105 protein-coding genes, 1 pseudogene and 1 riboswitch (2 of these 107 only partly in view) are annotated in these 115,343 nt (G+C 26.6%); of the genes and pseudogenes, 87 read left to right on the top strand and 19 right to left on the bottom strand.

Going from position 1 to position 115,343, the window contains the following annotated elements; all coding sequences use genetic code 11:
• The 8 genes from AC07E4_RS05245 to AC07E4_RS05280 all read left to right on the top strand — a co-directional run.
• Window positions 1–839: the 3' end of a histidine kinase N-terminal domain-containing protein gene (locus AC07E4_RS05245; RefSeq protein WP_478215880.1), read on the top strand. The gene continues 934 nt to the left of window position 1, outside the view; only the last 839 of its 1,773 coding nucleotides appear in the window; the start codon falls outside the window, past its left edge; its stop codon occupies window positions 837–839.
• Between the two features lie 469 nt (window positions 840–1,308).
• On the top strand, window positions 1,309–2,607 hold the full coding sequence (gene prdC / locus AC07E4_RS05250; RefSeq protein ID WP_478215881.1) for a proline reductase-associated electron transfer protein PrdC: 1,299 nt from the start codon (window positions 1,309–1,311) through the stop codon (window positions 2,605–2,607).
• A 416-nt stretch (window positions 2,608–3,023) separates the two neighbouring features.
• Window positions 3,024–5,111: a D-proline reductase (dithiol) proprotein PrdA gene (prdA, locus tag AC07E4_RS05255; protein ID WP_478215882.1), complete on the top strand. Its 2,088-nt coding sequence runs from the start codon at window positions 3,024–3,026 to the stop codon at window positions 5,109–5,111.
• A 28-nt stretch (window positions 5,112–5,139) separates the two neighbouring features.
• Window positions 5,140–5,406 (top strand): CBO2463/CBO2479 domain-containing protein, encoded by a 267-nt coding sequence (locus AC07E4_RS05260; RefSeq protein WP_040330652.1) that lies wholly within the window; start codon window positions 5,140–5,142, stop codon window positions 5,404–5,406.
• Window positions 5,399–6,124 carry a D-proline reductase (dithiol) protein PrdB gene (gene prdB, locus AC07E4_RS05265; protein WP_081771077.1) on the top strand — a complete coding sequence of 242 codons (726 nt, stop codon included), beginning with the start codon at window positions 5,399–5,401 and terminating at the stop codon, window positions 6,122–6,124. The genes AC07E4_RS05260 and prdB overlap by 8 nt, the downstream gene beginning before the upstream one ends.
• A gap of 484 nt (window positions 6,125–6,608) precedes the next feature.
• The gene (gene prdD, locus AC07E4_RS05270) at window positions 6,609–7,367 is read left to right on the top strand and encodes a proline reductase cluster protein PrdD (protein WP_478215883.1); all 759 of its coding nucleotides are present in this window, start codon (window positions 6,609–6,611) and stop codon (window positions 7,365–7,367) included.
• A gap of 41 nt (window positions 7,368–7,408) precedes the next feature.
• Complete coding sequence (locus AC07E4_RS05275; RefSeq protein ID WP_430829028.1) at window positions 7,409–7,879, top strand: glycine/sarcosine/betaine reductase component B subunit; 471 nt, start codon at window positions 7,409–7,411, stop codon at window positions 7,877–7,879.
• Window positions 7,880–7,883: 4 nt separating this feature from the next.
• Window positions 7,884–8,891 carry a proline racemase gene (locus AC07E4_RS05280; RefSeq protein WP_040330647.1) on the top strand — a complete coding sequence of 336 codons (1,008 nt, stop codon included), beginning with the start codon at window positions 7,884–7,886 and terminating at the stop codon, window positions 8,889–8,891.
• Between the two features lie 52 nt (window positions 8,892–8,943).
• Here the strand turns inward: AC07E4_RS05280 and AC07E4_RS05285 are convergent, their stop codons facing one another.
• Window positions 8,944–9,087, bottom strand: a complete 144-nt coding sequence (locus tag AC07E4_RS05285; protein WP_158644519.1) for a hypothetical protein — start codon at window positions 9,085–9,087, stop codon at window positions 8,944–8,946.
• 209 nt (window positions 9,088–9,296) lie between these two features.
• A riboswitch (cobalamin riboswitch) is annotated at window positions 9,297–9,478 on the top strand.
• A gap of 720 nt (window positions 9,479–10,198) precedes the next feature.
• Here AC07E4_RS05285 and AC07E4_RS05290 point away from each other — a divergent pair.
• On the top strand, window positions 10,199–11,056 hold the full coding sequence (locus tag AC07E4_RS05290) for a YitT family protein (protein WP_040330646.1): 858 nt from the start codon (window positions 10,199–10,201) through the stop codon (window positions 11,054–11,056).
• A gap of 87 nt (window positions 11,057–11,143) precedes the next feature.
• Window positions 11,144–11,425, top strand: coding sequence for a cysteine-rich small domain-containing protein (locus AC07E4_RS05295; protein ID WP_040330644.1), 282 nt, complete (start codon window positions 11,144–11,146; stop codon window positions 11,423–11,425).
• Window positions 11,426–11,481: 56 nt separating this feature from the next.
• On the opposite strand, the gene AC07E4_RS05300 is transcribed toward AC07E4_RS05295, so the two are convergent.
• The 3 genes from AC07E4_RS05300 to AC07E4_RS05310 all read right to left on the bottom strand — a co-directional run bounded on the left by AC07E4_RS05300 (window position 11,482) and on the right by AC07E4_RS05310 (window position 13,274).
• Entirely contained in the window at window positions 11,482–12,357 is an 876-nt protein-coding gene (locus AC07E4_RS05300) for a polysaccharide deacetylase family protein (protein WP_478215884.1), read from the bottom strand.
• A 23-nt stretch (window positions 12,358–12,380) separates the two neighbouring features.
• The gene (locus tag AC07E4_RS05305; protein ID WP_040330642.1) at window positions 12,381–12,647 is read right to left on the bottom strand and encodes a hypothetical protein; all 267 of its coding nucleotides are present in this window, start codon (window positions 12,645–12,647) and stop codon (window positions 12,381–12,383) included.
• 450 nt (window positions 12,648–13,097) lie between these two features.
• Window positions 13,098–13,274, bottom strand: a complete 177-nt coding sequence (locus AC07E4_RS05310) for a DUF1540 domain-containing protein (protein ID WP_074432744.1) — start codon at window positions 13,272–13,274, stop codon at window positions 13,098–13,100.
• A gap of 260 nt (window positions 13,275–13,534) precedes the next feature.
• On the opposite strand from AC07E4_RS05310, the gene AC07E4_RS05315 reads away from it, so the two are divergent.
• Both AC07E4_RS05315 and feoB read left to right on the top strand, forming a co-directional pair.
• On the top strand, window positions 13,535–13,777 hold the full coding sequence (locus AC07E4_RS05315) for a FeoA family protein (RefSeq protein WP_040330640.1): 243 nt from the start codon (window positions 13,535–13,537) through the stop codon (window positions 13,775–13,777).
• A 15-nt stretch (window positions 13,778–13,792) separates the two neighbouring features.
• On the top strand, window positions 13,793–15,913 hold the full coding sequence (gene feoB, locus AC07E4_RS05320) for a ferrous iron transport protein B (protein ID WP_478215885.1): 2,121 nt from the start codon (window positions 13,793–13,795) through the stop codon (window positions 15,911–15,913).
• A gap of 71 nt (window positions 15,914–15,984) precedes the next feature.
• Here feoB and AC07E4_RS05325 read toward each other — a convergent pair whose 3' ends face one another.
• From AC07E4_RS05325 to atoD, 3 genes are read right to left on the bottom strand one after another with little or no spacing between them, the layout of a single operon-like run.
• Window positions 15,985–16,278 carry a late competence development ComFB family protein gene (locus tag AC07E4_RS05325; protein WP_040330638.1) on the bottom strand — a complete coding sequence of 98 codons (294 nt, stop codon included), beginning with the start codon at window positions 16,276–16,278 and terminating at the stop codon, window positions 15,985–15,987.
• 7 nt (window positions 16,279–16,285) lie between these two features.
• Complete coding sequence (locus AC07E4_RS05330) at window positions 16,286–16,945, bottom strand: 3-oxoacid CoA-transferase subunit B (protein WP_242838458.1); 660 nt, start codon at window positions 16,943–16,945, stop codon at window positions 16,286–16,288.
• A gap of 2 nt (window positions 16,946–16,947) precedes the next feature.
• Window positions 16,948–17,601, bottom strand: a complete 654-nt coding sequence (atoD, locus tag AC07E4_RS05335; RefSeq protein WP_040330636.1) for an acetate CoA-transferase subunit alpha — start codon at window positions 17,599–17,601, stop codon at window positions 16,948–16,950.
• A gap of 495 nt (window positions 17,602–18,096) precedes the next feature.
• Here atoD and addB point away from each other — a divergent pair, with 495 nt between their 5' ends.
• From addB to ybaK, 5 genes are all read left to right on the top strand, one after another.
• On the top strand, window positions 18,097–21,507 hold the full coding sequence (gene addB / locus AC07E4_RS05340; protein ID WP_478215886.1) for a helicase-exonuclease AddAB subunit AddB: 3,411 nt from the start codon (window positions 18,097–18,099) through the stop codon (window positions 21,505–21,507).
• A 12-nt stretch (window positions 21,508–21,519) separates the two neighbouring features.
• Complete coding sequence (gene addA, locus AC07E4_RS05345) at window positions 21,520–25,227, top strand: helicase-exonuclease AddAB subunit AddA (protein WP_478216031.1); 3,708 nt, start codon at window positions 21,520–21,522, stop codon at window positions 25,225–25,227.
• 67 nt (window positions 25,228–25,294) lie between these two features.
• Window positions 25,295–26,620: an MATE family efflux transporter gene (locus AC07E4_RS05350; protein WP_478215887.1), complete on the top strand. Its 1,326-nt coding sequence runs from the start codon at window positions 25,295–25,297 to the stop codon at window positions 26,618–26,620.
• Between the two features lie 319 nt (window positions 26,621–26,939).
• Window positions 26,940–27,656, top strand: a complete 717-nt coding sequence (locus AC07E4_RS05355; RefSeq protein WP_478215888.1) for an arginase — start codon at window positions 26,940–26,942, stop codon at window positions 27,654–27,656.
• A 182-nt stretch (window positions 27,657–27,838) separates the two neighbouring features.
• The gene (gene ybaK, locus AC07E4_RS05360; RefSeq protein WP_478215889.1) at window positions 27,839–28,315 is read left to right on the top strand and encodes a Cys-tRNA(Pro) deacylase; all 477 of its coding nucleotides are present in this window, start codon (window positions 27,839–27,841) and stop codon (window positions 28,313–28,315) included.
• 57 nt (window positions 28,316–28,372) lie between these two features.
• Here the strand turns inward: ybaK and yjeM (AC07E4_RS05365) are convergent, their stop codons facing one another.
• Window positions 28,373–29,878 carry a glutamate/gamma-aminobutyrate family transporter YjeM gene (gene yjeM, locus AC07E4_RS05365; protein ID WP_040330630.1) on the bottom strand — a complete coding sequence of 502 codons (1,506 nt, stop codon included), beginning with the start codon at window positions 29,876–29,878 and terminating at the stop codon, window positions 28,373–28,375.
• Window positions 29,879–30,525: 647 nt separating this feature from the next.
• Window positions 30,526–32,031: a glutamate/gamma-aminobutyrate family transporter YjeM gene (yjeM, locus tag AC07E4_RS05370; RefSeq protein ID WP_040330629.1), complete on the bottom strand. Its 1,506-nt coding sequence runs from the start codon at window positions 32,029–32,031 to the stop codon at window positions 30,526–30,528.
• Window positions 32,032–32,875: 844 nt separating this feature from the next.
• Between yjeM (AC07E4_RS05370) and AC07E4_RS05375 the strand changes: the two genes are divergently transcribed.
• The 7 genes from AC07E4_RS05375 to AC07E4_RS05405 all read left to right on the top strand — a co-directional run bounded on the left by AC07E4_RS05375 (window position 32,876) and on the right by AC07E4_RS05405 (window position 39,045).
• Complete coding sequence (locus AC07E4_RS05375) at window positions 32,876–33,916, top strand: zinc-binding metallopeptidase family protein (RefSeq protein ID WP_040330627.1); 1,041 nt, start codon at window positions 32,876–32,878, stop codon at window positions 33,914–33,916.
• Window positions 33,907–34,938, top strand: a complete 1,032-nt coding sequence (locus tag AC07E4_RS05380) for a M42 family metallopeptidase (protein ID WP_040330626.1) — start codon at window positions 33,907–33,909, stop codon at window positions 34,936–34,938. Before AC07E4_RS05375 ends, AC07E4_RS05380 begins: the two co-directional genes overlap by 10 nt.
• Before the next feature lie 76 nt (window positions 34,939–35,014).
• A complete protein-coding gene (locus AC07E4_RS05385) occupies window positions 35,015–36,001 on the top strand; it encodes a hypothetical protein (RefSeq protein WP_040330624.1) in 987 nt (328 codons plus the stop codon).
• Window positions 36,002–36,035: 34 nt separating this feature from the next.
• The gene (locus tag AC07E4_RS05390; protein WP_040330688.1) at window positions 36,036–37,037 is read left to right on the top strand and encodes an ABC transporter substrate-binding protein; all 1,002 of its coding nucleotides are present in this window, start codon (window positions 36,036–36,038) and stop codon (window positions 37,035–37,037) included.
• On the top strand, window positions 37,012–37,776 hold the full coding sequence (locus AC07E4_RS05395; RefSeq protein WP_040330623.1) for an ABC transporter permease: 765 nt from the start codon (window positions 37,012–37,014) through the stop codon (window positions 37,774–37,776). Before AC07E4_RS05390 ends, AC07E4_RS05395 begins: the two co-directional genes overlap by 26 nt.
• A 37-nt stretch (window positions 37,777–37,813) precedes the next feature.
• The gene (locus AC07E4_RS05400) at window positions 37,814–38,494 is read left to right on the top strand and encodes an ABC transporter ATP-binding protein (protein ID WP_051540522.1); all 681 of its coding nucleotides are present in this window, start codon (window positions 37,814–37,816) and stop codon (window positions 38,492–38,494) included.
• Between the two features lie 14 nt (window positions 38,495–38,508).
• Window positions 38,509–39,045: a GNAT family N-acetyltransferase gene (locus tag AC07E4_RS05405; protein WP_040330622.1), complete on the top strand. Its 537-nt coding sequence runs from the start codon at window positions 38,509–38,511 to the stop codon at window positions 39,043–39,045.
• 49 nt (window positions 39,046–39,094) lie between these two features.
• On the opposite strand, the gene AC07E4_RS05410 is transcribed toward AC07E4_RS05405, so the two are convergent.
• Window positions 39,095–40,006 (bottom strand): patatin-like phospholipase family protein, encoded by a 912-nt coding sequence (locus tag AC07E4_RS05410; RefSeq protein WP_478215890.1) that lies wholly within the window; start codon window positions 40,004–40,006, stop codon window positions 39,095–39,097.
• A gap of 105 nt (window positions 40,007–40,111) precedes the next feature.
• Here AC07E4_RS05410 and AC07E4_RS05415 point away from each other — a divergent pair, with 105 nt between their 5' ends.
• Entirely contained in the window at window positions 40,112–41,065 is a 954-nt protein-coding gene (locus tag AC07E4_RS05415; RefSeq protein WP_040330619.1) for a hypothetical protein, read from the top strand.
• A gap of 259 nt (window positions 41,066–41,324) precedes the next feature.
• Window positions 41,325–41,831, top strand: a complete 507-nt coding sequence (locus AC07E4_RS05420; protein ID WP_040330618.1) for a GNAT family N-acetyltransferase — start codon at window positions 41,325–41,327, stop codon at window positions 41,829–41,831.
• Window positions 41,832–41,937: 106 nt separating this feature from the next.
• Here the strand turns inward: AC07E4_RS05420 and AC07E4_RS05425 are convergent, their stop codons facing one another.
• Window positions 41,938–42,111, bottom strand: a complete 174-nt coding sequence (locus tag AC07E4_RS05425) for an HTH domain-containing protein (protein WP_040330616.1) — start codon at window positions 42,109–42,111, stop codon at window positions 41,938–41,940.
• 705 nt (window positions 42,112–42,816) lie between these two features.
• On the opposite strand from AC07E4_RS05425, the gene AC07E4_RS05430 reads away from it, so the two are divergent.
• Window positions 42,817–43,677, top strand: a complete 861-nt coding sequence (locus AC07E4_RS05430) for a 4Fe-4S binding protein (protein WP_040330615.1) — start codon at window positions 42,817–42,819, stop codon at window positions 43,675–43,677.
• Window positions 43,678–43,729: 52 nt separating this feature from the next.
• Here the strand turns inward: AC07E4_RS05430 and AC07E4_RS05435 are convergent, their stop codons facing one another.
• Entirely contained in the window at window positions 43,730–45,115 is a 1,386-nt protein-coding gene (locus AC07E4_RS05435) for a radical SAM/SPASM domain-containing protein (RefSeq protein ID WP_478215891.1), read from the bottom strand.
• A 748-nt stretch (window positions 45,116–45,863) separates the two neighbouring features.
• Here AC07E4_RS05435 and AC07E4_RS05440 point away from each other — a divergent pair.
• A complete protein-coding gene (locus AC07E4_RS05440) occupies window positions 45,864–46,415 on the top strand; it encodes a nitroreductase family protein (RefSeq protein ID WP_040330613.1) in 552 nt (183 codons plus the stop codon).
• Between the two features lie 57 nt (window positions 46,416–46,472).
• On the opposite strand, the gene AC07E4_RS05445 is transcribed toward AC07E4_RS05440, so the two are convergent.
• The gene (locus tag AC07E4_RS05445) at window positions 46,473–47,264 is read right to left on the bottom strand and encodes a nitrilase-related carbon-nitrogen hydrolase (RefSeq protein ID WP_040330611.1); all 792 of its coding nucleotides are present in this window, start codon (window positions 47,262–47,264) and stop codon (window positions 46,473–46,475) included.
• A 400-nt stretch (window positions 47,265–47,664) separates the two neighbouring features.
• Here AC07E4_RS05445 and AC07E4_RS05450 point away from each other — a divergent pair, with 400 nt between their 5' ends.
• The 3 genes from AC07E4_RS05450 to AC07E4_RS05460 all read left to right on the top strand — a co-directional run bounded on the left by AC07E4_RS05450 (window position 47,665) and on the right by AC07E4_RS05460 (window position 49,849).
• Complete coding sequence (locus AC07E4_RS05450; RefSeq protein WP_040330610.1) at window positions 47,665–48,513, top strand: YihY/virulence factor BrkB family protein; 849 nt, start codon at window positions 47,665–47,667, stop codon at window positions 48,511–48,513.
• Between the two features lie 150 nt (window positions 48,514–48,663).
• Complete coding sequence (locus AC07E4_RS05455; RefSeq protein WP_478215892.1) at window positions 48,664–49,596, top strand: type I phosphomannose isomerase catalytic subunit; 933 nt, start codon at window positions 48,664–48,666, stop codon at window positions 49,594–49,596.
• 82 nt (window positions 49,597–49,678) lie between these two features.
• Window positions 49,679–49,849 carry a hypothetical protein gene (locus tag AC07E4_RS05460; protein WP_187372150.1) on the top strand — a complete coding sequence of 57 codons (171 nt, stop codon included), beginning with the start codon at window positions 49,679–49,681 and terminating at the stop codon, window positions 49,847–49,849.
• A 45-nt stretch (window positions 49,850–49,894) separates the two neighbouring features.
• Here the strand turns inward: AC07E4_RS05460 and AC07E4_RS05465 are convergent, their stop codons facing one another.
• Window positions 49,895–50,893: an LCP family protein gene (locus tag AC07E4_RS05465; RefSeq protein ID WP_040330608.1), complete on the bottom strand. Its 999-nt coding sequence runs from the start codon at window positions 50,891–50,893 to the stop codon at window positions 49,895–49,897.
• Between the two features lie 798 nt (window positions 50,894–51,691).
• Here AC07E4_RS05465 and AC07E4_RS05470 point away from each other — a divergent pair.
• The 14 genes from AC07E4_RS05470 to AC07E4_RS05535 all read left to right on the top strand — a co-directional run bounded on the left by AC07E4_RS05470 (window position 51,692) and on the right by AC07E4_RS05535 (window position 64,653).
• Window positions 51,692–53,632, top strand: coding sequence for a sensor histidine kinase (locus tag AC07E4_RS05470; protein ID WP_430829018.1), 1,941 nt, complete (start codon window positions 51,692–51,694; stop codon window positions 53,630–53,632).
• 186 nt (window positions 53,633–53,818) lie between these two features.
• Complete coding sequence (locus AC07E4_RS05475; protein WP_040330607.1) at window positions 53,819–54,160, top strand: single-stranded DNA-binding protein; 342 nt, start codon at window positions 53,819–53,821, stop codon at window positions 54,158–54,160.
• Between the two features lie 227 nt (window positions 54,161–54,387).
• Window positions 54,388–55,338, top strand: a complete 951-nt coding sequence (locus AC07E4_RS05480; RefSeq protein ID WP_478215893.1) for an AAA family ATPase — start codon at window positions 54,388–54,390, stop codon at window positions 55,336–55,338.
• A 12-nt stretch (window positions 55,339–55,350) separates the two neighbouring features.
• Window positions 55,351–56,475: a DUF58 domain-containing protein gene (locus tag AC07E4_RS05485; RefSeq protein ID WP_478215894.1), complete on the top strand. Its 1,125-nt coding sequence runs from the start codon at window positions 55,351–55,353 to the stop codon at window positions 56,473–56,475.
• Window positions 56,472–57,725: a hypothetical protein gene (locus AC07E4_RS05490; RefSeq protein WP_478215895.1), complete on the top strand. Its 1,254-nt coding sequence runs from the start codon at window positions 56,472–56,474 to the stop codon at window positions 57,723–57,725. The genes AC07E4_RS05485 and AC07E4_RS05490 overlap by 4 nt, the downstream gene beginning before the upstream one ends.
• A gap of 258 nt (window positions 57,726–57,983) precedes the next feature.
• A complete protein-coding gene (locus AC07E4_RS05495; RefSeq protein WP_040330603.1) occupies window positions 57,984–58,319 on the top strand; it encodes a DUF6514 family protein in 336 nt (111 codons plus the stop codon).
• Between the two features lie 381 nt (window positions 58,320–58,700).
• Window positions 58,701–59,075 carry a holo-ACP synthase gene (gene acpS, locus AC07E4_RS05500; protein WP_040330602.1) on the top strand — a complete coding sequence of 125 codons (375 nt, stop codon included), beginning with the start codon at window positions 58,701–58,703 and terminating at the stop codon, window positions 59,073–59,075.
• Between the two features lies 1 nt (window position 59,076).
• Window positions 59,077–59,991 carry an NAD(P)H-hydrate dehydratase gene (locus AC07E4_RS05505; protein WP_051540520.1) on the top strand — a complete coding sequence of 305 codons (915 nt, stop codon included), beginning with the start codon at window positions 59,077–59,079 and terminating at the stop codon, window positions 59,989–59,991.
• Between the two features lie 72 nt (window positions 59,992–60,063).
• The gene (locus AC07E4_RS05510) at window positions 60,064–60,696 is read left to right on the top strand and encodes a germination lipoprotein GerS-related protein (protein WP_040330601.1); all 633 of its coding nucleotides are present in this window, start codon (window positions 60,064–60,066) and stop codon (window positions 60,694–60,696) included.
• 75 nt (window positions 60,697–60,771) lie between these two features.
• Window positions 60,772–61,935 (top strand): alanine racemase, encoded by a 1,164-nt coding sequence (gene alr, locus AC07E4_RS05515; protein ID WP_040330600.1) that lies wholly within the window; start codon window positions 60,772–60,774, stop codon window positions 61,933–61,935.
• A gap of 145 nt (window positions 61,936–62,080) precedes the next feature.
• Window positions 62,081–62,344: a hypothetical protein gene (locus AC07E4_RS05520; RefSeq protein ID WP_040330598.1), complete on the top strand. Its 264-nt coding sequence runs from the start codon at window positions 62,081–62,083 to the stop codon at window positions 62,342–62,344.
• Window positions 62,345–62,360: 16 nt separating this feature from the next.
• Entirely contained in the window at window positions 62,361–62,726 is a 366-nt protein-coding gene (locus AC07E4_RS05525; RefSeq protein WP_040330597.1) for a type II toxin-antitoxin system PemK/MazF family toxin, read from the top strand.
• Window positions 62,727–62,887: 161 nt separating this feature from the next.
• Window positions 62,888–63,715: a transketolase gene (locus AC07E4_RS05530; protein WP_040330595.1), complete on the top strand. Its 828-nt coding sequence runs from the start codon at window positions 62,888–62,890 to the stop codon at window positions 63,713–63,715.
• Window positions 63,712–64,653 carry a transketolase family protein gene (locus AC07E4_RS05535; RefSeq protein WP_101541726.1) on the top strand — a complete coding sequence of 314 codons (942 nt, stop codon included), beginning with the start codon at window positions 63,712–63,714 and terminating at the stop codon, window positions 64,651–64,653. Before AC07E4_RS05530 ends, AC07E4_RS05535 begins: the two co-directional genes overlap by 4 nt.
• 1,252 nt (window positions 64,654–65,905) lie before the next feature.
• Here the strand turns inward: AC07E4_RS05535 and AC07E4_RS05540 are convergent.
• Window positions 65,906–66,673 carry a YdcF family protein gene (locus AC07E4_RS05540; protein WP_478215896.1) on the bottom strand — a complete coding sequence of 256 codons (768 nt, stop codon included), beginning with the start codon at window positions 66,671–66,673 and terminating at the stop codon, window positions 65,906–65,908.
• A 289-nt stretch (window positions 66,674–66,962) separates the two neighbouring features.
• On the opposite strand from AC07E4_RS05540, the gene AC07E4_RS05545 reads away from it, so the two are divergent.
• The 20 genes from AC07E4_RS05545 (at window position 66,963) to AC07E4_RS05640 (ending at window position 91,624) form a co-directional block, all read left to right on the top strand.
• Window positions 66,963–67,439: a hypothetical protein gene (locus AC07E4_RS05545; protein WP_040330592.1), complete on the top strand. Its 477-nt coding sequence runs from the start codon at window positions 66,963–66,965 to the stop codon at window positions 67,437–67,439.
• Between the two features lie 190 nt (window positions 67,440–67,629).
• On the top strand, window positions 67,630–68,316 hold the full coding sequence (gene ftsE, locus AC07E4_RS05550; protein ID WP_040330682.1) for a cell division ATP-binding protein FtsE: 687 nt from the start codon (window positions 67,630–67,632) through the stop codon (window positions 68,314–68,316).
• Complete coding sequence (gene ftsX, locus AC07E4_RS05555; protein WP_040330591.1) at window positions 68,306–69,196, top strand: permease-like cell division protein FtsX; 891 nt, start codon at window positions 68,306–68,308, stop codon at window positions 69,194–69,196. The genes ftsE and ftsX overlap by 11 nt, the downstream gene beginning before the upstream one ends.
• A gap of 283 nt (window positions 69,197–69,479) precedes the next feature.
• Window positions 69,480–70,748 (top strand): S41 family peptidase, encoded by a 1,269-nt coding sequence (locus AC07E4_RS05560; protein ID WP_478215897.1) that lies wholly within the window; start codon window positions 69,480–69,482, stop codon window positions 70,746–70,748.
• Window positions 70,749–70,935: 187 nt separating this feature from the next.
• The gene (locus AC07E4_RS05565) at window positions 70,936–72,219 is read left to right on the top strand and encodes a PDZ domain-containing protein (RefSeq protein WP_430829011.1); all 1,284 of its coding nucleotides are present in this window, start codon (window positions 70,936–70,938) and stop codon (window positions 72,217–72,219) included.
• 10 nt (window positions 72,220–72,229) lie between these two features.
• Window positions 72,230–74,197 (top strand): excinuclease ABC subunit UvrB, encoded by a 1,968-nt coding sequence (uvrB, locus tag AC07E4_RS05570; RefSeq protein WP_478215898.1) that lies wholly within the window; start codon window positions 72,230–72,232, stop codon window positions 74,195–74,197.
• Window position 74,198: 1 nt separating this feature from the next.
• Window positions 74,199–77,021, top strand: coding sequence for an excinuclease ABC subunit UvrA (uvrA, locus tag AC07E4_RS05575; protein ID WP_478215899.1), 2,823 nt, complete (start codon window positions 74,199–74,201; stop codon window positions 77,019–77,021).
• Window positions 77,022–77,112: 91 nt separating this feature from the next.
• Window positions 77,113–77,553 carry an FHA domain-containing protein gene (locus AC07E4_RS05580; RefSeq protein WP_478215900.1) on the top strand — a complete coding sequence of 147 codons (441 nt, stop codon included), beginning with the start codon at window positions 77,113–77,115 and terminating at the stop codon, window positions 77,551–77,553.
• A gap of 16 nt (window positions 77,554–77,569) precedes the next feature.
• On the top strand, window positions 77,570–78,994 hold the full coding sequence (locus AC07E4_RS05585; RefSeq protein WP_430829008.1) for an FtsW/RodA/SpoVE family cell cycle protein: 1,425 nt from the start codon (window positions 77,570–77,572) through the stop codon (window positions 78,992–78,994).
• Window positions 78,984–80,429, top strand: coding sequence for a peptidoglycan D,D-transpeptidase FtsI family protein (locus AC07E4_RS05590; RefSeq protein ID WP_040330583.1), 1,446 nt, complete (start codon window positions 78,984–78,986; stop codon window positions 80,427–80,429). Before AC07E4_RS05585 ends, AC07E4_RS05590 begins: the two co-directional genes overlap by 11 nt.
• Window positions 80,430–80,932: 503 nt before the next feature.
• Window positions 80,933–81,535 (top strand): metal-dependent hydrolase, encoded by a 603-nt coding sequence (locus AC07E4_RS05595; RefSeq protein ID WP_478215901.1) that lies wholly within the window; start codon window positions 80,933–80,935, stop codon window positions 81,533–81,535.
• Between the two features lie 42 nt (window positions 81,536–81,577).
• Window positions 81,578–83,431, top strand: a complete 1,854-nt coding sequence (uvrC, locus tag AC07E4_RS05600) for an excinuclease ABC subunit UvrC (protein WP_040330581.1) — start codon at window positions 81,578–81,580, stop codon at window positions 83,429–83,431.
• Between the two features lie 73 nt (window positions 83,432–83,504).
• The gene (locus AC07E4_RS05605) at window positions 83,505–84,224 is read left to right on the top strand and encodes a phosphatase (RefSeq protein WP_040330580.1); all 720 of its coding nucleotides are present in this window, start codon (window positions 83,505–83,507) and stop codon (window positions 84,222–84,224) included.
• Between the two features lie 73 nt (window positions 84,225–84,297).
• Entirely contained in the window at window positions 84,298–85,221 is a 924-nt protein-coding gene (murB, locus tag AC07E4_RS05610; protein ID WP_430829006.1) for a UDP-N-acetylmuramate dehydrogenase, read from the top strand.
• 280 nt (window positions 85,222–85,501) lie between these two features.
• Complete coding sequence (hisC, locus tag AC07E4_RS05615) at window positions 85,502–86,593, top strand: histidinol-phosphate transaminase (protein ID WP_040330578.1); 1,092 nt, start codon at window positions 85,502–85,504, stop codon at window positions 86,591–86,593.
• A 211-nt stretch (window positions 86,594–86,804) separates the two neighbouring features.
• Entirely contained in the window at window positions 86,805–87,689 is an 885-nt protein-coding gene (gene rapZ / locus AC07E4_RS05620; RefSeq protein ID WP_040330577.1) for an RNase adapter RapZ, read from the top strand.
• Window positions 87,686–89,029: a gluconeogenesis factor YvcK family protein gene (locus AC07E4_RS05625; RefSeq protein ID WP_430829004.1), complete on the top strand. Its 1,344-nt coding sequence runs from the start codon at window positions 87,686–87,688 to the stop codon at window positions 89,027–89,029. The genes rapZ and AC07E4_RS05625 overlap by 4 nt, the downstream gene beginning before the upstream one ends.
• A gap of 3 nt (window positions 89,030–89,032) precedes the next feature.
• Complete coding sequence (whiA, locus tag AC07E4_RS05630; RefSeq protein WP_040330575.1) at window positions 89,033–89,983, top strand: DNA-binding protein WhiA; 951 nt, start codon at window positions 89,033–89,035, stop codon at window positions 89,981–89,983.
• A gap of 3 nt (window positions 89,984–89,986) precedes the next feature.
• Complete coding sequence (locus tag AC07E4_RS05635) at window positions 89,987–91,294, top strand: DRTGG domain-containing protein (RefSeq protein WP_040330574.1); 1,308 nt, start codon at window positions 89,987–89,989, stop codon at window positions 91,292–91,294.
• A gap of 33 nt (window positions 91,295–91,327) precedes the next feature.
• The gene (locus tag AC07E4_RS05640) at window positions 91,328–91,624 is read left to right on the top strand and encodes a Dabb family protein (protein WP_040330573.1); all 297 of its coding nucleotides are present in this window, start codon (window positions 91,328–91,330) and stop codon (window positions 91,622–91,624) included.
• Between the two features lie 98 nt (window positions 91,625–91,722).
• On the opposite strand, the gene AC07E4_RS05645 is transcribed toward AC07E4_RS05640, so the two are convergent.
• Window positions 91,723–92,802, bottom strand: coding sequence for an acyltransferase (locus tag AC07E4_RS05645; RefSeq protein WP_430829003.1), 1,080 nt, complete (start codon window positions 92,800–92,802; stop codon window positions 91,723–91,725).
• 360 nt (window positions 92,803–93,162) lie between these two features.
• On the opposite strand from AC07E4_RS05645, the gene AC07E4_RS05650 reads away from it, so the two are divergent.
• Window positions 93,163–94,497, top strand: a complete 1,335-nt coding sequence (locus AC07E4_RS05650) for an FAD-dependent oxidoreductase (protein ID WP_478215902.1) — start codon at window positions 93,163–93,165, stop codon at window positions 94,495–94,497.
• 55 nt (window positions 94,498–94,552) lie between these two features.
• On the opposite strand, the gene AC07E4_RS05655 is transcribed toward AC07E4_RS05650, so the two are convergent.
• Window positions 94,553–95,011: a DUF2798 domain-containing protein gene (locus AC07E4_RS05655; protein WP_430829002.1), complete on the bottom strand. Its 459-nt coding sequence runs from the start codon at window positions 95,009–95,011 to the stop codon at window positions 94,553–94,555.
• 152 nt (window positions 95,012–95,163) lie between these two features.
• Between AC07E4_RS05655 and AC07E4_RS05660 the strand changes: the two genes are divergently transcribed.
• Window positions 95,164–95,580 carry a MarR family winged helix-turn-helix transcriptional regulator gene (locus tag AC07E4_RS05660; RefSeq protein ID WP_040330570.1) on the top strand — a complete coding sequence of 139 codons (417 nt, stop codon included), beginning with the start codon at window positions 95,164–95,166 and terminating at the stop codon, window positions 95,578–95,580.
• Between the two features lie 97 nt (window positions 95,581–95,677).
• Here the strand turns inward: AC07E4_RS05660 and AC07E4_RS05665 are convergent, their stop codons facing one another.
• Window positions 95,678–97,276 carry a tetratricopeptide repeat-containing diguanylate cyclase gene (locus tag AC07E4_RS05665; protein ID WP_040330569.1) on the bottom strand — a complete coding sequence of 533 codons (1,599 nt, stop codon included), beginning with the start codon at window positions 97,274–97,276 and terminating at the stop codon, window positions 95,678–95,680.
• A gap of 150 nt (window positions 97,277–97,426) precedes the next feature.
• Window positions 97,427–98,545, bottom strand: coding sequence for a Coenzyme F420 hydrogenase/dehydrogenase, beta subunit C-terminal domain (locus AC07E4_RS05670; RefSeq protein WP_430829001.1), 1,119 nt, complete (start codon window positions 98,543–98,545; stop codon window positions 97,427–97,429).
• Window positions 98,546–98,993: 448 nt separating this feature from the next.
• Here AC07E4_RS05670 and AC07E4_RS05675 point away from each other — a divergent pair, with 448 nt between their 5' ends.
• The 20 genes and pseudogenes from AC07E4_RS05675 to AC07E4_RS05770 all read left to right on the top strand — a co-directional run.
• A complete protein-coding gene (locus AC07E4_RS05675; RefSeq protein WP_430829000.1) occupies window positions 98,994–99,530 on the top strand; it encodes a flavodoxin family protein in 537 nt (178 codons plus the stop codon).
• Between the two features lie 24 nt (window positions 99,531–99,554).
• Window positions 99,555–99,944 (top strand): MerR family transcriptional regulator, encoded by a 390-nt coding sequence (locus AC07E4_RS05680; protein ID WP_478215903.1) that lies wholly within the window; start codon window positions 99,555–99,557, stop codon window positions 99,942–99,944.
• Window positions 99,945–100,130: 186 nt separating this feature from the next.
• The gene (locus AC07E4_RS05685; RefSeq protein ID WP_478215904.1) at window positions 100,131–101,039 is read left to right on the top strand and encodes a GNAT family N-acetyltransferase; all 909 of its coding nucleotides are present in this window, start codon (window positions 100,131–100,133) and stop codon (window positions 101,037–101,039) included.
• 81 nt (window positions 101,040–101,120) lie between these two features.
• Entirely contained in the window at window positions 101,121–101,270 is a 150-nt protein-coding gene (locus AC07E4_RS05690) for a hypothetical protein (RefSeq protein WP_478215905.1), read from the top strand.
• 175 nt (window positions 101,271–101,445) lie between these two features.
• Complete coding sequence (locus AC07E4_RS05695; protein ID WP_478215906.1) at window positions 101,446–102,072, top strand: hypothetical protein; 627 nt, start codon at window positions 101,446–101,448, stop codon at window positions 102,070–102,072.
• A complete protein-coding gene (locus AC07E4_RS05700) occupies window positions 102,065–102,829 on the top strand; it encodes an ABC transporter permease (protein WP_478215907.1) in 765 nt (254 codons plus the stop codon). Before AC07E4_RS05695 ends, AC07E4_RS05700 begins: the two co-directional genes overlap by 8 nt.
• Window positions 102,816–103,532 (top strand): ABC transporter ATP-binding protein, encoded by a 717-nt coding sequence (locus AC07E4_RS05705; RefSeq protein ID WP_478215908.1) that lies wholly within the window; start codon window positions 102,816–102,818, stop codon window positions 103,530–103,532. Before AC07E4_RS05700 ends, AC07E4_RS05705 begins: the two co-directional genes overlap by 14 nt.
• 42 nt (window positions 103,533–103,574) lie before the next feature.
• Window positions 103,575–104,543, top strand: a complete 969-nt coding sequence (locus AC07E4_RS05710) for an ABC transporter substrate-binding protein (protein WP_430828994.1) — start codon at window positions 103,575–103,577, stop codon at window positions 104,541–104,543.
• A gap of 13 nt (window positions 104,544–104,556) precedes the next feature.
• Window positions 104,557–105,099: a hypothetical protein gene (locus tag AC07E4_RS05715; protein WP_478215909.1), complete on the top strand. Its 543-nt coding sequence runs from the start codon at window positions 104,557–104,559 to the stop codon at window positions 105,097–105,099.
• 322 nt (window positions 105,100–105,421) lie between these two features.
• Window positions 105,422–105,865, top strand: a complete 444-nt coding sequence (locus AC07E4_RS05720; RefSeq protein WP_478215910.1) for a LytTR family DNA-binding domain-containing protein — start codon at window positions 105,422–105,424, stop codon at window positions 105,863–105,865.
• 16 nt (window positions 105,866–105,881) lie between these two features.
• Window positions 105,882–106,298, top strand: coding sequence for a DUF3021 domain-containing protein (locus AC07E4_RS05725; protein ID WP_051540518.1), 417 nt, complete (start codon window positions 105,882–105,884; stop codon window positions 106,296–106,298).
• A gap of 290 nt (window positions 106,299–106,588) precedes the next feature.
• Complete coding sequence (locus AC07E4_RS05730) at window positions 106,589–107,629, top strand: S66 family peptidase (RefSeq protein ID WP_478215911.1); 1,041 nt, start codon at window positions 106,589–106,591, stop codon at window positions 107,627–107,629.
• Window positions 107,630–107,876: 247 nt separating this feature from the next.
• Window positions 107,877–109,799 (top strand): serine hydrolase domain-containing protein, encoded by a 1,923-nt coding sequence (locus tag AC07E4_RS05735; protein WP_478215912.1) that lies wholly within the window; start codon window positions 107,877–107,879, stop codon window positions 109,797–109,799.
• A 43-nt stretch (window positions 109,800–109,842) separates the two neighbouring features.
• Window positions 109,843–110,538 carry a response regulator transcription factor gene (locus AC07E4_RS05740; protein WP_478215913.1) on the top strand — a complete coding sequence of 232 codons (696 nt, stop codon included), beginning with the start codon at window positions 109,843–109,845 and terminating at the stop codon, window positions 110,536–110,538.
• Window positions 110,531–111,613: a HAMP domain-containing sensor histidine kinase gene (locus AC07E4_RS05745; RefSeq protein ID WP_478215914.1), complete on the top strand. Its 1,083-nt coding sequence runs from the start codon at window positions 110,531–110,533 to the stop codon at window positions 111,611–111,613. Before AC07E4_RS05740 ends, AC07E4_RS05745 begins: the two co-directional genes overlap by 8 nt.
• Before the next feature lie 442 nt (window positions 111,614–112,055).
• Window positions 112,056–112,445: a hypothetical protein gene (locus AC07E4_RS05750; protein WP_478215915.1), complete on the top strand. Its 390-nt coding sequence runs from the start codon at window positions 112,056–112,058 to the stop codon at window positions 112,443–112,445.
• Window positions 112,446–112,950: 505 nt separating this feature from the next.
• Window positions 112,951–113,180: pseudogene (locus AC07E4_RS05755) on the top strand (DUF2087 domain-containing protein).
• 12 nt (window positions 113,181–113,192) lie between these two features.
• Entirely contained in the window at window positions 113,193–114,062 is an 870-nt protein-coding gene (locus tag AC07E4_RS05760; protein WP_478215916.1) for a GNAT family N-acetyltransferase, read from the top strand.
• A 166-nt stretch (window positions 114,063–114,228) separates the two neighbouring features.
• On the top strand, window positions 114,229–114,687 hold the full coding sequence (locus AC07E4_RS05765; RefSeq protein ID WP_478215917.1) for an N-acetyltransferase family protein: 459 nt from the start codon (window positions 114,229–114,231) through the stop codon (window positions 114,685–114,687).
• Between the two features lie 376 nt (window positions 114,688–115,063).
• Window positions 115,064–115,343, top strand: partial view of a TetR/AcrR family transcriptional regulator gene (locus AC07E4_RS05770; protein WP_040330550.1) — the 5' portion only. It continues 377 nt past the right edge of the window; the window shows 280 of its 657 coding nt (coding positions 1–280); it begins with the start codon at window positions 115,064–115,066; its stop codon lies off the right edge, out of view.

Consider the following 115,343-nt stretch of genomic DNA (forward strand, 5'->3'; position numbering starts at 1 on the left):
CAGGCAAAGAAGTTTTTGCAAAATCCATACATGAGGCTAGTGGAAGGAGCGGGCAATTTGTTGCTGTAAATTGTAGTGCTATTCCAGAAAATTTATTAGAAAGTGAATTGTTTGGGTATGTAGAAGGTGCATTCACGGGTGCTGTGAAAAAAGGAAAAATGGGTATGTTTGAATTTGCAAATAATGGTACATTATTTTTAGATGAGATAGGAGAAATGCCTATAGGGATGCAAAGTAAGTTATTAAGAGTGCTACAAGACGGTGTTATTCATAGATTGGGAAGTGAAAAAATTATTCATACCAATACAAGAATTATAGCGGCAACTAATAAAGATTTAAAAAAAGCAATAAAAAATAATGAATTTAGAAGTGATTTGTTTTATAGATTAGCAATTGTTCAAATTGAATTACCTTCACTAAGAGAAAGGAAAGATGATATTAAAGAATTTATAGATATTTTTATAAATCAAAGTTCGAAAAAAGAAAATATAGAAATAAGTTCAATAGATGAAGAGATATATAATATATTGTGTAATTATAAATGGGAAGGTAATATAAGAGAATTAAAAAATGTTGTTCAAAGAATGGTAGTGTTATCAAATAATAAAAGGGTAACAGTAAATAGTATACCAGAATATATATTAGAATATTTTTATGGTAGATCTAAAGAAGATACAGTTATAGATTATTATAACTTGGATGAAAGAGTTAAGGCTTTAGAAATGGAACTTATTAGAGATGTCATGGAAAGTACTAATGGAAATAAAGCAAAAGCTGCTGAAATTTTAAGAATAAAAAGAAGCACATTATATTATAAGTTAAGCCAATATGATTTATAAATAAAAATATCCTGTTTTGGGGTGTGCAAGTTGTTGATAAAAAACTCGTATACCTTAATAGTAGAATGTACTCAAGAATGTTTTACTATAGTTTACAGGATATTTTTTATTTGTAAATTTAATAGAATGGAGCTTAATGATAAAAGTGTCAAAAAAATAACAGATATGTCAAAAAAATAACATATACATAAAATGACAGTATATCAATTGAAAAATAGAAAGTATATACATGAGAAGAAGAAAAAGTGACTAAATTTTGACATTTATTTAAATATGTATTTGAATAAATAGAAGTTTTAAAATTTACAAAAGTGTTAATTTTGTTGCATCAAAGTAAACGTTTCAATAAAATTTAACAAGGTTGGCACAGTAGTTGCTTATATATTATTTATAGAAAGTTATTAAAACTTTAATGTTAATAATATATAAATTTATGAGTTGTTATATCAATACTCAAGGGGGAGAAAAAATGACTACTATGGTTAAATTTCCTTTAAAAATGCACATAGGAGCTAATTGTGAACCTATTGTTAAATTAGGACAGTTAGTTAAAAGAGGAGAATGTATTGCAGCTCCTAATAAGGGTCTAGGTGCTAAGATACATACAAGCATTAATGGAGAAATAAAAGAGATAAATGAGAATGAAATAGTAATCTTAAAGGGTGAAAATCAAAGCACTGATTATGTAAAGATAAAAGAATGTAATAGCATCAAAGAATATGTGTTTGAAGCTGGAATTGTTGGAGCTGGTGGAGCTGGATTTCCAACTCATGTTAAGTTAAATGCAGAAATTTCAGAGGGTTGTATAATAGCAAATTGTGCAGAATGTGAACCGCTTTTAAAACACAATATAAAACTTTTAGAGGAAAATCCTCAAGAAGTAATAAAAGGAATAAAATATGCAATGGAAGCAACTAAAGCACCAAAGGCATATATAGGAATAAAATCTAAAAATAAAGATGCAATAGAATCAATAAAAAAAGCATTAGTAAATGAAGAAAATATAGAAATAAAAGAGCTTAAAGATATATATCCAATGGGAGAGGAAAGAGCATTAATACATTCAGTATTAGGTGTATGGTTAGAGCCAACACAGCTTCCATTAGAAGCAGGTGCTGTAGTTTTAAATACAGAAACACTTGCAAATATAAAAAGAGCAGTTGAAGATAGAAAACCAGTTATAGATAAAGATATAACTATAGCAGGAAAATTAAAAGATACAGAAAGTAGAATATTTTTCAATGTTCCTATTGGAACAAAGATTGAAGAACTTGTAAATGAATGTGGTGGAATTGATGGAGAATATGGCGAATTAGTTATTGGTGGACCTTACACTGGAAAATCAGCAAAACTTGAAGAAGCTATAGTAACAAAGATTTCTGGAGGAGCAATAGCAACAATAGAGTTCCCAGAGTTTAAGGGAAATGTAGGTCTTTTAGTTTGTGCATGTGGTGCAAATGAAGATAGACTTAGAGATATTGCTTCAAAAATGCATTCAAATGTAGTTTCTGTAATGGATTGTAAGAACATAGTTAAAATAAAAGGTGCTAATAAATGCAAAACTCCTGGAGATTGTCCAGGACAAGCAGCCGTAGTAATGCAATTTAAAAAGGATGGAGCAGAAAGAATAATAATATCAAATTGTAGTGATTGTTCTAATACTGTTATGAATTCTGCACCAAAATTAGGGTTACCAGTTTATCATCATACAGATCATGTATTTAGAACTGTTAATCATGAATTAACAAGAAGGTTAGAGATAGAATAAAAAAAATAATGTGCTAAATAAAGCTTTATAAAGATATGGGTTCAAGTTTAAAAATTAAATTACTCTTATTTCAGTTGAGAAAGAGAAATTTTAAATATAGTACCAAAATTAACAATTAACCATGAAAACTATGGTTAGTAAGAATATTATAATGGGGAATTTATTCTCCAAAATAAACTTTTTATGGATAAATATTATATTAATTTTATTTGGAGTACAAATAAAACATTGTAGCGGGGATTTCAATCCACGGTGATATTCATCATCATTATTAATTCATCATTGTTAATTGATTCCAAACATGATAATAAAATAAGCTGTAAGATTAGTAGTATCAATTGATAAATTTATTATTTTAAATTTCAACTTGTAACCCTATAGATTTAGATAACATGTATATAGTAGGAGGAAGAATTATGTCAATGAGCAAAGAACATGCAGAAGCTTTAAAAAATGAAGCGGCTGTTGTATGTTGTAGAACAGAAGCTGGAACTATAATTTCAGCAGATAACCTGGAAGATCCAGATATATTCCCAGATATGGTTGATTCAGGATTGTTAAATATTCCAAGCAATAATTTAAAAGTTGGAGAAGTTATAGGTGCAAAACTTTTAAAAACTATAGATTCATTAACTCCAATAACACCTGATTTAGTAGAAGGTGCTAAAAAAATTGAAGGATCAGTAGAAGAAAAAGAAGTTTCAATAGATGAAAATGCTAAGGCTGTTTTAAAATTAAATAAAAAAGCTGGAGACACTATAAAATTAAGTGATTTAGAAAACCCTATGTACTTTGGACAATTAGAAGATTCATTACTTATAAAATTAGATGATAGTGTATTAACAGTGAAAGAAGCTATAGGAAAAGTTTTAAAAGTAGATACTCCAGCATTAAGTACAGTATGTAAAAATATAGTTGAAGGTTATGAAGAAGAATGTTCTGCAGAACAAACAATAGTTTCTTCTGTAAGCAATGGAGTATTAAAAATAAAAATTGCTGAAGGAAAAGGTATTGATATAGAAGTTCCTCTAATGGCTGGAACAGTATCAAATTCAGTAGCAAAAGAAGTAATAAAAGAAGAAAAAATTAATGATTTAAAAGTTGAAAATAAAGAAGAAAAGAAAGCTGTATTAGAGCCTAGAGCTGTAAGAAGCTTAACTAAGAAACATTTTAAAATAGAGAAAGTTGAATTTGGAAAAGAAACTAAAATAGATGGAACAACATTATATATAAGAGAAAATATATGTGATGATGCAGTAAATGAAAGCGATTTAGTTAAATCAATAAAAATTGAAATAATAACACCAGATAAGTATCATACATATTCAGAAACAATTATGGACGTTCAACCAATAGCAACTAAAGAAGGAGAAGCTAAGGTAGGTAATGGAGTAACTAGAACTTTAGATGGAGTAATAGTTATGGTTACAGGAACAGATGTTGATGGAGTTCAAATTGGTGAATTTGGTTCTTCAGAGGGAATCTTAGATGAAAATATTCTTTGGAACAGACCAGGTGCTCCAGACAAAGGAGATATATTTATAAAATCAGAAGTTGTTATAGCTAGAGGAATGAACATGGAAAGACCAGGTCCATTAGCTGCACATAGAGCAACTGATTTTATAACACAAGAAATAAGAAATGCACTAAAAGTTGCAGACGAAATCTTAGTTGTAGATACAGAAGAGTTAGTTGAATATAGAAGACCAGGTAAGAAAAAAGTTGTTATTGTTAAAGAAATAATGGGACAAGGTGCAATGCATGATAACTTAATATTACCACAAGAACCAGTAGGTGTTTTAGGGGGAAAACCAAATGTTGACCTTGGAAACGTTCCAGTTATGTTATCTCCACTTGAAGTTTTAGATGGTGGTATTCACGCATTAACTTGTATAGGACCTGCATCTAAAGAGTGTTCAAGACACTACTGGAGAGAACCACTTGTAACAGAAGCTATGAATGATGAAAATATAGATTTAGCAGGAGTTATTTTTGTTGGGTCACCACAAATAAATGCTGAAAAATTCTATGTTTCTGAAAGACTTGGAATGATCGTTGAATTTATGGATGTAGATGGTGCAGTAGTTACAACAGAAGGTTTTGGTAATAACCACATAGATTTTGCATCACATATTGAACAAATTGGTATGAGAGATGTTCCATGCGTTGGTATGTCATTCTGTGCAGTTCAAGGAGCTCTAGTTGTTGGAAATAAATACATGAAATACATGGTTGATAACAACAAATCAGAAGCTGGAATTGAAAATGAAGTTTTAGGATGTAATACTTTATGTAAAGAAGATGCATTAAGAGCTTTAGGAATGCTTAAATCAGCAATGCATGGAGAAGAAGTTAAAAAAGCAGAAAGAAAATGGAATCCAAATGTTAAAGCAAATAATTTAGAAGAAATAGAAAAAAGCTGTGATATAAAAATAGATAGAGCTTTAAATGAGACTTCAATACCAATGAGTCAAAAAAGATTAGAAAAATATTCTACAAAATAATATTTAAATCTATTTGTGAAAAGAGGATATAGATATGAAATATGGCGATAAGATTATAGAAATGCAAGGAATAATAGTTGAGATACAAGATGGAGCAGTAGCTATAGATTTGAAAGGTAGACTTGGATATATGAAGGTACCTATGAGAATGCTTATAACAGACTATCCTCTACAATTAGGACAAGAAGTAGGCTTTAATATGAGTTTCTTAGAAGTATTAAAAGAGGAGCCTAATGAAAAGTATGTAAGCAATATAGATAGAAAGAATAGAAAGGAAGGACAAAATAATGGATAAAACTGTAGTTAAAAATTTACAGTCAGAAATATTTGTACCTATAACACCACCACCAGTGTGGGCGCCGGTAACTAAAGAATTAAAAGATATGAAAATTGCTTTTGCAACAGCTGCAGGAGTACATTTAAAAAGTGATAAAAGATTTAATTTAGCAGGAGATTTCACTTTTAGAACTATACCAGGAGATGTAAAAACAGAAGATTTAATGGTATCACATGGTGGATATGATAATGCTGATGTAAATAAAGATATAAACTGTATGTTTCCAATAGATAGATTAAGGGAATTACAAAAAGAAGGATTTATAAAAGAGATAGCACCAACTCACATAGGATTTATGGGCGGTGGCGGAAACCAAGAAAAATTTAAGCATGAAACAGGTCCAGCTATAGCTAAAATCTTAAAAGATGAAGGGGTAGATGCTGTAGTATTAACTGCTGGATGAGGAACTTGTCATCGTTCTGCTGTATTAGTACAAAGAGCGATAGAGGAATCAGGGATTCCTACGATATGTATAGCTGCATTACCACCAGTTGTAAAACAAACAGGTACACCAAGAGCGGTAGCACCACTTGTACCAATGGGAGCAAATGCAGGTCAACCACACAACAAAGAAATGCAATTAGGTATTTTAAAAGATACATTAACTAAATTAGTAGAGATAGATAGTCCTGGAAAGGTTATATCTTTACCATATGAATATATAGCAAAAGTATAGTTTGAGTTTTAAGTATAATCTATTACTAAATATGTTAATTTATATATTTTAGTGTAGATTATACTTTTAATTAGGATTGTATAAAATTTAACAAAATAAAAATAGTAACTACATATAGGAATACAAGTTGAAACTTTAAGTTATTCATGTTTCAGTTGAGAAAGTGCTATAAAAAATTAACAATTAACAATGAAGGATAAAACTGACGTTTCAGTTTTTTAAAATCAGTTTTTTAAAATGAAATTTTATAATAATTTGCAGAGCAAATTAGTGGAAAACAATATAAAAACGTAGTTTTTAGGTGTTTCTATTTTAAATATTAGGAGTGAAATGAGTAATATTAACCATAACTGTCAATTGTAAACTGATTCCAAATATAAATATAGAAATAAATTGTAAGATTAGTAGTATCATTTGAGAAAGACATTACTTTAAATTTGGAACCCTATAGTAAAAAATTAAATTGTTTTTAAAGGAGTATAGTATGGACGAAGTTATAGAATTAAGAAAATTAGTTATTAAAACTTTTCATATTGAAAGTATAAAGTTTTCTGATGATACTAGAATTGATGGTAGAACTTTATATATTAAAAATAATATAGCTTTAAATAAATATAACAAAGATTTTATAAAGTGTTTAGAAGTTAATATTATAAATCCAAATGAAAGAAATATTTTTGTTAATTCCATACTAGACTTTGAGCCTATAGCAACTAAAGTTTTAGGTGAAATAGGAGAGGGGATAACTCATGTATTAACTGGAGTTACAGTTATGATTAATGGTAAAGATGAAAATGATGTACAGATTGCAGAGTTTGGAAGTTCAGAGGGAATATTAAAGGAACAAGTAATTTTTGATAGAGCAGGAACACCTTCAAAGGATGATATTATATTACAATTTAATTTAGTTTTAAATACAGGTATGGGAGTAAAGAGGGAAGCAATAACAGAAATTCATAAAAGTTGTGACTTAATAGTTCAAGAAATAAGAGAAGTGCTTAAAAAGCTTAATGGAAATAACTGTAATGAAAGACATGAGTATTATGACAAGGTAAGAAAGAATCAGAAGAAAGTTTTAATTGTAAAGCAAGTTGCAGGACAAGGTGCAATGTATGACACAGGATTATTAGCGAGTGAACCAGGTGGAGCTATGGGAACTCATTCAATAATTGATATGGGAAATGTACCAGTTATATTGACACCTAATGAATACAGGGATGGTGCGTTAAGAGCTATGCATTAAAATTTTCGGAATCTTTTTAATAAGGTGTGGAGGGATTAAAAATGGGTGTAGGACCATCAACCAAAGAAACAACATTACATCATTTTAGAGATCCACTTGTTGATTTAGTTGATAAGGATTTAGATACTGATTTAATGGGAATAGTTATAGTGGGTACACCTCAAAGTAATAATGAAAAAATGTTTGTAGGAAAAAGAGTGGCTACATTGGCTGAAGCTATGAGAGCTGATGGAGTGATAATTTCAGTAGATGGATGGGGAAATAGTCATGTTGATTTTTCTAATACCATTGAAGAAATAGGAAAACGAAATATTCCAGTTGTAGGCATGAGTTTTGTAGGAACTCAAGGACAATTTGTAGTTACCAATAGATATATGGATACAATAGTTGATTTTAATAAATCTAAAGAGGGAATTGAGACAGAGATTGTAGGAGAAAACAATATAACAACTTTGGATGCAAAAAAGGCATTAGCATTTTTAAAGTTAAAAATGAGAAAGATGGGGGAATAAAAAAATGAAAATAGCAAGATCTATTCAAGCCATAGATTCACATACAATGGGAGAACCAACACGTATAGTTGTAGGGGGAGTGCCAAGAATTCCAGGAAAAACTATGCCAGAGAAAAAGACATATTTAGAGGAACATATGGATAACCTAAGAACGGCAATTATGCTTGAACCAAGAGGACATAAAGATATGTTTGGTTCAATAATTACACAACCAACTAGAAGTGATGCTGATTTAGGAATAATTTTCATGGATGGTGGTGGATACCTAAATATGTGTGGACATGGATCTATTGGAGCAGCAACTGTTGCAGTAGAAACAGGAATGGTTGAAGTTACAGAGCCATATACAAATATTGTATTAGAAGCACCAGCTGGACTTATAAAAGCAAAAGTTAAAGTTGAAGATGGAAAAGCTGTTGAAACATCTATAGAAAATGTACCAGCATTTTTGTATAAACAAGATGTAAAAATAAATCTACCACAAATTGGTGAAGTTACAGTAGATATAGCTTTTGGTGGAAGCTTTTTTATTTTAGTTAAGGCTGCTGATTTAGGAATAGAGATTGACGCTAAAAATTCTAATAAAATTACTGAAATAGGATTGCAAATAAGAGATATAGTAAACAGTACTATAGAAATAAAACATCCAACATTAGAACATATAAAAACAGCAGATTTAGTAGAAATTTATGGACCTGCTAAAAATCCAAAAGCGACATTACAAAATGTAGTAGTATTTGGAGCAGGACAAATAGATAGATCACCATGTGGAACGGGAACAAGTGCAAAAATGGCTACACTTTATGCTAAAGGATTATTAAAAGAAAATGAAGAGTTTGTTTATGAAAGTATACTAGGAACAATGTTTAGAGGAAAAGTTTTAGGAACAACTAAAGTTGGAGATATAGATGCTGTAATTCCAGAAATAACAGCAAGTGCATATGTAACAGGATTTAATCATTTTGTTATAGATGAAAGTGATCCTGTAAAATATGGATTTAAATTAGATTAAGTTTTTTTATATAAAAGGGGTAATAAGTATATTTTTATTATCCCTTTTTACATTAATTAAAGTTAAAAAATAAAATTCTAAGAAAATTAATTACTGTTACTATAATAAAAATTAAAAATACTACATTTAAGATTTTTTTCAATGCAATATCAATTTTACATAGTTTTTCATAGTTTAAGTTTTTTATGAAGTTCATATTTATGCCTCCTTGTTGAAAATACATACATATATTTTAAAAAATATATATACATTACAATAAATTTGCCATAAAAATATAACAGGTTAGTTAAACTTATATTTAAAGAAATATTATAAAATATAGTAGAAGATTTAAAAAATAAAAATTATTTGTTAAAATAAGTTGAAATATATTTAGAATACTGATACAATATGTTTGTCGAGAAAATTTAATAATTGGTTTTAGGTACCTTATTTTTAAGGTTTAATAGGGAAAGTGGTTAAAATCCACTACAGCCCCCGCTACTGTATACGAAGACGAAGCCGTAATATCCACTGGATTGATTTCTGGGAAGGATGGCTTAGGATGACGCGTGAGTCAGGAGACCTGCCTAAAATAGCATGGAGCTTCGGAGGGAAGTGTATACCATTGAGAAGACATATGAATTTGAAGTTCATATATTTTTAGAGTGGAATATTATATACATTTAATATAAAAAAGCCTTCGCAGATGCGGAGGCTTTTTATTTTGAAATCATATAAATTATATCTTCCTTATGATGAGTCCATATCGAAAAGTGCTAGCTAGTTATTATGCTTCAGCCTAAGTATTCCCGTGTATAAAAAATTAGAGTTAACCTTAAAAGAATAATAATAGTTTGCTTATATTAAAAAAGTCCTTAATTTTAACTCACGGCTGAAGCATAGTATTTATATAAAGATTTATGATTACACTTAAAGGTATAAATATGAATGTTCTTGAAATATTAACCCAAAATAATAATTTGCTTATATTATTTAAAAATTAAAAAGTCCTCGAATTTAGTTCAGACTTTAGGTGTAATATAAAATATATCAAGCATTATGCTTTAGCTCCCGAATATATTTGAGATTTAATATGATAAACATTGGAGTTTATTATAAAATATCAACATTAAATTTAATAAACGAAGAAGTTTATTAAATAATTGCAGTGAATTAAATCTTAAATAAAACTAAAGCATAATGCAAATTTAATTTACATATTAAATTACTTTTATAATAACATAAAAAGGAAAATAAATATACACTATAATGTAAAATTTTTACTTAAAAGTATATTTTTATAAATAAAAGGGAGGAATCAAAAGATGAAAACATCAAAGAAAGAATTGCTATTAAAAATAGTAAAAATTATAATTGGTAGTATAATTTATGCTATAGCAATAAATGTATTTATTTCACCAAATAAGCTTTTAAGTGGAGGGATTGCAGGCATATCACTAATACTTCAGTATATAACAGATGTATCTTCAGGATATTGGGTCTTCATAATAAATTTACCTCTGTTTATAATAGGGTATAAATTTTTGAAAGACAAAGAATTTATATTTTTAAGTTTTATGGGAATGATTTCAATGTCAGGTGCATTGATAGCAACTAAAAATTTAGTTAATGGTTTAATAGTAGAAGATATAGTTATTGCAACATTATTCGGAGCTGTGATTAGTGGAATAGGAATGGGGATAATCTTTAGGCAGGGTGCATCACAAGGCGGAACGGATATTATAGCTATAATAATTAGGAGAAAAAATGGAGCAAAAATGTCTACTTTATATTTTGCATTAAATGGAGTAATTGTTGTTTTAGGTATTGTTGTAACAAGTTTAGAAGTAACACTATACACAATGGCATTAATGTATATTAAATCTATAGTTATTGATAAAGTAATTAATATGTTCAACAATAAGAAAATACTAATGATTGTTACTGAAAAGGAAGAGTTAGTATCAAAACAGATAATGGATAAAATAGGAAGAGGAACAACTTTTCTTTATGGAGAAGGTGCATATACTGGTATAAAAAGAAAGGTTATCTATTGTGTGGTAACAGAAAATGAATTAAATAAAGTTCAAAAACTTATAAAGGAAATTGATGAAAAATCATTAATATCAGTTTCAGAGGCATTAGATGTTCAAGGAAATGGCTTTTTGAAGGCGGCAATTTAATAACATAATTATATTAGATTATTTCTCTTGTCAGTGTTACAATAAAAAAGTAAGATTTAATTATTGTTTATAGGGGGAGAATAAAAAATGACTACAAATTATAAATTTTTTCAGCATAAAGATTGTGAGTATTTTCCATGTCATAAAGTAAAGGATGATAGTAATTTTAATTGCTTATTTTGTTATTGTCCATTATACTTTTTAGAAGATTGTGGGGGAAATAACAAAAATATAAGTGGAATAAAAGATTGTAGTAATTGTATGATACCACATTCAGAAAATGGATATGATTATATAGTTAAGAAAATAGTGGACGTTAATAATAAAAGAGTAGATGACTTCTTTAAAAAGAAAAAAGAAGAAGAATAGAAAAAGATTGTGTTTCAAAGTAACTAAACTTATATTGAAACACAATCTTTTTTATTTTAATTAACTTTAGTAAATTGAATTTTAACTGAATCATGAGATAAACTATCAAATATAAAACCTTGTGATTTTAAACCTTCAATTATTTCTGGCAACGCATTTACAGTAGTATCTTTTGGATCTAAATCATGCATTAATATATTGGCTGTATTTACTGAAGGAGTATTATTTAAAATACTTTTAACGATGATATCCTTTTTTTGTCTAAAAGCAGCAGCATCAGTTGAATCAATGTTCCAATCAAAGAAGGTATATCCAAGATCAGTCATTTTCTGAGCTAGATCAGGCATAAAGTTAGCATTGTTATTATAAGATTTATTTACTAAATTGTTAGAACCACCAGGAAATCTAAGAATTTTAGAAGGTTTTTTTCCTGTTATATTTTCAATAAAGTCATCTAATGCTTTTACATCCGCAATAAAGTTATCTTGATTTTTGTATATTTTTTTATAATTATGAGTAGCTGTATGATTAGCTATAACATGTCCACGATCACTAATTTCTTTATATATATTATCCATATTGTCTTTTTTATTAACAAAGAAAGTAGCTTTTATATTATATTTATCAAGTATATCTAAGATTTTTAATGTATGATTAGATGGACCGTCATCAAAAGTTAAATATGCTCTTTTTGAAGTTTTAATTACTTCATTTATTTTAGCTTCATTTTGGGATATCTCATTTTTTAGCTTTTCATTTTCAGATAACAATTTAGTCTTTTCGGTTTGAATGCTTTCTATATTGCTTTCTAAAGTTTTATATTTAGATTTATTAAAAAATAGTTGAGATGTAAAATATATATTTATAAAAAAAACAACTAAAATAAGTCCGAGTAAAGATTTTATTATAAAAGAATTTCTTTTAGAATTCATTGTAAAATGTCCCCCTAAATAAATTAATTAGATAGAAAAGTTTTTAATTTTTCATCGATAGTTTTTTTGTTTTCATTAAGCTTTGAGTTTTCTTCTTTTAATTTAGAAATATCGTCATTTAGGACATTTACATCTTTATTAAGCAAGTCCACTTTTGTTGTATAATTCTTAATTTTATTTGATGTGAAAAAAGAAAAAAATACAGAAATTATTAGTAAAACACTTAATAAAATTATAGAATGAATTTGTTTTTTGTAAATTAATTTTCTATTACGTGATGATTTTGTCATTTAGAAATCTCCTTATGTAAATTAGATTATAGATTTAATTAGTAAGATGAAAATATTTTATATAAATTAAATCAAATATGTATATGGAAATAAGCTCAAGTTTAAAATTATTTTTAGATATAAATATACTTGTTAAAAAAAGTTGTTAATTTTAATATGCTTTTGAGCTAGTCTCGCTTGTAGTATCCAAGGTTTAAATTTAATAATTTTGAATATAAACTTTGGAATCTTATATAAAATAATATAAAGTATATATATATAAAATATATGATAAATCTACACTTTAAATTATAAAATAAAAAAGGTAATCTTTTTTTACAAAGAAGTTACAATGTAAAATATCAAGCCTAATTTAAAATTAGGCTTGATATTTTTAATGAACAATTAAATTTTTACCATGATATTTACACTAATTATAAATTAAAATACTATTTAGTATTTTAAATATTATTAGTGTGAACAACAACAAGATTTTTTTTCAAAACTAGCACAATCTGTACATTCTATTTGTGTAGGATTAGACTCATGAGTACTAACATTTATTTGTGTTAATGTACAATAGTTTTCACTTCCATCGTGATGTTTACATTGATTTACAGTACATCCTATACTTTTATTTGCTGACATTTTAAAATCCTCCTTAATAATATAAATATTTTTTTATCACAGATATTTAATTTAATAATTTAGCGCTAAATTAATTTAATAATTTTGATAATAAATTTGTTATCAAAATCCTTACACAAATAGTATGGCAATTATAAAATTTTATATGTTGCATAAATTTTGGTTAATAAAAATAAAAAAATACAATTATGTAAAATAATCACTTATAAAAGAAAAAAACATAATATATATTAGAGAAATACTAAAAAAAGGAGAAAAAAATGGAGGAAAAAATAATAAAATTAAGTGATACAGATATTGGTGATGAAGTAATTATAAAAGAAATATTATCTACTGGACTTAATAAACAAAGGCTTCTAGATTTAGGATTTGTTCCAGATACAACTATATTTGTGTTAAGAGATTCTCCACTTGGTGAGCCAAGAGCATATTTTATTAGAGATACTTGTATAGCGCTTAGAAAAGAAGAAAGTGAAAAAATAATAGTATATAAGAAGCAATGATTATAGAGGTGTGAAATGGGGTTAACATTTAGTTCAACTAAAAAGGAAAGCTTACAAGATATTAAAATAGTAGAAAAAACAAAAGAAAATCAATTTGTGATTGCATTAGCAGGAAATCCTAATACTGGGAAAAGTACAGTATTCAATAGTCTTACCGGATTGCATCAGCATACAGGAAATTGGCCAGGAAAGACAGTAGTAAATTTTCAAGGAAATTTTAACTATAAGAAAGATGAATTTATATTAGTAGATTTGCCAGGAACATATTCATTACTTGCTACATCAGCAGAAGAAGAAGTGGCAAGAGATTATATATGTTTTGGAGAAGCAGATTTAGTAGTAGTAGTTTTAGATGCAACATGTTTAGAAAGAAATTTAAATTTATTGTTGCAAATAATGGAGATAACTTCTAATGTTTTGGTATGTGTAAATTTAATGGATGAGGCTAAAAAGAAAAATATAACTGTTAATATAGAGAAGTTATCAGAAATTTTGAAGGTACCAGTAGTATCTACTTCAGCAAGAAATGGAAAAGGTATCAATGAATTAAAAGAAGCAATTTATGAATATAGTAAAAAGGAAAACAATAATAATTTTAAAATTCAATATGATGATTTTATAGAAAAAGAAGTAGAAAGATTAGAATTAATTTTATCTAAAAAGTATAATGAATTAAATTATAGATGGATAGCATTAAGATTGTTAGATGGTGATAAGACAATAATAAATTCAATAAGAAAGTATGTAGATGAAAGTTTTTATATAGAGGATAAAGACTTAAGTAATGAAGTTGAATGTTTTATAAAATCAAACTCAAAAATAAGAGATGATATAGCAAAAAAGATATACAATGAATGCTTTGAAATTTCTAATAAAGTAGTTGAAAAAAGTGGAAATAAAATATTGGAGCAACAAAAAATAGATAATATATTAACATCAAAAAAAACAGGAATACCAGTTATGTTAATATTTTTAACTATAATTTTATGGTTAACTATTCAAGGAGCAAATTATCCATCAGCATTACTTGCGTCTATGTTTGACTCTTTAGAGGTAAAATTATTACAACTATTTAATTATATAGGTTCACCTTTATGGCTTAAAAATATATTAGTGTTAGGATTATACAAAACAGTTGCATGGGTAATTTCGGTAATGTTACCACCAATGGCAATATTTTTTCCAATATTCACTTTGCTTGAAGATAGTGGGTATTTACCAAGGATTTGTTTTAATCTTGATAAAGCTTTTAAAAAAGCACATTGTCATGGAAAACAAGTATTAACAATGTGTATGGGATTTGGTTGTAATGCAGCAGGTGTTATAGCTGCTAGAATAATAGATTCGCCAAGAGAACGGCTTGTTGCTATTTTGACAAATTGTTTTGTACCCTGTAATGGAAGATTTCCAACACTTATAGCATTATCTATGATATTTGTAGGTGGAACTTTTGCATCTAGTACAGCTGATTCTATGTTAGCAGCACTTATGGTAATGCTATTAGTAGTTTTAGGAATAGTTATAACATTAGTAGTTTCATATATATTATCAAAAACGATATTAAAAGGAATGCCATCATCATTCACATTAGAACTACCACCTTATAGAAAACCACAAATAGGAAGAGTTATATATACTTCAATTATAGATAGAACTATATTTGTTTTAGTTAGGGCTATAAAAGTAGCTGCACCAGCTGGCATAATAATATATGTGCTAAGTAATGTTATGATAGGTGATATGAGCTTAGTTGCGCATATAGCCAGTTTTTTAGATCCATTTGCAAAAGCGATTGGGTTAGATGGATATATATTAATGGCATTTATATTAGGACTTCCTGCCAATGAAATAGTACTACCAATATTAATAATGGGATATTTATCTAATGGGGTTATGACAGATTTTACAAGTTTAGATATGTTGAAAAATGTTCTGGTTAATAATGGATGGACTTATTTAACACTTTTAAATACCATGTTATTTTCATTATTACACTTTCCGTGTGCAACAACTATATTAACTATAAAAAAAGAAACAGGAAGCAGGAAATGGGCATGGTTTTCATTTATTATGCCTACCATAGTTGCTATAATAGTATGTTTTTTAACAGCAACTATATATAGAATTTTTGCATAGGATGTCATAATGACAATAAAAAGGACTGAGTTATCAGTCCTTTTTTATACTAACACATGAAATATAAAAATTTAATGATGAGGATTAGAAGAAACTTTTTCTATAGCTTGCATTACAGTACATGTAAGAGTAGCAAGTTCTTGTGGGTTTACTTGAAATGCAACTTTTGCATATACAGCCCCTGAATCGGAAGTCACATAATGGGGTTTAACATTATTGAGTGACAATGCCAGCATATCATTTATACATTTTTCACATTTACATATATCTTTATAATCCTCTAAAAGTTTATTTAGTAAACTGCTTACAATAATTTCAGCTACATTAAAAACACCAAGATTTCTTGAGTTTAAAGTAGAACACATTTAAACTTTAGATGTCCATTTTCTTAACATCATCAGGAATGATTAAATCTGCTAATGTAGCATTTTTAACATCCTCAATAGTAGCTTCAGGTCCAAGTTCTCTTAAAACAAGACCATCTTTAGTAACTTCCATAACTGCCATTTCAGTTATTATTAAATTTACTTGATGAGCTGCAGTTAAAGGTAAAGTACATTTTTTTAATATTTTTGGTCTTCCTTTAGCAGTATGTTCCATTGATACGATAACTTTTTTTGCACCAACAACTAAATCCATAGCTCCACCCATACCAGGAACCATTTTGCCAGGAATCATCCAGTTAGCAAGATTTCCTTCTTGGTCTACTTCTAGTGCTCCAAGGATAGTTGCATCAACATGTCCACCTCTTATTATAGAGAAAGACATTGAACTATCAAAGAATGCAGCACCAGGAACTACAGTAACAAATTGTCCGCCTGCATTTATTAAGTCCTTATCTTCTTTGCCTTCTTCAGGAGAAGAACCTATTCCTACGAATCCATTTTCAGATTGTAGAGTTATGTCAACTCCTTCAGGTATATAATTTGCAACAAGAGTTGGAAGTCCTATTCCAAGATTTACTACGTCTCCATCTTTAAGTTCTTTAGCAACTCTTTTTGCTATAATTTCTCTCATCATACTCTTATCCATGATTATTTATCCCCCTTTACGATGTAGTCAACAAAAAGACCAGGTGTAACAACTATGTTAGGGTCTAATTCTCCTGCTTTAACAAGAGTTTCTGCCTCTACGATTACAGTATCAGCAGCTGTTGCTATTAAAGGATTAAAGTTCCTAGTAGCTTCATGGTAATAAATATTACCTTTTTCATCTACTTTAGAACCGAATAATAAAGCGATGTCTGCTTTTAAAGGAAGCTCAAGTAAATATTCTTTTCCGTTAACAGTAAGCTTTTGTTTACCGTCTTCAATTATAGTTCCAAGACCAGTCTCAGTCAAGAAACCACCAAGACCAGCACCACCACATCTAATTCTTTCAGCTAATGTACCTTGAGGATTAAGTTCTACTTCCATTTCCTTTGTGTTCATTAGTCTTCCAGTTTCAGGATTAGTTCCGATATGAGAAGCAATAACTTTCTTTACTTGCTTATTAACAACTAATTTACCAATTCCTTTATCAGGATATCCAGTATCATTAGCGATGATAGTTAAATCTTTTACCCCTTTTTCAACTAGAGCATCAACTAATTTTTCAGGTGTACCAGCAGCTAAGAAGCCACCAATCATTACAGTCATGCCGTCTTTAATATGAGAAATTGCTTCCTCAATGTTAACAATTTTGTTCATAACACATACCTCCAAATTTTTACTAAGCATCTTCAAAACAATAGATTAGAGTATTAATTGTTATGTTAGGTGCATTAAGTAAAATCAAAATATATAAATATATTTTGACATAAGTATAAAATAATAAATTTATAGAAAATTTATTATTTTTAAACTATACTTAATAAATATACTATTCTATAAATATAATTAAAAATCCTTCTTTTATGTCAAATTTTATAAAAAAAATATTATATTTTTTAAAAACATAGTATTTCATTAAAAATAGATAAGGTAAGTAAATTAAACTAATGTCGAATAAGACAAGGATTTACAGCGAATTAGTACTGTTGTTTCTATAGAATTTAAAGATATAATTAGATAGAAACAATAATAGCTTTAGTTTATTTATATATTAAAATATAAATATTACAATTTTATAATTGTATGAGTTGAAGTTTAAAGGAAAGGTGGTGTTGTTGTTACAATAATACATATTATTGTAACAAGTATAGTATGACACTAAGATTGATATTAGGAAGAGCTGGTAGTGGTAAAAGTTATACTTGTATAGATGAAATAAAGAAAAGAAATAGAGAAAATAGTAAATCAAAGTTAATACTTTTAATTCCAGAACAGTTCTCTTTTAGAGCTGAAAAAATGCTTATAGAGAATATTGGTTGTACAGGAATAAATAATGTATTTGCACTTTCTTTTAAGAGACTTGCATATACAATATTTAATGAAGTGGGTGGTGTTACACATAATAATTTAACACCTACAGGAAAAGCAATTATAATAAATAAAATTTTAAATGAAGAGAGAGAAAATTTGAAAGTATTTTCTTTGTCAGCTAGAAAAAATGGATTTGTAGATACAGTTGTGTCTATGATAGATGAATTTAAAAATTATAATATTGCACCAGATGAGATTTCACTTTTAAAAGATAGTTTAAGTGAAAACCCATTACTGTGTGATAAGATTTCAGATACTGCACGTATATATGGAAGGTATAATTCCTATTTAGAAAAAGGATACTTTGATCCAGTAGATGATTTAAGTTATTTAAAATCTAAGATAAAGGAAAGTAGCTTTTTAGAAAATGCAGAAATTTGGATAGATGAATTCTATGGTTTTACGCCTCAACAATATGGAATAATAGAGGAATTATTAAAAAAATGTCCTAGAGTAAATGTAACATTACCTTATGGTGGGAAGAATAGTGTGATTTCAGAAAGTAATGATTTAGCTGAAAGTGATGCTTTTTATCCAGTATTCTATACAGAAAATCAACTGTTAAAAATAATAGCTGAAAATAATATAGGATATGATAAACCAGTAATACTAAAAGGTAATGATAAAAATAGTAACAATTATAGATTCAAAAACAATGATGAACTTGGGTATTTAGAGAAAAATTATTTTAATGTTTTAGCTAAAAAATATGATAATGAAGTAAATAATATAAAAGTATTTAAAGCAATGAACACTTATTCAGAAATTAAATATATAGCAAAAGAAATATTAAAATTATGTAGGGAAAAAGATTATAGATTTAAAGAGGTAGCTGTTATAGCAAGAAACTTGGAATCTTATGAAGACATAATAAAAGTAGTATTCTCAGAATACAATATCCCATATTTTTTAGATGAGAAAAAAGATATAAATACAAATCCTATAGTAATTTTAATAAAGTCAGTGCTAGAAATTTTAAGTAATAATTTTTCATATGAAACTGTTTTTAGATATTTAAAAAGTGGGCTTTTAGGAATAGATAAAGAAGAGATAGATTTATTAGAAAACTATGTTTTACAATATGGTATAAAAGGAAAGAAAAAATACTTAGATGATGAGTGTTGGAGTGATGAAAGATTAAGAGAATGTAAGCATAACTTTTTACTTCCAATATTAAACTTGAAAAGTAAAATAAAATCTAAAAATAAAATAGATGATATTTGTAAGTTTATATTTGAATACTTAGAGGAAATTAATTTAAAACAAACAATAGAATATGAAATTAAGAAATTGGAAGAAGAGAACAATTTAAATGCAGCCAGTGAATATAGTTCAATTTGGAATTTAATACTAGGATTATTAGATGAACTAGTTGAAATTTTAGGTGAGGAATTATTATCATTGGATGATTTTGTTGAGATATTTAATATGGCAATTTCTACTCATGAGATTGGATTAATACCTCCTACATTAGATAGTGTAACAATTGGAAGTATTGAAAGAATAAGAACAGAGGAATTAAGAGCTGTATATGTAATTGGTGTTAATGATGGTGTATTCCCAATGGCTACTATAGAAGAAGGAGTATTTAGTGATTTAGATAAAACTATATTAAAAGATAATGGAATAGTTTTATCTAAAGATACAAAAGCATTAATGTTTGAGGAACAATTTTTAATTTATGCAGCATTAACACTTCCAAGTGAAACTCTGTATATTTCATATCCTATTGCAGATTTTGAAGGTAAATCAATGAGGCCATCAATGATAATTTCAAGGATAAAAAGTTTATTTAATATAAATGAAAAAAGTGAAATCGTTGAGAGTTTAAAGGAAAAAGATATTGATGATATAGTAGCTAAAGTTCCAGCATTTAATGACATGATTATAGAAATAAGAAAATACTTAGATAGTGAAAAAATTTCAGAGGAATGGAAAGAAGTATATAGATATTTTAAAGATGACTTAGAATATCAATTGATTATAGATGGAATATTTGAGGGATTTTCATATAAAAATATTGCAAGTTCTATTAGTAAGGAAAAGGCTGAAAAACTATATGGTGATGGAAACTATTTTAGTGTATCAAAAATAGAAAATTATGTGCGTTGTCCATTTGGTTATTTTGTACAATACGGATTGAAGGCTAAAGAAAGAAAATTATATAGTTTTACTGCTCCAGATTTAGGTAGTTTTATGCATAGTGTTTTAGATAAATTTTCCAAACAAATAGAAAAAGAAGGCATAAAATGGAGTGATTTAAACTATGATGAGTGTAAAAATAGGGTTGAAAATATAGTAAATGTAATTATGAGTGAGGATAAAAACTTCATATTAAATAGTTCATACAGATATAGATATATAAGTGAAAGATTAAAAAGAGTTTTAATTAGAGTTGTATCTGTAATAGCTAAGCAGATTACTTTAGGATGTTTTGAACCGTCTGGATATGAAATATCTTTTGGATTAAACGATAGTGACTATCCGCCAATAGAAATAGAAATTTCAGATGGAAGAATTATAAAGCTCATAGGTAGAATTGATAGAATTGATAAATTAGTTGAGGGTAATCAAGCTTATTATAGAATAATTGATTATAAGTCAGGTATTAAAAGCTTTAAATTAAGTGATGTGTATTATGGTTTACAAGTACAACTATTAACGTATTTAGATGCAATATTAAATAATCAAGAGGCTAGAAATGAACATGCTAAAGCAGCTGGTGTACTATATTTTAAGTTAGATGACCCTATAATAAAAATAGATGAAAATGAAAGTGAAGAAAAAATAAGAGAACAGATATTAAAAGAGTTAAAGATGAATGGGTTATTACTTAAAGATGTAGAAATATTAAAAGATATGGATAAGACATTAGATGAAACTGGAAAATCACTTATAATACCTGCATCCATAAAAAAAGATGGTGAAATTTCATCTACATCAAGTGTTATATCAAGTGAGGGATTTAATACACTAAGGAAACATGTTAAAAATGAAATAAGCAAAAATTTTGAGAAAATGTTAAGTGGAAATATAGAAATTTCACCATGTAAGACAGATAGTGAAATTCCATGTGAGTATTGTAAGTTATCTTCAATATGTCAATTTAGCTTAGAATTTGAAGAAAACAAGTACAGAGTAATTGGTGGAAAAGATGATAAAGAAATACTTAAAATTTTGGAGGAGGATTAGAAAGTGGCAAGTATGAAATTTACTAAGGAACAAGAAGCAGCTATATATACAAGAGATGCTAATTTATTAGTTGCAGCAGCTGCAGGTTCAGGTAAAACAGCTGTATTAGTAGAAAGAATTATAAAAATGATAACAGATAAAGATAGGCCTATAGATATAGATAGGTTGCTAGTAGTTACATTTACTAATGCAGCGGCCTCAGAAATGAGAGAAAGAATAGGAAAAGCAATATCAAATGAAATTAGTAAAAATCCAACTTCAATATATTTACAAAGACAATTAACATTATTAAATAAAGCTAGTATTACAACAATACACTCTTTTTGTCTAGATGTTATAAAAAGAAATTTTCATATGATAGATTTAGATCCTAATTTTAGAATTGCAGATGAAACAGAAACCTTAATTTTAAAGCAAGAATCTCTAGATGAAGTTTTTGAGGAAATGTATGAAGAAAAGGATGAATACTTTCTAAAATTAGTTGAAAGTTATTGTAATAATAAGAATGACTTAAGTTTGTTTGAAATGGTTTTAGATTTATATAATTTTTCAATGAGTAATCCATATCCAGAAAAATGGCTTAATGAAAAAAGTGAACTTTTAAATATAGAAAAAAGTGACTATTTAAATAGCGAATCAATAATAGAAATGTTAAAAATTGATATTAAAACAAAAATAAGTGAAGCTTTTAATAATATAAATGATGCAAAAGAAATAGTGGATAGAACAGAAAGCTTATTAAAATATCAATCAGTAATAGATTGTGATTTTTTCTTTTCACAAAATATAAAAGATAATAGTAATGATTTAGATAAAATTAGAGATTTATTTTTGCAACTAGAATTTAAAAAGATGCCAACAATAAGCAAATGTCCAGATGTAGAATTACAGAAATATGTTAAAAAGAATAGAGATAACTATAAAGCTTTAATGAATGAAATAAAAGAAAATATAGAAAAAATTTATTCAAATTCTAATTATGATGATTTGGAATATATTTATCCACTAATTAAAAAGCTTTGTGAGTTAGTTATAAAGTTAAGAGATAGATATAGTGAAAAGAAAAAAGAAAAAGCTATAATTGATTTCAATGATTTTGAGCATTTTGCACTTAAAATATTGACTGAAGAAGTAGATGGGAAGATAGTACCATCTAAAGTTGCAGAAGTTTTAAGGGAAGGTTATGATGAGATACTTATAGATGAGTATCAAGATTCAAACTATATTCAAGAATATATATTAAATATGATTTCAAAAAAACATATTGGAATTAATAATATATTTATGGTTGGAGATGTAAAACAAAGTATATATAGATTTAGAATGGCTAAACCAGAATTATTTTTAAATAAGAAAGAAACCTATAGTTTAGAAGAAGGAAAAGAAACTAGATTAATAAAATTATATAAAAATTTCAGAAGTAGAAAAGTAATAATAGATTCTGTAAATTATGTTTTTAGAAATATAATGAGTAAAGAATTAGGTGAACTTGATTACAATGAAGAAGAAGAATTAAATTTAGGTGCTGATTACAAGGAAATAGAAAGTGGTACTTGTGGAGGGCCAACAGAAGTTATATTAATCAATAAAGATGAACTTTTAGAACAAGTAGAAGACGGTGATGATGAAGAACCTTTAAGTAGCATAGAATTAGAGGCTAAAGTAGTTGGAAAAAGAATACTAGATTTAATTGATGAAAAAAATCAATTTAAAGTATTTGATAATGATTTAAAAGATTATAGAAATGTTAAATACAAAGATATTGTTGTATTATTACGTTCTACAAAAAAATGGGCTCCAGTATTTGCAGAAGAACTTAAAAATTTGGGGGTTCCTGTTTATAGTGACGCAAATGATAGTTATTTTAATAGTTTAGAAATAAAAATTATGTTAAGTCTTTTAGAGATAATTGATAATCCAATACAAGATATACCATTACTTTCTGTACTTAGATCACCAATAGTTGGCTTTAAATCAGAAGAAGTTGTAGATATTAGATTAAACAGCCCAGAGACATCTATATTTGAAGCATTAAAACAGTATATTGAATTAGGAGAAAATGATGAATTAAAAAATAAAGTTAAAAATTTCTTAAGTAGATTAAAAGTATGGAGAGATAAATCGTTGATAATGCCAATATATGAACTTGTATGGAGTTTATATATGGAAACAGGATATTATGGATATGTAGGAGCTATGCCTGCAGGCATAAAAAGACAAGCAAATTTAAAGATGTTATTTCAAAGGGCCAAACAATATGAAAGCACAAGTTATAAAGGATTATTTAATTTTATAAACTTTATAAATAAATTAAGAACTAGTAGTGGTGATTTAGGTTCTGCTAAGATTATTGGCGAGAATGAAGATGTAGTTAGAATAATGAGTATTCATAAAAGTAAAGGTTTAGAATTTCCGGTTGTATTTTTAAGTGGAGCCGGAAAAAAACCAAATACAATGGATATTAGAAATAAAATATTAGTTCATCAAGAATTAGGATTTGGTCCACAAATTGTAGATATAGAGAAAAGAGTATCACATTCTCCACTGATAAGAGAGATTTTAAAAAGTAAAATAGAAAAAGAAAATTTATCAGAAGAAATGAGAGTATTATATGTTGCTTTTACTAGAGCAAAAGAAAAATTAATTATTACAGGCGAAGTAAAGTCTATAGAAAAGTCTTTAGAAAAGTGGAATAATGCCGCTAAAAATGGAAAAGAAAAAATTCTTGAAGGTTACTTATTAAAAAATAATACTTATTTAGATTGGATTATGCCAACTATAATAAAACATCCAGATGGAAAGTTTTTGACAGAAGATTTAGATAGGGTAACAGGTACTGTTATACTGAATAATGATGTACTTTGGAATGTAAGATTTGCTAAACAAGATGATTTATATAAAGAAGATAAAATTTTAGATGAGCTTGATATAAAAGAAAAGTTAAATAAATTAAATTCAAAAGAATGTAATGATGAATTAGCAAGTGAAATAATTAATAGATTAGATTTTAAATATAAGTACCAATTAGCAACAAATATAAAAACTAATATTACTGTTTCGGAGATAAAAAGGTTAAATAATTTAGAGTTAGAGGAAGAATTTGTAGAAAATAAAAAGCTTACTTCTGAATATATAAAACCAATAGTTAATAGACCAAGATTTTTAGAAGAAAAAAAGGAACTAACTCCAGCTGAAAAAGGAACTGCAATGCATGCGGTTATGCAAAGATTAGACTTTAACAAGATAAGCAAGCATGAAATTGAAGAGCAAATAGAATTTATGGTTTTAAAAGAATTACTTACAACTGAGCAAGCTAAATCTATAAGAATTAATAAAATAGAAGCATTTTTAAAATCTAAATTAGGTAAAAGAGTTATAGAAGCAGATAGTAGAAGTGAATTATTAAGAGAAGTTCCATTTAGTATTGAAGTAAGTGTAAAAGAGGCTTATAAAGAACTTGAAGGAATAGAAAGTGATAATTACAACAATGATTATCTAAAAGTTCAAGGAATAATAGATGGATATTTTGAAGAAGATGGGAATATAATACTGTTTGATTATAAAACTGATTATGTTACAGAGGAAACTAAGAATCAAATTATAGAGAAATACAATATTCAATTAGAGTATTATAAAGATGCTATAGAAAGAGGAACAGGGAAAAAAGTAACAGCTAAATATTTATATCTATTTTCAATTGATGAAGCAGTTGAATGTTAAGATGGAAAAGTTTTAATATTATCAACTAAGTTTAATATACAAATATAGTAGAAAAAGAGGGAAAGAGATGAGAAAATTAGATTTATTAGAAGGGGATATAAAAAAAATCCTATTACACTATTTAATTCCGTCGGTGTTGTCTATGTTAGCAGTTTCAGCTTATGTATTTGTGGACACTGCATTTGTTGGATATGGAGTAGGAAGTACAGCACTTGCAGCACTAAACATATCAATACCAATATATAGTGTATTTACGGCATTACATTGTACTATAGGAATAGGGGGAGGAACGTTAGTTTCAATAGCTATAGGAAAAGGTGATGAAAAAGAAAAAAATAAAGTTTTTTCAATAGCAGTAATTATGGCAATAATTGTTGGAATTATATTAACGATTATAGGGGTTATATTTCCTAAAAATATTGCTTCACTTTTAGGTGCTACCGAAGAAATTAAACCTTTAGTTTCAATATATATAGGGATAATTAGTGCAGTATCATGGGCTTTTTTATTAGTGGGAGTATTAAGCGCGTTCATTAGAAATGATAAAAATCCTAGACTTGTTATGATTGCATCAATAGTATCAAATTTAGCAAATGTAATTCTTGACTATGTATTTATATTTATTTTTGATTTAGGTATAGCTGGGGCTGCATTAGCTACAGCTATATCTCCAATAATAAATTTATTAATTCTTTCTACGCATTTTTTAAGACAAAGAGGAACTCTTAAATTTTCAAAAGTAGCTATGGAAAGTAAAATTATAAAACGAATAGTGAAAAATGGATTTGGAAGTTTTATACTTGAAATATGCGGAGGAATTATCATATTCATATTAAATAATATTTTTATGAAGCTGGGTGGAGAATTATATGTAGCTGCGTATGGCATAATTGCTAATATTGCATTTTTAGGCATAGCTGTGTTTGAAGGAATAGGTCAAAGTATACAACCAGTTGTTAGTGTTAATTTTGGAGCTAAAAAAAGAAAAAGAATCTTAGAAAGTTTAAAGTATGCAGTAATATTATCAATGAGTTTTGGTATATTTATATATGTGATTTTTCTATTATTTCCAGGAGCAATTCTTAAACTTTTCACAAAGGATGATTTACAATTAATAAATATAACAGCGAAGGCAATGAGAATATATTTCTTTGGATATGCACTTATGGGTGCAAATATGGTATTTTTATATTTCTTACAATCTATAGAGGAATCTAAGATGGCAATATTTATATCACTAAGTAGAGGTATCATATTTGTAATTTTAGGATTAATAATACTTACACCTGCATTTAAAATAAATGGAGTATGGTTTAGTGTTTCATTTTCAGAAATTTGTACTTTTATATTAGGTATATTTATTTTAAAAAAGGATTTAAAAAGGAATAATTAAGTAAATTTATTTAGGGAGATAATAATCTCCCTTTTTTATTATACGTTATAGTATGAAGTAATCTAAGCAAATATGCGTAATATAGTTTTAAAATTAGTACATAGAGATAATAAGTAGAATTTGAAGGGTAACATTAGGTATTTAACTTTGAACTAAATAGTGTAATAACATATAATGAAGATAGTTTATGGAAAATATATGAATAAATATGATTATATTTACAGTACTGAAATTATGATTTTATTTTGATGATATATGAAAAGTCTTATTAATAAGTTAAAAAAATACTACTTAATATAAGTAGTAGTGAGGTGAGAAAATGGAAAAAAGCTTGTTAAGTATAGATTGGGATTACTTTATTAAAATAAGACCAGAATGGTGTGGCTCATATATTGAAAATGAAAGATGTTTAGTAGATATATGGTATAAAAGATACATAGAAGAAAATATAAGAGGTATAAATTTAGAAAAAGAGATTTATATCAATACAAATACTAAAAGATTTTGGAATTTTATTAAAGAACGATTTAACTTAAAGAAAGACATTGAGGTATTTATATCTGATTCACATAAGTTTTCATACAAAATTGCAAAGGACAATAAATGTGATAATGTAATTTTATTTGATGCCCACAGTGATTTAGGGTATGGAGGTTTATCGTCTTTAGAATTTGAACTAAATTGTGCAAATTGGTTAGGTAAATTATTTAAAGATAATATAATTAATAAATCAACTATAATATATAGTCCATATACAATGGAACGACCTAATGATTTTAGTGAACTTAATAGTAAGTACAATATTGAATATGTTATGAATAGATGGGATATAGAGTATGAACAATTTAAAAATAGTGAAATATCAGCAATTCATATTTGTAGATCTGGGGCGTGGAGTCCACCATGGTTAGATAAAAAATTTTACGAGTTTATAAGAAATTCAGAATTAAAGGTTAGAAAGCTAGAGGATATTACAAGAGACTGGAATCCAAAAAAATTAACATTCTCTGATGAAATTAATTACTTAATAGGGTAAGAATTTGACTTTAAACCCTACAATAAAGTGCTTCCTTAACAATTAATTATAAAATGAGATATTAATCTATCTCTATAAAATTAAAAGGATTAGACGTATAATATGTTTAATCCTTTTAATTTTACTTTTTAAAAAAATATTTGGTAAAATAATATTACTTATAGGATTAAGGAGGTAACAAGATGGCTCAAGCAAAAACTAATGCAATGAGAATATTAGATAAGGAAAATATAAAATATAATATTAGTACATATGAAAATAAAGATGGAAAAATAGATGGTGTATCTGTAGCCAGTAAAATAGGAAAAAATGTAGAAGAAGTGTTTAAGACGTTAGTGCTACAAGGACAATCTAAAGAAATATATGTTTTTGTTATTCCAGTAAATGAAGAATTGGATTTGAAGAAAAGTGCTAAAGTTGCTGGAGAAAAAAAGGTTGAAATGATTTATGTAAAAGATATAAACAAATATACAGGTTATATAAGAGGTGGTTGTTCTCCAATAGGTATGAAAAAACTGTATAAAACATTTATACATAGTACAGCAGAAAATCTAGAAACTCTAGTAGTAAGTGGTGGAAAAATAGGTATGCAAATAGAACTTTCACCAAAAGATTTAACAAATATTATAAATGGGAATTTCCAAGATATAATAAAATAAAGTTGGATATAAAAAGTAAAAGCATTGACTTATATAAGTCAATGCTTTTTATTTATTTTATAATTGTCCAGCCTTTTTCTTTTTGTCATATCTAGAATATAAAACTAGAGCAACAATTGTAAAGAATATAGGTCCAGCTACACTCCATATAGTTGTGAACCAATCTCCGTTAAGAGCAGGTTCTACAATTGAAAATACGTTAGCAAAACCAACTGTAGCAGTAACAACTATAGTAAAGATTGTTATTAATCCTTTACCTTTAAACATTTCAAATGGTCTATCTAAGTTTTGTTTTGACTTAAATGCAATGAATGCACCAGATAAGAACATATAAGGTATAGTCATTGAAACGTTAGTCATAGCTATAAGTACATCAAGGAATTTGCTTGCTGCTTTTCCTCCGAAAGATACTAGAAGTATAATTACTATAACAATCGCAGCTTGTACTAGCATAGCTGTTTTAGGCATTCCATTTTCTATTTTACAAAGTTTTTCAGGTAATAATCCTTTTGGAGAACCTTCTATTAATTGTTTTAAAGGAGCATAGCTTAATGTGAAGAATGCACCAAGTAAAGCAAGTAACATTGAAAGTCCAACAAATCTAGCAGTCCAGTTACCTACTTGGATAGCTACTGCTTCTGTAGCACCAAATACAGATGCTAAAGTAAATCCTAAGTTGTTCATTACAACATAACCAACGTTAGCTTTATTAACTGTGTCTGGTGATAGAGTTGCAGACCAGTTAGTGAATACTCCTATACAGAAAATTCCAATAGAGTATCCAACAGCAATTACGATAGCTGCTATAGTTAATCCTTTAGGGAAGTTCTTTTCAGGATTTTCAGTTTGGTCAACAAGACCACCAACAACTTCTGTTCCTCCAAATGCAAATATTGCATAAACTAAGAATGAAAGCACTGCTATAGGTGATGCATATGCTGGATTTGGAGATTTCACGAATGAAGCCATAGATTCGATTGGTTGAGCTAATTGTCCTTTATTCATTATTAATACAATTATAGCTCCTCCAATAAGTAATATATTAAGTAAAGCAACTGCTGTACCACCAACAGATGTTATTTTCTTTATTTTATCTAATCCTTTAGATCCGAAATAAGTTATTGCTATTATTATTAATATACCTAATATACCTAAAGTTTTAGTTGTATCTAGTCCAAATAATGACCAGTTACTAGTATTATCGTATCCAGAAATTGCATTTGATACTGGAATCCAAATACTTGATGATACGTTAACCATCCATATTATTTGAGCTGAGTACCACATAAAAGTAGCAATGAATGCATATCTTGGTCCAACAGATTTTTCCATCCAAGAGTAAATTCCACCTTTTTCACTTTTAAAAGTAGAACCATATTCTGCAATCATAAATGCAAATGGTATAAAGAATATTATTGCTGATATTATGTAGAAGGGAATTGCACCATAACCCATTAAATAAAACGATCTTGGCATGTTGTTAAATCCGTAAACAGATGTAAAGATCATAAGGATTAAGGCCATAAGTGATAACTTTTTAGAGTCATTGTTATTTGATGACATTTTTGTTTCCTCCTTAACAGTTTATTAATTTATTATTACAAAAATAAATTATACACCATTCGACAAAAAATACAAGAAAAATTTTTCTCTTGCACTAATTGATTTAATTTAAAATATTCAAAAAAAAGAATAAATAAAATCAAAACAAATCAATCAAAACGAAAAATATGCAACTTTTTAAATGAATATATAGAAAAATACAATATAAAAGTAGTATTTCTAAAAGTTTAAAAAATAATTCTTAAAAATAATTACCAAAAATTACATGGGCGTAAACATGAGCTATTTGAAGGAATAGGATGAAAATGCGTCAAAATTTTATTCAAAAATTGAAACAAATACATGTGTATTTAAGAAAGGAAAAGATAAAGTTGAAATTATTGATGAAGAGATAATTCAACTAATTGTCGAATAATTTAAAATTGAAAATAAATAGAGATAATAATTTCAATATTAAATTATAGAACAAAATTACAAAAAAAATATAATTATACTTTAAAAAAAATGAAAGTTTTATGTAATATTGATTTTCTAATTTTTATAGAAAGTAAAGGTATAAAATCAAGTAAATATGAATATTTCTTTAATTTATAGTAATATACAAAAAATAAATGCACTAGATTTATTTAATCTAGTGCATTCTTATTTTAAAGTTTTCCTAATTTTTTATTTCTTTCATATCTGCTATGAAGAATTAGTGCAATAAGTGTAAAGACTATAGGACCTGCTACACTAGCTATGGTTGTAACCCAATCTCCATTAATAGCTGGTTCTATTATTGAGAAGAAGTTTGCAAAGCCAACAGTAAATGTAACTATTACAGTGAAGAATACTATTAAACCATTTTTATTGAATATAGAAAATGGCTTGTCAATTTCTTTTTTACGTTTAAATGCTATAAATGCACCAGAAAGAAACATATAAGGAATAGTCATTGAAACATTAGTCATAGCAACAAGTATATCAAAAAACTTATTCATTTTACTTCCGCCAAATGAAACACAAGCAATCATTATTATAACTATAACAGCCTGTACTATCATTGCGTTTATAGGCATTCCGTCTTTAAATTCACAAATTTTTTTAGGAAGTAATCCTTCAGGACAACCTTCTATTAATTGTTTTAATGGTGCATAACTCATTGTAAAAAATGCTCCTGTTAAGCAAAGAAGTAAAGAAAGTCCAACAAATCTAGCAACCCAGTTTCCCATTTGAATGGCTACAGCTTCACTTGCACCAAATGCAGCACCAATTTGATAGCCTAAGTTATTCATAATTACATAAGAAACATTTGCCTTATTAACAGTTTCACCAGAAAGAGTAGCATCCCAATTAGTGAACACACCTATACAGAATAATCCAATTGCATAACCAATAGCAATTATGATTGCAGAAACAGCAATTCCTTTTGGAAAATTCTTTTCAGGATTTTCAGTTTCATCAACAAGACCACCAACAACTTCAATACCACCATATGCAAATATTGCATAAACTAGAAATGATAACATTGAAATTGGAGTTAAATATGATGGATTTGGTGAATCAATAAATGAACGCATTGATTCTATTGGTTGAGCAAGTTCTCCATGATTTCCAATTAAAACAAGTATAGCTCCTACGAAAAGTAATATGTTAAGTAGTGCAACAGCAGTACCACCGATAGATGTTATTTTCTTAATTTTATCAAGACCTTTAGTTGACACAAATGTTATAACAATAATTAAAATAATAGCGAGTATTCCTAAAGTCTTAACACTATCTAATCCAAATAATGACCAAGTATTAGTCTTATCTTTTCCATAAATAGCATTTGAAAATGGTATCCAAATACCAGATGATACATTCAACATCCAAATAATTTGAGATGTATACCACATAAATGTAGCAATAAAGGCATATCTAATACCTACGGATTTTTCCATCCAAGAGAAAATACCACCTTTTTCACTTTTAAATGCAGCCCCATATTCTGCAATCATGAAAGCAAAAGGTATAAAGAATATAATTGCTGAAATAATGTAGAATGGAATAGAACCATACCCCATTAAATAAAATGATCTTGGCATGTTGTTAAACCCATAAACAGATGTAAAGATCATAAGAATTAGTGCCATTAAAGATAGTTTTTTAGTTTCATTACTTTTTGATGACATTTTATTTCCCCCCATTTTGATACTTATAACTTTTAGTTAATTATATATTTAAAGAAATAAGTTAGTAAGTTTATATAAATGTAAGATATGTACGATTAATCATTTTAAATTTATATGTATAAAATTTTATGATAAATATACAGTTACATTTAAATATAAAGCTAAAATATTTCAATAAATGCATCCCAAAGTAAAAATATTTTATAAAAAATTTTTTTGAAAACTTAAGAAAAATATAGGAATATAAAAAACTCCCAAAACAAAAATCACATTAAGTTTTAATTAATATTTTAATAAGTATTATATTTTAAACAAAATCTGTTAAAGGATTAACTTCAAAACTATGATCTATTGTAAATATTATACACCTGTTATTACAAAAAACAATACAAGATTTCAAAAAATTCAAATTTTTCAATTTATATAATATTCAATTGAAAAAAAATAATAAATTATAAAATAATAATAAAAAATCATATATAAATACGTATAAAATATTAAAAGTGTTAAAAAGTTGTTAAGTTTTTTAATACTAATATATGTTTATGTTGATTAAATGTGAATTTATTTTCTTAATATGAAGGGAAAATAGGTAATAAACAATAAAAATTTAATAAAAGTTTGATTTGAATAAAATTGAATGAAAAAAATATAGAGATTTGTTGTAATATATGAAAACATTAGAATATAATTAACAATTTATTAAAAATAAAAGTTAAACAAATAACAAACTTAAATAAAAAATGGTAAAAAATAAAAAAAATAGTGATATGTATTTAATAATGGTATTATGATAAAATTAATTTATTAGAAAATTAAGAATAGTAAGAAGGGAGAGGGGATTATGGAGGAAAAAATTTTACTAAAAGAATTATGTGAAAGTCATGGACCAAGTGGAAGAGAACATTGGCTTTTTGATATTATTGATAAATCTTTTGGAAAGTTTGGAAGTGTTACAAGAGACAATTTGAACAATGTAATTATAGAGAAAAAAGGCAATGGAAAAGGAAAAATAATGATTATGGCTCATGCAGATGAAATTTTCATGGTAGTTACAGCTATTGGTGAAAATGGATTTTTAGAGTTTACTGGTAGAGGGATAGATCCTAAAGTGCTAGTATCTCAAGAAGTTATAATACATGGAAAAGAGGAGATTATTGGTATTATAGGGGTAAAACCTCCTCACTTAATGGATGCAGAAGATAAAAGTAAAGCTGTTGAAATGAAGGATTTAAGAATAGATACAGGATATAGTAAAGAAGATATAGAAAAAAAGATAAATGTTGGAGATTTTGTTACTATAAAAAGAAAGTTTGTAGAACTTTTAAATGATAATGTTTCAGGAAAAGCATTAGATGATAGAGCATCAATTGCATCATTATATACCTGTGCAAAAGAACTTGAAAATATAAATCATGATTTAGATGTTTACTTTGTTTGTTCGTCACAAGAAGAAGTTGGACATAGAGGGGCAAAAACAGCAAGTTTTGGAATAAGACCAGATATAGGGGTAGCTATTGATGTGGGATTTGACAATAGTATATTAGGCGATAGTGATTCTAATACAGGATTAGGTGATGGAGGAATGATTTCCATAGGACCTAATATACATCCAAAATTAAGAAAATATGTAGTAAATGTTGCAAAAGATTATAATATTCCTTATGGGGTAGAGGTTTGTCCAGGAGCAACAGGAACTGATGCTTGGGATATACAAACAGCAGCAGATGGAATTCCAACATTACTATTTTCTATTCCTCAAAGATATATGCATACATCAGTAGAAGTAGTTAATATGAAAGATGTTCAAAATGTAGGAAGACTATTAGCTAAAGTTATAGGAAAAATAAAATATGAAGATTTGGAGGGGATATTATGTTTCTAGCTAAAGAGCTTGAAAAGGGAAATTTGTTAGATAAATTAACTTCTGCATCTGGCCCTTCAGGATATGAAGGTGAAGTAAGAAAAATAATAAAAGATGAAATAAGTTCTTTTGTAGATGAACTAAAAGTAGATAAAATGGGAAATATAATAGCCCATAAAAAAGGAAATGGACCTAAAGTTATGATAGCAGCTCACATGGATGAAGTTGGCTTCATAATTACTGGATATAATAGTGATGGAACTTTAAAGTTTAGCGGGCTTGGTGGAGTAAATCCATTATCAATGCCTTCAAAGTTGGTGTTTATTGGAGAAGAGAAAATACAAGGAATTATTGGTGCAAAAGCAATACATCTTCAAAGCAAAGATGAAAGAAAAAAAGCATTTACTTACGGAAATTGCTGTATAGATATTGGAGCTAAAAGCAAAGATGAAGCAATGAAAATGATAGATTTAGGAGAATTTGTAGTATTTGATAATGAATATGATTGTTTTGGAGACAAGCTTATAAAAGGCAAGGCTTTTGATGATAGAATGGGATGCTTAGTTCTAATTCAGGCATTAAAAGAAAATTATAATTGTGATTTGTATTGTGTATTTAATGTACAAGAAGAAGTTGGAGAAAGAGGCGCTTATGTATCAGCTTTTAATGTTAAGCCAGATGTAGCAATTGTTTTAGAAGGAACAATATGTGCTGATATGTGTAATATAAGCAAAGAAAATAGGGCAACAGAAATAGGTAAGGGACCAGCTATATCAATTATGGATAGAACAAGCATATTTAATGAAGAAATGGCAAGAAACATTATTGAGGTAGCTATCAAAAATAATATACCATATCAAAGGAGAAAAGCCATAGCTGGTGGGAATGATGCTGGTATAATTCACACTGTTGATGAAGGAACAAGTAAAATAGCAACTATTTCAGTTCCATGCAGATATATACATTCAGCTATATCAGTAGCATCACAAGAAGATTATTTAAATACATTAAAACTTTTGAAAACATATTTAAAGACAATGTAATTAAATTTATATGTAAAATTATTAATTTATAAAAATGATTAGTTAATATACTACATTTAAAATAGGGAGGAAAATTATGGACATGTTATTAGAAAAAATGATAAATACATTTACAACAAGTAGTCATGAAGAAAGTATGAGAAATAAGATAATAGATGAAATAGATATATTAGGATTAACTTATGAAATAGATAAAATGGATAACTTAATAGTTAAATTAGGAACAAAATCTAAAAATAATAAAGATATAATGTTAGTAAGTCATATGGATTCTGTTAGTTTAATAGTTACATTCATAGATGATAATGGATATGCAAGGGTTGGAACAATAGGTGAATTTAATTTTGAAGATTGGATTGGCAATATAGTTGAGTTTGCAAATGGAACTATAGCTAGAGTTTGTGCAAGTAAAAAAGAACCTAAAATATCAGATATATATTTGGATGTATTTTCTAGTAGCAAGGAAGAAACTCTTAAAAAGATACAAGAGGGAGATGTTGCTATACTAAAAAAAGATGTAGTTAAAATTGAAGATAAAGTTATTGGTTCAACATTGGATTCAAAAATTTCTTCATATATATTATTAAATACACTAATAGAAATAACTAAGGATAAAGAAAAAATAGAAAACTTAGATCATGAAATCTCATTTGTTTTTTCAACAGAAAAACAATTAGATGGAAGAGGTGCAAGAGCTGCTGCCTATAAATTAGATCCAAGTTATTGTATTGTTATTGATGTAGAAGAAGCAAATGACACATTAGGTGGAGATAGCAAAGTAAAACTAAATAAAGGTGTAGGTATACATGTTTTAGATAGAGATTTAATTGTACATCATGAAGTAAAAGAAATGTTAGAAGAATCATGTAAGGATTTAAAAATAGATAATCAATATATTTTTAATGAAAAAGGAACTAATGGAGGAAGAATTCATAAAGAAAGATGCGGTATAAAAACAGGGGCATTATCAATACCAATGAGATATAAAAATACATTAAATGAGGTAGTTAAAATAAAAGATATAGAAGATGCTATAAAAGTTTTATTAAAAGTTGTTGAATAATATTCATAATTCAAAGGAAGAAGGATTTGAAAGTATGGTAAAAAAAAGAGTATTATTAGCATTATTAGCAGGGGTAATGATATTAGGTGGATGTCAATCAGAAAATAAGGGTTCGCAAAATAAAGAAAAACCAAATGAAACTCAAAAATCAGTTGTTCAAGTTGTGGTTCCAGATGGACTACCTGCAATAACCATATCAAAAATGATAAAGGAAAATCCAGTACTAGATGAAAATGTTGAAGTAAAGTATAGTGTAGAAAAAGGTCCTGATGGACTTGCATCTAAAGTACTAGGTGGAGAAGCGGATATTGCAATAGTACCATCTAATTTAGCAGCACAAAGTTACAATAAGGGATTAGGATATAAATTAGCAGCTACAGGTGGATTTGGTTCATTTTCATTAATTGGACAAGGTGAAATAAAAACATTAGAAGATGTTAAAGGTAAGGAAATAACAAGTATTGGTAAAGGGTTAACTCCAGACATAGTATTAAAATCAATACTTAAGGAAAAGGGAATAAATCCAGACAGTGATGTAACATTAAATTATTTAAGTGGGGCAACAGAACTTGCACCAACATTTTTAGCTGGAAAAACTCAAGTAGCACAAATACCAGAACCAATGCTTACAAAAGTGTTAAAGAAAAAAACAGATACAAATATAATAATGAATTTAAATGAGGAGTGGAAAAACACATTTAAAAGTAAAAATGGATTTCCACAAAGTAGCTTAATAATAAAAAAAGATTTAATTGAAAATAATAAAAAGTTTGTTGAAAAATTTATAGATGAATATGAAAGTAGTATAAAATTTGCAAATGAAAATACTGATAAATTAGGTGAATATGTTGAAGCAGCTGGTATATCTATAGAAAAAGAAATATTAAAAGATGCAATAAAAGGTGCTAACCTTAAATTTGTAAGTGCTGAAGATGGAAAAGAAGATTATGAAAAATATTTTGATGTATTAATGAAATATGATTCAAAAGTTATAGGTGGAAAACTACCAGATGAAGAAATATACTTTAAAAAATAATAAAACCAAAACATTAGGAGTAGTTTTACTCCTAATGTTTTGGTATTTAATATATTATTTTGTTGGCAATAGTATAATAATTCCATCACCAATTGAAACGGTTATAGAAATTAAGAGTATAGTTTTAGGTGAAAAATTTTTATTTATTATAGGAAGTACTTTTGCTAGAACTATAATAGCATTTATAATGGCAGTTGCATTAGCAGGAATTCTAGGCATTTTATCAGCAGTTAGCAATGTTATATATAATTTTTTAATTCCAATTTTAAAATTGCTAAAGACTATGCCAACTATGGCAATGGTAATATTAGCACTTATATGGTTAAAAAATGATAAGGCACCAATATTAATGGCTATATTAGCTATATTTCCAATAATATATGAAGGAATTCTAAATAATATTTTAAATGTAGATAAAAAGATTATTGATATGTTAAATTTATACAATGTAAGAACTATAGATATTATAAAAAAAATATATATTCCGAAAACAATTAGTGGAATAAAACAAATATTCTCATCAACACTAGGGTTATGTTTTAAAATTATAATAGGTGGAGAAATACTAGCATCACCAAATAATTCTATTGGTAGTGAAATACAATTACAAAAAATATATTTAAATACAGCAGGTGTATTTGCATGGATATTTATAATTATTGTTTTGTCTATGATACTGGAATTAATCATTTTTTATTTTCAAAAGATGTTAATATATAAATTAAAAAATAGAAACTAAAAGTTATTATTTTAAAAGAATTTTGGGAGAAGTTGGAGTGGATGGAATTTTAATAAACAATATTAGTAAGAAGTTTAATGATATAGAAGTATTAAAAAATGTTTCTATGAAATGTGAAGCTAATAATGTAACATGCATACTTGGACCATCAGGTTGTGGAAAAACGACGTTATTAAATATTATTACCGAAAGTATAAGTGATTATGATGGGAAAGTACAGGGATATGATAAGAATAAAGTAGCGTTTATATTTCAAGAAGATAGATTGATAGAGTGGTTAACTATATATGAGAATTTAAGTTTAGTATTAAAAAGGAAGTTTACAAAAGAAAGTTTAAAAAAAGATATTGAAGATGGATTAAAGAGTATTGGAATGGAGAAATACTTAGGGTTTTATCCAAAAGAATTAAGTGGTGGAATGAGACAGAGAATTAGTATATTGAGGGCTTTTTTATATAATGGAGATTTATTAATAATGGATGAGCCATTTAAATCATTAGATATTAGAAATAAGAAACTGCTTATAGATGATTTTAAAAGGTTAAGAATTAAAAATAAAAATACAGTAATATTTGTAACACATGATTTAGAAGAAGCAATAGAATTAAGTGATAAAATATATGTTTTTTCAGATAAACCTACTAAAGTTAAAGCAGAAATCATGAATGATAGTAATAAAGATGTTAAAAATTATATAAGAAATTTAATGTTAGAATAAAAGGAGAAATTGATATGTATTATGGAGAAAAAGTTAAATTAAGAGCATTTGAAATAGAAGATGCAAAAGTACTACATAAATTTATAAATGATTTTGAAGTAAAGAATAATTTAAGTTTAAAAACACCATTACCAATAAGTTTAATAGAAGAGGACGAGTTTATAAGAAAAAATAAATGTAATATTAATGGTAGTTTAAATTTTGCAATAGAGGATTTAGAAAGTTCTAAATTAATAGGATCTTGTGGACTTGCAGATATAGATTTAGTCTCAAGACATGCAAAATTAGGCATAATGATAGGAGACAAAGAATACTGGAATAAAGGATATGGAAAAGATATAATAAGAACATTGTTAAATATTGCATTTAATCAAATTGGATTAAATAAAGTAAAACTTGGAGTATTTGAGTATAATAAGAGAGCAATAAAGTGCTATGAAAAAGTTGGCTTCAAAATTGTAGGAGTAGAAAAAGAAGATATATATAGAAATGGAAGATATTATGACCATTATATTATGGAAATATTTAAGAGAGATATAAGAGAAAGATAAAATTAAAAAATATAAAGCATATTTAATATTTAAATATGCTTTATATAGGCTATTTTAAAAAATAATTTTCAATAAATGAATAACAATCAGATAAATCTATACTATCACCTATAAGTTTTAGCAAAGGAACCTTGGTATAGTCATCTAATTGAATATCATGTTTTATTATTGGATTTAATCTAAAGTAATTTTTTGAGAGCAACTCTTTACAATAAAAATCTTCTAATGGTTGATTATTGTCAAGAAGTATTGAAATAAGAGGAGTTTTAACTTTAGAAAATGGACTAAAAATCCATTGAAGGGATCCCAAATTATGAGTATTTGCATTAATTTTCTGAGGATATACTCCAGTACCTATAGATAAAATTCTAAAATCAGAAATTTTATGAGCATTACTTTGATTATGAATAACAGAAAACATAGAAGCTGCTGTAGGACTGTTTAAAATTACACCACCATCAATAAAATTATTGTGTGATGGAAAATATGTTGGTGCAGCAGAACTTGAAAGTGCCACATCGATAACTTTAAAATTTGATGTAGGATTTTGGGTTAAATTATTAAAAAATACAATTTGCCAATTATTGTTGAGAAGGCCATCTGTTTTAAATGCAGGCACTAGAACATATTTTTTTAAATCTGATAATAATAAGTCTTTAGGAAAAGCTGTATAAAGACTTTTTTTAAGATTTTTGTTAGAATATTTAGGTCTAAATAGATTTAAGTGAGATGGAGTAAAAATTTTTTTTGAGTTAATAGGGTTATAAAAAAAATCAATTTGGGAAGGATCACGGCCATAAGCTAAAGCCAGTGCTATTAATGAACCAGTGGAAGTTCCTGCAAACATATTTGTATCTTCAATTAGTGTAGGATATTTATCACAAAGTCTTTTAAAAAGTTTAGCTGAAAGAGCTCCACGTATACCACCACCATCAAATGAAATAATTCTAAAAGTAGACAAGACAAAAACCTCCTAAATTTATCAATTATATATATGTTATTAAACGTGAATAATAATTGTGATAGATTTAAACTAGATATTTAAATGTGAAGGGAGATGAAATGAGTGTTTGAGGAATTGAATATAAAACTTAGAGAAGAAAAAGAAAAAATTATTTTAAAGAAAAGATTAGAAAGTGATTTATTCACATTAAAATATGATTTGATATGTAAATTAGATATGCTAGAAATTTTAAAGCAAGATTTAGAAAAAGAATATCTTGATATAAAGAGACTGGAAGGAATATCGTTAAGTGGTTTTGTAGCAAGTATACTTGGCTATAAAGAAGAAATGCTAAAAAAAGAGGAAAATGAATATTTAGTTGCAAAAATAAAGTATGATGAAATAAATCAAGAAATAGAAAGTTTAAATAAGGATATCGAAGCTCAGGAGAAAAGGTTAGAAAATTTAAGTGATTGTGAAATAAATTACAAGGTGCTTTTTAAACAAAAAGAAGAAGAAATAATGTTAATGGGAAATGAAGAAATAAAAGAAAAATTAAATAGATTAAATAGGAATATAAATAATAAATTAACTGAAGTTATAGAAGTAAAAGAAGCAATAGTAGTTGGTGAGCAAACTCTAGATACAATTCATGATGTTGAAAAATATTTATACAATATAGAAACTTTAGATCATGAAGAAAAACGAAGTATAGGATTATTTTCAATAATAATAGAACAAGAGAATATAGATGATGTACAAAATAAATTTAATAAATTGCAATATTTGATAAATAAATTTATAAAAGAACTGAGAGATATAAATAGTAATATAGATTCATATATAGAAAAAATTAGAGAATTTTGCTCATATGGTTCATTTGAAGTATTCTATAATAATATTTCTAACAATACAAAAATAGAAAATAAAATCAAGGAATTTTCAAATAAAATTATATTATTAAAAAATAGTGTTGAAAATACTATGAAGTTTTTACATGATAGAAAAACAAGAGAAGAAGTAAAAATTGAGAGATTAAAAAAATGTCATGAGGAATTTATAGAGAAAAGCATATAAAAATAGAAGTTTATATATTTTTTAATTGAATTAAGGAGATAAGTTGAGGTTACAAGTACAATGTAGTGAGAAAGTCAATTAAATCTCGTTAAAGCATATAAACATGATTTTGAAAAAATACATAATCATGTTACAATTTACACGATTTGGAGACTTGCTATAAATTTAGTTTATAGCAAGTCTTTTCAATACATGCAAGAGATAAAACATAAATTATTTTTTGTATGCGATTTACTATGATTTGGGAGGATTTGTATTGATGAATTGTAATGATTTAGAACTGCGTCAAGAAGTTTTTAAATCTGATGCTTTAAAAATTATTAGTTGGCTAGATGATGAAGAAGTTTCAAAATACTTAAATGAAAGTAAAAATGTTACTAAAAGTATAGAACGGGTAATTTATACAACTAATATACCAATATTAACTCATTTATTTAACCGAAATGGGAGTTTTTATATGATAACTATAGAGGACGAACCAGTAGGGTATTTAAAGCTTGTACCTAAAGGGAAAACTGTAGAAATGGTTATAGTTATAGGTGATAAAGAAAAATGGGGGATGGGATTGGGAAGTAACGCAATTTTTCAAGGCTTAAAAGAAGCATTTTTTAATTGGCGTTTTGATGAAGTAATAGCAAAGATACATTTTGAAAATGAAAGGTCTAAAAATGCATTTAGAAAAGTTGGATTTAAAGCAGATAAGAAGCTACCAAAAGAAATGCAATATTCAATGAATATGAAAACGTTTTTGAAAAGTATTTGTTAGAGTTTAACTAAGAGCTATAACAATAAAATAAATTAAAAAAGTACTATGCATAACAAGCAAAGTACTTTTTTAATTTAAATTATATAAATGAAATAAAATATGAAAATTATTTAGCTGCATAAAAACATCTTTTTGGAGATTCTATTTTCTCATCAGCTTTTAAAGCTTTTATTGCTTTATCAATTTCCTTTTTGTCTATACCTGTTTTTTCAGCTATTTCTCCAGCTTTCATAGCTCCATTTTCTTTTAATGTCACTAAAACTTTTTCCATGATTTCCATAAAAGCACCTCTCGATAATGATTATTATTTAATAAGAATTATAACACAATTAAAATATTTATCAAGAAAAATATTTTAATTGTTATTGAAATTAGTATGTATAATTTTTATACATTGATAAAAACAGAAATATGTATAATTATTTAAGTTATTATTTTAATCTAAAAATTTTAATAGAATATGAATGTCTACAAGGTTGCAATTATCCATAATATCTAAAGTTTAGAAATAATAACTTTTAAAGAAATATATTTATATCAAAAAATTTTAGATTAAAATCTAATTTCATGGATTAGTAAATTTAATCATAGCCTTAAATAAATCATTAATAAAAATAATGATTATAATTAAGAAATTTCATTGAGAAATAAGTAAAAAAAATGAAGAAAAGATAGTTAATGTCTATGAAAAGCATATCAAAAAATTTATAATTATTATGAAATTAGGAATTTATAGGTAAAAACTAAGAGATAAAATTTTTAAATCTTGTAGGAATCCAAAGCTGAAAATAAAATTACTGTTATGATAATTAAAAATGAAAAAATTATTCTCAAAAATGAAATCACATGAATAAATATTATATTGATTTTATTTGATATACAAATAAAACATTGTATGGAACAAAATATCATATTGGAAACCTATAACAAGTTGAGAGTAAGGTTTTAGTTTAAAAGCCTATAGCGTGAGGAAGGGGAGTTAAATATGTCACTAAAAATAACAGATAAAGAAAAGAAGGAATTAAAAGGACAAGCCATATTAGCCCAAAAACAAGAAGGATATTTTGCAGTAAGAATACTTAGTAGAGTAGGTAACTTTACATCAAAAGAACTTGTATCAATTGCCAACATAGCTGAGAGTTATGGAAAAGGATATGTTTCTGTAACAAATAGATTAACAGCTGAAATTCCATATATTAAATATGAAGATATAGAAAAAGTAAAAGAAGAAATAAAGAAAAATAATTTAGTTAATGGTGGAACAGGAAAGAAAATTAGACCTATAATGGCATGTAAAGGAACAGTATGTGTTCATGGACTTATAGATACTCAAAAACTAGGTGGAGAAATACATGATAAGTTTTTTGCTAAAGAATTAGCTGCAAAATGTAAAATAGGTGTAGTTGGATGTCCTAATAACTGTGGTAAAGCACAATTAAATGATATAGGAATTATGCCACAAGTTAAAACTGAAATTAATCATGAAAAGTGTGTTGCTTGTGGTAAGTGTACTACAGTATGTAAGGAAAAAGCATTAATTAAAGAAGGTAAAGAAATTATATATGATAAAGATAAATGCGTAAATTGTGGAAAATGTGCAGATGTATGTCCATTTAAAGCAATAGATAAGATAGAAGAAGGAATAGCTATTTATTTAGGTGGGAGATTTGGAAGAAAAGCAATGCTTGGAAAGCCATTAAATAGATTATTTAAGGAAGATGAAGTAATAGATACTATAGAAAAAATATTAAATTATTATAAAGAAAATGCAAATTCATTAGAGAGAATAGGAAAAATGATAGAAAGAATTGGATTTGAGGAAGTTGAAAAAAACATATTAAAATAAATATAAAAACTTATTGTGATTTTCACAATAAGTTTTTATATTTATTATTATATTATCCACGAGCCATTTCATAATTACCAGTACCATTAAACTCTTCTTCAAAAGCTTTATCAGCAAGTGGTTTAAATTCAGCAGCGTGTTTATCTATTTTTTCCATGAATTCTGGGCTACTTATCATTATTTCAGCACTTGGATGAGTAGGTTTAGCACCAGTAACTTTTACTATTTCTCTAATTTGAGTAGTATTATCTATCATAGGACAAGGCATTAATAAATTTTTATTATAAGGGTGACGTTTTCTCAATTCCCTGAAATAGTCACAACTTAAAGCTTCTACTAAAGGTTTTCCTTTTACATTTTCAGTTGCAAAGTGAGAGAAAATACATGGTTCTAAGTCTTCTTTTGAGTTTATATGGCAATAGTATTTTCCTGCTACACAACCACCTACATAAGGTGCATCATTAAAGAAATCTATAGGGAAAAGTTTCATTTGACTTCTAATTTCTCGAGTACGTTTGCCAAGTTTTAATCTTTCTTCAGGTGTAAGCATATATTGAATATCATTAACAGGATTATCACCTACAGGCATAAACATAAAGTACCATGCCATTTTAACACCTTTAGAAGATAACATATCTATAAATTCATCAGATGTAACAACATCTATATTATTATTAGCAGTAGCACTAGAGGTTCCAAATGGAATGCCTTTTTCTCTTAATAAATCCATTCCCTTCATTACTTGATCAAAGATACCCTTACCTCTTCTACTGTCAGTTTCAGTTGCAAAACCCTCTACAGAGAACATAGGCATAACATTGCCAAGTTCTTGAAGTTTAGTAGCTAAATCTTCATTAAATAATGTACCATTAGTAAATGGCATGAAGTAAACATCGTTATATTTTTCATAAATGTCTAACATATATTTATTAAAGAAAGGTTCACCACCTAAAATTACCATATAATAAATGCCCATATCTCTAGCTTCTTTAACTAATCTTTCTACTTCTTCAAAAGGAATGTCATCCTTTTTGCTATAATTTGCAGCATAACAGCCTGTACATTTTAAGTTGCATCTCATAGAAGGGCTTATAAGAATAGTAAAAGGAACTTTCATATTATGTTCTTCACCAACTTTAGCTCTTTTTTCAACTCCATACCAAAGTGCATTAGCAACAATGTTTTTAAAGAACTTTTTCAAACAATTTTTATTAGTTGTTTTTAATATGTTTACTACATAATCTTGTATTTCTTTTGAATTAGAATAATGATAATAAACATCTTCAATAACCTTAGCAGTATATTCATCACGAATATGTTTCCTAATTAATGAGAAGATTTTTTCAATGTTTTGTTCAGGATTTTTATCTAATAGTTCTAACACTCCGGAAACTAATTGTTCTTTTGCTTTTTTTTCTAAATTATCTTTAAAGCCCATAACTATACCCCCTAATATAATTATACAAAGACATTAAAATGTAACTTTCATTTTTAATGTCTAAATAAATTAAATGTAAAAAATAAATTCTATTTATTATAAGTAAAATAGTATATATGTTAGTAATTTATTATATGAATTAAAAATATCAAAATATTCCGAAATAATCCCTGAAATATACCTTATATTCAATTTATAAGTTAAAATATAAAATTGGAAAATATATTTTAAAATTAAAATAAGCTACAATTAATATATCTATTTTAAAATATAATAAAAACCTTTATGATAATTGATAAAATTTAGTTGTTACTATAGCATGTCCTCATTTAAGCATAATCAAAATTAATAATATAATATTATTTATATATATAAAAAAGAACTAAAAAATATAAATAGCTATAAAAAAAGTGTGGCGGCTAAATTAATTTAATTATCAATAAAGATAATATATATACTTACAATTATATTAACATGTATAATATTAAATATTAATTATCGTTTTTGGTGCAAAACAACCAATTTATTTGAAAAATAACCAAATTATTGAAATAAATCAATAATTCACAGAATTGCTTCGCAATTCTAACTATACAAAAGGTTTAGAATACTACTTTAGATGATATATAGTGTTCAATATAATGTAATTAGTTTTAAAATATGGATTAGAAATTATGTATATGATAAAATTAGTGTATATTTAATTAATATACAAAAATACTATAATAGTGATAAATTGGAGGTTTTTATGAAGAATAACGAGATGATAAATCTTATAAAAAGAAGAAGAAGTATAAGAAATTTTAAAGAAGAACAACTAAAAGAGGATGAATTAAATCAAATATTAGAATGTGCTATATATGCACCAACTGGATGTTATAATCAGCCATGGCATTTTACGATAATACAGAATAAAGATGTATTAAATAAAATGAGTGAAATATCAAATGAAGAAATGAGTAAAAGTGATGATAAGTGGTTATCTAATAAAGGAAAGAAAAATAAACCATTATTTTTTAATGCACCAACAGTAGTTGTTGTATCAGGAAAAGAAGATGCATATTCACCATTAACAGACTGTAGTGCAGCTATAGAAAATATGTTATTAGCTGCAGAAAGTTTAGATATTGGATCATTATGGTGTGGGTTAGTGTCACATTTTTTTGAAAGAAAAGAAGTTGAAGTATTAAACATACCAGAAGGGTATAAGCCTTACTATGCAATAGCACTAGGATATAAAGATGGGGAAACTCCAGAACCATTAGAAAGAAGAAGAGATATTTTTACATATATAATATAACAAATGAGAATATTATTTATGATACCAGTTTAGAGCGCTAAACTGGTATCATAAAGTTTAATCAGTGTAAAAAGAAGTATATAAAGTAGGCTTTCTATCATTTTTTATTGGAAAGTTTTTTTGAGTGCTGGTAACTAAATCAGAATTGATTTCTGCAAAAACTAAACCATCAGTATCATATAAACAGTCTAAAAGTTTACCAGTAGGAGTAAAAATGCAAGAACATCCATTGTATGAAAGATTATTTCCATTACCAAATCTATTAATTCCAGCTATATAGCATTGATTTTCAATTGCTCTAGCTTGCAACAATAGTTTAAAGTCAGAAATTCTTTCAATTGGCCAATTAGCAGCAACTGTTATTAGATGAGCTTTATTAGAAGCTGCTTGGAATAATTCGGGAAATCGCAAATCATAACAAATAAATGGACTTATGATAATATTATTTATTGAACAATAACTTATTTTTTTACCAGGAATGAAATATAAATTTTCATTTGAAAAAGAAAAAGGATGTATTTTAGTATAATTACATAGAATAGTATCATTATTAACAATACAATAATTGTTTTTGCCGTAAATTTTACCATTAAGATTAAATTTTTCTATATATCCAAATCCAATAGAAATATTAAAAAAATTAGAGAATTCTTTCATTTTTTTTATTGTGAAGTTATCATCTTCAGCTAATTTGTCTATATTAAAAGAAAAACCTGAAAATGACATTTCGGGGAATAATATCAAATCGCAATTTGAAGATTTGGCATCAGAAATAAAACGTTTAGCACTATTAAAATTACAGTCTTTATCTTCCCAAATTATATTGGTTTGAGCTAAAGCTAGTTTCAATTTTAAAACCTCCTTTACTTATATAAGTATAAGTAAACAAATTTGAATTTAAAACTTAAATATAGTGATTAAAAAAATTTTATTTTAAGACGATTAAAATAGAGAATTATTTTTTAGAATGTACAAGTTAAAAAATCTTCAACTTAAAAATTAATTTAGTAATATCATATGAGAGTGTTAGATATTAATTATATATATTAACAAATTTAGGGTAAATACAATTCTAAATTTGATTTTAAAAGCCTGTATAAAAATAAATAAAACATTATGTTAACTTTTAAATTCAAATACAAATGACTAAAAAAATAATATAATAAAAGAAAAGTTACAATAATATTATATAACATGGGGGTAATTTTACTATCTTATCTTATGAAAAAATACGAAAAGGGAGAGCAAAATGAGTATAACTGATTATATATTAAAAATGATAGCAAGATATAAACAACATAACGTATCTGCTTTAGCGTCACAATTAGCATATGATTTACTATTATCATTTTTTCCATTTTTAATATTTTTACTTAGTTTGCTAGGACATAGTTTTTTAAATGCCAATGAGGTTTTAACGGCACTTCAAGTAGTCATGCCTCATGAGGTATATATGCTAGTAGCAAATACAGTAAGAAATGTACTACAAACAAGAAATAGTAAACTTTTATCGGTTTCTCTTGTTTTTACGTTGTACACAGCATCTAGAGGATTTAGAGCAATAACATATGGATTAAATAGAGCATATGAACAAAGAAAAAAGAGGAATTATTTTAATTTAATTATCGCATCTATAATTATGATGATATCTTTTGTAGGACTTATTATGTTTATATTAGCATTTTTAGTTTTTGGAGAAGCAATAAGCAATGGACTTCAAAAGTGGTTAGGATTAAAATGGATATTGTTTGATTATATACATCTTCTAAGATATCCAGTAGCACTATTTTCAATGATATTTGTTTTAGCTGCTATGTATAGATTTATACCTGATAGGAGAAGTACTTGGAGAGAAGTATTGCCTGGAGCCATATTTGCAACAGTTGGTTGGTTGGTTTCAAGTTTTGCATTTTCTTTTTATGTAAGTAATTTTAGCAAATACTCATCATTGTATGGAACAATAGGTGTAATAATAGTGTTAATGTTATGGCTATATCTTACATCTATAATAATTTTGTTAGGTGGAGAACTTAATGCAATATTAATAGAAGAAAGTGAAATGAATAATAATAAATATATCATAAAAAAATATAAATAGAATTAAATCTATATAGTAAAAAGAGGAAAGTAAATTCAAATTTACTTTCCTCTTTTTTATGTAATTAATTAACAAATTCAGCATAAGATATATTGTGATATTTAAAAAAATTATGAATTTGATTTATAAATTTAAGATGGAGGTGCGTAGATGTATCCATTAAAATTTAAGTCTATATATTTAGAAAAAATATGGGGAGGTAGAGGATTAGAAGAATTTAAATTAGATGTTCCCCAAGGTGAAATCGGTGAGTCATGGGAAATTTCATGTCATGAAGATGGTAAAAGTGTAGTTACAAATGGTATTTATGAAGGAAAAACTTTAAAAGAAGTAATAGAAATTGAAAAAGAAGCCTTAATTGGAAAAAAAATAAATTGCTATAGATTTCCTATATTAATAAAATTTATTACAGCTACAGATGATCTGTCTATACAAGTTCACCCAGATCAAAAATATGCAGAAGAAAATGAAAATGATAATGGAAAAAATGAATGTTGGTATATACTAAAAAATATTAATCATGGAAAAATAGTTGTTGGAATTAATGTAGAAAATGAAAATGAATTTCAAAATATTATAAAAAATAATGAAATAGAAAAAAAACTTAATTATATTGAGCCACATGAGGGAGAAGTATATTATATAAAATCAGGATTAGTACATGCAATAGGAAAGGGAATAACATTATTAGAAATTCAACAAAACAGCAATTTAACATATAGAATATATGATTATGATAGAGGCAGAAAATTGCATGTAGACAAAGCATTAGATGTTGTAAATTTAAATATTAAATGTAATTCTGAAAAATATTCATTTCATAAAATGAAGGGATATAATATCTATAAGTTTAAGGAGATTAATGATTTTATAATAGAAAAGTATGAAATTGAAAAGTTATTTATGAGCAAAAGCGATGAGGATAGATTTGAAGTTTATATATGTATTGAAGGGAAAGGTATAATAACATACTCAAATGGTACGGAAACAATAAAGATGGGCGACAGTATAATGATACCTGCACAATTAGGTGAATATGCAATAGTAGGAAATATACAATTGATAAAAGTTAAGGCTCTATAAAATAGTATAAAAAAATGAATAAATTTATAAATTTGAGAATAGTATGTTATACAAAGATAAATACGAAATGGGGGATTTAGAAATGGGAAAACAATATAGAGGAAAGGCGTTATGGAAATTGCCAACAAGAGGAAGAGGAACTTGTCCTATATGCAAAGCAACTAGAATTAAATTACTATATGATTTAACAACTGAGGATGGGACTAAAATAAAAGTTTGTAAAAGGTGTCAAAATAAAGTTAAAACTAAATAATAAATAAAAAAATAAATCTACAAGTAGAGTTGTAGATTTATTTTTTTAGAATAAGGGGTCTTTTTCAAGTGGTTTAATGTCTTCGTATATATATTTATGAATTTGATTAGCAGTTTCAGTTTCATCAAAACTTAAGTACCATATGTCATCCACAATTTTTCTATCACAATAACCATCTACAGGAAACCTTTCTTGATCTAAATTTGATACAGTGTTAAGAGCCGAGTATCCTATATTTATCATTTCTTTTTTTGTTAGGCTAGTTGAAAACATTGGTGCTATTTTAGAAATTGTACTAGGTATTTGAGTAACTTCCATATTTTTTATTTTTTCTGCTAAAAGTTCGCAAACTTTTCTTTGGCGACTAGTACGTTCAAAATCTCCATTTCCAAGATCTCTTATTCTACTATAAGAAAGGGCCTGCATACCAGTCAGATTTATTTTGCCAAAAGAGTTTAAGGTTTGAACAGGTTTCCCAGTAATAGCTGAAGCTTCGTATTGATATTTATTTATTAGTTCCATTTCATCTTCATTAATATCAATTGTTATTCCACCAAAGTAGTCTATTATATCAATAACTGATTCAAAATTTACAGTGACATAATCTTTAATATCTAATTCAAAGGTTTGATTTATAGTTTTTACTGCTAGTAGTGGACCACCATATGCATAGGCATGATTTAATTTATCATATCCATAGCCATCTATATTTACATAACTATCTCTCATTATAGAAATCAGTTTTAATTCGTTATCAATAGTATTAATACTAACTACTAATATGGCGTCTGAACGACCTTTATCATTAGTAGAACGATTATCTATTCCAAATAAGGCAATATTAGTTATTTCATTATTAGAAGGTTTATTATTTTCACCATTTGAATTCATTTTAGAATTTGATATACCGAGTTCATCAGTATCATTAGTAAAATCTTCAGTATTTACTTTATTCAATATATTATATGAGTATATGAATAGCGGAATTAAGATTAGTATAATGATAAAAGAAGAAAGAAATAAAATTTTTTTATTTTTTTTCATAATTAGTACCTCATAGATTAATAATAATTTGACACTTTATATATTTATATAAAACTATAGAATAAAATATGAAAGTTAGAATTAAACTTTTATAACGTACAAAGTAGTATATTTATAATATGTCTAAATTGAAGAATATTTATTATTAAAAATAAAAAATTTTGAAAATAATTACTTCTATATAGTAGAATATATTTTGAAAGGGATTTTATTTTAAAAATTATTTTTAAATAAAGGTTATATTAAAGGAATATAGAATTTTATATAGGGAAACAAGTTGAAAAATGAAATTTTTCTTATTTCAATTGAGAAAGAGATGTTTAAAAAAAAGTGTACAAAAATTAATAATTAAACGATAAACAATTGACAATGAAGGATAGAAGTGAAGGGTAAGTTTTTTAATCAATTATTTAAACATAATATAAAAATTTAATTTTTAGTTATTTCTATTGATGAAGATTAAGAATAAAGTGAATAATATTAAACATCATTGTTAATTGCTAACTGTTAATTGGTACAAACATAATAATAGAATTAATTGAAATATAGTTATTGTCATTTGATAAAGTTATTATTTTTGATTCAAACTTGGAAACCTATAAATTTAAGTTAATTGAGCGTTGGAGAGTTAAAATTTGATGGAAAAGTAAGTTTTATATTTTATCAATTTACAGAATGAATTTATTAGCTTGTATAATGACTCTCCACTCAAAGATGATTCCAAAATTATAAATTAAATAAAAATTTGGAATTGCTATTTGGGATTTTATACTTAAGGTAAAAAGTGGGGGAGATTATATGATTTTAAATCAAGAAGATTTGAACTTTTTTGATGATTTGGACGATTCAATAGTTATTTTGAAAAAAAATTCAGAAATAATATATAGCAATAAATCTTTTAAGAACTTTTATGATGAATTAATTAAAAAAAATACATTTAATGATTATAGTGAATTTGATAAAGAGTTGAATAGAAAAATAGAAAAATGTTTATTAGATGAAGACATCAATCAAAAAAATTCAAGTTTTATAAAACGATTAAGATTAAATGATGATGTTGATATTTATTTAAATAAAATAAAATTTGATAATACGGATAGTATATTGCTACGATTAAAAATGATAGAACAAAATTCATATGAGAATAGTAGTGAAGACAAAAAAAACATTATAGACAAAAATCAAATATTAAGAAAAACACTAATATACTCACCCAATATATTAATAATAAAGAAGGATAGAAAGATTGTGTTTTTAAACAAATCAGCAGAACAATTATTAGAAATAGGGAATTCACGAGAGGTTATAGGAAAGGATTTTTATGAGGTATTAAATTTTAAAACTAAAAAGAGAAGTTATTATAGTGATATTTTAGAAAATGAAGGACATTATTATAGTACATTGCCTGTTTCGCAAGTAAAACTTAAAACATATAAGGGAAGAGAAATTTATGCTGATATATGTTTTATGTCATTTTTTGATTCAGATGAAGAATTTAGTGTTTTTATAGCCAAAGATATAAGTACAAGGGTTGAAATGGAAGAAGCATTAAGAAAAAATGAAGAATACTATAAAAAACTTATAAAATTTCTTCCTTATGGAGTAGGAATATTAACTAAAGGAAAAATAACTTTTGCAAATGATAATTTAGTAAATATATTAGGGGAAACAAGTATAAATGCTTTAATAGGAAAAAAAATAAATGATTCAATAAAGGATAAAGATACAATAAATGAAATGAATAGAATCGGTGAAAATAGTTTATCAGAGGTTAAATTTAGAGAGGTTACATTAACAAGAAAAGATGGAAAAGAAATAGAAATAGAAATTGGAGCATCACCATTTCTATTTGAAAATCATTTGTCATCTATAATTGTTTTATGTGATATAACAGAAAGAAAAAATGCAGAGAGAGATAAATTTAAGTTAAAGCAAGCATTAAAATATGATAAATTAAAAACTGAATTTATAGCTAATATTTCACATGAATTGAAAACACCATTAAATATAATACTTAGTGTAGTTCAACTTTTGGAACTTAAAGAAAAAGAAGAATGTAGCATAGGTGATTCAAAAAGGTATTTGGGAGTAATGACACAAAATTGTTATAGACTTTTAAGACTTATAAATAATTTAATTGATATAAGCAGAATAGATGTTGGATATTTAAAAATGGATTTTGGAAATTATGATATAGTAAAAATTATAGAAGATATAACTCTTTCAACAGTAGATTATATTGAAAGTAAAAATTTAAATTTGATATTTGATACAGAAATAGAGGAAAAAACTATAGGTGTTGACAGGGAAAACATGGAAAGAATAATGCTTAACCTTTTGTCAAATGCAATTAAATGTTCCAAAGAAAATGGCACTATATGGGTAAATATCTATGATAATGGTGATTTTATAGATATATCTGTTAAAGATAATGGTATAGGAATTCCAGAAGATATGCAGGAGAAAATTTTTGAACGATTTGTCCAAAGTACACCATTATTTACAAGACCACATGAAGGTAGTGGAATAGGATTATCATTAGTTAAGTCTTTAGTAGATGCACACGGAGGAAAAATATCTGTTAAAAGCAAAGTAGGAGAAGGTAGTGAATTTACTATAAGTATGCCAAATAGATTATCAAAGAAAGATAATCCACATATAAATTATAAATTTATTGGTACAAATAAAAATAGCAGTGTAGAAAAAATAAAAATAGAATTTTCTGATATATACAATTAATAAAAAATGAGATTCACTTAATAAAGTGGTAAATTCAATTTAAAATTAAATTCAAAAGTATTGTTAAATATAGCTTTTATTTTTAAAATAAGTTTAAAAATAAGTTTATTGGATAGAATTTTAGAAAATATAAGAATTTAATATAAGGTGAATTTAGTGCTTGATTATTAAGTGGAGGTAATTTATATGAATAGAATTGTTTTAGTAGGAAGAATAACAAAGAAACCAGAGCTCAAATCATTAGATGGAAACACTAAAGTCTTTACTAGAATAATGTTAGCAGTAGATAGACCGTATAAAACTGCAACAGGAGAAAAACAAGTTGATTTTATTCCGGTAATTTTATGGGGTAAAAAAGCTGAGATTGTTTGTGAATACTTAGACAAAAGTAGTGTTGTAAGTGTTACTGGCAGATTACAAACGAGAGTATTTGAAAATAATGAAGGCCAAAAGAAATACATCTCTGAAGTTATAGCAGATGAATTTCAATTTATGAGTTATAAAAAGACTGATACAGAAATAGGATAAAAAGGTTCGTGTATATGCACGAATCTTTTTATTTAAATATAATTAATAAAACGAAAAAGTGTATGAAATAAATATGTAAATGCGACATGATTGTAATATTTACTAATTTTAACTTTTTGTGTATAATATAAAGAAAAGTTTAAAAAAAGAATGTTAAAAGTTAAAAACATTCAAAAAGTTTAAGTTGAGTTAATAATAGAGGTTTAAATTTAGAGGGGGGATTTGAAATGAAAGTAGAAAAATTTAAAGAATTTAAGGAAAAAATGATTCAAAATATTGGAAAAGTTATAATTGGTAAAGATGATAAGATTGAAAAAATAATAGTTGCATTTATAACATCAGGTCATGTACTTTTAGAGGATGTTCCAGGACTTGGTAAAACAAAATTATCAAAAAGCTTAGCTAAAACATTAGATTGCACTTTTAAGAGAATACAATTCACTCCAGATTTATTACCATCAGATTTAACAGGCATATATTTTTATAATCAAAAAAAAGAAGAATTTGAATTTAGACAAGGTCCACTTTTAAGTCAAATTGTATTAGCAGATGAAATAAATAGAGCAACCCCAAGAACACAATCAGCATTATTAGAGTGTATGGAAGAAAGGCAAATTACAGTTGAAGGAAACACAGTAAAGTTGGAAAAACCATTTTTTGTAATAGCAACACAAAATCCAGTAGAACAATTTGGAACATTTCCATTGCCAGAAGCACAACTTGATAGATTTTTCATGAAAATATCATTAGGATATCCGACTTATAGTGAGGAAAAAAATATAATGGATTTATTTAATAAGAAAGATCCATTAGAAGAATTAGAATCTGTGATAAGCATGGAAGAAATACAATATGTTCAAGAAAATTATAGTGATGTATATGTTAGTAATGAAATTAAAGAATATATATTAAACATAATAGAGGCAACAAGAAAACATCAAGAAATTGAACTAGGATGTAGTCCTAGAGCAACATTAAATTTAATGAAAGCATCTCAAGCTTATGCAGCTATCAATGGAAGAGATTATGTTATAGCTGAAGATGTTAAAGAATTAGCTGTAGATATAATAGCGCATAGAATAGTACTTAGAAATGAAGTTAATATTGAAAAAAATAGAGAAATAAAAGTAATAAATAAGATATTAAGTTCAGTAGATACTCCAATAGAAAAAATTTAGGAGTTGATATATATGATTTCAACATACATTTTATTTTATTTAATAATTTTATTATTTTTATTAGTAGCATATATAACAAGAACTATAGGTTTTAATAATTTAATTATACGTAGAGAAATTGATAATAATAGAATCTTAGAAGGAGAAACTTGCAAGATATCAACTATTATAGAAAATAAAAAAAGATTTCCAATAGCTTTTTTAATTTTAAGAGAGTATATGACACAAGGCATAGAGTACGAAGGTGAGGAAGTAAAATTATGTGATGAAGGTAGAGTTACTCATGTAAGTAAATATAGAGTTGGTGGACGTTCAAGAAAAGTTAGAACTTATAAAATAAAAGCCAAAAGAGGTGCTTATTTAATAAAAGATTTAACAGTTGAAATATCAGATGTTTTTGCCATGAATACAGAAACACGGGACTTTAAGGAATTAATAGAGCTTTTAGTATACCCTAAGATTATTCCATTAAGTAATATTAATTTTGATGTAACTAATTTTAGCGGGGATAATACAGTAAGACGTTGGATACAGAAGGATGATTTATATGTTAGAGGAATAAGGGAATATGGTGTAGAGGATAGAATGAAGGATATACATTGGAAATCTAGCTTGAAGATGAGTAAGTTAATGGTTAAAGATTATGATTTTACTGCTGAAAGTGAGTTAGTAATAATTTTCAATATTCAATGTAATAAAAATCATTGGCAAAATATAGATGAGGAATCTATTGAAAATGGAATAAAAATAGCTGCATCATTAGCTGTAAAGTCTATAGGTGAGGGAATATCAACAGGCTTTTGGACAAATGCAAGAATAATATCTAATAAAAATGAATTTCAACAAGAACTTAGGCCAATGTCTAATAACTATAAAAGGATATTAGAATTATGTGCAAGAATTCACTATGGAATGTTATATAATTTTACTGATTATATTAAGATGCGGTCTAATAATTTTGAAAGAAGTTGTACTTATATAATAATAACTTCTTATTTAGATGATGAAAGTTTACAATTATTAAAGGAAAAAAGTAAGGGTGGAATAAATTTAAAAATAGTAGATACATCTAAGAATGGAGATGTAAAGAATATAAAGGGAATAGAAAAAATATTTTTTAAGGGGATGAAAATATGAGTTGGCTTAAAGAAGTAAAATTATTATATTCATCAACTTTGATAGTTATTTTTTTTACAATAATAAATTGTTTTTCAAGTGTAGTTTCTAAAACGGTTTTAAGTTATAATTTGATATCAATTTGTATTTTAATGATGTTAATAATATCATTTTTATTAGAAAAAGCAAACAATAAAAGTGTAATTTTCATAGGCTTAATAATCACAAGTTTATTAATTTATTTTTTAGATTATGGAAGTATGTTTATACCATCAATAATATTTGCAAATTTTTGTATACTATTTAATTTATATAAGTTAGGAGAATATAGATGCTATATAGAATGTAAGAATATATTAGGAATTTTAGGGTTTGCATCATTATTGCTTACTACAATGTTTTCATATTTAACAGGGAATGGTGTGTTATCTTATAATATGAGAGCATATGTAGTATATTTTGCTTTATTCATTATTAATTTGAGGGAAACCATGAGATATGACAATAGTATTTTTAATAAGAGAGCAAAATACTATAACATATCAATGATTATATTAGCAATAATACTAACTATGAATAATTTTATGATAAATATAATAAAAGGAGTAATTAAATTAATTTCTAAGTTATTGAATATTATTGCTCAAGCATCAATAAGTTTGCTGAAGGTTCCATTAGAAGGTATATTTAAATTTTTAAGTAAAAATAATAACAGCATAGTGATAAAATCAAAAAATGAACTACCAACTACTAAGGGAAAAAGCACTACAAATAATTTATCAATAAATTATGAAATACTAGAACCTATAATAAAAATAATAATTACTATAATATTGTTATATTGTATATATATATCAATTAAAAAAATTGTTGAACAGTTTATTGTTAAAGATGATAAAAAAACATATGAAGAGTATTCAGAAAAACTATATAACACTATGAGCAAAGAGAAGATAAGCAAAAAGTATATAAAAAATATATTTAGAAATAAATTTAATGTTAAGGAAGAAATTTTGTACAATTATATGAAATTTGAGAATGATACAAAGAAAATAGGAATATTTAAAAGTTATATGACACCAACTCAACTTAAAAATATATATGAGATAAAAGTTAGTGAAGAAACAAAAATTGATAAGTTTACAGAGATTTACAATGAGGCAAAATTTTCAAATCATGAGATTAATAATGAAAATCTATATGACTTTAAAAAAAATTATAAAGATATAAAAATGAGGATTGTAAAAAAGAAGTTACAAAAAGGTGGTTAAGCATTTTACAAAAAGGTTAAGAAATATAAGCAAAAAGTTTTAGCAAAAAACTTAAAAATTCGACAAAAAAATATAAAAATTAGAGACTAAATCAATTAAATATTATATCAAAAATATCATATTTAGCAATACTAATATTAATATGTCAAAATGAAGCGAGAAAATAAAAACTCGTTAAACATTAACTGACATATTTTTTTTTTATAAAGTGATAGAATCAAGGCATAAAAAATGTGTTAGTTTGAGGGGGTTATACTAGTGGTTGTAGTTGAAAGTATAAAAAATATGATGGAGAATGAAAATGTAACTTATGAATATATTTACAAGTTATTAGAAAGCGATTATTCATCTGAGTTAAATCAACGGATAGTTAAATCAAAGGCATATGGAGTAGAAGTAGAAAGAAAAGATATTGTTAATGGACAAGTTATTTCAACATGTAAGGATTTTATAAAGTATATAAGTCCTAAAAAGGAAAGAGTTACAGAGTTAGTTAAGTTTTTGAAAAATAATACAGTATCTCCAATACATTTAGTTGATGTTATAGAAGAATGCATTGAAGGGTATATATCAGATTTTAATGATATAAATTAGAGAATACTCAATAATCAATTATAGTGTAGTTATTTAAAAATGGCTTATAAATTATAAAATATGGACTTTATGTTTCATTAATAAAATAATAATTTTTATAATAAGAGTAAAATAGAGTAGTTCTAATTTTACTCTTATTAATAAGTAAAAATTTTTAAAATTATGAATATATTTTTACTAAAATTTATTTAAAATAATCTGAAATTGCAATATGACTTGTGTAAAACCTATTATAATAATAAATTTTATGATAATATATAAATAAAAAGTTTAAAGTAAAAAATTGATAATAAGGGGTGATTTTAGAAATTTCTTAGTTGAAATAACATAAATAAGTATAGAGAAATTTTTAGTGTGTTATGTGTTAAGTGAGGTGGTTAAGTGATATCTGGTATTGGAGTTGATATAGTAGAGATACATAGAATTGAAAAAGCAGTAAATAGAACTAAGAGTTTTTTAGAAAAAACATTTAGTGAAGAAGAATTAGAATTTTTCAAGAATAAGAAACTTAGAATAGAACAAATAGCAGGAAGGTTTGCCGCCAAAGAAGCTATATCGAAAGCTTTAGGTACTGGATTTAGGGGATTTAGTTTTAGAGATTTAACAATAATAAATGACGAATTAGGAAAACCTATTGTTATTTTGAGTGAAAATGCTAAGAAAATTGTAGGCAAAGATGGAAATTACAAAATTCATATAAGTATATCTCATAGCAATGATAATGCAATAGCATATGCCATTTTGGAGGTGGAATAAAATGAATGGAGGATTTCAAGATTTTAAAAAATCTATAGTATCTAATTTACATAGTATTTGTGTTAAACCTTATAAGTTGAATGACGATTTTATATTATCATGTTTTGAAAAAAGAAAATCAGATGGGTACAAAGGTGATTATGGTAGAGTACTAGTGATAGCAGGATCAAGAGGGTATAGTGGTGCAGCATATTTAGTAACAGAAGCATGTGTTAGAAGTGGTGCAGGATTAGTTACATTATGTACACATAGAGAATTGCAAGGCATCATGAGCATAAAGTTAAATGAGGCTATGACAATAAATTTTGAAGAAACAGATAAAATTAATAATATCGTAACTAAAAGCAATGTTATAGCTATAGGACCTGGAATGGGAAATAGTAAGTTGACTTATAATATATTAAAAGAGATTATAACAAAAAGTGAATGTCCAATTGTAATTGATGCAGATGGAATAAATGTATTACAACAAAATTTAGAATTGTTAGAATCAAAAAACAATCAAATTGTACTGACTCCACATATGGGAGAAATGTCAAGATTAACTGGATTGTCTATAGAAGAAATAAAAAATGATAAAATAAAAGTTGCTAGGGAATTTGCAGAGTTAAATAATGTAATAGTCCTATTAAAAGATCATAATACTATAATTACAGATGGAAAGTCGGTATATATAAATACTACTGGAAACAGTGCTATGGCATCTGGTGGAATGGGTGATACATTAACTGGAATTATAGCATCATTCATAGCTCAAGGATATGATCCGTTAAAAGCTACATTCATGTCAGCTTATATACATGGATTTTGTGGAGATGTTTTATCAAAAGATATGTTTTGTGTTAATGCAACTCATTTAATTGATTTTTTGCCTTATGGTATAAAAATGTTTTTAGAAAAAAATATAAAAAATTAATAAAAAAGTTATAGTAGCAAATTATTCTTAATAGATATAGTAGTGTATTATTGAATTTAGGGGGAGTAATTTGTGAGTAATAAAATAAAAAGGTCAGTAGTAATAGTTATTTGCATAGTTGCATTTTTTTTTACTGTACTAATAACTTGGAGGCATAGCAATAATAAAGATTTGAGCAAAGCTAATGAAACTAAGATTATTGATAGTTTGAAAAATATGAAGGGATATGAAACAGATATAGAACTAGAAGTATTAAATGGAAGACAAAATCTTAAATATTCAGGAAAACAAAAGTATTTAAAAAATATAGGTAAAGAGATAAATCTAGGGGAAAATAGAATATTTACATATGATAAGGATAGTATACATGTCAATGATAAAGCAAATATGAAAAAATACGATTTGCCAGAGAATTTTGATGAAATATTAAATCAATTAGGGGTTGAAAAATTTTGCGAATTTTTAGATAGTAGCAGTCAAGTCGTAATATCTAATAAGGAATTAGATAATAAGGAATATTTAGCTATTGATTTATTGCTTCCGGGATATAATAAAAACATATACAGAGGAATAATGTATATTGATAGTGAAAGTGGAATACCAAATCAATATCATATATTAGATGAAAAGGGGACAATTAGAATTAGATGTAACTACAAAAAATTTTTAAATAAAGAAAAAATTGAAAATTTTGAAATTAAATAAATATGGTTACATATTGGGTATCAAGTTGTATTATATAACATTATAAATAGTTAATTTTATGGAGAGGTGGAAAAAATGTTTAGACATTTAAGACCAGTGTGGGCAGAAATAGATTTAGATAAATTAGCTCACAATATGAAAGAAATAAGAAGAGCTTCACAAAGTAAGGGAATTATTGCAGTTGTAAAAGCTGATGCTTATGGACATGGAGCAGTAGATGTAGCACCAGTGCTTTTAGAAAATGGAGCAGATAGATTAGCAGTAGCAGTAATTAGTGAAGCAGTAGAATTGAGGAGATCAGGGATAGATGCACCTATAATGATATTAGGTTTTACACCACCAAACTTGATAGATACACTTTTAAAATATAATATTGAGCAAACTGTTATAAATTATGAGTTTGCAAAAGAGTTATCCAATATGGCAAGAAAGAAAAATAAAATAGCTAAGATTCATATAGGGATAGATACAGGCATGGGAAGGATAGGATTCTTACCAAATGAAACTAGTTTAAATGAAATATCAAAAATAAATCAACTACCAAATATAGAAATTGAAGGTTTATTTTCACATTTTTCTTCAGCTGATGAAAGCTGTAAAGAATATACACTTAAACAATTGATGTGTTATGAGGATTTTTATAAAAGGTTAATAGAAAATGATGTGAAAATAAATAATAGACATATAGGAAATAGTGCTGCAATTATAGATTTGCCTAAGACTCATTTCGATTATGTTAGACCTGGAATTATCCAATATGGATATTATCCGTCAAATGAAGTTTTAAAGGGTAAATTGAATTTAAGGCCAGTTATGTCAGTTAAGTCTAATATAGTTCATATAAAGACTTTAAAGGCAGGAGAGCATATAAGTTATGGAAGACGGTTTACTACAGAGAGGGAAAGCATTATAGCTACATTACCAGTAGGATATGCAGATGGATATACAAGATTACTTTTTGGAAAAGGAAAAGTTATTATTAATGGAAAGTTTGCACCGATAGTTGGAACCATATGTATGGACCAATGTATGATAGATATAACTGATATTGAGGGTGTAAAAATTGGAAATGAGGTTATACTATTAGGTGAAGACAACCAAGGTAATAAATTTAATGCTGATGATATAGCAGAAAGCCTAGGAACTATTAACTATGAAGTAATTTGTGCAATTAATAAGAGAGTTCCGAGGGTTTATACAAAAGGTGGAAAAGTAATTAAGGTTAGAAATTATGTGTAACTAATGCATTGTCAGATAAAGTAAAAAACTGTTGTAGAAAGTAGAAAAAACCAATAATTTCTTTGACATCATGACATTAATTCAATTATAATTAAAACGGTACATAAATGGTTGTTATTAGTTATATAGGAGGTAGTGATGTTCCATGTCAGATTCAAAGAAGTTGCATGCAGATATTTCTAAGTCAATGTTAATGAATATAAGTGATACTTTGACTAAAGATTATAGTGAAAGTAAGGAAACTTTGGATAACTCTATAATATTATATATAGAGGAAGAACTTCCAATAGAATTTATAGAAAATATGAAAAATGGATATTTAGAAATGGCGGAATTAAATTTAGAAATATCCGAATTGGGATTAGAACAAGATGTTTGTGATTTCATAAAATATGAATCAAAGCTTTAGGAGTGTGAATTGCCTAATGACAACTGTTGTGAAAAGAGGAGATATATTTTATGCAGATTTAAGTCCAGTTGTGGGATCAGAACAAGGAGGCGTTAGGCCTGTTATAATCATTCAAAATGATATAGGAAATAGATATAGCCCTACAGTTATTGTAGCTGCTATAACGTCTCAAATAAATAAGGCTAAGTTGCCAACACATGTGGAAATATCATCAGAAGAGTATGGACTAAATAAAGATTCAGTAGTTCTTTTAGAACAAATAAGAACTTTAGATAAGAGAAGATTAAAAGAAAAGATAGGTCATATGACAAAAGAAGATATGGAAAAGGTCAATACATCTTTGATGCTTAGCTTAGATTTAAAGCATAAAAAGACAGTTTAATTTAATAAAGAGTTTAATATACACATATAATAAAAGAACCTTAACAGGTTCTTTTATAGTTTTAATATGGATAAGTAAAAAACTTAAGATAAAAATACATTGTTAAAAGATAGAAAATTGTTATAATATTTATAGAAGATAATCTAGGAGGTACTGGTTATATGGAAAAGACACTAGACCAATTACAAGAAATAACTAAAGAAATAAGAAAAGATATTGTTACAATGTTAACAGAATCAGCATCAGGACACCCAGGTGGATCATTATCATCTGTTGAAATTTTAACTACGTTATATTTCAATGAAATGAACGTTGATCCAAGTAAACCAAATGATCCTGATAGAGATAGATTTGTACTTTCAAAGGGTCATGCAGCACCAGTATTGTATGCTACATTAGCTGAAATGGGCTTTTTTGATAAGTCAGAACTTATGAAATTAAGAAAAATAGGTTCTATACTACAAGGACATCCAAATATGAATTATGTGCCAGGTGTTGATATGTCAACAGGTTCATTAGGCCAAGGAATATCAACTGCTGTAGGTATGGCATTAGCAGGAAAATTAGATAATAAAGACTATAGAGTTTATACACTTTTAGGTGATGGAGAACTTGAAGAGGGTCAAGTATGGGAAGCATCAATGTGTGCTGCTCATTACAAATTAGATAATTTAACAGCATTTGTTGATTATAATGGCTTACAAATTGACGGAGATATATCTAAAGTTATGAATCCGAATCCAATAGCAGATAAATTTGTTGCTTTTGGATGGAATGTTATATCATTAGAAGATGGTCACGATTTAGCAGCTATAAAAGAAGCTGTTGAAAAGGCTAAGAATTTTAAAGGTAAACCTACTATGATAGTATGTAAAACTATCAAAGGCAAAGGTGTGTCATTTATGGAGAATCAAGCTGGATGGCATGGATCAGCTCCTAGTAAAGAACAATGCGAAATAGCATTAAAGGAAATAGGAGGGGAAAAATAATGGCAAAAATAGCAACAAGAGAAGCATACGGAAAATCACTTGCAAGAATGGGTCAAGAAAATAAAAATATAGTAGTTTTAGATGCAGATTTATCTAAATCTACAAAAACTGCAGAATTTAAAAAAGTATGTGAAGATAGATTTTTAAATATGGGAATAGCAGAAGGAAATATGATGTCTGTAGCAGCAGGACTTGCAAGTTGTGGAAAAATTCCATTTGTAAGTACATTTGCAATGTTTGCAGCAGGTAGAGGATTTGAACAAATAAGAAACTCTATATGTTATCCTAAATTAAATGTAAAAGTATGTGCAACACACGCTGGATTAACAGTAGGTGAAGATGGTGCATCACACCAAGCAATAGAAGATATATCACTTATGAGAAGTATTCCTAATATGGTAGTTATAAGCCCAAGTGATGCTATAGAAACAGAAGCAGCAATAGAAGCTATAATAAAATATAATGGACCATGTTATGTGAGACTTGGTAGAAGTGGTGTTCCAGAAATAAACACAAATTCAGATTATAAATTTGAAATTGGAAAAGCAGTTAACCTAAGAGAAGGAAAAGATGTTTGTATAATTGCTACAGGAATAATGGTTGATGCAGCTTTAGAAGCAGCAAATACATTAAGTGAAGAAGGAATAAAAGCTACTGTACTTAATATACATACAATAAAACCAATAGATGAAGAAGCTATAGTAAATGCTGCTAGAAAAACAGGATTAATAGTTACAGCAGAAGAACACAATATAATTGGTGGATTAGGATCAGCTGTAGCTGAAACTGTAACAGCAAATTATCCAGTTCCAGTATTAAGAGTTGGTGTAAAAGATACTTTCGGAGAAAGTGGAAAACCAGCAGACTTATTAAAAGCATATGGATTAACATCAGAAGATATAGTTAAAGCTGTTAAAAAAGGTTTAGAAATAAAGTAAATTTAAGTTAATGTAAAAAGTTAAGACTTTATGGTTAGTTACTGCTAATCATAAAGTCTTTTATTATATTAAAATCTATATAGTTTTTATAAAGAAAAATCCAATTAAAAGAATAAATAGTATACCTAAAAAAATCATTACTTTACCTATATAAGTGTCTTCAAATGAATTTTCAGTATAAATATTATTTTCAAAGTCTACTAAAATTTGTTTGTGATTGTTTAGATGTTTACAATTCTTAATTTTTATTATATCAGTATAGGTATGTGTAATGGGATTAATTTCATAAGAGTACAAAGAGATAGAATTAGATATTAAGTTGTTTGTTAGTAAAGTTTTATCAAATATTTTTTTTAGGTTATTAGTATCAATATTATATATAAATAATTTTGTATATTTTTTTCGTGTAAAAAATAAATAAAACAAGAAGAAGATAAGGGCACATAAACCTACAAAAATTGTATTCTTATTCCAAGGCATTACTAAAAGTATAAAAAACAATACAATTAATTCTGTAGAAGTAATATGAGAAATATAAGTTTTAGTTTTTAGTATATTTACCCCAACAATAATAAAATAAATTGCATAAATTAATGCAATTACAGATAGAAATAATGATTGACCATTCAAAAAAATCACTCCCAACTATATATATAAAATTAATTTATGTAGATTACTTTATTCATAATAGAAATTAAAAAAATAAGTTAATTATATTTTAGTTGAGAATTTATATAAAAATTAAACATTAACAATTAAAGATAAAATATTATAGTAAAGTTATTTTAAGTATCATAAATTATTAGAGCGGAGATTCCGATCTAAAGTATTATATTGTTAGTGATCAAAAAATTTAAGAAAAAATAATTTGCAAAATTTTTAAATGTATAGGAGTTTCAAATTAATAGGTTAACAACTATTTGAAATAGTTTATTTAATTTATAGTATAGATTCTACATATTAAATACTGATTAAAATAATATATATATAATGTGAATAATAGATATGTAACAAAAATTTGAGAGAATATAAAAGTAAATATAAGAAAACTATACTATTTCAAAAATATATTATGACTTGAAATATAGGGTTCCAAGTTCATCTTCATAATTATTAGTTCCAAAACTTGGATACCCTTAAGAGTGAGACTAGCTCGGAATCATTTTATAGTAAGTATTTCTTTTGAAAGAAATATATTTACATCTAAAAAATAGTTTTGAATTCGAGTTTGTTTCCCTATAGTATAGTTTTCTTATTTATCAAATATTATTGATTTAAAAGTAGCAAAAAATTCCCTAGTAAAGAAATTTGGTTCTAATATTAATGGGGTAGGGCTATTATAAAATGTAACATTATTATAGCCATTACGGTTAGCTAAAATACTACTTCTAAAAGCATGAAAGTTACTAGTGATTATTTTAATTTTTATATCACTAAAGTTCATATTAGAATCTTTTTGTATCATATTTCTAGAAAATTTAAAGTTTTCAAAAGTGTTAGTTGATTTATTTTCTAAAATAATTTTATTTGATGAAATACAATTATTAAGTAAATAAATTTTCATAGCTTCAGCTTCTGAAATACCTTCATCAGGACCTTGTCCACCAGAAAGGATAATTTTAGAACTTTCATTAGAAGTTTTAGTTAATTGGATAACGGCATCAAGGCGTCTTTTAAGTGTTAAAGATGGCTTATCATTTTTAAGACCCGCACCTAAAATTACAATGTAATCTGAAGTAGTTGTATCCTTTAAAGTTGAGAAATAAATAATAAATCCTTCTAAAACAATAAAAACTATAAGAAAAATTATTAGAAAAGGTTTAGCAAATTTAATTAGGCTAGAAATAGTATTTATGCTATAAAAGTAAGGTTTAGAATAATGAAAAACTATTAGAAATATTCCTGTGATTAAAAAGAATGAACTAAAGGCTATTTTACCGAGAAAGATAGTTAGTGTTAAAAAGTAAATAACAAAGAGTACTCCTAATATTAAATCAAAATTGTGTTTAATAATAATCAATCCTTTCTAAAAACGTAATATTAGTAATATTTTAACATAAAAATAGGAATAAGAATAAAAATAAAGTTGATTAATTTCAATTTACAGAAAATAATGACATTTGTAAGAATGTATGATAAAATTATTAAAAAATAGTTTGTTCATATATGAAATTTTTATTAATAGTTATAAATATATAGAACTTTTATCATATTTATTTATAATTAAGAAATAATATAATATGTAAATTTAAAAACTTTTAGGAAAGGAGTATTATCTAATTATAAAATAGATAATAAGTGGAAGATATATGAATTATGAAATGAAATCATCTGAAAATAATCAATACATAAGTGGAAGATCTAAAACTAAAATGATAATTGGCGATATACTTCAAAGCTTTAAAATATCATTAATTATATATGCACTTGTAATAGTAGGAGCTTTTATAATTGCCACTATATACACTATTTCAAATAATTATCAATACAAAAGTGATTTTATATGGGGGTATGGAGTACAGTTTTTAAGTTTTTCGTATATATGGGCATTCCAAATATTAAGATATTCTATGTTGATAGGAATGATAGTGTCTTGTGTAGGATTATTTCTTACAGCTGTTGGATTTGCAAAACCAATAGTAATGAGACCATTAGATTCAGAAAAACAATGGAGAATTTATTATGAAAAGTTTAATATAATATTGGCAATAGGAAGTATATGTTTTTTTACATTAATATATTCATTGTCATTAGATGTAATATTAGTAAATCTTCTGAATATGTAAAGCAAATTTTAAAGTTAATGGGTATTTATAGTACAAAATCCATTAACTTTTTTATATTTACCCTATAATTAACGATTTTTTTTATTATTATATAAGAATAAGACAAAAAATTATGCTATAATTAAGAAATGAAAAAGTATAAGTTAGGTTTTATTTTAAAAGGAAAGGAATGGAGTGTGAATATAAGAAAATGATAGAATTTAAGAATGTTACGAAGGTATATAATAACAACGTTTTGGCGTTATCGAATTTAAATATAGAAATAAATAAAGGTGAGTTTGTGTTTTTAGTAGGTCCAAGTGGGGCTGGAAAGTCTACATTTATAAAAATGTTGTTAAAAGAAGTAAATCCAACAGCAGGAAATGTAATTGTAGAGGGGACAGATTTAACAAAATTAACAAATAAAGAGGTTCCTTTTTATAGAAGAAAAATAGGAGTTGTATTTCAAGACTTCAGATTAATACCTACATTGAATGTTTATGAAAATGTAGCATTTGCATTAAGAGTTACAGGTGCGACAGAAAAAGAAATACATAAGAAAGTACCTGTTGTATTATCAATGGTTGGATTATCTAAGAAATATAAATCATTTCCTAATGAGTTATCAGGTGGAGAGCAACAAAGAATATCAATAGCAAGAGCAATTGTAAATAGTCCAAGCCTTTTAATTGCAGATGAGCCAACTGGTAATTTAGATCCAGAAACTTCATTAGAAATAATGGATATTATAAGTGATATTAATAGGGCTGGAACAACTGTAGTTATGGCTACGCATGCCAAAGATATTGTTGACTCTATGAAAAAGAGAGTTATAGCTATAGAAAAAGGAACTGTAGCAAGAGACGAAGAAAGGGGTAAATACGGTTATGAAATTTGATTCAATTAAATATTTTTTCAAAGATGCATTTAAAAGTATAAAAAGAAATAAAACCTTAAGTATTGCCTCAGTAGCAACTGTTGCAGCTACATTCTTTATACTTGGTATAGTGGCATTAACATTGGTAAATGTAAATAAAGCTGTTAATGATGTTGGTTCTAAAGTTGAAGCAAGAATATACTTGAAAGATGATATAACTAGCGAAGAAAAAGCTAAACTTGAAAAAACTCTTAAAGATACAGAAGGAGTTTTAAATGTTAAATTAGAAAGTAAAGAGCAGGCTTTAGAAAATTTAAAAGACCAATTAGGTGACGATACTGGAAGTATTACAGCAGGATTTGACAAGAAAAATCCGTTACCAGTATCATATATTGTTAGAGTTAAAGACCCTAAAGCTATAGATAATGTAGTTGAAGCAATTAAAGATGTAAAGGGAATTGAAAAAATTAAAGATGCTAGAGAAATAATTGATAAGGTTACAAAAATAACAGATGCAGTTACTATGGCTGGTATAGGAGCATCAATTATATTTATACTTGTTTCAGTATTCTTAATAGGAAATACAATAAAAATAACTGTATTTTCTAGAAAAAGAGAAATAGGAATAATGAAATATGTTGGAGCTACTGATTGGTTTATAAGATGGCCGTTTGTAATAGAAGGTATGATTTTGGGAATTCTAGGATCACTTATATCTTTATTATTAGTTTATCTTGGATATATATGGGGACAAAATTGCTTCCAAGAATATCTTATGGGATTTAATTTTGTAAGCAATATGTATATATTAAAAACTTTATCATGGGAATTTATTCTTGGTGGAATGTTTATAGGTTCATTAGGAAGTATAATTTCAATGAGAAAATTCTTAAAAGTTTAATTAAAATAGAAATGATTTTTCACATAGATAGAGGTTGTCCAAAAGACAATCTCTATTTGTTTTTGCAGAAGAATTTTGTAAAGTATTTTTTATAATGGATAATAAAATCGGTGTATGGATACATATAATAATAAAGAAAATAGAGTTGCTTTAATTATAAAATTATAAATAAAAAAGTAAGATTAAGTTTTTATTTAAATAGTGTTATAATTATTTAAAGTAACTACGGAATTGGATATATTAAGCAATTTTATTAATGTAGGAATTTAAGAGGTGGATAGCAATGAAGGATGAAAAAAATGAAAATGACTATTTAAAAAGAGATAGCCAAAAGAAAACTGTAAAAAGAAAATCTGTTACATACACAGTACTTCTTTTAATACTTACTAATATTATCACAGCATTTGTGGTAAGTATGATATCAGTAAGACTTCCAAATGGAAAAGTTATAGTTAGCCAAAAGACATTTGAAAATATATTAACATTTGAAAAACTATATACTGTTAAAGATAAGATAGATAAATATTACATGGGAGATATAAATGAAGATGATCTTATAACTGGTGCAGCAAAGGGCATGGCAGCTTCATTAAAAGACCCATACACAAGTTATATGGATAAGGCACAATTTACAGAGTTCACAACACAAACAGAAGGAAATTATGTTGGATTAGGAATACAAATAGGAGCTAAAAATGATAAGATAGTTATAGTTTCAACATTTGAAAATTCACCAGCAAAAAAAGCAGGAATTTTAGCTGGTGATGAAATTATATCAGTAAATGATGAGGTTGTTTCAAGTAAAGATATGGATAAAGCAACTTCAATAATGAAAGGTGAAGAAGGCGGAGCAGTAAAGCTTATAGTAAGTAGAGATAATGATGAATTATCATTTGATTTAAAAAGAGAAAAAATTGAAATGGTAACAGTTAAAAATGAAATGATAGAAGACAAAATTGGATATATACAAGTTTCAATGTTTGATGAAAATACTTCTAAGCATTTTAAAGAAGCAATAAAGAGTTTAAAAGATTCAGGAATGGAAAGTTTAATAGTTGATTTAAGAGAAAATCCAGGTGGACTTTTAGATCAAACAGTAGAGATGGCATCACAATTTGTTCCAAAAGGAGAAAATATAGTTTATACAGAGGATAAAAATGGAGAAAAAAAAGATTATAAATCTGTTGGTGGAGACAGTATAGGTCTTCCAGTAACTATACTTATTGATGGAAATAGTGCAAGTGCGTCTGAAATATTTATGGGATCACTTCAGGATTATGGATATGCAACATTAGTAGGTGAAACTAGTTTTGGTAAAGGAGTAGTTCAAACTACGTTCTACAGACCACAAGATGGATTTGGAGATGGTACTGCGTTGAAAGTTACAATTTCAAAATATTTCACACCAAATGGTAAGAACATACATGGAGTTGGGATAAGTCCAGATGTGGAAGTTAAATACCCAGATAATTTAAGGGAACAACCATATAATAGAGAAAAAGATCCACAATTTAAAAAGGCACTAGAAGTTGCAAGAGAAAAAATAAAATAGAATATAAAAAAGATAACTAGTTATTATAAATATATGATAACTAGTTATTTTTAAAATGTAGATAAATAGATATTAATATTGTTATAATAATAAATATTAATAAATAGTCATTTTAAAGTATCATGTTTGAAAGATTTGTAATAAAATGTTTATATAAAATAAGTAATGGTTAAGGGGGAACTCGGTTTTGGAATTACTAAAAAATACTTTAAGTAAAGTTTCATATGCATTAGTAGATCCAACATATTGCACAATTCTAATTGTGTTGGGATTTATATTTTATGTAAAAAATAAAAAGAGTTCAAGAGTTGAATATATGATAATGGGAGAAAAAAATATATCAGCATTTGAACTTACTATATCGCAAATAGTAATAGGCATATTTGGTGGAATATTAGCAAGTATAATGATAAGTTTTTTAGGTATAACATTTAATGCTACATCAAATATATATATTATATTTTGGATTTCTATAATACTTATGATGTTAAATCCTAGATTTATATGTTTATCATATTCATCAGCTGTATATGGAATTATTTCAATAATTGTATCATTTGTGATTAAAGGAACTAGCGGAGATATAATTAATATATTTGATATAGATATAATGAATTTATTAGCACTTGTAGGTGTTATGCATTTTGTTGAAGGTATATTGGTTATAATTGATGGCAAAAGAGGAGCTATTCCTGTATTTGGGAATAGAAATAATCAAATAGTAGGTGGATTTATATTAAAAAGATTTTGGGCAACACCTATAGTTTTACTAATGGTTATAGCAGCATCAAGTGATGTTACTGGAACTATAATTAAAACTCCAGAATGGTGGCCTATACTTAATCATACTCAAAATAAAACTTTATTTGAAACATTAGCTATATCGGCATTACCTATTTATTCTGTTATAGGTTATAATGCCGCTACATTTACAAAAACAAAAGAAAAGAAGGCATTATCTTCAGGTATATATATATTATTTTATGGATTAATATTGATATTAATATCTCCATTAGCACATTTAGGTGTTATAATGCAGGTAATTTTATTGATTCTTATGCCTACAATGCATGAAGGAATGCTTAATATACAAAGGAAAAAGGAAGTTAATGACGAACCTATATATGTTAGTGATAGTGAAGGTATAATGATACTTGATGTAGCTAAAAATTCATTTGGAGAAAAGATAGGTTTGAAATCTAGAGATATAATACTTATGATAAATGATATAAAAATGTACACAGATGAACACATTTTTAAATTTATGGAGGAAGTTCCAGAAAAGTTGTCTATGGAGATAAAAAGAGGCAAGGATATAATAAGTATAAATGAAGTAGTTAAAGGTAAAATAAGGCCTGGAATAGTTATAGTTCCTAGGGAATTTCCGAATAAAAGTAAAATAGTAAAGATGAATAAAAACTTTGATGAAGTACTTAATAAGGTTAGAAATAGAGAAAAATCAGATAAGTAGGAGAAGATAAATGAGTGAGTTTAAAATACATTCTAAGTTTAAACCAATGGGTGATCAACCAGAGGCAATAGAAAAGTTAGTAGAAGGAATAAAAGAAAATAAAAAATTCCAAACCCTTCTTGGAGTTACTGGTTCAGGAAAAACTTTTACAATGGCAAATATAATTGAAAAGGTTCAAAAACCAACTTTAGTATTAGCTCATAATAAAACCTTAGCAGCACAACTTTGTTCAGAATTTAAAGAGTTTTTTCCAGAAAATGCAGTAGAATATTTTGTGTCATACTATGATTATTATCAACCAGAAGCATATGTAGCACAAACCGATACTTACATAGAAAAAGACGCAAGTATAAATGATGAAATAGATAAACTACGACACTCAGCTACAGCTTCGTTGCTTGAAAGAAAAGATGTAATTGTTGTAGCATCAGTGTCTTGTATTTACGGTCTTGGTAATCCAGAAGAGTATAAAAAACTAACAGTTTCTATAAGAGAAGGCGCTGAGAGAGAACGAAATGATATAATAAGACAACTTGTAGACATACAATATGAAAGAAATGATATAAATTTTGTAAGAGGAACATTTAGAGTAAGAGGAGATGTACTAGACATATTTCCAGCATCATCAACTAATAGAGGTATAAGAGTAGAGTTTTTTGGTGATGAAATAGATAAAATTAGAGAATTTGATGTATTAACTGGTGAAATCACTTCTGGTATGAAGCATATTTCCATATTTCCAGCATCTCACTTTGCCACATCAAAGGAAAAGTTAGAAATAGCTATAAATCAGATTGAGCAGGAATTAGAAGAAAGATTAGAAGAATTGAAAGCTGAAGATAAATTATTAGAGGCTCAAAGATTAAAACAGAGAACAAACTTTGATATTGAAATGATAAGAGAGGTTGGATATTGCACTGGAATTGAAAATTATTCACGAATTTTAGATGGAAGACCTAAAGGAACACCACCACAAACGTTGATGAATTATTTTCCAGATGATTTTTTATTGTTTATAGATGAAAGTCATGTTACAATGCCTCAAATCAGAGCAATGTATGGTGGGGATAAATCAAGGAAAACATCCCTTGTAGAATATGGATTTAGACTACCATCAGCATATGATAATAGACCATTGAAATTTGAAGAATTTGAAGATAATCTAAATCAAGTTGTATTTGTAAGTGCTACACCATCAACTTATGAAAATGAACACTCTGAAAATGTAGCAGAACAAATAATAAGACCAACAGGGTTATTAGATCCACAAATTATAGTAAAGCCAATTAAAGGACAAATAGATGATTTATACAGTGAAATTAATAATACAATAGAAAATGGATTTAGAGTATTAGTTACAACATTAACAAAAAGAATGGCTGAAGATTTAACTAAGTATTTAAAGGATTTAGGGGTAAAAACTACATATCTACACTCCGATATAGATACTATTGAAAGAATGAAGATTATAAGGGACTTAAGAAAAGGTGTTTTTGATGTACTTATAGGAATAAATTTATTAAGAGAAGGTTTGGATATACCAGAAGTAGCATTAGTTACAATATTAGATGCAGATAAAGAAGGATTTTTAAGGTCTGAAACATCATTAATTCAAACTATTGGAAGAGCAGCAAGAAATTCAGAGAGTAAAGTTATTATGTATGCAGATAATATTACAAGGTCTATGGATAAAGCTATTAGTGAAACTAATAGAAGAAGAAAAATTCAAATGGAATATAATGAAGAACATAATATAATACCAACTACAGTAATGAAGGATATAAGAGAAGTAATAGAGATATCAACTGTAGCTGAGGAAACAACAGGTTATGGAATAGAAGAAGAAAAGGATGAAATTGATATTGTCGAGTATATTAAGAAATTAGAAGATGAAATGAAATTAGCAGCTAAAGATTTACAGTTTGAAAAAGCGGCTAGATTAAGAGATGAAATTGTAAGATTAAAAAAGGAGATATAGAATGAGGGATAAAATATTTATTAAAGGTGCAAATGTAAATAATTTAAAAAATGTAGACTTAGAAATACCTCGTGATAAACTAATTGTTTTTACAGGATTATCAGGATCAGGAAAGTCATCTTTAGCCTTTGACACATTATATGCAGAAGGACAAAGAAGATATGTAGAGTCTTTGTCATCATATGCAAGACAATTCCTAGGTCAAATGAACAAGCCTGATGTTGAATATATAGAAGGATTGTCACCAGCTATATCAATAGATCAGAAAACTACAAGTAGAAATCCTCGTTCAACAGTTGGAACAGTTACGGAAATATATGATTATCTAAGACTTTTATATGCAAGAGTTGGTACACCACATTGTCCTAAATGTGGAAAAGAAATCACACAACAAACTATAGATCAAATGGTAGATCAGATAATGAATTTAGAGCAGAAAAGTAAAATTCAAATATTAGCTCCAATTGTAAGAGGAAAGAAAGGTGAACATATAAAAATTATTGAAAATGTAAAAAAGAATGGATATGTTAGAGCCAGAATTGATGGAGAGTTAATTGATCTTATAGAAGATGAGATAAAGTTAGAAAAAACTAAAAAACATACAATTGAAGTTGTTATAGATAGATTAGTAATAAAAGAAGGTATAGAATCAAGACTTTCAGACTCGTTAGAAAGTGCACTTAAATTGGGTGAGGGTTTAGTTATTGTAAATATTATAGGAAAAGAAGATATATTATTTAGTGAGGATTTTGCTTGTATAGATTGTGGAATAAGTATAGGTGAAATTGCACCAAGAATGTTTTCATTTAACTCACCTTTTGGAAAATGTGATAAATGTGATGGACTTGGTACACTTATGGAGATTGATGAAGATTTGGTTATACCAAATAAAAGTAAAAGTATACTAGATGGAGCTATAGTAACTTTTGGTGAGGGAAGTTTAAAAGAAGATTCTTGGACGCTTTCTGTATTAAAAGCTTTAGCAAGGGAATATAAATTTTCATTGGATACTCCACTTGATGAATTACCAAGAGAAAAATTAGATGTTATTTTATACGGAACAGATGGTAAGAGGATACAAGTTGAATATACAAAGGAATTTAAAACAGGAATATATAATCACAATTATGAAGGTGTTATTAATAACTTAAAAAGAAGATATTTTGAAAGTAATTCTGATTACATAAAAAAAGAAATAGAACAGTATATGAGTGATAATCCATGTCCTAAATGTAAAGGAGCAAGACTTAGTAAGGAAGCATTATCAGTTACAGTAGGAAATAAAAACATATCAGAATTCTGTGCATTATCAATTAAAGATGAATTGAAATTTTTAAGTGATCTAAATTTTTCAGAAAAAAATAAAGTTATATCAGAACAAATATTAAAAGAAATAGTAAGTAGATTATCATTTTTGAAGGATGTTGGATTAGAATATTTAAATTTATCAAGAGCAGCAGGTACCTTGTCAGGAGGAGAAGCTCAGAGAATTAGACTAGCAACACAAATTGGTTCAAGTTTAATGGGAGTTCTATATATACTTGATGAACCTAGTATAGGACTACATCAAAGAGATAATGATAAGTTAATAAAAACACTAGAACATCTTAGGGATTTGGGAAATACATTAGTTGTGGTAGAACATGATGAAGATACAATGAGAGCGGCGGATTATATAGTTGATATAGGTCCAGGTGCAGGTGAGCATGGCGGTGAGATTGTAGCAGCAGGAACAATGGATGAAATTATGCAATGTAAAAATTCTATAACTGGACAATATCTAAGTGGTATAAAAAATATAGAATCACCAAAAGAATATAGAGAGCCTAACGGAAAATACATAACTATAATAGGTGCAAAACAAAATAATTTAAAAAATGTAAAAGTTGATATACCACTAGGAGTATTAGTATCTGTAACTGGAGTATCTGGCTCAGGTAAAAGTACACTTATAAATGAAATATTATATAAGGGTCTTAATAAACTAATAAATAAATCAAAAAAGATGCCTGGAGCACATAAGGAAATTAAGGGATATGAAAATATAGATAAGATAATAAATATAGATCAAAGTCCTATTGGAAGAACTCCAAGAAGTAATCCAGCAACATATACTGGTATGTTTGATATTATAAGAGAGGTATTTACAACAACCCCAGAAGCTAAGATGAGAGGTTATAAACCAGGAAGATTTAGCTTTAATGTTAAAGGTGGAAGATGTGAGGCTTGTAAAGGTGATGGAATAATAAAAATTGAAATGCAATTTTTATCAGATGTTTATGTTCCTTGTGAAGTATGTAAAGGTAAAAGGTATAATAGAGAAACATTAGAAGTTAAATATAAAGGCAAAAATATTGATGATGTTTTGGAAATGACTGTAGAAGAAGGTCTGAAGTTCTTTGAAAATCATCCAAGAATAACAGCTAAACTTCAAACACTAATGGATGTTGGACTTGGATATATAAGGCTTGGTCAACCATCTACAACTTTATCAGGCGGAGAAGCTCAAAGAGTTAAGCTTGCATATGAACTATCTAAACGTAGTACAGGAAAAACACTTTACATTTTAGATGAGCCAACTACAGGACTTCATATAGAAGATGTAAATAAGCTTATAAGTATCCTACAAAGATTGGTTGATAATGGTAATACTGTTTTAGTAATAGAACATAATTTGGATGTTATAAAATGTTCAGATTATATAATAGACTTAGGACCAGACGGTGGAGATAGAGGTGGTACTATACTTTGTACAGGAACACCAAAAGATATATGCAATTGCAAAGAATCATATACAGGACAATATTTAAAAAAAATGATATAATTGACAAGATTAGAGAGTATCATAAATAATAAATAGCAATAAAGAAAGAAATATTTCTTTCTTTGTTGCAATCTATGTATTATAAGGAGTAATGCCTATGGCAAATTTAAGTTTTATATTTAAAATATTAATAGTACTTATAATTTACTGTATTATTTTTTATGCATTAAAGATAATGTACAAAGATGTAAAAAATGAAGGTAGGAAAAGACCAAGAAAAAGTAACAGAGTTAAATTTGGCTTAGAAATAATAAAAAGAGGTCAAAACTACAATTTACAGGAAGGTTCTGTTATTCCTATAGACGATATGATAACAATGGGAAGAGCTGAAGACAATATGGTAGTTTTAAGTGATAAATATGCTTCATCTCATCACTTAAAAATATATTTAAGAAATAATGAATATGTATTAGAAGATTTAAATAGTACAAACGGAACCTTTGTTAATGATGCAGATATTTCAGGTAAAATAACTTTACAAAAAGGTTATATTATAAGAATTGGTTCATCAGAATTTAAAGTTATAAATTAAAGGAAAGGTGACAGAAATGAATAGTTTAAAAGAAGAAAAGCGAGTTCTGAAGCTTACATATTTATTAACAATGACACTTTTCCTTAATGTAGCTTTAATATCTCCAACATTTGATAAAGTATCTCTTGTTATGGGAATTATCATGTGTGGAGTATTAGGGTATTCACATTTTATTATAAGAAAGTTTTTTCCAGACGGCGATAAATATATATTATTATTTTCAAATTTATTAGCAGTTATAGGTATAGCCATGCTTACAAGATTGGATTTACCTATGTCTGGTGGAACCTTTATAGAAGATGGAACAAGAACTTTCCTTGCAGCTAAACAAATGATATTTTTTACAGTTGGTATAGCTGCATTTATAATGATAGTAGTAATACTTCCAGATTTAAAAAGTTTTAGCAATTACAAGTATATATATCTTGTTATAACTTTGGTACTAATGTCATTAGGTACGTTTTTTGCACCAGAAATAGGGGGGGCAAAGAACTGGGTTTCAATTGCGGGATTCTCATTTCAACCATCCGAATTTGCAAAAATAACATTAGTTGCATATTTAGCATCTTCACTGAAAGATTATGGAAAGGTGCCAGGTTATGTTGATAAAATATTTAACAAGCATTTTGAAATAAATGAGAGCAAAAAAAGTAAAAGAAAAGAAAAAGTAGAAGAAGATAACTTAGAAATAGCAGATAAAAATGTTGAAAAGAAGAAATTGAAAATAATGGGATTTAAAAAAGAAAGTGTATATAACTTTTTAAGTTTAGTAGAACCAGCCATGGTAGTTGCAGTAAGTTTAATATTTATGCTACTACAAACAGATTTAGGTTCAGCATTACTTTTCTTTGGAATATCTGTAACAATGCTATATATAGCTACTTCTAAGAAAAAATATGTATTTATAGCACTTTTACTATTTATATTAGGAGGAGTTGCTGGATATTTTTTATTTGGTCATGTTAGAGTTAGAGTTATGATTTGGAAAAATCCATGGGAATATGGATATGATCAGGGGTTACAGCTTGTTCAAAGTTTAATATCTATATCAGAAGGTGGAGTATTTGGAACAGGGTTAGGACTTGGATATCCAAAGTTTGTTCCAGTAGTTACTACAGACTTTATATTCTCTGCTATATGTGAAGAAATGGGAATATTAACAGGAATAGCGCTAATGCTAATATACTTCTTACTATTTTATAGATGTATAAGAGCAGCTATATATGTAAAAGATAAATTTTCAAGATTATTAGCTGTTGGATATAGTACAATGATTGCATCACAAGTACTTGTAATAGTAGGTGGAGTAATAGGAGCTATACCGTTAACAGGAATAACACTTCCATTAGTTAGTTATGGTGGTAGTTCTTTACTAATCACATATTTCTCACTTGGAATTATTCAAAAAATTTCAGAGGAGGGGAATAACTATGAGAAATAGTAGGAAGAAAAATGGCGATGATATATTAAGCAATATAAAAGTAGTTCTTATAGTTTTTCTTGTTTTATTTATAGGGTTAATATCTTATATAAATTATGTATATGTTTTTAAAAGTGACGAATATAGAGACAGTACATTTAATAAAAGACATGATGCAGAGAGAAGCAAAGTTTTAAGAGGAACCATATTCGACAGGAATTTAGAGCCGTTAACAAAAGGCGAAAAAACTGGAGAATTTGAGCAATCAAGAGAATATGTTTATGGCGAAAAATTTGCGCATGTATTAGGATATTATGATACTGTGTACGGATTAAGTGGATTAGAAAAGAGATTTGATAAGGCACTAAGTGGTAGAGAACAAGGAAATATAAAAAATAGTATAAAAAATTACTTTAAAAAAGAAGAAGAAAAAATAGGTGATAGTGTAGTTACAACATTAGATGCAAATTTACAAGTAAGTGCATTTAATGCATTAGGAGAAAATAAAGGTGCCATAATAGCATTGAATCCTAAAAATGGAGAGGTACTTGCTATGGTGTCTAAACCTACATTCAACCCTAATAATTTACATGATCAATGGGAAGCATTATCAAAGGATGAAGAAACTCCATTTTTAAATAGAGCAACAGCAGGATTATATGCACCAGGTTCTACATTTAAAACTGTTACAGCAGCCGCTGCTATAGAGAATATGAATGGAGTAACAGAAAGAATATTTGAAGATAATGGTGTTATAAATTTCAATGAAACTGCATCCTTAGAAAATGATAGTGGTGTTGCCCATGGAAGTATAAATTTAGAGCAGGCATTTACAGTATCAAGTAATGTTGTTTTTGGTACATTATCTATGGAAATGGGAAATAGTACATTAAAAGAGATGGCTGAAAAATTCTATTTTAATAAGGAAATACCATCAAGTACGCTAATATTAGAAGATAGTCAGTTTCCTACATATAAAAAATATGAAGTAGGTAACATAGCACAAAGTGGTATAGGTCAGAGTGGTGTATTAGCAAGTCCTATGGAAATGGCATTGGTTGCAAGCACTATAGCAAACAATGGTGTTATGATGGAACCTAATGTAGTACAGAAAATAGTGGACAGTAAAGGTGATACAGTATCAGAAATTGAATCTAAGGAAATTGGTCAGATAGTTCAACCTAATACTGCAGAGATAATAAAAAAATATATGAGAAATGTTGTAACTAGTGGTACAGCAACAAATGCTAATCTATGGAGTGTAGAAGTAGCAGGAAAAACAGGTACAGCAGACCATGATAGTGGAGATAAAATACCACACAGTTGGTTTATTGGATTTGCACCTTATGAAAATCCAGAAATAGCATTTGCTATTATTCTTGAAGAAGGTGGAAACTCATATAGAAATGCAGCTGATGCAGCAAAAGAATTTTTAAGTGGATACTATGGAAATTAAACAATGTTAAAAATAAAGCTGAAAACTAAAATTTAGTTTTCAGTTTTGTTTTGTGAAAAAATATAAGGTTATAATGTAAAATGAAATTATTTTTTATTTTATTTGAGAAAGGGCAATTTAAAGTATTATACAAAATTAACAATTAACAATGTAGGATAAAACTGAAGTATCAATTTTTAAAAATCAATTTTTATAATAATTTGCTAATCAAATGATTTAAATATCATATGAAAACTAGTTTTTATGTGTTTCTATTTTTAGATATTAGGAATAAAGAGAATAATATCTACCATAACTTTTCACTCTTCAATCTTAGTTCTTAATTGGTTCAAAATATAAAAATAGAAATAACATGTAACTTTAGTAGTATCATTTGATAAAAAGAGTACTTTAAATTTAAACTTGGAACCTTATATAAGGATTATAAATTTAAGTAATTTGTAGTATAATTTAAATGGATTATATTTTGAATAATATTAATTAATCCATGAGAGGTATTAAATATGACAGGGAAAACACATTTAAGTGTAGGAATAAGTGCTTTTATGTATTTAAGTGATAAATTGCCTGGGAAATATGCATTTTTAAGTCTAATATTTGCGGCTATTGGAAGTTTGTTTGCAGATATAGATCATCCTAAAAGTATAATAAATAAATATTTATTACCATTTAGAAATAACAGAAATAAAGTTATTTTTTATTTAACAGTTGGTATAGTGTTGTTATATTTAGATGATAAATATATGACATCTATGGTTGTTAAAATCGCTGGATTAAGTTCTATAATGATAGGTTTATCAAGTCATAGAAATGGGTTTACTCATAGTATATTTGGAATGTTGATATTTACACTAATAGTATTAACATTTGGCGAAACATATAATTTTGAGAATATATACATATATTTTTTTGTAGGATATATATTACATTTAATTTGTGATATGTGTACTAAAAAAGGAGTGCCGTTATTATATCCAATAAACAATAAAAAAATGAAATTCCCATTAGCGTATAGTAGTAACTCTAAAAGGGGAAAATTAACAGAAGAAATTGTAGTTTTATGTTGTATAATATATTGTACGTTAAAACTACCTACATTATTTTAGAATATAGTTTAGATAATATAAATATCTAAGAGAGGTGTAAATATGTTTGATTTTGAATTTCATTTAAAGAATTTACCAGATAATCCTGGTGTTTATCTCATGAAAAACACATTAGGAGAAGTAATTTATGTAGGTAAAGCGAAAAATTTAAAGAATAGGGTCAGACAATATTTTCAAAAGTCTAAAAACCATACAGAAAAAGTTAAAGCAATGGTTAAAAATATAGCTGAATTTGAGTATATAGTAACAGACTCAGAGATAGAAGCTTTAATTTTAGAATGTAATTTAATAAAAAAATATAGTCCACAATATAACATTTTGTTAAAGGATGATAAAAGCTATCCTTTAATAAAAATTACAATTAATGAAGAATTTCCTAAAGTTTTTGTTACAAGAGAAAAGAAAGATGATGGAGCAAAATATTTTGGACCATATACAGATATATCCGCAGTTTATGAAACTTATGATTTAATAAAAAAGACATTTCCTCTAAGAACTTGTAAAAAGAATATAACTACAGATGGAAAAAATACTAGACCTTGTTTAAATTATTATATTAACCTATGCAAAGCACCATGTGATAAATTAATAAATAGAGAAGATTATAAAATTATAGTAGATGATGTAATAGATGTACTGAGTGGAAAAGATAGAAAAATAATTAATAATTTAAAAGTAGACATGGAAAAAGCGTCAGAAGAATTAGATTTTGAAAAAGCAGCAAGCTTAAGAGATAAGCTAATAGCCATAGAAAAGATAAATGAAAAGCAAAAAATAATAAGTTCAAACTTTGAAAATGAAGATTTTATATCTATAGCTCAAGATGAGTTTGATAGTTGTATACAAATATTCTTCGTAAGAGATGGAAGAATTGTTGGTAGGGAACATTTTATATTAAATGACACTGGATATGAATCAAAAGAAAAACTTATATATGAATTTATTAAAAATTTCTATGGAGGAACTGCATTCATACCTAAACAAATATATACAACTTTTATAGAAGATAAACAAATATTAGAGGAATATTTATCTATAAAAAAAGAGCATAAAGTAGAAATAAAAATTCCCATTAAAGGTGAGAAAAAAAGAATATTGGATATGGTAGATAAAAATGCAAATCATGCTTTAGAAATATTTAAGATTAAAGATAAGACTGATAAGGAACTTCAAGATAATATTTTAAAAGATATTCAAGGAATATTAGAACTTAATGATGTGCCTAAGAGAATAGAAGCATACGATATATCCAATATAATGGGTGTTGATTCAGTAGGAACTATGGTAGTATTCCAAGATGGAAAACCTAAAAATAGCGACTATAGAAGATTTAAAATAAAAACAGTAGAAGGGCCTAATGATTATGATTCAATGAGGGAAATATTAACAAGAAGGTTTCAACATGGACTAGATGAGATAAAAAAAATTCAAACTGGTGAAATTAAATATTCATCTGGAAAATTTTCTATATTTCCTGATTTAATTATGATGGATGGTGGAAAGGGTCAAGTAAATATAGCAATTGAAGTTTTAAGAGAACTTAATATTAATATTCCAGTTTGTGGGATGGTTAAAGATGATAAACATAGGACTAGAGGATTAATATATGAAAATGAAGAAATCTATATAAATTCAAATTCTAAAGTTATAAATTTCATAACTAGAGTACAAGATGAAGTTCACAGATTTGCTATATCGTATCATAGAAGTTTAAGAAATAAGAATACACTGCACTCTGTATTAGAGGATATACCTAATATTGGACCAAAAAGAAGAAAAGAACTTATACAAAAGTTTATAAGTGTTGAAAATATAAAAAAAGCAACAGATGAAGAATTATTGGAACTACCATCGATGGATAAAAAATCGGTGGAAAGTCTTCGAAAAAATTTATAAAAATTTAGAGTAAATTTATAAATTATGTAAATAATTAAAATATATCTTATTTATATGATGGGAGGGGTAAATAATGAAAGCAATAGTAGATGTACATACTCACACTACATTTAGTGGTCATGCATACAGCACATTATTAGAAAACATTAAAGAAGCATCTAATAAAGGTATTAAAGTTTTAGGGGTAGCAGACCATGCACCAACAATGCCAGGAACTGCTGATTTATCATATTTCGCTAATTTGGATGCTGTTCCTAGAATGCTATATGGTGTAAAAATACTAAGAGGTTGTGAGGCCAATATTATTGATTATGAAGGAAATATTGATGTTCCAGAGAACATTGCAAATAGATTAGATTATATGATTGCTAGTTTACATGAAGTTTGTATAAAACCAGGAACAATTGAACAAAATACCAATGCTGTAATGAAGGCAATGGAAAATAAAAATGTATTTATATTAGGTCATTTAGGAAATCCAAAATTTCCAATAGATATAGAAAAAGTAGTAAAAAAGGCTAAAGAAGAAGATAAGATTATAGAGCTTAACAATAGTTCATTTGTTACATCAAGAAAAGGAAGTGAACCTAATTGTTATAAGATAGCTGAACTATGTAAAAAATATGAAGTAAAATGTATTTTTGGTAGTGATGCACACATATGTTTTTCTATAGGAGAGTTTTCATGTGTAGAAAAGATGATAGAAGAGATTGGTATATCAAAAGAATTAGTATTGAATTATAAAAAAAATATGTTTACAGATTATTTACATAAAAACGGAAAAATTGTATAGTAATTATTGATTACAAAGTAGCCGATAAATTATACTATAATTATGTGTAAATAATTTGTGAAAGAGGTACAAGATGATTGAAAATAAAGAATTACTAAATGAACTAAAATTCATTTTAAAAGAAGAGAATATAAATTTAAATTCACCAATGAAAGAACATATAACTTTTAGAGTAGGAGGACCAGCAGATCTACTAGTCCATCCAACAACTTATGATGAAGTTATTCAAATAGTAAAATTATGTAATAAATATAATGAACACTTCTTTATTTTAGGAAATGGATCTAATTTGTTGGTAAAAGATGGCGGCATAAGAGGTGTTGTTATTAAATTTGATAAATTAGATAATATAAAAGTTGATGGTAAAAGAATAATAGTACAAAGTGGTGCATTATTAAAAGATACATGCAAAGTAGCTTTAAGCAATGCTTTAACAGGAATAGAATTTGCATGTGGAATTCCAGGTAGCATAGGTGGAGCCACAACAATGAATGCTGGAGCATATGATGGTTCAATGTCTGATGTTATAGAATCAGCACTAGTACTAGATAAAGAGGGAAATGTAAAAAACTTATCTAAAGAGCAATTAGAGTTGAAATATAGATCTAGTGCTATTATGAAACATAAGTATATAGTTTTAGAAGTGACTTTAAAACTTGAAAACTTGGGTGAAGATAAGATAAAGAATAGAATGGATGATTTAACAAATAAAAGAAATGAAAAGCAACCATTAGAATATGCATCAGCAGGAAGTACATTTAAAAGACCAGAAGGACACTTCACAGGTAAGTTAATTCAAGATGCAGGTTTAAAAGGAACACGTGTTGGTGGTGCAGAGGTTTCTTCAAAACATTCAGGATTTATAATAAACAAAGGAAATGCAACAGCAAAAGATATTTTAGATCTTATTGAATTAGTTCAAGACAAAGTAAAAGAAGAATTTGATGTTACATTATTACCAGAAGTTAGAATAATAGGTGAAGATAAAGAAGATTAGAATATATATTGAGTTTTTATAAAAACGTACAAAATAATTTATTTTATTTTGTACGTTTTTATTTGTAATTTTGTAAAAAATTAACAAAATGTTAACTTTCTAAGAAAAATAAAAGTTTTTATAGATTTAAAGTGCTGATATTTAGCAATTTAAAGCAAATATTAACAAAATGTTAATATTTTTACAAAAAAAGTCGAATATAACAAATAAATTATTTTTTGTAGTACAATCAATCATAAGGGATAAAAACTGAATTTTCAAAAAAAGAGGGGGATGTTTTATGGCATATGGAATAAGAGAAGAAATTCTAAACTTAAAAGAGTATAAGGCAGGAAAGCCTATAGATGAAGTAAAAAGAGAATATGGGTTAAATACAGTTATTAAACTTGCATCTAATGAAAATCCATTAGGATTTTCCCCAAAAGTAAAAGAGGTTTTAAGCAATTTAGTAGATAATGCAAATATGTACCCAGATGCTTCTAACTATGAATTAAAGTATAAAATAGCACAAAAACGAAATGTTCATTTTGATCAAGTTTTTTGTAGTACAGGATCAGATTCACTTATAAAGGTAATATGCAATACATTTTTAAATACTGGTGATGAATCTATAATGGGTGAAGTTACATTCTCAAGATACGGTGATTGTGTTAAATTAATGGGTGGAAAAGTTGTAGAAATACCTATGAAAAATCATGGCTTAGATTTAGAAGCTATGGTTAATGCAATAAATGATAAAACAAAAATAATTTGGTTATGTAATCCTAACAATCCAACAGGAACAATATTTACTATGGAAGAGTTAGAGAATATATTAAATAGAATTCCAAAACATGTAGTAGTGGTTATGGATGAAGCCTACATAGAATATGTAAGTGATAAAAATTTCCCAGACTCATTAAAATTATTACCAAAATATAACAACATGATAATTTTAAGAACCTTCTCAAAAGCTTATGGCTTAGCTGGTCTTAGATGTGGATATGGTATTGCTAGTAAAGAATTAGGTGGATATTTTAATAGAGTTATAGGACCATTTGATGTAAACTTATTTGCTCAAGGAGCTGCTGTTGCTGCACTTGATGATGATGAGTTTATAAAGAGAGCACATGATACCAATGAAGAATGGAGAAATTATTTATATAGTGAGTTTGAAAAATTAGGCTTAGAATATATAAAAAGTAACACAAACTTTATAATGTTTAATTGTAAAACAGATGATGTTAGAGTATTCAATGACTTATTAAAAAGAGGTATAATAGTAAAAGCAGGTACACATTTAGGTATGCCTGGTTGGGTAAGAGTAAGCATTGGAACTAAAGAGCAAGATGCTAAATTTATAGAAGTATTAAAAGATGTTTTAAATAAATAATATATAACCAGTTGATATGGTAAAAGTATCAACTGGTTATTTTCTTTTAATTGTACAAGTAAGTATGATATAATTAAATGTAATATGTTAAATAATAAATAAATAAAATATAAGAAGAATTGTTTTACAAGTTAATATAACTAATAACTTTTTAATATTAATTTGTAACCATATATAAGTTACGATTTTTAAAAAGAAGGGTGGTTTACTAATGAGATTTGTTATAGTTACAGGAATGTCAGGGGCAGGAAAAACACAAGCAATGAGAAGCTTAGAGGATTTAGGTTACTTTTGTGTTGATAATTTACCACCAACATTAATTCCTAAGTTTGCAGAAGCTTGTTATCAAACTGAAGGAAAGATAGATAAAATTGTAGTTGTAGTTGATATAAGAGGAAGAAAATTCTTTGATGATTTAATAGGTAGCTTAACAGTATTAAATGAACATGGATATAACCATGAAGTACTATTTTTAGAAGCAACAGATGAGGTTATAGTAAAAAGATATAAGGAATCTAGGAGAAAGCACCCTTTAGCACCAGATGGAAGAATTATAAATGGTATAGTTATCGAAAGAAAAAAATTAAAAGCTATAAGAGAAAAAGCAAATTATATAATAAATACAACAAAGCTTAGCAATAGGGATTTAAATGAAGAAATAATTAATATATTAGGAGAACAAGGACAGATAGAGACAAAGTTACTTGTAAATGTACTATCATTTGGATTTAAATATGGTATACCAGTAGATGCGGATTTGGTTTTTGACGTTAGATTTTTACCAAATCCTTATTATATTACTGAATTAAAACCATACTCTGGTAATGATAGCCCTGTTAGAGATTATGTGTTAAGTAAAGAAGAAACTAAGCAGTTTATAGAAAAACTCAATGATATGTTACAGTTTTTATTACCTAACTATAAAAAGGAAGGAAAAAGACAACTTATAATAGCTATAGGATGCACTGGTGGTAGACATAGATCGGTAGCAATAGCAAATAAAACTTGTGAACTTTTAGAAAAAAGTGGGTATACTGTTACTATAGATCATAGAGATATAAATGAAGATGTAAGTAGGGGAGCAGGAAAGCTATGAAGCTTAAGTACTGGTTAAAACCGGGACTAGGAATAAAAAGATTAATATTTGAAATTATTCTTGGTGTATCAGTAATTGTTTATAGTTTAATAAGACTTATTCAATTAATTGAAATAGAAAAAATAAAATTAGTTTATATAGCTTTTATTATAATAGGATTATATGCTTGTTATGATGGGCTTAGAAAATATGGAAGAAAGATGATATCTTTTGGAATAAATGATTTTAATATGAAAAACAGCACTAATAAAAGTGTTCCTGAATTTCTATATGAGAAAAACATTTTAGCAAAGGGGCCTAAAATAGTAGTTATAGGAGGGGGAACAGGCTTATCTAACCTTCTAACAGGTCTTAAATTGTATACCAGCAATATAACTGCAATAGTAACAGTAGCAGATGATGGCGGTGGTTCTGGAATGCTAAGAAAAGACTTGGGAATGTTACCACCTGGTGATATAAGAAACTGCATTACAGCACTTGCTTATACAGAACCGATTATGGAAGAATTATTTCAATATAGATTTAAAGACGGAAGCTTGGAGAATCAAAATTTTGGGAATTTATTTTTAGCAGCTATGGATGGAATATCTAAAGATTTCAATGAAGCTGTTAAAAAAACATGTTCAGTTTTAGCTGTTCAAGGCAGAGTAATACCAGTTACATTAGATAATATAAACCTATGTGCAAAACTTAAAAATAATAAAATTATAAAAGGTGAATCTAATATACCAAAGGAATGTATAAAAGATAAGACATCAATAGAACGTGTATATATAGAGCCTAAAGAAGCAAGAGCTATTGATGATGCAATAGAAGCAATTTTAGATGCACATGCTATTATTCTAGGGCCAGGAAGTTTATATACAAGTGTAATACCTAATCTTTTGGTAAATGGAATTAGAGAAGCTATAGAATCAAGTAATGGAGTAAAGATTTATGTATCCAATATTTTAACCCAAGAGGGTGAAAGTGATAATTATTCCGTAGAAGATCACATTAAGGCGATACAAAAACATTCATCAGATAAACTTATGGATTATGTGATAGTTAATGATTCAGATTTAGATGAAGAAGAAAAAAAGATGTGTGTAAATAATCAATATAGCTTAGTTAAATTAGATAAAAAAAGAAATAAAAAATTGAAAGTGCATTATATAAAGGGAAAATTTATAAAATTAAATGAAGAAGGTTATGTAAAGCATGATGAAGAAAAATTAGCTGAAGTTATATTAGAAACAGTACTAAAAAAGAGTTTATTTAATGAAGATAAAAAAGTAATGGAGATGTTTTATCTTCCGCATATGTTAAAAGAATTAAAAAAGAATAGAGAGAAAGGATAAAGTATGTCATTTTCACTAAAAGTAAAAAACGAAGTATGTAGACATTCAGAATTGAATAAGGAAGAGGCTATTGCAGAACTTTCAGGTATAATGAGGGCAAGTGGAACACTTGGAATTGGATCTAAGATGAGCTTGAACTTTAAAATAGTTACTGAAAATCCTGCAATAGCTAGATTAATATTTAAATTATTAAAAGAACATTTCAATATTCATACTCAAGTAATTGTTAAAAGAAGTAATTCATTAAAGAAGAATAATGTTTATGTTGTGGCAATTACAGAGGATTCAAATGTAAAAGAACTATTATTAGAAGTTGGAATTTTAACAGAAGAAGATTTTTTAAATTTAAATTATACAATACCTAAAAAGTTGGTTGAAGAAGAAGAGGCTAAACGTGCATATATAAGAGGAGCATTTTTAGGTGGGGGCAGCATAAATAATCCAGAAAAGTCTTACCACTTAGAATTTGTAACGCATAATTTAGAATATGCTAATGAATTAAGCAATCTAATAAATGAATATAATCTATCTTCAAAAGTAATTCAGAGAAAAAGTAGTTATGTTATATATCTTAAAGAAGGGGAACAAATAGTGGATTTATTAAACATAATAGGTGCACATAGTTCTCTTTTAGAATTAGAAAATATAAGAATAATGAAAGAAATGAGAAACAATGTAAATAGATTAGTTAACTGTGAAACAGCTAACTTAAGTAAGACAGTAAATGCAGCAGTAAGACAAATAGAGAGTATAAAATTAATTCAAAAAGAAATAGGATTAGATAGATTAGCTAAAAACTTAAGAGAAATAGCAGAATTAAGATTGGAATATCCTGATGAGTCGTTGAAAGAATTAGGCGCTATGTTAAATCCACCAGTTGGAAAATCAGGAATAAATCATAGACTTAGAAGGATTGAAAAAATAGCTGCAGAACTTAGGAAGGAAGAATGGTAGCAAATGTCTAAGCATGAGGAAATTATAAAATACATATTATCCTTAGAAATAGGAACAAAGATTTCAGTAAGGGGAATTAGCAGTGACTTAGGAGTTAGTGAGGGAACTGCATACAGAGCCATAAAAGAGTGTGAATCTATTGGTATAGTTAATACTGTACCGAGGGTAGGAACAGTCAGAGTAGAGAAATTAGAGAAAAAGAATATAGATAAGCTTACATTCAAAGATGTTACAAATATTGTTGAAGGTACTATTCTAGGTGGAGAAGAAGGCGTAGATAAGGTTCTTGATAGATTTGTAATAGGTGCTATGAAAGTAGATAGTATACACAAGTATATTGATGCAAATTGCTTATTTATTGTTGGAAATAGAGAAGAAGCTCAGAGATTGGCACTGCAAAAACAATGTGCAGTGCTTGTAACTGGGGGATTTGATTGTAGTGATGAAATTAAAGAATTAGCAGATGAGAAAAAATTACCATTAATATCTTCAACATATGATACTTTTACAGTAGCAAGTATGATAAATAGAGCATTATTTGAGAGTAATATAAAAAAAGATATTATTTTAGTTGAAGACATAATGGAAAAGAGTCCTGCATGTTTAAGTGTAAAAGATACTATAAAATCATTAAAAAGCTTAACAAAGGAGACTGGGCATGAAAGATATCCAGTTATAGATTCCAGTGCTAAGGTTGTTGGAATAGTAACTATTAGTGATATACCAAATGGGTGTGATGATGAAGAACTAATAGAAAATGTTATGGTAAAAAAACCAATAGTAGTGACACCATCAACTACTCTTGCATATGCAGCACATATTATGGCATGGGAAGGTATAAAGTTATGTCCCGTAGTAAATAAAAATAAATTGGTTGGTGTGATATCAAGAGAAGATGTTATAAAAGCAATGCAATTAGCACTTAGGCAGCCACATGTTGGTGAAACTTTTGATGATTTAATAATGAAAAATTTTGAATTTGAATTAGATAAAAATATAATGCATTTTTGGGGTGAAATTAATGCTGAAATGTTAGATTCTATAGGAACAGCATCTTGGAGTTCATTAAATATGATGCTTACTACAATGGGAACTATGGCATTAAGACAAAAAAATAGCAATACTAATATAGCAATAGATAGCTTTTCATCTTATTTTATGAAACCAGTTCAAATGGGACGTATAATAGACATCTATGCAGAAGTTTTAGATTTAGGAAGATATTATTCTAAAGTTGAAATAGCTGTATATAACAAACAAAAACAACTTATAGGAAAGGCTATGATGTCTGCTAAAATGTTGAAAAAATAATGTTTATAATTTAATTGGAAAGGAGTAATAATAATGTTTACACATATTGTGCTTTTTAAATTAAAAGATAACTCAAAAGAAAACTTAGATAAAGCTAAAAATTTACTTTTATCTATGAATGGAAAAATTGAATATTTAAGAGGTTTAGAAGTTGGAGCAGATGAACTACATACAGAACGTTCATATGATATTGCATTAATAACAAGATTTGACTCATTAGATGATATGAATGCATATCAAGTTCATCCATACCATGTTAATGAAATATTAGCAAACTTAAAACCTATGTTAGAATCTTCAAAAGCAATAGACTATACAAGTGAAAAATAGTTGGAAATCACATTATTGAGAATTATAAAAAATCATGATTACAATAAAATTTTATTTTGTAATCATGATTTTTTATTTATATTCCACAGTGAAATGTATTAATTACTTACAGTAATTTTATTTGAAATTTTTCTATGTTTGAAAATTTTAATTAAAGTATTAGTAATGTAACTTAGAATAAGTGATACTATAAATACTACTAATAGTTCTATAACAAAATATAGATTAAAATTATTTATAATTCTTTCAACATAAATTTTAAAAAAACGTGCATATGTCAAAATTACAAAAGGATGAATTATATAAATAATTAGAGATAAACTACCTATTTTCATTACAATCATATTTATTTTTTTATGGATATTATAATTAATAAATAAGTATCTTATTATATAAAATAAGAACATTGATGAAAGTATTGAAGTAAGCCCATTTCTATCCATTATAGTTTCAGTTGGAATACCACTTATTTTAGTAAGTATATATGTCATGAAAAATGTTACTAAATTGCTTAAAGTAAATCCTATTATAGATATTTTAAAGCCTTTCTTATTAATATCAATTACATTATATAAATAATAACCTATGAGGAAAGTACCTAAATAAGGGCCTATTCCTTCAAATGGTATAAATGGAGATACTTTTCTACCAAGTAGAATTAGAGAAGTATTTGGGATAAATTTAGTAGTAGCAAAAAATAACACTAAACATATGTAATAAATCCAAAGCTTACTATTAATATGTTTAACGATTTCACTAAGTATAGGTGCTAATAAATATAATCCCAAGATCATATATAAATACCATAGATGGTAATGAACACGATGTTCTAAAATAGCTAATATCCAATGTTTGATATTAAATGGTTTACCATTTAATATCAGGTCAACTACAATCAAATAGAAGAGAGAACTTAATAATAGAACTAATATTATCTTTAAAATTCTTTTGATTGAACTTTTAAAGTTAGAACTTTTTTTCAAGATAAGTGCTCCAGAAATCATAGTAAACATAGGAACAGCAAATCGTGATAATGTAGAGAATATATTTATAAATAGCCAGTTTGATGTAGGAATTTTTCCCCAAGTAGCAAAGTAAGTGCCACTCACATGAATGACAACAACAAAAAAACATGCTAAAGTCCGTAGCATTTCAATAGAATAATCTTTATTTTTCATTTTAATTCTCCTAAATATTAATAAAATACTAAACTGTAATAAATTATATATTTTATATATAAATTTGTAAATATTACATATTAATCATAAAATATACAAGAAACTTTATTATATTTATTAGAGGTATAAAGTGATAAAAAAATGCAATAATTATTTACTAAATAAAATAAACTATATCATATAATTTCGTTATAGTTTATTACCCAAATTATTCTAAAAAACAAATAAATATTATATACATAATTATGATTAATATATAGGAATAACTTAAGATATTTGAGATAAAAATAAACAAAGGAAATATAAATGTTTAAGAGTTGAATTGTATGTTAATTTATATTTTGTTGGAGGTATTTAAGTATGAAGATAGTAGTTGTTGGGTGTACTCATGCTGGTACAGCATGTATTGTTAATGCAAAAAATAAATATCTAGATTCTGAGATTGTAGTTTATGAGAAGAATGATAATGTATCATTTTTATCATGTGGAATAGCATTAAGTGTATCAAAAATTGTTACAGAGCCAGAAAGTTTATTTTATAATTCCCCACAAAATCTTAATAATTTAGGAATAAATATGAAGATGAATCATGAAGTTATAAATATAGACTTTAAAAACAAAAAAATAATAGTTAAAGATTTAAAAAGTGGTGAATTAAATGAGGATTATTATGAAAAATTAGTTCTTACATTAGGTTCTTGGCCAATAGTTCCTAAGTTTGATGGTGGAGAGCTAGATAATATATTACTTTGTAAAAATTATAATCATGCTAAAACTGTTATAGAAAAATCAGAAACAGCTAAAAATATAGTAGTTATAGGGGCTGGATATATAGGGGTAGAACTTGCAGAAGCATTCCAAATCAAAGGAAAGAATACAGTACTAATAGATGCTGAAGAAAGAATAATGAGCAAGTATTTAGATAAAGAGTTTACAGATATAGCAGAAAAAGAGTTTAAAAATAAGGGTGTACAACTTAAGTTGGGACAAAAGGTTGAAAGATTTGAAGGAAGCAATGGAAGAGTTAGTAAAGTAATAACTAATAAGGAAGAAATAAATGCAGATTTAGTTGTTTTATGCATTGGATTTGCACCGAATACGTCATTAGTTAAAAATCAATTAAAAACTCTTAAAAATGGAGCAATTGTAATAGATGAATATATGAGAACCAGTGAAGAAGATGTATATGCTGCTGGAGATTGTTGCATTGTAAGATATAATCCTGCTAATGATGAAAGATATATACCATTGGCTACTAATGCTGTAAGAATGGGTACATTAATAGCTGAAAATTTAGTTGAACCAAAATTAAAGTATTTAGGAACTCAAGGAACATCAGGAATTAAAATTTATGATTATTGTATAGCATCAACTGGAATGACAGAAGATGTGGCTAAATCAACTACAACAATTAATGTAGGTAGTGAATTTTTAAAAGAAAATCATAGACCAGAATTTATGCCAACATATAGTGAGGCGATGATAAAATTGGTTTATGATAAGGACACAAATAGAGTTATTGGAGGACAAATTTTATCAAAAGAAGATTTAACTCAATTTATGAACACATTGTCTGTAGTTATACAAAATAATATGACAGTGGAAGAATTAGCAGTAACAGATTTCTTTTTCCAACCACATTTTAATAAACCATGGAGTCTTTTAAATTCAGTTGCATTAAAAGCTTTAAAGTAGAAAATTCAAATAAAAAATAAAAAGCTATGCAGGTTTCATAGCTTTTTATTTTTTATTAATTAGCAAACATTTTACCAAATAAAAATCTTACTAGAGGAGATACAATAAGTAAATTAAGTGGTAATGCCATAATGAAATTTCTAACAATACATAAAGGATAAATCTTTAATGCGGTACTACTAAAGCCAGCAGCTATAATGGCACCATACATAGACATACAAAGAACCATACCTATTACCATACAACATGAAATAGCTAGTACAATTTTAATTTGTTTAGTTTCACTATTAGGTTTTACAATTTTAAAAGCAACTGGTTTTGCAATTTTGCCAACAACAAATACATCTAGTAAAAGTGCAACAATAAACCCAAACCAGAAATCGCTTAAAAGATTAGCAAAGAATTGATTACTAAAACCTTCATTCAAAAGCATATTATAAATAGTCATTCCTAGAACCATAAAAAAGCACATAAGTAGAGTAAAAATAAATTTTTCAAATTTCGTTTTTCCCATATAAAAAATACCTCCTAAAATATAAAAAAGTCAACTAAGTTGACAATAAAAATAATAACACTAAATCTAAATTGTGTCAACTAAGTTGACTTTGTGGGGTTGTTATAAATAAAATATATGATACAATATAAAAAAACAAAAAGGTGATTATAATGAAAAATGAATTGAGTATAATAGATTTAATAAGTGAAAAGCATATTGAACTAAGGCGAGAGGTAGAAGATCGATGGGGCAAAATGGGTGTAGATGAAATTTCACATACAGAAGCACTTCTTTTAGCGAAAATTAACATGGGTAAGATTTCCATTGCAGAAGTTGCGAGACAGGCAAATATATCACGTCAAGCTATGTATAAATGTGCAAAGAAATTAGAAGAAAGAGGATATTTAAAATTTGTAATTGATGAAAAAAACAGCAAATATACAGAACTTACATTAAAAGGGGAAGAGTATTGTATAAAAAGTGAAAAGTTAAAAAAAGAAATTGAGAATGAAATATCAAATATATTAGGGGATGAGTACATTTTAATACTTAAATCTATTTTGAATAAAAGTTGGATATTGAAATAAAAATTATAATCAATGTAAAGTTTATTTCAATATGTGTTCAAATAATAAAGAAAGCATGGTACGAAAAAAATGCTTTCTTTATTTTAATTTCTAAATTTTATATGTATAAATTTGAATATGTAACTTTATTTCTTCCAGTTTCTTTTGATTTATATAGATTATCATCTGCAAGTTTAAATAAGTCATGGGTTTGAATAGAGTGAGCAACTCCTAAACTAATAGTTACAGTAATATTGTTTTCCCATGTCATATTTGCAACGCTTTCTCTTAATGATTCTGCAAGTATAACAATTTCTTTCATAGATTTATTATGACAAAGTACACAAAATTCTTCACCACCATATCTAAATAGAGTATAGTCTTTATCTAATTTAGTTTTCATATTAGCAGCAATGTTTTTTAAAACATTGTCTCCAACTCCATGACCCAATTTATCATTTATTAATTTAAAATAGTCTATATCAATCATAATCAATCCAAAAGGTTTATTGGAGTTTTGTAATAATAAGTATTCATGATTAAGTTTCCTTCTGTTATACACCTTAGTTAGTTCATCTGTTTCCACTTGATTTTTAGATTTTTTTGCATATATTAAAAGTAGTATTAAGATAATAATTAGAGTTAATATAAGGCCAGCTTGAATACTTAATTTAAAGTTTTTATTTTTAATATTCAATGCTTGAACATTACTTTTACATTCATCAACTATAAATTGAACAACCAAAAAATTTTTTTTATCCATAATTTTAGTATAATCTGATAGTAATTCATGTTGATATAAGTCAATTTCACTTAAACTATCTTCAGAACAGTATTTGTGTAATACATCAGAAATATAATGTATATAATTACTTTTAATTTCAGTTAATCCTTCTTCATCACATAAATCAAATAATTTTCTTGCAGTATTAATACCCGTAGTTATGTTACCATCATAAAATTCAACTTTAGACTTTAGTGCTAGGTATGGTATTTTAACATTAAATGCAATAGTATTGCTAGGTGTATTTACCTGTATGTCTAGTTGGTTTAAAATACGTTTACATTCAGAAATCTTTCCAGTGTAAAAAAGTACTCTAGCTTTAATTATATTAATCGTTAAATAGTCTATATCATCATAATTACCATAAGAATCAAGAAGATTTAATGAAGTATCAATATAAGTTAATGCAGCATCATAATTATTATTTTTTGAATAAATATCAGCTAAATTAATGTAAGCATAAAGCTTTATTAATTTATTACTTGATTCATCATTAATTTTTAATGATAATGCATATTTAATGGTTTCTTCAGCAGTATCAAAACCACCTAAATCAGTAAAAAGATTAGAAATATTTATTAGACTTTTAGCAGCCTTAAAAGTATCACCTGTCTTTTGCGCAAGATAAACTATTTCAATAGAATATTTTAAACCATTTTGATAATCAGAGTTTAGTATATATAATTTAGATAAATCGTTTAATAAAATAAGTTTATTATATTTATTTATATACTTATATTTATCAAGTACTTCTGTTAAAGTTATAATTGATTTATTTCTATCTTCCATTGTAGTAAATGATATTGATGATGTTGCTTTTAGTATTTCATTATTGGTTTCTTTAATTCGATTTAAAATAGAAAAAGTAATTAATATTATTAATATAAGTATAAAAACTAAAATAAATTTTATATTTGTAATTCGTTTTTTCATTTAAGAATAATAAACCCTTTCAGTAAAATATAAGGTTCAAATAGTTAAAATAAGATATAACGCATCAACCTAGAACCTTATAAATATTTTCGTACATTAATTTATTAAATAAATAAAATTTTTTAATATATTTAATAATATTATTATAAATTATTTATAGTTATTCTTTAAATAATTAGATATATATTCAAATCCGTAGTTATGATAAGTATCCCAAAAGTCTGCTCTAGTGTTTGGATATTTAACTGGAGAAGTAAGTCTATTTTGTTCTGTTAAGGCTTCTATTTTATTACGTTCTTCTATATGGAGAAAATTAAAGGCCTCATTTAAAAGTTGGTGACCTTTTTCAGTAGATACTAAGATTAAGGAGACACCTTTAGTGTCATACCAAGCTGTATCATATTTTTCTATGCCCCAGTAATCGGCAATGGTAATATCAGATACACGATGAATATCTGTATATGGACAGTTTTCACATGATGGTCTCATAATAGTCATTTCATTAAAGAAAAGTTGATAAAATCTATTGTCAGTATAGTAGTTACTATCACCAGCAATTTTATATGTAAAGCCCTTATTGCTATTTTCCCTACGCCAATCTACTTGTTTTGTACGGAAGAATACTTCAACTAAGTTATTAGAATGCTCTTTTTCTAATAATGATTTGTATTCTTTCCAAATTAGAGGACTAGGAACGCTATGGCAAATTAAATCACAAGTATATAAGTTTTTACTTATAATATTATTTCCAATAAAGCTTCTAAGACCTGCAATTTGACATGGAGTACCAGTAAATAAGACTTTTTTACCAGAAATAAGGTCAGCTTTAACATCTTTAAAAATAGAATTCATAGTACTTTGGGCATATTTTGAAAATCTCATTCGATTTCGTTCATTTTCATTAGTAGCTTTGGTATGAATAATATTAAAATCATCATCAAAGTCTACACCATAAATTAATCCATTTTCTTTTAGTATTACATCAGAAATAGCTGTAAAGGCACCACCAGATGTGGAATTAGAAAGAACTGAAGTATCTTTATGTTTTGCAACATAGAAAGTAGGTTCTTTATCATTTTTAAAGTTATCTTCTTTAATTAATGGACATACATTTTTACAAATACCACAATTTATGCATAAGGTTTCATCTATAAATGGATATAAAAAACCTTCTGAATCAGCTAGCATAGATATTGCATTTTTAGGACAAGAATTGTAACAAGCAGTACAACCACAACAATCTTTTTTTGAATTATAAATTTGTTTCACAACAAAACCCCCCTTATAAAGTTATAGGCAAGCAAGCTCTAATTTTAAACTATATTTTTAGCTATAAATATTTTCTTTCAAAAGAAATGTTCATTTTAAAACAATATAAAAACTTGTTTTTTAGGTATTTCTAGGAACAAGGTGAGCAATATCTACCATAACTATTCACTTTTCACTCTTACTTCTTAACTTAGTTTCAAATATAGAAATAAGAATAACCTGTAACGCTAGAGTTATCAATTGAAAAGTATATTATTGTAAATCTGAACTTGAAACCCTATAGTAACAAACAACTAAATTAATAATTTAATTTTATCACTTTGAAATAATTTTTAAATAAAATAAAATAAAAAATATAAATTAAGTTATTGACTTAGAGTTAACTCTAAGTGGTATTGTTTTTATGGAAGTAAAAACTATTATAAAAAGAGGGGAAGAGTGAAAAAATATGAGTAAAAAAGTATTGATTTTATCATCAAGTCCTAGAAAAGGTGGAAATTCAGATATTTTATGTAATCAATTTTTAAAAGGTGCAAAAGAAAGTGGACATGAAGTAGAAAAAATATTTTTAGGAGAGAGAAAAATAAATTATTGTTTAGGTTGTGAAGGTTGTGCAGAAAGTAAAGTTTGTGTATGGCATGATGATATGGCAGAAGTGTTAGATAAAATGATTGAATCAGATGTAATTGTTATGGCAACTCCAGTATATTTTTACACAATGGATGCTCAAATGAAAACATTAATTGATAGAACTGTTCCTAGATATACTGAAATTAGAAATAAAGAGTTTTATTTTATTATGACAGCAGCAGATAGTAGCAAGGAATCTTTAGAAAGAACATTAGAAGGATTCAGAGGATTTACTAGTTGTCTTTCTGGGGCTACAGAAAATGGTGTTATATATGGAACAGGCGTATGGAAAAAGGGAGAAGTTAGAAAAAGTAAAGATTTTGAAATAGCATATAATATGGGAAGAAATATATAAATCATTTGAAAGAAAGGAAACTATATGAATATTACAGAAGTAAGTAAAAAGTTTGGGCTTTCTCAAGATACACTTAGATATTATGAGCGTATTGGATTATTACCACATGTAAATCGTAATAAAAGTGGAATCAGGGATTATACTATAGAAGACTGTAATTGGGTAGAGTTTATAAAATGTATGAGGAGTGCAGGACTCCCAATTGAGGTACTAATTGAATATGTTTCATTATTTAAGAAAGGTGATGAAACTATTGATACTAGAAAGAATATACTTATTGAACAGAGACAGATACTATCAGAAAAAATAGAAGAAATGCAAGATACATTAAATAGGCTAGATAAAAAGATTGCTATGTATGATGATGGTCTAATAAAAACAGAAAGATGTCTAAAAAATAGTAATGAAAAATAGTATGAATATGTATATATATTGATAATAGGAGAAGTCGTAAGATATAAACTTACGGCTTATTTTTATTTAAGAAAAAATTATAAGGTTGAGTAATAATAGGTTTACAAATAAAATTAAAAGTAGATAAGATGCAATATTTAATGCAATTTTAGGAGAAAAAAATTTAAGAGCAAAAGGGTGGAAGTTATGAGTAGTTACATAGAAGTTATGAAAAAGAAATATCTTTATGAAGTTGGATATAGAAATAAAGATGTTTTTAGAAATAGTTTTAATGAATTAGCAGAAAAAACATTTGGAATTAATTTTGAAAAATGGTATCAAGAAGGTTATTGGGGAGATGGGTATATACCATATTCTTTATTAGATGGTGATAAAGTAGTAGCAAATGTATCTGTAAGTATTATGGAGTATTTAATTCATGGTGAAAAGAAAACATATATACAACTAGGTACTGTTATGACAGATAAAGAATATAGAAATAGGGGCTTAAGCAGAATACTAATGGAGAAAGTGATAGATGAGTGGGAAAATAAAGGTGATTGCATATATTTATTTGCAAATGACAATGTATTAGATTTTTACCCTAAGTTTGGGTTTAAAAAATGTGATGAATATCAATACTCAAAGAATATAATTAAGGAAAGAACTAAAACAACAGAAAAAGCAAGAAAGATGAATATTGAAGAAAAGTTTGATAAAGATATTTTTTTACAGGTTATTAGTAACAAATGTAATTTATTCAAAGTTAATATGGAAAATAACAGGTCACTAATAATGTTTTACTGTATGGATTATATGAAAGAAAATATATATTATATTGAAGAATATAATACTATTGCTATATGTGAATATGATGAAGAAAAATTATATATACAAGACATATTTGCAACAAATGAAATAGATTTAGATAAAATTATAAATATATTAAGTTTAGATGAAACTGAAAAAGTAATTTTGGGATTTACTCCTAAAAACACATCATCTTATGAAGAATCATTAGTAAATGAGGAAGATACTACATTATTCATAAGAGCAATAGAAAAAACTCCATTTGAAACAGAAAAGATAATGTTTCCAGTATTATCACATACTTAAAGTAAAGATTTAAAAACTAATATTGTGAAAGAAAAGTTATAATAGTTTAGGTTTACAAGTTTTATCTTAGGTTAAACTATGATGTATAAATCTATATATTATAATGAAAATATAGATGAAATGGTAGTTAAAATTGGAATATTGAAAGAAAAATGCTTAATTGGACAAATACCGTCAACTTACACGATAACTAGTGAAATTATAAAAGTTTCACTAGTTATTTTTATATAAAGATATATTATTATAATTTAATTATTTAAAAATTTTTAATATTACAAACTTTACATATGATATTGATTATCAATATCATATGTAATATACTTTATTTGTTAATTTAAAAATAATATAAAGTATATATTAAAGAAAAGATATTAAAATACATGATTGAATTAGGAAGGAGGAAACGATGAAATATATTTTTATAAATCCAGTTGTAGCCAATATGTACATAAAAGAAGAATTAGATAGAGTCTTATATAAAAATGGATACATAAGGGTAGAAGTTAAAAATGATTGGCATAAGATTGTAAAAGAAAAGTATAATAAAGAGCTTAAAGGAGTAGATAGAACTTTTTTAGATAAAAGATGTCCTTTAGCTGTAGAAACAATTCATAAATATGTAAATAAAGAAGATGTTTTTATTCCTAAGATTGATCCAATTCTAATACATTGTGGTATAGAAATTGCAAATAGAGAGGAACTAAGGGGAAAGAAAAAAATAATTACTACACCATGTGAAAGTTTAGCAATTTATGGAAATGAAAAGAATTTAGAAGATACCATATTTATAAGTTGGAAAGAATTCATATCTAATCTAGCGGACCATGAAAATCTTAAAGTAAAACAACTCAATGAAAGTCCTATTCCATTAGGGTATTTTAAATCTTTAGAGGTTAAAATTAGTAGTATTTCAGGAAAAGAGAATATAGAAAATTACTTTAAAAATAAATTACATATGGAAAGTGACTTAGTTGAGATGCTTTATTGTCCAAATGGATGTAACAATGGAGATGGAGTTTTAATAAATGAATAAAAATAAATGGATAAAAACATTGATTTCTATTGTGATTCTAGTTTTGATATGGAGTATAGCCACTAAGATGGAGATAGTTAATTCTTATATTTTACCATCACCATCAAAGGTATTAGATGTTTTATTTAAAATGATTGTATCAGGAGAGATTTTTCAGGATATCTACATAAGTTATATAAGAGTTTTAAAAGGATTTTTTATAGCAACTATATTAGCACTTGTATTAGCAATGATAAGAGTTATTCTTCCAAAATGTAATGATTATTATGAAAATATAATTCAATTTTTTAAGAATGTGCCACCACTAAGTTTAATATCTCTTCTAATTTTATGGTTTGGTATAGGTGAAACAACTAAGATAGGAATAATAGTTTTAACTTCATTTTTCCCAATATACTTAAATACAGTAAAGGGATTTGTAAGTTGTGATGAAAAATTATTGGAAGTTGGTAAAGTTTATGGATATTCAAAAACAAGTAGTTTTTTTAAGATAAGACTTCCATATGCTATGTCAGATATATTAGTTGGAATGAGAATAGGTTTAGGTTATAGTTGGAGAGCTATAATAAGTGCAGAAATGATTGCTGCATCAACTGGTTTAGGTCATATGATTTTGTTTGCTCAGCAAATGTCTAGAACAGATAAGGTTATAGTCGGTATTTTAGTAATAGGTGTAATTGGTTACATAACAGATAGAATGTTTGCATTTATAATTGATAAGGCTTTGAAAGGATCAGAAAAAAATGGATGGGATTAAATTAGTAAATGTAAGTAAGTTTTATACCGTTGAAAAAAATAGTATAAAAGTTCTAAATGGAATTGATTTAAACATACAAGCAAATAAGATAACAGTAATTTTAGGGCGAAGTGGATGTGGAAAGACTACATTATTAAGACTTGTAGCAGGCTTGGAAAAGTTAGATCAAGGAGAAATTTTAGATGATAATTCAAAGAAAAAAGCTTATGTATTTCAAGAGGATAGATTAATGCCTTGGCTAGATGTAAAGAAAAATATAACTTTTGGGATAGATAAAAATGATATAGATAATAAAAGAATTAATGAAATTATTGAAATGGTAGGTCTTAAAAAATTTTATAGTGCATATCCAAAACAATTATCAGGTGGAATGAAACAAAGAGTATCAATTGCAAGGGCATTTGCATATGATCCAGATTTTATAATGATGGACGAGCCATTTTCAGCATTAGACTTTTTTACAAGAGAACAAATGCAAAAGGAATTATTAAAAATTCATAACACATCCAGATGTTCAATTTTATTTGTAACTCATAGTATAGATGAGGCTCTTATTCTTGGGGATAAAATAATAATTTTAGAAAATGGTGTTATTAAATCTCAATATGAAATTGAAAAAGAAAATGATTCAAGAGATTTATTAGATTATAAGTTTGTTGAATTAAAAAAGAAAATAATTAATGACTTAAAAATAATTAATTAAAAATATATACATAAAGATACAAAGATAACGGAGGAAAAATGTATGAAATTAAGTAAATCAATAAAAAGAAAATTAGCATCGCTACTTGCAACTGGTATAGTAATGACAGCAATGGTTGGATGTACACCAACAAAAGAAACAAGTTTAGATGAGTTAGTAATAACCCATGTAACATCACCTTTAAATGTACCAAGTATAATACAAAAAAATAATAATATATTTGAAGAGGAATTCAGTGCAAATGGTAAGAATATTGCAATTAAATATGCTGAAATAACATCAGGAGCTGACCAAACTCAAGCATTAGCATCAGGAGATGTTGATATTTTATATGCTGTTGGGGGAACTTCTATAGTTTCAGCAGCTGCAAATGGTGCAGATATAAAAATATTAAATATGTATAGTAGATCACCAGAAGCATTTTGCATGTATTCATTAGATAAAAACATAAAATCAGCAGAAGACTTAAAAGGTAAAACTATAGCAGGACCAGTTGGAACTAACTTACATCAATTGTTAGTAGCATACCTTGAAAAAGCTGGAATGACTATAGATGATGTTAATTATGTGAATATGTCTATATCTGATGCAAAAGCTGCTTTAGATGGGAAAAGTGCTGATGTAGCATTACTTGCAGGACCTACTGCATACAAAGCAAAACAACAAGGATACAATTTAGTTGCTAATGGACAAGGATTAACAGATGCAGTAATAGCAGTTGCTGTTAGAGAAGATTTTTACAATGAGCATAAAGAAGAACTAAAAACATTTATGAAGGCTGAAGCTAAGATAATTGAATACATAGAAGAAAATTATGACAAAACTATGGATATAGTTTCTAAAGAACTTGATTTAGATAAATCAGCAGTTGAAGAAATGTATAAACAATATGATTTTAATATAGAAACAACAGAGGAAGATCATAAGGCATTTCAAAATGTAGCAGACTTCATGTTAAAAACTAAAATGATAGAAAAAGAAGTTAACACAGATGAACTTTTCATAAAGTAGTAGGTGGAAATAAGTGATACAAGAAAAAATTATAATAAAAGATGAAAATGATATTATAGAGATAACTTATGATGATATATTAAAATATCATGGTAGGCAAATGATTGGTGGAGCAGCTTTAGCATTTAAAATTATGTTAATGACTTTTCCGAAACTTTGTAATGAGATACCACAAAGAGGAAGATTTAGTTTTTATAGTGGAATAGGACAAAATGGAAAAGGAATAATAGATGCTGTAGAAATGGTTATGCGTGTAAAAACTCATGGACAATTAAGATTAGATAGTGATTATTCTAATGATAAAATTGGAGAAAAAGCACCTGGTGATGGAAGATATTATTTTGAAATAGGATATGATGATAAACTAGTAAAATTATATTTAAGAGAAGGAATAATACCTAGTGAGTTTATAAACTATTCTAAACTAGCTCATAAGTGCAAAGCAGAAAATATATCTATGACAATACAAGACAAAGAAAAATTATTATCATTGAGAGAAGAATTAGCTAGAAGTATTATAGAAACTAAACCAGAAGACTTATTTGTCATTTTATAATAATCTATAGGGTTCCAAGCTAAAAAATGAAATTATTAAAATATTAAACGAGAATAATGTTATTCCAAGAAACAGGAATTATTTAAAACGTTATTCATAAAAATTCCAAAGAAAATCTAATAAATAATATTACAAAAATAGTTAGTAAAATTATAAAAGTTTTACTAACTATTTTTATATATATAATATCAAATAGCATTTAAATGGTGTCTTTTAGTATCTTACTATTAAATTATTGCATGATAGATGTTTCTTTATGACTTAATAGTTAATTAAAAGTATAATGAATATATAAGCTAGCTTAAGGAGGATGTTAAGGAGGATGAGTTCTATTAAGGTTGAGATTAAAATAAACGAGAACATCGAACAGGCATATGTTGTTATTTATACAAATGAGATAAATGAAGAGATAAATGAAATATTACTAAGGTTAAAAGAAAATGCAGAAATAATTGCAGTGAATGAAGGAGAAAAAATAGTAATTTTACAGAAACGAGATATATATATGGTAAGGTTAGAAGCAACTGAACTTATTATTTATACTAAGGATAAATCATATAAAAGTAAGAAAAGGTTGTATGAAATAGGTGAACAGCTTGGCAGTGGGTTTATGCAAATATCAAAATATGCTTTTATAAATTTAAAAATGGTTGATAGTGTAGAACCTTTCTTTAATGGCGTAATGAACCTTAAACTTAAAAATGGGTATACAGAATATATATCTAGAAAATATTTGCCAAGTTTTAAAAAATATCTAGGAATTTAATAAGGAGGATATGATTATGAAAATATTAAAGAAGATATTATCTGGAATAGCTTGGGGTTCAACATTTTTTGTTATTAGTGGGATAATAGCAGCATTAAATAGTGATGCTTTTTTTATTGAAACAAATAGTCAATTTATTACTCAAGCTATAGCATCGATAATTTGTGGAATTTCATTTTGTGTTCCAACTATAGTTTATGATAATGAAAAAATACCAATGCCATTAAAAGTATTAATTCATATGGGGACAGGCTTAACAGTTTATTTGCTAATAGCATTATGGATAGGCTGGATTCCAATTAAACATGGAATATTACCAATGATAATAACAGTATTAGGAATGATAATTTTATCATTTGTTATTTGGGGAGGATTTTATTTTTATTATAGAATGGAAGCAAAAAATATAAATAAAAAAATAAAAGAAAAGTAAAAATTTAATACAATGCAAATAAGAAAGCTTAATGCTTCAACATTAAGCTTTCTTATTTACATTTATTTTGTTTTATGGTTATTGGGATTAACGGAATATGTTAAAGAAAATGATGATAATTTTGCGATGAGTAAGAGTTTTACTATGTTTTTAATCTCAACATCAAGAACAATAAATATCTTTATAATTAACTTTAGTACATCAAATGCAACCTCATAGTTATAGTGAAAATACTTTATCATAATTAGTGTTAATTTATGGTATAGTATTTGATAAAAGGGGGGATTTACATGTTAAATTTAATAAAACCATCTGCTCTTAAAAGAGGAGATAAAATAGCAACTGTAAGTTTATCATGGGGTGGAGCAGGCGATAAAGAGGTATTATGGAGATATTATCAAGGTAAGGAAAGATTACAAGATGAATTTGGTCTTGAAGTTATTGAGATGGAACATACTTTAAAGGGCAGTGAATATTTATATAAGCATCCAGAAAAAAGAGCAGAGGATTTTATGAATGCTTTTAAAGATAAGTCAATTAAAGGAATTTTTTCATGTATTGGTGGAGAAGAAAGTATAAGAATGCTTCCATTCATAGATTTTAATGTTATAAAAGAAAATCCTAAAGTATTTATTGGGTATTCAGATACAACTATAGGACATATGATATGTTTAATAGCTGGATTATCTAGTTTTTATGGACCAGCTATTTTATCAGATTTTGCTGAAAATGTTAGAATGTTTGATTATACCAAGCATTGGGTAAATAAAGTATTATTTAATACAGAGCAAATAGGAGAAGTACATTCATCAAATATATGGACTAGTGAGCACTTAGCATGGGATGAAGGTAATAAAAATATAAGTAGAAATACTAAAGCACATGACGGTGTAGAAATTTTACAAGGTAATGGTAAAGTAAAAGGACAATTAATTGGTGGTTGCATTGAAGTATTAGAAATGATTAAAGGTACAAAAATTTGGCCAGAGGAAAATGTGTGGAATGATACGATATTGTTTTTTGAGACTTCAGAGGATACACCAAGTCCTAAATACTTTGAATATTGGCTTAGAAATTATGGTTCACAAGGTATTTTAGAAAAAGTAAAAGGAATAATTTTTGGTAAACCATATGATAATAAATACTATGAAGAATATAAAAAGGTAATTAGGAAAGTTATTAGTGATGAATTAAACCTAAAAGATTTACCAATAATGTATAATATGAATTTTGGACATACATCACCAATGATGATAATTCCATATGGAGCATTAGCAGAGATTGATTGTAATAATATAAAATTTTCTATATTGGAATCAGGTGTATTATAATTTAATTAAGTAAAAAATTAGTAGCCTAATTGTAGACGGGGCTACTATTTTTTATTTAATTAATATAGGAGGTGATATGTTGAGAAGTAAAGTTACTAGAACAAATAAGTGAATTATGATAATTATGTGAGTAGCAATTTGAGTTTATTTTAAGAAAGAAAAAATCGTATAATTTTCGTAAGAAAAAAGTTAAAAAATAAAAATCACCATAGATTACAATGAAATTATAAAAGAAAGGGTGATTTGAATGAAACAAAGATTAAGAAAGAGTGTATTAATATTATTTTGTAGTATAATATTTTGTTTTTATATGAGTATACCAACTTTGGCATTGAGCAATGATATGGAAATAAATCATAAAAATATTGAGTATTTTATGGATGATTTCTTTAAAAAAAATATAGACAAGTATAACTTGCCAGGAGCTGCAGTTGTTGTTGTAAAAGATGGAGAAGAAATTTTAAAAAAAGGATATGGATATAGCAATCTAGATGAGAAAAAAGTAATTAATCCTGATGAAACATTATTTCCCGCAGCATCAGTAAGTAAGTTGTTTACAGCAACTGCTATTATGCAACTTGTAGAACAAGGTAAGATTGGTTTAAATGAAAATGTTGAGAAGTATATTGCACCTTATAAAATAGAAAATAAATTTGTAGGTAAGGTAACTTGTAGAAATCTCTTAACACACACAAGTGGAGTAGATGAAGCAAGTGAAATAAATGGGAATACTAGAGATAAGAATAATATAAAGTCGCAAGAATATTATTTTGATAATCATAAAATAATTGTAACTAGAGAGCCCGATACAGTAAGTAGATATTCAAATCAAGGTTACAACATTTTAGGATATATAATTGAGAAAGTTTCAGGAATGAGCTATGAACAGTATATAAATGACAATATATTATATCCACTTAAGATGAATAATTCATTGGTAAGATTAGATAATGATAATCTTGCAAAAGGGTATGAAATGTCAGATAAGTCATATACATTAGTTCCTTTAGCTTATCAGTATACTTCAGGTTCTTCAGGCATACTAGCTACTGTAAAGGATATGGAAAACTTTATGTTGGCTCATTTAAATAATGGAGAATTTCAAGGTAATAGAATAATAAAGGTAGAAACTTCAAAATTAATGCAAAGTAAGCAATTTGCAAATGATAATATTTTTTCAGGTATGGGTTATGGATTTATTAGAAGTAATAGAAATGGACAAGAAATAATAAAGCATGAAGGGGCGTTGCCAGGATATACAACAACTATGTTTTTAATACCCAAACAAAATTTAGGTGTTTATGTAGCAACTAATTCATTAAATCCAGTGCCATTTAACATAGAAGAAGAATTCTTAGATAAATTTTATACAAAGAATAGCAATGAGTATAAAGATACAATACCGAAAAATTATAAAAATTATAGCAAGTATAGTGGTATTTATAGAAATTATGATGGAATTTCAAAAAGTAACATTATGAAAATTGGATATCTATTTGATCCTACTATGGATATGGAAATAGTGGATAATAAAGATGGTACTTTAAGTTTAAAGGAATATACTAATGCAAAAGAAAGAAATGTAACAAAGCTTGTAGAAACTGATGATGGTGTGTTTGCTAGGGAAGATGGCAAGGGGAAATTTGCATTTAGACTTGATGAAAAAGGACAGGTTATATATGCATTTAATGATGTAAGTCATAATGCGTATGAAAAAATAAATTTATATCAAGGAAGAGAATTAAATATAGTTTTACTAGCTTTTTCTACAGTGATTTTTTTAATAGTAATATCTAGATCATTGTTTAGGTGTGTGAAAAGACTAGTAAAAAAGCAAGAAAATGAGGACTTTAAAGAAATAAAAATATTAAATATATGTAATTGTATTATATCATTGCTAAGTATTATAGGTTTTTATGGAAGTGTAATATTAGCAATTTCAATGATATTAATGAATGATTCGTCTTTTATCTCATTATTATATATATTATTGGGATGTATAGTAGTAGCTACTATTTTAAGTATTATGTTTATTATATATACAATAGGTATACTTGCAAAATGTAATGTTAAGGTAAAAGTAAAGCTTTTTTATTTGATATTATCAATAGCTAATTTGGTGTTTGGATTGGAAATGTATCACTTCAATTTTCTTGGGTTTAAGATATAAATAGGTGTATAATCATGATGAACTAGAGAAAAGAGGAGATATTATGTACAACATTTTAATTGTTGATGATGAAATAGAAATACTTGAACTTATAGAAGTATTTCTTAAAAATGATGGGTATAACGTTTTAAAGGCAAGTAATGGGGAAGATGCATTAAAAATAATAGATAATGAAGATGTACAATTAGCTATATTCGATATAATGATGCATGGAGTTGATGGATTACAATTATGCATGAAAGTAAGAAATAAATATAACATACCAATAATAATGTTAAGTGCTAAATCGCAGGATATGGATAAGATAAATGGACTTTCTATGGGAGCAGATGACTATATAACAAAACCTTTTAATCCCATGGAATTATTAGCAAGAGTAAAAGCACAAATAAGAAGATATTTTTATTTATGTGGTGCTAATAAAGTTGAAGATAATAAGGATGTATTAGAAGTTAAGGATTTAATAATTAATAAGAGAAATCATAAGGTATATGCTTATGGAGAAGAGGTAAAATTAACACCAACTGAATATAAAATATTAGTGCTTCTTGCAACAGAAAGAGGTAAAATATTTGATTCAGAAGAAATATTTAAGAGCATTTGGAAGGAAAAATATTTCGATGGAAATAATACTGTTATGGCTCATATGTGGAGATTAAGGGAAAAAATAGAGTATGATCCTAAACAACCTAAAATAATAGAAACTGTATGGGGAGTAGGTTATAAGATTGATGAGTAAAAGTATTAAATTTGATATAATATTTAATTTAATAATATCTGTAATAGTAAGTTTTGTAGGAACTTTTTCTTTATTATTTATTGGGATTTTAATAATGCAGTATGCTGATGTAAGTTTATACAATAAGTTTATTAGTGAATATAATTCAAATAACAAATTCATGGTGAGTTTTGTTTTTTTATTATTTAGTATATTTGTAATAAATATGATAGCTATTTTTATAAAAAGAATGGATAAAATAACTGATTATATAAATGATCTTAGTAGAAATGTTAAACTTGTTTCTTCTGGAAATTTAGAAATAAATATTCCAATTAAATCTCAAAATGAATTAGGTGTTTTGGCAAAAGATATAAATAAAATGTCAGAGAGTATTAAACAATTCATGGAAAAAGAAAGACAATGGGAAGAAAACAAAAACAATTTAATTACGAATATTTCGCATGACTTAAGAACACCATTAACTTCTATAATTGGATTTTTGAGCATTATAAAAAACAAAAAATATAATAATGAAGAAGAATTGGAACATTATTCAGAAATAGCATATTTAAAAGCCACTGAGCTCAAGATATTAGTAGATCAATTATTTGAATTTACAAAAATATCAAATTATGATAGTAGATTAAATATAAAAAATATAAATGTATGTGAATTGATAGAACAAGTTGTTGTTGGGTTTATACCAACTTTTGAAGAAAATCAAATGGAATATAGAGTGAAAGCAGAAGATAGAAAAATATTAGTAGAAGCAGACCCCATATTATTGGCTAGAGCCTTTGCAAATATTATTAGCAATGCAATAAAGTATGGCAAGGATGGAAAAGTTATTGAAGTTAATATTGAAAATCATGATGGGAAAACAAAAATAGATTTTATTAACTTTGGTGAAAAAATAGATGAGAAAGATATAAATAGTATATTCGATAGAATATTTAGGATAGAGAAAAAAGATAATAAAATAGAAGGAAATGGTTTAGGTTTAGCTATATGCAAAACAATAATTGATAAGCATAATGGAAGTATAAGCGTTAAGAGTAATGATGAAAAAACTATATTTAGTATAATTATATAAATACTTTAGAGTGTCATATACATAAAACTATTTATATTCATTTTCATTCCCAGTATGTAAAAATATAAAATTAGAAATCCTAATAATGAAGAAATTTAAAACGCTATTCTGTGAAAATTTCAAAGAAGCTATAAATATCTTTTAATTTAATTTTAAAGACTACCTGTTGAAGCGACGTTCTTGTCTTGTGCAAAAGCTAATCCGTCCGTGGCTTAGGTTTTAAAAATGAAATAAAAATATACAACAGCTTCTATTTCAATTTTCAATAAATAGCTTATTTAAATTTTTCATTATAAAAATGTAAAAAAGATTTTAAAATAGAAGTGAAAATTTTAGAATGGGTTAATTTAGAATAAGAAATAGAGAAACATATCATAAGTAAAATTTAATTTACAAATTGTGTTACATTAAGTTTAAAGTGAAAGGTAAATAGGAATTTGAGGTGACGAATATAATAAAGGTAAATATAAAGAAAACAAAAAAATACTATGATTCATTAGAACAAGAATCTCTTTGCAATTGCAGTTATTGTAAGAATTATTATTTATATGTTAAACAAAAATATCCTAAAGTTTCATCTTATATTGATTCACTTGGAATTGATATGGATAAGCCTCTTGAAATTTCTTCATTAGAACCTGATGAAAATAATATTTTGGAGTATTGTGTTTGTCAGTATATCGTATTTGGATGTTGCTACGATACCTATAGTTACAAAATTGATGACGTTGAATTTAGAATTGCACAATCATACATAGATACTGGCATAAAAGAGGAACATTTTGTGATAGAGTTTTATCCAATAAAATTAGAAATGGTATTGTCACTATAAATTTCAGTTTAACAAATATATGAATATAAAGAAACCTCACTTATTGCTGATACGGATAACAGTATCAGTAATAAGTGAGGTTTTTTAGTCTTAGGCAAGTAATAATTAAATTAAACTTATAATTATAGAATAGAAAAAAACACTCAAAGGTTAACTCAAGAACAAGTTGCTGATTACCTGAGTATATCAACAACAACAGTAAATAAGTAGGAAAAGGGTAGTTGTTATTCATATATAACTATATTAACAGCACTAGCAAGACTTTTAAGAGTAGATTTAAAAAAATGCAAACAAATATTAAAAATATTTGATTATATATGGACAAAAGTGGAATTGTTATGTAAAATATAATTAGAAAATTTTGGAATTAAAGGAAGGGTAATGAAATTTTATGGGATTCATCTATAGGTAAGATTAAAAAACAGACACTCATAAGACTGCTACAACCTTAGATAATAGATATAACATTACAGATAAGTAAAGAGAAGCAACTATTAACACATATATGGATGAAACAAATGCTTTAAAATACTATCCAGCTAAGGAAAAGAAGAAGATTATAGTTTTAGGGGAAATAGTGAAAAACTTCTTTACAGATAGGATTTATACTGATAAGGAAATAAATAGAGTATTAAAAAGGATTTTTGAGGACTATGCAACTATAAGAAGATCTTAATTGAGTACGGTTTTATAGATAGAACCAATGATTGTACTAAGTACTGGGTTAAGGAATAGGAGTGGGTTGAGATGATAAAAGAATTTAGCAATTTAAATGGATATGAAATAAGAGAAGTACAATTATATTTAAATAACTTAGAAAAAAATGATAAATCTATACCTCAAATAAAAGATGAATTTAATACAAAGGTTTATAATTTTGGTGAGGGAATATTATTTTATTTTAAGGATAATAAGGTAGTAGGTTCAGTAAGAGTTATCCTAGAAGCGTTAAAACATTTAGGAGTAGTATATATTCATTTTTTAACTGTAGTTAATAATGTAGAAAATAAGGTTGATATTGTGAGTGAGCTTCTTAAATTTGCCATTAATCTTGTTGAATGTAAGGGGGGCAGCAAAATCTTACTAGGGGTAAGTAATGAGGAAATTTTAAAGTTACTTAATGAGTTAGGATATATTCCAAGTTATAATGCCTATAAAATGAAACTTGAAAATAGGAAAACAACTAGTGAACCCTTAGAGTTAATTAATCTATCAGAGAAGAATAAGGAAGAATATCGTAATGTTTTTAATAAATCATTTAGTGATATGCCTCATGGTTGCTATTATGAAATGGAGGATATAGAGGAATATTTAAATAATAATAGTGAAAATAGATATTATTTAGTTACAGATAAAAACAAACTAATAGGATTTATGAATATAGAGATAGAGAATAAGGTTGGGAGCTTTGATATTGGTTTGTGTAATGAGTTTAGAGGTGTAGGTTATGGCAAGAGATTATTAGAAACTGCTATATATACCTTAAATGGAGTTAATGTGGATAAGATTACATTAACTGTTATTGAAAAAAACTCAATTGCTTTAAATATGTATTTGAAAAGAGGCTTTGTAATAGAAAGTATCTTAAGTCACTGGATAGAAATTAGGCAAGAATAAAATGGAAAAATTTCATTTAGAGTAGTAACGGAGAACTTTATCATAATTAGTCGCAAATTTTTTATTTAAATTCTGAGTATGAAAATCAACATGATTAAAATAATTTTTAATCTTATTAAAGTTAAAAGTGTGAAGTGAAATTTATAAATATAAGGTGGTTAAAAATATGAAGGTAAGAAAATTGGGTAAAGAGGATATTGATCTTCTTATAAAAATTCGTATGGATTATTTGTTTGCAGAAAAAGGTGTGTTTTCTGATGAAGAAGTGCAGGATATTAGAAAAAAGTTAGAAGAATATTTTACTAAATATCTTAATAAGGGATTTATTGCTATGATTGCAGAGAATGAAAATGAAGTATTAGCAACTGCATTTATGTCAATGGTGGAAAGACCTCCACTAATAGCGTTTTCATCATATCTTGTGGGTACGGTATACAATGTTTTTACATATCCTCAATATAGAGGACAAGGCATTGCAACGAAAGTTATGAATGAACTTTTATCGGAAGCAAAGTTATTAGGCGTTGTTGCAGTTGATTTAATGTCAACTGAAAAAGGGAAATCATTATATAAAAATCTTGGATTTCAAGTATCAAGTTATACATCAATGAATAAGTTTCTCTAAATCTCGTAAAATAGTATAATCATAAACTTTATTGATTCAGAATATTCATGTATTTAATATTGTTAAATAAGGAATGTAAAAAAGTATGCTAAAATCATTTGATTAGCATACTTTTTTTACAGAAATCGTTGTAGCTATACATATAAATAAATTCAACCAAGCTGAAGCCTAATATACATTAAAAGAATTCCCTTTAGTGATTCCAAATAGCAAATCTTCACTATTAACTTTTCGTCAAATTTTAATTTGTATTGGGGATATATGTTAAATAAAAATCAATATAATTTATAAATTATTAGTACAAGATATTGACATTGATAAAAAGAAATGATAATTTTAATACATACCGAACGAAAGTATGTAAAGGGGGATTGTTATGGCAAGAAATAAAAATCCAGAGATTACAATAAATCGTATATTAGATACTTCCATGGATTTATTCTTAAAAAAAGGCTATGATAATACAACTATACAAGATATTGTAGATGAACTTGGTGATTTAAGTAAGGGTGCAATTTATCATCACTTCAAATCAAAGGAAGAAATAATGGAAGCGGTAATACCTAGGATTTATAGAGGTTCTGATGAAGATTCCTTAGAACTAGAAAAAATTACTTATGAAAATGGGTTAGATAAGTTAAAAAAAGTGTTAATTA

This window comes from Clostridium amazonense (assembly GCF_056431285.1).

What these genes read in the sequence shown, in the direction of transcription:
- prdC (WP_478215881.1), top strand. Translation starts at nt 1,309, where the DNA reads ATGACTACTATGGTTAAATTTCCTTTAAAAATGCACATAGGAGCTAAT.
- prdA (WP_478215882.1), top strand. Translation starts at nt 3,024, where the DNA reads ATGTCAATGAGCAAAGAACATGCAGAAGCTTTAAAAAATGAAGCGGCT.
- prdD (WP_478215883.1), top strand. Translation starts at nt 6,609, where the DNA reads ATGGACGAAGTTATAGAATTAAGAAAATTAGTTATTAAAACTTTTCAT.
- AC07E4_RS05275 (WP_430829028.1), top strand. Translation starts at nt 7,409, where the DNA reads ATGGGTGTAGGACCATCAACCAAAGAAACAACATTACATCATTTTAGA.
- AC07E4_RS05280 (WP_040330647.1), top strand. Translation starts at nt 7,884, where the DNA reads ATGAAAATAGCAAGATCTATTCAAGCCATAGATTCACATACAATGGGA.
- AC07E4_RS05285 (WP_158644519.1), bottom strand. Translation starts at nt 9,087, where the DNA reads ATGAACTTCATAAAAAACTTAAACTATGAAAAACTATGTAAAATTGAT.
- AC07E4_RS05290 (WP_040330646.1), top strand. Translation starts at nt 10,199, where the DNA reads ATGAAAACATCAAAGAAAGAATTGCTATTAAAAATAGTAAAAATTATA.
- AC07E4_RS05295 (WP_040330644.1), top strand. Translation starts at nt 11,144, where the DNA reads ATGACTACAAATTATAAATTTTTTCAGCATAAAGATTGTGAGTATTTT.
- AC07E4_RS05300 (WP_478215884.1), bottom strand. Translation starts at nt 12,357, where the DNA reads ATGAATTCTAAAAGAAATTCTTTTATAATAAAATCTTTACTCGGACTT.
- AC07E4_RS05305 (WP_040330642.1), bottom strand. Translation starts at nt 12,647, where the DNA reads ATGACAAAATCATCACGTAATAGAAAATTAATTTACAAAAAACAAATT.
- AC07E4_RS05310 (WP_074432744.1), bottom strand. Translation starts at nt 13,274, where the DNA reads ATGTCAGCAAATAAAAGTATAGGATGTACTGTAAATCAATGTAAACAT.
- AC07E4_RS05315 (WP_040330640.1), top strand. Translation starts at nt 13,535, where the DNA reads ATGGAGGAAAAAATAATAAAATTAAGTGATACAGATATTGGTGATGAA.
- feoB (WP_478215885.1), top strand. Translation starts at nt 13,793, where the DNA reads ATGGGGTTAACATTTAGTTCAACTAAAAAGGAAAGCTTACAAGATATT.
- AC07E4_RS05325 (WP_040330638.1), bottom strand. Translation starts at nt 16,278, where the DNA reads ATGTGTTCTACTTTAAACTCAAGAAATCTTGGTGTTTTTAATGTAGCT.
- AC07E4_RS05330 (WP_242838458.1), bottom strand. Translation starts at nt 16,945, where the DNA reads ATGGATAAGAGTATGATGAGAGAAATTATAGCAAAAAGAGTTGCTAAA.
- atoD (WP_040330636.1), bottom strand. Translation starts at nt 17,601, where the DNA reads ATGAACAAAATTGTTAACATTGAGGAAGCAATTTCTCATATTAAAGAC.
- addB (WP_478215886.1), top strand. Translation starts at nt 18,097, where the DNA reads ATGACACTAAGATTGATATTAGGAAGAGCTGGTAGTGGTAAAAGTTAT.
- addA (WP_478216031.1), top strand. Translation starts at nt 21,520, where the DNA reads ATGAAATTTACTAAGGAACAAGAAGCAGCTATATATACAAGAGATGCT.
- AC07E4_RS05350 (WP_478215887.1), top strand. Translation starts at nt 25,295, where the DNA reads ATGAGAAAATTAGATTTATTAGAAGGGGATATAAAAAAAATCCTATTA.
- AC07E4_RS05355 (WP_478215888.1), top strand. Translation starts at nt 26,940, where the DNA reads ATGGAAAAAAGCTTGTTAAGTATAGATTGGGATTACTTTATTAAAATA.
- ybaK (WP_478215889.1), top strand. Translation starts at nt 27,839, where the DNA reads ATGGCTCAAGCAAAAACTAATGCAATGAGAATATTAGATAAGGAAAAT.
- yjeM (WP_040330630.1), bottom strand. Translation starts at nt 29,878, where the DNA reads ATGTCATCAAATAACAATGACTCTAAAAAGTTATCACTTATGGCCTTA.
- yjeM (WP_040330629.1), bottom strand. Translation starts at nt 32,031, where the DNA reads ATGTCATCAAAAAGTAATGAAACTAAAAAACTATCTTTAATGGCACTA.
- AC07E4_RS05375 (WP_040330627.1), top strand. Translation starts at nt 32,876, where the DNA reads ATGGAGGAAAAAATTTTACTAAAAGAATTATGTGAAAGTCATGGACCA.
- AC07E4_RS05380 (WP_040330626.1), top strand. Translation starts at nt 33,907, where the DNA reads ATGTTTCTAGCTAAAGAGCTTGAAAAGGGAAATTTGTTAGATAAATTA.
- AC07E4_RS05385 (WP_040330624.1), top strand. Translation starts at nt 35,015, where the DNA reads ATGGACATGTTATTAGAAAAAATGATAAATACATTTACAACAAGTAGT.
- AC07E4_RS05390 (WP_040330688.1), top strand. Translation starts at nt 36,036, where the DNA reads ATGGTAAAAAAAAGAGTATTATTAGCATTATTAGCAGGGGTAATGATA.
- AC07E4_RS05395 (WP_040330623.1), top strand. Translation starts at nt 37,012, where the DNA reads ATGAAGAAATATACTTTAAAAAATAATAAAACCAAAACATTAGGAGTA.
- AC07E4_RS05405 (WP_040330622.1), top strand. Translation starts at nt 38,509, where the DNA reads ATGTATTATGGAGAAAAAGTTAAATTAAGAGCATTTGAAATAGAAGAT.
- AC07E4_RS05420 (WP_040330618.1), top strand. Translation starts at nt 41,325, where the DNA reads ATGAATTGTAATGATTTAGAACTGCGTCAAGAAGTTTTTAAATCTGAT.
- AC07E4_RS05425 (WP_040330616.1), bottom strand. Translation starts at nt 42,111, where the DNA reads ATGGAAATCATGGAAAAAGTTTTAGTGACATTAAAAGAAAATGGAGCT.
- AC07E4_RS05430 (WP_040330615.1), top strand. Translation starts at nt 42,817, where the DNA reads ATGTCACTAAAAATAACAGATAAAGAAAAGAAGGAATTAAAAGGACAA.
- AC07E4_RS05435 (WP_478215891.1), bottom strand. Translation starts at nt 45,115, where the DNA reads ATGGGCTTTAAAGATAATTTAGAAAAAAAAGCAAAAGAACAATTAGTT.
- AC07E4_RS05440 (WP_040330613.1), top strand. Translation starts at nt 45,864, where the DNA reads ATGAAGAATAACGAGATGATAAATCTTATAAAAAGAAGAAGAAGTATA.
- AC07E4_RS05450 (WP_040330610.1), top strand. Translation starts at nt 47,665, where the DNA reads ATGAGTATAACTGATTATATATTAAAAATGATAGCAAGATATAAACAA.
- AC07E4_RS05455 (WP_478215892.1), top strand. Translation starts at nt 48,664, where the DNA reads ATGTATCCATTAAAATTTAAGTCTATATATTTAGAAAAAATATGGGGA.
- AC07E4_RS05460 (WP_187372150.1), top strand. Translation starts at nt 49,679, where the DNA reads ATGGGAAAACAATATAGAGGAAAGGCGTTATGGAAATTGCCAACAAGA.
- AC07E4_RS05465 (WP_040330608.1), bottom strand. Translation starts at nt 50,893, where the DNA reads ATGAAAAAAAATAAAAAAATTTTATTTCTTTCTTCTTTTATCATTATA.
- AC07E4_RS05470 (WP_430829018.1), top strand. Translation starts at nt 51,692, where the DNA reads ATGATTTTAAATCAAGAAGATTTGAACTTTTTTGATGATTTGGACGAT.
- AC07E4_RS05475 (WP_040330607.1), top strand. Translation starts at nt 53,819, where the DNA reads ATGAATAGAATTGTTTTAGTAGGAAGAATAACAAAGAAACCAGAGCTC.
- AC07E4_RS05480 (WP_478215893.1), top strand. Translation starts at nt 54,388, where the DNA reads ATGAAAGTAGAAAAATTTAAAGAATTTAAGGAAAAAATGATTCAAAAT.
- AC07E4_RS05485 (WP_478215894.1), top strand. Translation starts at nt 55,351, where the DNA reads ATGATTTCAACATACATTTTATTTTATTTAATAATTTTATTATTTTTA.
- AC07E4_RS05490 (WP_478215895.1), top strand. Translation starts at nt 56,472, where the DNA reads ATGAGTTGGCTTAAAGAAGTAAAATTATTATATTCATCAACTTTGATA.
- AC07E4_RS05505 (WP_051540520.1), top strand. Translation starts at nt 59,077, where the DNA reads ATGAATGGAGGATTTCAAGATTTTAAAAAATCTATAGTATCTAATTTA.
- alr (WP_040330600.1), top strand. Translation starts at nt 60,772, where the DNA reads ATGTTTAGACATTTAAGACCAGTGTGGGCAGAAATAGATTTAGATAAA.
- AC07E4_RS05520 (WP_040330598.1), top strand. Translation starts at nt 62,081, where the DNA reads ATGTCAGATTCAAAGAAGTTGCATGCAGATATTTCTAAGTCAATGTTA.
- AC07E4_RS05525 (WP_040330597.1), top strand. Translation starts at nt 62,361, where the DNA reads ATGACAACTGTTGTGAAAAGAGGAGATATATTTTATGCAGATTTAAGT.
- AC07E4_RS05530 (WP_040330595.1), top strand. Translation starts at nt 62,888, where the DNA reads ATGGAAAAGACACTAGACCAATTACAAGAAATAACTAAAGAAATAAGA.
- AC07E4_RS05545 (WP_040330592.1), top strand. Translation starts at nt 66,963, where the DNA reads ATGAATTATGAAATGAAATCATCTGAAAATAATCAATACATAAGTGGA.
- ftsE (WP_040330682.1), top strand. Translation starts at nt 67,630, where the DNA reads ATGATAGAATTTAAGAATGTTACGAAGGTATATAATAACAACGTTTTG.
- ftsX (WP_040330591.1), top strand. Translation starts at nt 68,306, where the DNA reads ATGAAATTTGATTCAATTAAATATTTTTTCAAAGATGCATTTAAAAGT.
- AC07E4_RS05560 (WP_478215897.1), top strand. Translation starts at nt 69,480, where the DNA reads ATGAAGGATGAAAAAAATGAAAATGACTATTTAAAAAGAGATAGCCAA.
- uvrB (WP_478215898.1), top strand. Translation starts at nt 72,230, where the DNA reads ATGAGTGAGTTTAAAATACATTCTAAGTTTAAACCAATGGGTGATCAA.
- uvrA (WP_478215899.1), top strand. Translation starts at nt 74,199, where the DNA reads ATGAGGGATAAAATATTTATTAAAGGTGCAAATGTAAATAATTTAAAA.
- AC07E4_RS05580 (WP_478215900.1), top strand. Translation starts at nt 77,113, where the DNA reads ATGCCTATGGCAAATTTAAGTTTTATATTTAAAATATTAATAGTACTT.
- AC07E4_RS05585 (WP_430829008.1), top strand. Translation starts at nt 77,570, where the DNA reads ATGAATAGTTTAAAAGAAGAAAAGCGAGTTCTGAAGCTTACATATTTA.
- AC07E4_RS05590 (WP_040330583.1), top strand. Translation starts at nt 78,984, where the DNA reads ATGAGAAATAGTAGGAAGAAAAATGGCGATGATATATTAAGCAATATA.
- AC07E4_RS05595 (WP_478215901.1), top strand. Translation starts at nt 80,933, where the DNA reads ATGACAGGGAAAACACATTTAAGTGTAGGAATAAGTGCTTTTATGTAT.
- uvrC (WP_040330581.1), top strand. Translation starts at nt 81,578, where the DNA reads ATGTTTGATTTTGAATTTCATTTAAAGAATTTACCAGATAATCCTGGT.
- AC07E4_RS05605 (WP_040330580.1), top strand. Translation starts at nt 83,505, where the DNA reads ATGAAAGCAATAGTAGATGTACATACTCACACTACATTTAGTGGTCAT.
- murB (WP_430829006.1), top strand. Translation starts at nt 84,298, where the DNA reads ATGATTGAAAATAAAGAATTACTAAATGAACTAAAATTCATTTTAAAA.
- hisC (WP_040330578.1), top strand. Translation starts at nt 85,502, where the DNA reads ATGGCATATGGAATAAGAGAAGAAATTCTAAACTTAAAAGAGTATAAG.
- rapZ (WP_040330577.1), top strand. Translation starts at nt 86,805, where the DNA reads ATGAGATTTGTTATAGTTACAGGAATGTCAGGGGCAGGAAAAACACAA.
- AC07E4_RS05625 (WP_430829004.1), top strand. Translation starts at nt 87,686, where the DNA reads ATGAAGCTTAAGTACTGGTTAAAACCGGGACTAGGAATAAAAAGATTA.
- whiA (WP_040330575.1), top strand. Translation starts at nt 89,033, where the DNA reads ATGTCATTTTCACTAAAAGTAAAAAACGAAGTATGTAGACATTCAGAA.
- AC07E4_RS05635 (WP_040330574.1), top strand. Translation starts at nt 89,987, where the DNA reads ATGTCTAAGCATGAGGAAATTATAAAATACATATTATCCTTAGAAATA.
- AC07E4_RS05640 (WP_040330573.1), top strand. Translation starts at nt 91,328, where the DNA reads ATGTTTACACATATTGTGCTTTTTAAATTAAAAGATAACTCAAAAGAA.
- AC07E4_RS05645 (WP_430829003.1), bottom strand. Translation starts at nt 92,802, where the DNA reads ATGAAAAATAAAGATTATTCTATTGAAATGCTACGGACTTTAGCATGT.
- AC07E4_RS05650 (WP_478215902.1), top strand. Translation starts at nt 93,163, where the DNA reads ATGAAGATAGTAGTTGTTGGGTGTACTCATGCTGGTACAGCATGTATT.
- AC07E4_RS05655 (WP_430829002.1), bottom strand. Translation starts at nt 95,011, where the DNA reads ATGGGAAAAACGAAATTTGAAAAATTTATTTTTACTCTACTTATGTGC.
- AC07E4_RS05660 (WP_040330570.1), top strand. Translation starts at nt 95,164, where the DNA reads ATGAAAAATGAATTGAGTATAATAGATTTAATAAGTGAAAAGCATATT.
- AC07E4_RS05665 (WP_040330569.1), bottom strand. Translation starts at nt 97,276, where the DNA reads ATGAAAAAACGAATTACAAATATAAAATTTATTTTAGTTTTTATACTT.
- AC07E4_RS05675 (WP_430829000.1), top strand. Translation starts at nt 98,994, where the DNA reads ATGAGTAAAAAAGTATTGATTTTATCATCAAGTCCTAGAAAAGGTGGA.
- AC07E4_RS05680 (WP_478215903.1), top strand. Translation starts at nt 99,555, where the DNA reads ATGAATATTACAGAAGTAAGTAAAAAGTTTGGGCTTTCTCAAGATACA.
- AC07E4_RS05685 (WP_478215904.1), top strand. Translation starts at nt 100,131, where the DNA reads ATGAGTAGTTACATAGAAGTTATGAAAAAGAAATATCTTTATGAAGTT.
- AC07E4_RS05690 (WP_478215905.1), top strand. Translation starts at nt 101,121, where the DNA reads ATGTATAAATCTATATATTATAATGAAAATATAGATGAAATGGTAGTT.
- AC07E4_RS05695 (WP_478215906.1), top strand. Translation starts at nt 101,446, where the DNA reads ATGAAATATATTTTTATAAATCCAGTTGTAGCCAATATGTACATAAAA.
- AC07E4_RS05700 (WP_478215907.1), top strand. Translation starts at nt 102,065, where the DNA reads ATGAATAAAAATAAATGGATAAAAACATTGATTTCTATTGTGATTCTA.
- AC07E4_RS05705 (WP_478215908.1), top strand. Translation starts at nt 102,816, where the DNA reads ATGGATGGGATTAAATTAGTAAATGTAAGTAAGTTTTATACCGTTGAA.
- AC07E4_RS05710 (WP_430828994.1), top strand. Translation starts at nt 103,575, where the DNA reads ATGAAATTAAGTAAATCAATAAAAAGAAAATTAGCATCGCTACTTGCA.
- AC07E4_RS05720 (WP_478215910.1), top strand. Translation starts at nt 105,422, where the DNA reads ATGAGTTCTATTAAGGTTGAGATTAAAATAAACGAGAACATCGAACAG.
- AC07E4_RS05725 (WP_051540518.1), top strand. Translation starts at nt 105,882, where the DNA reads ATGAAAATATTAAAGAAGATATTATCTGGAATAGCTTGGGGTTCAACA.
- AC07E4_RS05730 (WP_478215911.1), top strand. Translation starts at nt 106,589, where the DNA reads ATGTTAAATTTAATAAAACCATCTGCTCTTAAAAGAGGAGATAAAATA.
- AC07E4_RS05735 (WP_478215912.1), top strand. Translation starts at nt 107,877, where the DNA reads ATGAAACAAAGATTAAGAAAGAGTGTATTAATATTATTTTGTAGTATA.
- AC07E4_RS05740 (WP_478215913.1), top strand. Translation starts at nt 109,843, where the DNA reads ATGTACAACATTTTAATTGTTGATGATGAAATAGAAATACTTGAACTT.
- AC07E4_RS05745 (WP_478215914.1), top strand. Translation starts at nt 110,531, where the DNA reads ATGAGTAAAAGTATTAAATTTGATATAATATTTAATTTAATAATATCT.
- AC07E4_RS05760 (WP_478215916.1), top strand. Translation starts at nt 113,193, where the DNA reads ATGATAAAAGAATTTAGCAATTTAAATGGATATGAAATAAGAGAAGTA.
- AC07E4_RS05765 (WP_478215917.1), top strand. Translation starts at nt 114,229, where the DNA reads ATGAAGGTAAGAAAATTGGGTAAAGAGGATATTGATCTTCTTATAAAA.